The organism is Catenovulum sp. SX2 (assembly GCF_052056295.1).
Lineage (GTDB): Bacteria > Pseudomonadota > Gammaproteobacteria > Enterobacterales > Alteromonadaceae > Catenovulum.
The window spans coordinates 3,171,931-3,287,273 of the sequence record NZ_CP182493.1 but is presented as its reverse complement, the minus strand read 5'-3'; the positions used below and the strand labels follow the sequence as shown (position 1 = coordinate 3,287,273).

Sequence of the window (115,343 nt, the reverse complement as noted above, 5' to 3'; positions counted from 1 at the left end):
CTAAATACAGTTGAAGTTTTTAGCTCTACCGACCATTTTTTATGCTGCAACTGACCATTAGCCTGAGCACAAAAAAGCTCTGTTTGATCTTGCCAAATGCACAGCTTGGCATTTGCCTGATTACTGACATATTGCCAACTAAACTTGGCTTGCATCAGACAGGGCTGACCTAACTGTTCAACAATACAAACCAAAGGTTTAACCATAAAAACTGACTGAGCATGTGGCTGTTGTTGCGCATTCAATATTTGTGGACAGCTAAACAAAACTAACAATAATAACCGACAGCGCATAATCCATTGCTTAAAAAACATATTTAATCCCTGTAAATAGGGTGTAACGATAGTCCTTAGCAACTATTGGGCTGTCAGCAATTTTGGACGTCAACTGCTGATAATGTGCCGACATTACCCAAGACCAAGTATCATTAAATTTATAACTGCTGGCGTAACCTAGGTAAGGCAAGCTAGCCGAACCTGGTTGATACCATAAACTTTCTGCTTGGGTGTCGCGCTGCGAAATACCATAATAATAATTAACTAAATCGCTGGATAACCAATCTATGCCGAATTTAATTTTGTGCCGCCATTGATTAAAACGCCATTTGTGACTGTATTCGAGTTTTAAACTATGCCCTTGGTGTACCCCCATAACATCGTACATCCAACGGATTTTAATTTGTTGCTGCTCATCAATAAACCAATGTAATTGCGCACCCGCATCTAAATTCCATTTACGTTTGGCAATTTGATCATAGTGAATTTTTTCAACTTGTTGTTTTTGATTTTGTTCCGGGATATCAGTAATACCTGTCGGGGTTTGTTGGTCTGAACCAAATCCGTCAGAGCCTCCGCCATTATTACCACCTGTACCTGGAGATGGGGTCGCAGGCTCACTTGATTGATCAAACTCAGGGCTTTGCTCAGAAGTATCCGATTGAACAAATTGACTAACAGCCAAAATATTGGCCGGATGCCAATCATAAAAATGAGCAGCTTCACCGTTAAAACTTGTAACTAAGTTAACTGAATAATCGCTGTTTTCTACCAAAGTGTAGGCTAAATCACCATTGTCGAAATACCAGTTTTTGCCGTAATAATGGACAGAAGGTACCAATAACAATGGAAAAGCGTCTCCTTTGTGCAAAGGATTTGATTTTTCGCCGTAACCGACAACCAAGCTAATCGACAACTCGCCCACCTCGGCTTGTTCAACCGAAGACTCTTCAGCTTGCAAGCTTCCGATAAAGGGCAGCAATAGCAGCAAAGCTTTTAAGTCAATAAACTTTTGTTTGTGAAAGAATTTCACCGTCGAATCTCCAACATACATCTATTGCCAAGATTACAGACACATCTGAATTTTTACTAGATTGATTAACACTTAATTACATTTATTAGCATTTGACAACGGTATTATTGAGGCAATGGGTTAAACTTTGAACATATGCTTTTTAAGGAGAAGAAAGATGAACCGCACGTTAACCGCTCATAACAGCCTAGCATTATTGCTAGCAGCTAGTTTAACCGCTTGTGGCAGCAGTAGTATTGACACAGATCCAGGCGATGGCGACCAGCCTCAACAAGTTGTACCCGATTTAAATGAAAAACCCATTCAATTAAGTCCGCTATCTAAAGCCTCAAAAACTGAATTTTTAACCCACTACAAAAATGGTTTGTATTTATCTGCAAGCAATAACGGCTATGTGTACAAAGATGGTATAGCAGTCCCGGAAGTGGCTGTAGATGCTGCAGCTGATGCTGGCGGTGGCTCATCTGACGACGGCGGCAATTTCTCGCAAACCGTCACCCAAGAAGCCGGAGTAGATGAAGCCGACAGAGTTAAATACGATGGCAATTATGTATATGTTAATGACTCAGGCAATTATCAAAACAGTGTCGCCCCGCATGTGCGTATTTTAAAACGCAACGCAGATGCAAGTTTAACTCAAGTAGCGACCACTCACTTTGACGCGCAAACTAGCGAACAACATATACACCCAGATGCTATGTATCTGGCTGGCGACAATTTAGTTTTAGTTAACGAACAAAACTATTTTTATGCTATAGATACTGGTGTGGATATGGCGTCTTTAGCATTTGGCGATGCTCTTTGGTATCCTTACGAAAGTGCATTTTATATTTCAATTCAAGATATTGCTGTGCCCGAACAGCCCGCTTTGAAAAAAGAATTCAAAATTGATGGGCGTTTAATTTCTAGCAGAGTGATAGACGGTAACTTATATTTTGTTAGTAGTTATGCACCTACCCTGCCTTATGAGTGGTTAAGCCCAACAACAGATGAAGAAAAAATTGCCAGCTATAAAAGAGTCTCTGAACTAGCTGAAAGTGACATACTGCCGCAAGTTGAAGTAAATCAAGCCGACAATGTCAATTTGGTTGAAGCAGATAATTGTTATTTGCCACAAGGTTCTACCGACAAAGACGGTTTTGACGCTTTAGTCACTTTAAGCAAAGTTTCTCTAGCTAATCCAGAAACAATTGAATCAGTCTGTATCAATGCTTCTGTTGCTGGATTTTATGCTAGCCAACAATCCATCTATTTATTTGGCAGCGAATATCAAAGTAACGCAAATGCCAGTCAAACCATAATTCACCAGTTTAAGTTAGATGACAATAATAGTTTTGATTATCTTGGCTCTGGTATGGTTGAAGGCCAGCTTAACTGGCAAAACCCACATTTACGCTTAAGCGAATATCAAAATGTTTTACGCGTCGTCACCACACAAACAGATTGGTCGAATAGCGATGATAGATTCACCCATAAACTATTCACTTTGCAGCATGACGCTGATAGCCAAAGTTTAAAAATAATCGGCCAGTTACCTAACGACAGCCAACCGGCAAAAATTGGTAAACCGAATGAAGATATATATGCAGTGCGTTATTTTGCCAATAAAGCTTATATAGTCACGTTTGAGCGAACAGATCCTTTATATGTGATAGACGTGTCTGACGCGGCCAACCCTAACATTACTGGCGAATTAGAAATTACCGGCTTCTCTTCGTATTTGCATCCACTTGGCAACAATCTGTTATTAGGATTTGGTCAAGAAGTCGACCCGAATGGTGGCGGTTTGCGTGATATTGGCGCTGACGGCCAAGCTGAAGATGACGTAATTGAACCCGGGTTAAAAATCGCATTGTTTGATGTGGCTGATATAAATAACCCAGTTGAATTAGGCAAACACGTATTTGTAAACAGTCACTCAGAGGTGGAGTATAACTATAGAGCGCTAGCTTACGTCAAAGTATCAGATACTGAACATAGAATTGGTTTGCCAGTTAATTCGTGGAAAACTGAGTTAGTGAATAACAGTTGGCGTTGGACTTATTCAAACACACTTGGTTTGTTAAATGTGATTGAAGACAATGACAGTGCAACCTTGAATTTTGTTGGTGAAGTAACACCAGACAGCACTCAGCACAGTTGGGATAATCGTGGCATTATTCACGACGATATTATTTACTTTATTCAAAACCACCAAATTTGGCAGAGTGATTGGACCGACAGCAGCCTAGTTAACGGCCCATACTAGTTCACCCAAGTTCAGATTAGTTAGGTTAGGCAGATACAAAAAAGCCACTTTAGTTTTGCAACTAAAGTGGCTTTTCAATTTGTTTAAGTTGGTTTAATTAACCTGTGTTACGCAAACCTGTTGCAACACCTGCAATACTCACCATCAAAGCACGCTCTAAGCTATGAGCAAGCTCTTCATCATCCGCTTGACGTGCACGTTTAAGCAACTCAACTTGTAATAAGTGTAGTGGCTCTAAATAGTTTGCACGAATTTGCATAGACTCTTTGCCAGCCGGATCGTTTTGCATCACTTCTTTTTGCCCTAAAAGTTCAAGCAATAATACTTGTGCTTCTTTAAGCTCAGTGCGCAAATTCTCACCGAAGTATTTTAGTGGCTCAGGTACAAGTTGGTCATCATAAATAGCCGCCATTTCAGGGTTTGCTTTCATAAAGACCATTTCAAGCATAGATAAACGTGAGGCAAAGAATGGCCATTGCTGCATCATTTCTTTGATCAAATCTTCATGACCAGCTTCTAATGAAGTTTTAAATGCCTTCATTACGCCTAACCATGCAGGAAGAACTAGACGGTTTTGCGCCCAAGCGAAAATCCATGGTATAGCACGCAAACTCTCTACCCCACCATTTGGTTTACGCTTAGACGGACGACTGCCTAAAGGCAATTTCGACAGCTCAAGCTCAGGTGTCGCGCTTCTGAAATAAGGTACAAAGTTTTCATCATGACGAACAACTTCACGGTAATTGTCACGAGCATGACCAGCCATAAATTCAATCACTTCACGCCATTTTTGTTGTGGCGCTGGAGGTGGGATCATCAGCGCTTCTAAAATCGCACTTGTGTATAAACTAAAGCTGCGATTCGCTAAAGCTTCGGTACCAAACTTATAACGAATGGTTTCACCTTGTTCAGTAACACGTAGGCCACCTAAACAGCTACCAGGTGGTTGCGAGAATATTGCTTGGCGTGCAGGTAAACCACCTCGACCTATAGTACCACCACGACCGTGGAACAAAGTTAATTTAACTTGGTGCTGCTCAGCCAAGGCAACTAAAGCTTCTTGCGATTGATATTGTGCCCAACCTGCTGCTAATGCACCGGCATCTTTAGCTGAATCAGAATAACCTATCATCACATATTGATGGTTACGGATAAATCCACGATACCATTCAATATCTAATAAGGCTGCCATACTGTCGTATGCATTGTTTAAATCGTCTAAGGTTTCAAACAATGGCGCAACTGGCATAGGCCATTTAATACCCGCTTCTTGCAATAACAAGTGGACTTCTAATACGTCAGACGGCGCACGCGCCATTGAAATAATATAAATGCCTAGCGCTTGTTGGTTTTGCTGAGCGACCACTTTACAGGTGTCTAATACTTCTTGGACATCTGCTGATGGCTGCCATACTCTTGGAATAAGTGGGCGTTTAGAAGCAAGCTCACGCAACAAGAATGCTTGTTTATCCGCTTCAGTCCAGTTTGAGTAATCACCTAAACCTAAATAACGAGTGATTTCACTAAACACTTGGTCGTGACGATCCGAATCTTGACGGATATCTAATTTAAGTAAATGAATACCAAAACAATGTGCACGACGAATGGTATCTAACAATAAACCGTTGGCAATAACCTGCATACCAACTGCATTCAGCGACTGATAACAAGCTTGAAGTGGTTTGATTAGCTCGTCTTGGTGATTTATCCAAGTTTCACTTTGATATTGCTCGCCAGCTAAATAAGCTTCAATACCTTCAACTGTGTTTTCTAACTTGCTCTTTAATTGCAGTATAGTCGCGCGGTAAGGTTCATGCTCATCAGCACCAACTTGCTGTTGCAATTCGTCCGAGCATTGTGCCATAGACAATTCAACGTACAATTTGTTGATATCATCTAAAAATAAAACCGCAGCACGTTTACGCGCAAGCAATAATACTTGCTCTGTTACTTTAGACGTCACAAATGGGTTGCCGTCACGGTCACCACCCATCCAAGAGGCAAAACGCACTGGTACTGCATCTGTTGGTAAATTTAAACCAAAGTTTTCCGCCAACTTGCCATCTAAAGTACGAATAAAATCTGGCACGGCTTGCCACAAAGAGTTTTCAATAACAGAAAAACCCCATTGTGCTTCGTCAACTGGTGTTGGGCGTGCAGCACGAATTTCATCCGTGTGCCAAGCTTGGCTGATTAACTCAGCAATACGCTGCTCAACTTTTTTACGTTGTTTGTCAGTTAAATCACTTTCGTGTAATTGTGACAAACACTCAGCTAAACGTGAGTATTTATAAATAAGGGTACGGCGCGTGACTTCTGTTGGATGCGCTGTTAATACTAACTCAATGGATAAATGCTCGACCGCTTGTGCGAGTGTCATTTGAGTTTGGTCAGTTTGTTTAATTTTAGCTAAGAACTCATCAACTGGATCTTGTTCGCTAACGTTAGCAACTGTGTGCTCTTGCTCTGCTAAATTGGCTAAATTTAAGAATTGTGAAAAAGCTCGGCCAATAGTCAATAATGACTCGTCTGGCATTTGCGCAAATAGCGCTTGCAAACTTTTAGTTGCGGCTTTGTCACCTGCATAAGATTTACGACCTTGTTTTCGTACAGTCTCAATACGCTCCAACCATTCATCACCTAAGTGCTGTTGGATAATTTGACCGAGTTCGGTCCCTAAATAGCGGACTGTTTCTAACAAAGAATCATCAATGCCTTTTTGCATAGCTAACCTCATTAATCATGTTCGAGTGCGCATAAATTAACATATTGGTAAGACCAAATCACCATCATTCTTTTGTGGGTTTAAAATTGTCATTAATTTGTCATTGACCAAATTACAAAAACAGTGGCATAGTGGAGTGGCTATTAACAACAATTTTGGACTTATTTTGAACTTAACCGCCTTTAATATTCGCTTACCAAAACCAGTGGTCGTCATTCGCCCGCTGCCTATGCGTATGCGTGTATTTGAATGCGGAAGTTAACAAGTATATAAGACCCATTGTTAAAAGCCGCATTCAGTTATCGATGCGGCTTTTTTGTTTGCATTGGTGACTTTTTTCTCAGTTTATTTAGGGATAACACAATGCAAACTTCATCAAAAGTTACATTTAGCTATTTAGCCGTCGTTTTAATTTGGTCGACTACGCCACTCGGTATCGTATGGAGTAGTGAATCTATGCACCCTGTATTGGCGGTAATGTTGCGTATGTGCTTAGCCTCTGTCATTGGTTTGTCTCTCCTACCCATTTTAGGTATTCGTTTACCAATTAATAAAGCTGCGTTAAAACTATATGCCTATTCTGTTGTTGGTGTTTTTGGTGGCATGATGTTTAGTTACTTAGCCGCCTGGTACATTCCATCAGGGTTAATATCTGTGGTATTTGGTTTAGCGCCGGTAATTGCTGGTTTTGCTGGGCAAAAAATATTGGGTGATGCACCATTTACTAAAATTCGTTGGTTTGCTTTAGTTATCTGTTTGTTAGGTTTGGCTTTTATCTTTAAGGACGCTTTTAACAACGGCGACAATAACTTAATTGGCATTGTGATTGTATTGATTGCTGTCACCCTATTTAGTTTAAGTGGTGTTTTGGTTAAAACCGTTGAGATTGATATACATCCTATGGCAACGACTGTTGGTGCTGTAACTATGAGTTTACCTTTGTATTTTGTCTGTTGGTATTTGATGGATGGACAAATTGACTACGCGCAGTGGAGTCAGCGCTCAATTGGCGCTATTGTCTATTTAGGTTTATTTGGCTCTTTATTCGGTTTTATTGCTTATTTCTTTATTTTGCAGAAATTACCGGTATCAACCGTGTCGTTAGTGACTTTGATAACCCCAGTGATTGCACTTATTTTGGGTAATCAATTAAATGGCGAAGTATTAACGCGTGATTTATTGCTTGGCACTGCGGCTATTTTATGTGGATTAGCTTTGTATTTGTGGGGGCATAATTTGTTGAATAAATTTATGCGTGTCCGTGCAATTTAGGTGACTTAGATTGCATGTGCATCCGAGGTAGACGCTGCTCGGCCGTGCAATCAAGCACACTCGAAGCATCATTTTCTAAAAACGCTAAGTCTTCGATACTTATGCAAGTACTGAGAGGTAATTCATCCATGAAGGTCCTCTCCTGTCGTCATCCATGACTCCACCTCATCAAACTGCGAAGCGGTGCTTCGGTTTTGATTCGCCCATATCTTTTGAAATTTTAGAAAACGAGCATTCGAGTATGCTTTTGTCTGAAATTGATATTGCTTCGATTCTATCTGGGCAGCAATATTAGAGTCGTGAAAGGAGGTTGGGATTGTTTTTTGCAAAACTTCCAATCGGTAGGGATACCGTTTGAGAGCGAGCCATGGATGAATGATTTACTCTGATATTTATTATGTCCATAACTGCGATTTTGCTAAAGTTATTGTTTAGTAATTTCCGATATATTGCACCAGCCCAACAGCAAATTTGAAAAAACATCTCGGCCAGTTTGGACTTCTCTGCTAATGAGTCTACAACCTTATATAAACAGGACAGCAATATTAGAGTCGTGAAAGATGGTTGGGATTGTTTTTTGCAAAACTTCCAATCGGTAGGGATACCGTTTGAGAGCGAGCCATGGATGGCCTCGAAGCGATTTTGCCAAAAATATTCCAACCAGCTTGAGCTTTTTTGACACCGAACCTGCAGCGCTAAATAAATAGTGCACCAAACTCACAGCGCTATCCTATTCGGAATAGTCAAAACTGATAAATAAACCAAGGGGACACAATACTCGGATACTGCGGGTAATGGGTTAATTCAAGTTTATCCGGCAAGCTCACATCATCAACACTTGGCAAAGTTTGATTAGCCAAATCCAAGGAAAAATCTACCAAACTAGATTGAGTTGGAAACTCATATCTAAACACCACGGCACTATCAAATGCACGCACACGCAAATGGGCAATTCGGCTATGTTCAAACTCTTTTAACACGACGAATAACTCAGCATAATTTTTATGCTGCAACGCATGTGGATGTGTAAGTGATTGTACTTTTAAAATTTCAAAATGCTGCATGCTTCTATGTTCAACAAAATTCAATTGCAAAGCATTTAGCTGCCATACAAATTGCTCATCACGCAAAATCTGCAATGACAGCTCAGCATCAACTTGGCTAACCACCTTAAACTCAAGTTGTTTATTCGGAGAAACCACAGCGACAGTTTGATTTTGCTCACCACAAGCAGCTAAAGCCAGTAGACATAATAAAATGTTGAATAGAAGAAAGCGCATTTTCAACACAAATCACTTATAAAAATGAAAAGTATATAAATACCGCAGTTACCAAGTGGTTAAGATAGATAAAGATAAATGAAGAAATTTTAGGCAGAAAAAAAGCGAGTTAATTTGCATCAACTCGCTTTTTAAAATTTAGTAGCTAAAAGCTAACTTATTCAGCGCTTTCGCTTGCTTCTGGTGCAGCAGGCTTAGGCTCAGCACAAGCTTTCATACTTAAACGAACACGGCCTTGGCGGTCGATTTCTAATACTTTAACTTTAGTCACTTGACCTTGAGATAAGTAATCAGAAACATTGTTAACACGCTCTTCTGCAATTTGAGAAATATGCACTAGGCCTTCTTTGCCAGGTAAAATTTCAACAAATGCACCGAAATCTACAATACGAGTAACTTTACCGTCGTAAATAGTACCTACTTCAACTTCAGCAGTTAAAGACTTGATACGGTCAATTGCAGCGTCTGCTTTGTCTTTACCAGTTGCAGCAATTTTTACAGTACCGTCATCTTCAATCTCGATAGTAGTACCCGTTTCTTCTGTTAATTGACGGATAGTTGCGCCGCCTTTACCGATAACGTCACGGATTTTATCCGGGCTGATTTTGATAGTGTAAATACGTGGAGCAAATTCAGAAACTTCAGTTCTGTGACCACCGATAGCTTGATCCATTACACCTAAAATGTGTAAACGAGCCGCTTTCGCTTGGTTTAATGCAATTTGCATGATTTCTTTGGTGATACCTTCAATTTTGATATCCATTTGCAGCGCAGTGATACCTTCAGTTGTACCCGCTACTTTAAAGTCCATATCACCTAAGTGGTCTTCGTCACCTAAAATGTCAGAAAGAACAACAAAATTGTCGCCTTCTTTAACTAAGCCCATTGCGATACCCGCAACAGAAGCTTTAATTGGAACACCAGCGTCCATTAACGCAAGTGAAGAACCACAAACAGAAGCCATAGAGCTTGAACCGTTTGATTCAGTAATTTCAGAAACAACACGTACTGTGTACGGGAATTCTTCAACTGTTGGCATAACAGCCGCAACACCACGTTTTGCTAAACGACCGTGACCGATTTCACGACGCTTAGGCGCACCAACCATACCAGTTTCACCAACACAGTAAGGAGGGAAGTTGTAGTGGAATAAGAAATGATCTGTTTTATCACCAGTCAAATCGTCAAATCTTTGTGCATCTTTTTCAGTACCTAAAGTTGCAACAACGATTGCTTGCGTTTCACCACGAGTGAATAAAGAAGAACCGTGAGTACGTGGTAAAATACCAGTGCGTACGTCAAGTGCACGAACCATAGTAGGATCACGACCATCAATACGTGGCTCACCAGCAATAATGCGGCTACGTACAACTTTCTTCTCAACAGAGCCTAAGAATTCACCAACTAATTTTTGGTCAACTTCTTCGCTTTCTTCAACAATTTTTGCTACCGCAGCTTCTTTAACTGCTGATGCAGCGTCTTTACGCTCAACTTTGTCAGCAATTTGGTAAGCTTGGACAAAACCGTCTTTTGATAAAGCTTCAACTTTTTCGTACAAAGCAGAATCAACTTCAGGCGCAACCCAAGTAGAAGGCGCAGGGTTAACAGCTTCAACAAACTTGTTGATGTTTTCAATCACAGTTTGCATTTGCTCGTGACCATAAACAACCGCACCTAACATAGTATCTTCGCTTAAAATTGAAGCTTCAGATTCAACCATAAGTACAGCGTTTTCAGTACCAGCAACCACTAAATCTAATTCAGAATCAGCCATTTCGCTGGTTAATGGGTTTAACATGTATTGGCCATCTTTATAACCAACACGAGCAGCACCGATTGGACCTTGGAAAGGAATACCTGCAATTGATAAAGCCGCAGAAACACCAATCATAGATACGATATCAGGTGCAATTTCAGGGTTTACCGACATTACAGTTGCAACAACTTGTACTTCGTTGGTGTATTCTTTCGGGAATAATGGGCGGATTGGACGGTCAATTAATCGAGCCGTTAAAGTTTCACCTTCAGACGGTTTGCCTTCACGCTTAAAGAAACCACCAGGGATTTTACCTGCTGCATAAGTTTTCTCTAAGTAGTTAACCGTTAATGGGAAAAAATCTCTTACTTCGTCATCTTTTTTTGCTACGACACTTACTAATACTGAAGTATCGTCCATACTCACCATAACAGCTGCTGATGCTTGTCTAGCAACAACACCTGTTTCCAAAGTGACCTGGTGTTGGCCAAACTGGAATGAAGTTGTAATTGGAGTCACAATAATGTTTCCTTTGTTCTTACTTTAATCTTTGATCGCTTATTTTCGCGACTAATTATACGTAACTATTTTGCAAATAAGTATATCCTATGTGCAAAACAGAAAAAAAAAGGGCCATTTAGGCCCTTTTTTCACAATAAATTCATTTAACGATTAGCGACGTAAGCCTAAACGTTGAATTAATGAAGAGTAACGCTCAAGGTTTTTACGCTTTAAGTAGTCTAATAAACTACGACGAGAGTTAACCATGCGGATCAAACCACGACGTGAGTGATGATCTTTTTTGTGGTCAGAGAAGTGACCTTGTAACTTGTTAATACGGAAAGTTAACAAAGCAACTTGTACTTCAGGTGAACCAGTGTCGCCTTCTTTAGTTGCATATTCAGCTACAATTTTCGCTTTTTCTTCAATAGTTAGTGACATAATAATCTCCAAAATTCGGGTAAGCCGATCACTAAGCCAGCGTACCTAATATAGTGAAGCGCGGATTCTACGCGAATTAATCAAAAGATCAACTAGATTAACCTCAACAGAATGTTTTATGATGCCAACTTAGACCACCTGCTTGCAGGTTTTAGATTATAACGATAAATGGAAAACTCCATGCACTTAACAACAAAAATGAAAACAATTACAAAAATTAGCTTATTTAGCCTAGGCTGTTTGTTGGCTAGCACTCAACTGAGTATCGCGGCTAACCTGTTTACCGCTGACAATAAAAACTTTCAATACACAGGTCGCGTCGACTTTAGTCAAAAACACAAACCTATGATTTCTTGGCCCGGTACTTCAATTAAAACTAAATTTACTGGCTCTTATCTAGCCATCACTTTAGAAGATGAAAAAGGTGAAAATTATTTTAGTGTGATAGTAGACGATGAAATTTATCATCCTTACGTGATTGAAGCGAAAAAAGGCAAACACGAATATGTGATAGCCCAAGATTTATCTAGCGGTGAGCACACATTAGAAATATACAAACGCACCGAAGGTGAACAAGGTGGCAGCTATTTTTATGGCATATCAGTTGATGGCAAGCTGAAGCAGCCCGCCCCTCGCCCACAACGAAAAATCGCCTTTTTTGGTGATTCTATTACCACAGGTATGGGTAATGAAGCAGCGGATAATGGCGCAGACCATTTAAACTCAGAAAAGAATAACTATTGGTCGTATAGTTCAATCACAGCACGTGCACTAAATGCTGAGCAACATACAGTTTCACAAAGTGGCATAGGTATTATGATCAGCTGGTTTGATTTTATTATGCCGCAGTTTTACGACCAATTATCCGCCGTCGGCAACAATGATAGCCAGTGGGATTTCAGTCAGTGGCAGCCCGATGTTGTGGTGATCAATTTATTTCAAAATGATAGCTGGTTGATTGACCGTGAGAAACGGTTAAAACCGCAACCGACAGAGCAAGATATTATTAACGCTTACACTCAATTTATCAGCAAAATTTACGCTGAATATCCAAGTGCCTACTTTATCTGTGCTTTAGGTAGTATGGATGCCACTCGTGAAGGTTCAAAATGGCCAGGATATGTTAAACAGGCAGTTGAGCAGTTTAAACAGCAGAAAAAATATAAACGCATTGATACTTTAACCTTCGATTTTAACGGCTATTGGGCACACCCGCGTGTTCACCAACACAAAACCAATGCGGCTAAACTAACTAAGTTTATCCAACAAAAAATGGCTTGGTAATTTGAGTAAACAGGACTGATGTTAGATTTTTATAAAAAGGCATTTATCTCTCTAGTGGCCATGCTGATTGTTTGCATCGCCATTAGTGCCTTTTTGATTAACAAAACATTTGTCCACTCAGCTTTATTACCAAAAGCGCAGAGCGCAATAAATTGGTCTGCCTATGTAGAATCAGATAGCAGCCGAGGTGGTCAATCAACAGCTAAACTAAACGACGACCAATTTAGTTTAGACTACACAATGCATGTGCAAAATGGCGTCGACTACCCTTCGGCTTCATTAGCAATAGAATTGCGCAATGCAGTCCAACAATCAGATACGATTGATTTATCTAGCTATAACCTATTGCGCTTCAATGTTAAATGTTCACCTGCCAATGTACTGACATTTATTGTATTTACCGTTGATGAGCAACTAACAACCAAAGACAACTATTTAAGTTATCGCGCACCGTCGAGTTATTTTTCATGTGGGCCGCAATGGCGGCAAGTCGAAATAGATTTAACTCACTTAGATTTGCACGATTGGTGGCTTGAAATGTTTGAGCAAAAACTCGACTCCAACAACTACAACTTGAATAAAGTAGCCAAAATACAATTTGGCAGCACAAGACAAAGCCCTATTGGTGAGAATGCCCAAGTGCAAATTAACCATCTGACCTTAACCGGCGAAAATTGGTTGTACCTCTATGTACTCGCAGTTGTATTAATACTAACCCTGTTTATTTATGGTTTTTGGTTGTTTAAAAATTATACCAAAGCGCTCACTTTTGAACTGAAAAATAAGATCTTAAAAGAACGACCTGTTGTTGCCTACCAGCAACTTGAGATCACCAGCCACACAGAAAAAGACAAACAAGCTTTGTTTAATTATATCGCCACGCATTATACAAACTGTGAACTCAACTTAGAGTTAGTATGTACACAAACAGGTTTAAACCGCGGCAAAGTAAATGAGCTTTTAAAAGATGAATTAGGTTTAACTTTTACCGGTTATTTAAATAAAGTTCGTTTAACTGAAGCAGCCAGATTATTAACCAATAAAGTGGATGCTAACGTCGCAGAAATTGCCTTTGCCGTTGGTTATAAAAACGTCTCTTACTTTAATAAATTATTTAAAGAAGAATACGCCTGCACACCAAAATCTTTTAAAAGCTATATGCGTTAGGAGCTGTGAATATAAAAAAATCTGCATAAAAACTAACATTATTAGATAAATTTTACTTTAACCCCTTTACGGAATAACGGTCAGTTACTCATTCTATTATTGTGTTAGCTCCTAACAATAACTAGCTAACAAAGATGATCAAAAAAATAATCCAACTCAGTAGCATAATAACCTGCCTGTTTTTAATACTTGCGTGTGGCGGCGGTAGTACACAAACAAAAACTTCGGTGGTCGAACAAATTCCAACTGAACAACAACCCGAACAACCAACAGAACCAAACACACCAGAAGATACTAATTCGCTGCAATACCCAAACTATAATACCAATCCATTAGCGGCTGATAGCAGCGGCATGCCAAGCAATGCCATGGAGCTCGCTGGCAAAATTCATTTAGGCTGGAACATAGGTAATACCATGGAAGCTCTAGGCAGTGAAACGGCTTGGGGTAACCCAATAGTTTCAGATGAGTTACTGCAACTCGTTAAACAAAGTGGTTTTAATGCGGTACGCATTCCAATTGCTTGGAACCAATACGCGAATCAAGATACAGCCGAAATCAGTCAACAATGGCTTGACCGAGTAAAACTTGTGGTGCAGCAAAGTATCAACAAGGATTTATATGTATTAATAAATGTTCATTGGGATGGCGGTTGGTTAGAAAACCATATAGAGCCTCAATACCAGCAAGCAGTAAATGCTAAACAACAAGCATTTTGGCAACAAATTGCTACACACCTGCGCGACTTTGATGAAAGATTATTATTTGCCAGTGCCAACGAACCAGCAGTCGAAACCGCAGCTCAAATGGCAGTATTAGACAGCTATCACCAAACTTTTGTTGATACTGTTAGAGCGACCGGCGGCAAAAATGCTTACAGAGTATTGGTTGTGCAAGGGCCAGTCACTGATATAGAAAAAACCAACAATCTATGGACAAAAATGCCAACAGACACTGTCGCCGATAGGTTAATGATGGAAGTGCATTTTTATAGCCCGTTCAATTTTGTGATGATGCGCGAACCAGAAACTTGGGGCAATCCATTTTATTATTGGGGCAAAGACAACTATTCAACCACCGACACTGAGTATAACCCAACTTGGGGTGAAGAAGCTTTTGTCGAACAAATGTTCGCCCTAATGAAAAGTCAGTTTGTTGATGCTGGCATTCCAGTATTACTTGGTGAATATTCGGCGATGCGCCGTAGCGAATTAGCTGCCGAGCAACAAGCATTACACAACACCTCTCGAGATTATTACCATGAGTTTGTAGTCGAGCAGGCTTTTATATATGGCTTAATTCCGTTCTTTTGGGATAACGGCAGCTTAGATAACTTTAATTCAGGTATTTTCGACCGTCACAATAACAAAGTTTTTGAACAAAATACCATAGATGCCTTGTTACGAGGTAAACAAGCGGGTTTGCCGCTAAGTCCTTACAACTAACTACCAAGAGAAAGCACTAAGAGAAATCACATGACTAATATCGATAAAAGAACTTTATTAAAATCTGTTGTCGCTTCAAGTTTATTATCACCTATCAGTGCATTTTCAGCGCCAGCATCAAAAGGTTGTGACAATACAGCAGCTAAAGCAAACCAGCCAAGCTGGCCAAAAGGGATTGAAGGTCAGCGCCAAGCAGATTTAGGCAATGGTTATTACTTAAACCCAATTATGCCGGGTGATTACCCAGATCCGACTGTTTTAAAAGATGGTGAAGATTATTACATGACGTTTTCATCGTTTGATAACTACCCAGGCATTGTTATCTGGCATTCAAAAGACTTAGTGAACTGGACGCCGATTGGCCCAGCTTTGCATACCAACATAGGCACAGTATGGGCACTGGATATTTGTAAACACCAAGATAGATATTATATCTACATACCGGCCGCTCCTGCGGGCAAACCTTGGGGAACTTACGTTATTTGGGCCGATAATATTGCAGGCCCTTGGAGCGAGCCAATTAACCTACATATAGATGGTTGTATCGATCCAGGCCATGCCGTGGGTGAAGATGGCAAACGCTATTTGTTTGTAAATGGCATTAGAAAAATAAAACTCAAAGACAATGGTTTGGAAACAGATGGAAAAGTTGAACCTGCCTACCAACCTTGGGTTTATCCTGACCATTGGATAACCGAAAATTTTGCTCCTGAAGGACCTAAAATAACGCGTTATAAAGACTATTTTTATTTAGTCACAGCAGTTGGTGGCACAGCTGGCCCAGTGACTGGCCATATGGTAATCGCCGCGCGGTCTAAATCCATCCATGGTCCATGGGAGCATTGCCCACATAATCCACTAGTGCGCAGTCAGTCGACTGAAGAACCTTGGTGGTCACGCGGGCATGCAACTTTAATTGAAGGGCCAAATAAAGATTGGTGGATGATTTACCACGGTTATGAAAATGGCTTTAGAACTTTGGGCAGACAAACCTTATTAGAGCCAATCGAATGGACTGATGATGGCTGGTTTAAAGCTAAAGGGGGTGACTTATCACAACCAATGAAAAAGCCGGCCAATATTCGTGGCGTTAAAAATGGATTGGCGCGCTCAGATGATTTTTCAACTAATAAGTTTGGTTTGCAGTGGGCTTTTCATAAGCCAAGCAACAATGAATTAGAACGCATAAATTATAGCAGCTTCAATTCAAAATCTGCTTTGAGCTTGGTTGCAGCTGGCACCAACCCAAGTAATTCTTCGCCTATGGTTTGTAATGCGGTAGATAGAAGTTATCAAGTTGAAGTTTCTATGATGCTTGAGGACAAAGCCGAAGCCGGTTTATTGCTGTTTTATAACCATAAAGCATTTGTTGGCATGGGCGCTGATGGCAATTCAATCAAGAGTTTTCAATATGCTGAAGAGCATCCGTGGGCGCGAATTCCAAATAAATCTAAGCAACTTAAGATGCGTTTAACCAATGATAACAATGTAATTACTTACCATTATTCGACAGATAATGGCGCTAGTTGGCAGCGTCATCCTACTAGAATGGAGGTGGCTGGTATTAACCATAATGTATTTGGTGGCTTTTTAAGTTTACGTATTGGTTTGTATTGCTGTGGTCAAGGGCGTGTGATTTTGCAAGATTTTAAATATCGCGCATTGTTGGTATATCTTGCTTAGGAGCCGCCACAAAGATAGCGCCGCTAAAAGCTTTGGCGAATTGTCGCCCACTGGAAGCATAATTTCCCAAAAGCGCTGTGCACCATCCATGGTCGCTCCCAAACGTCATCCCTGACGTTTGAAGTTTTGGGAATCAGCATTCCAGTTGGCTCTATCATCATACTAGGGTGTCGCTAAATCCTGTGGATTAACATTCGTCTGTTGAACAATAGAATACTGATAAAAGGAAATAAAAAAGTTTACGACGGCACAATTTAAGGAAAGTGCTAGAGCAATGACTTAGAGCAAAATCTCTTTTTCATGGATGAAAAAGCGAAGCGTACATGGAAGTATTTACAGCGTTTTTGCGATAGTTATGCTCTAGTGATTTCCGCATATAGCACTGTACTAGCAGCGCTTTAACCTCCGAGCTAAAAAGCCCACTGCAAGCATAATTTCCCAAAATCGCTGTGCCCCTCCATGGTCGCTCCCAAACGTCGTCCCAGACGTTTGAAGTTTTGGGAAATCAGCATTCCAGTTGGCTCTGTCATACTAGGGTGTCGCTAAACCTCGTAGCGCTATCGATTTTTGAGTACCTTTGTATACGGCACAATTTCTGTAGTGCCGATAGTGCTTACGTGAACTGGAATCCGGGAAAGTGCTAGAGCAATGACTTAGAGCAAAATCTCTTTTTCAGGGATGAAAAAGCGAAGCGTACATGGAAGTGTTTACAGCAACGCTATGTTAGGAAAGGTGGTGGTGATTGTTTTTCGCAAAACTTCCAATCGGTAGGGATACCGTTTGAGAGCGGGCCATGGATGGCCTTGCAGCGATTATGCGAAAAATATCACTATCAGCTTGACCTTAGTTACCACCAAATCAGCAGCAACCAAGAATTCAGTAACTAATTCTGACTCACTAATCTTTTCGGCTGCAAATTACGATTTTCTTCAAGCTCAGCAACACCCAACATAGAATTAGTCGACTCGCGATAAACACGATACGTGCCTAAGTCGCCTTCCAACCATTTGATACGTTGACCATTGCTAAATCTATCTGCCAACTCATCGGTTAACTGAATAACTGGAATATGCTGAATACCTGCATCCATAGGCAACAATTTTTCCGCCAACTCAGCTTCGCTCATAGCTTGTAAGGTAGGCAAATCGAACATAGGTAAGCCGTCAAAGCCAGTTACTTGAGTTCGACGCAATTGAATAACATGCGCCCCACAACCTAGCTTCTCGCCTAAATCATCCACTAAGGTGCGGATATAAGTACCTTTTGAACAATGTACTGTCATCTTCACATTAGGTAAGGCAATTTCATCGATTGTGATAGAAAAAATGTCAATTTGACGAATCGGTCTAGGTACATCAATGCCCTGACGTGCATAAAAATACAAAGGTTTACCTTGATATTTTAATGCTGAATAAATAGAAGGTTGCTGATCTTGTACCCCAACAAAACTTCCAACCATTTGGCGAATTTGCGCCTCGTCACAAGTCACGTCACGCGTTTCAACCACTTCACCTTCAGAATCAGAAGTTGTAGTACGTTCACCAAGCTTAGCTGTTACTTGATAAGTTTTATCCGCATCCAATAGAAACTGACTAAACTTAGTTGCTTCACCAAAACAGATAGGTAATAAACCAGTCGCTAACGGATCAAGCGCACCTGTATGCCCTGCTTTTTTTGCTGTGTATAAAAAGCGCACAGTTTGCAGCGCTTTATTTGAACTGATGTCTTGTGGCTTATCTAATAAAACAATGCCATTAATATCTATAAATGTGCGTTTATTCGCCACAATAATCCTCTAGCTATCTACTACTTATTACGATTAATCTTTAGCTTGCTCGTCGTCTTGCGCTTGTTCTGTATCTGCAGAATTAAACTGATCTGATTTTTGTTTATCAGTTTTCACCGCTTTATCAACCAACTCAGACATACGAATACCTTCATTTAAACTGGTATCCAAGACAAATTTAATTGAAGGAACGTGGCGCATGCGCAAACGTTTGGCCAACAAAGAACGGATATAAGGTGCTAATTCGTTTAATTGTTTAACACTGGTTTTAGCTTTTTCTTCATCTTGCAATAAAGACGAAATAAAGATTTTTGCGTAAGCTAAATCGCGTGACACTTCCACTTCAGAAATGGTCACCATGCCTACACGTGGGTCTTTAAGTTCACGTTGTAAAATTTGTGCAGTTTCTTTTTGCACTTGTTGAGCAACTCTATCGGCTCTGGAAAACTCTCTTGCCATAAACTTCTTAAACTCTATTGATATTGAGCGCAAAAAGGGGCCTTAGGCCCCTTTAAATACGTTACCTACAATAACTGAAGGATTATAGTTCGCGTTTAACTTCAACGATTTCAAATACTTCAATCATATCGCCGACTTTAACGTCGTTGTAGTTCTTAACGCCGATACCACATTCAGTACCGTTACGAACTTCGCCAACGTCATCTTTAAAGCGACGTAGTGATTCTAATTCACCTTCGTAAATTACTACGTTTTCACGTAATACACGGATTGGGTTATTACGTTTCACAACACCTTCAGTAACCATACATCCAGCAATCGCGCCAATCTTAGGTGAACGGAACACATCACGAACCTCAGCAAGACCGATAATTTCCTGTTTAAATTCAGGCTCTAACATACCAGTCATAGCTTTCTTAACTTCGTCAATTAGGTCATAAATAACACTGTAATAACGAAGTTCAACCGATTCAGTTTCAATGGTACGGCGCGCAGTTGCATCAGCACGAACGTTGAAACCTAAGATAATCGCTTGTGAAGCTGCAGCTAATGTTGCGTCAGTTTCAGTAATACCACCAACACCGCTACCGATAATTTTAACTTTAACTTCTTCAGTCGACAGTTTAGTTAACGAGTCAGAAATTGCTTCAAGTGAACCTTGAACGTCAGACTTAAGTACTATGTTAAGCTCTTTAACATCACCTTCAGTCATATTAGAGAACATATTCTCTAACTTAGCTTTCTGCTGACGTGCTAACTTAACTTCACGGAATTTACCTTGACGTTTAAGTGATACTTCACGTGCTTTTTTCTCATCTTTAACCGCAGTGGCTTCATCACCCGCTGCTGGTACACCAGAAAGACCTAAAATCTCAACTGGGATAGATGGGCCAGCTTCTTCTATGTCTACACCATTTTCGTCTTTCATCGCACGGATACGACCGTACTCTAAACCACATAAAATGATGTCACCTTTTTTCAAGCTACCAGACTGAACTAAGATACTTGCAACTGGACCACGACCTTTATCAAGTTTTGATTCAATAACCACACCTGATGCTAAACCTTCGTGAACCGCGTCAAGATCAAGCATTTCAGATTGTAATAGAATCGCTTCTAATAACTCATCAACACCTTGACCTGATTTTGCCGATACGTGACAGAACTGCACATCACCGCCCCAGTCTTCTGGGATTACGTCATGTTGCGCTAATTCGTTTTTAACACGATCCGGATCTGATTCTTCTTTATCTATCTTGTTCACAGCAACAACTAAAGGCACACCAGCTGCTTTAGCGTGCTGAACAGCCTCAACGGTTTGTGGCATTACACCATCGTCTGCTGCAACAACAAGCACTACGATATCAGTTGCTTTAGCACCACGAGCACGCATAGCGGTAAACGCGGCGTGACCAGGGGTATCTAAGAATGAAATCATACCTTGGTCTGTTTCAACGTGGTATGCACCAATATGCTGAGTAATACCACCAGCTTCGCCAGATGCAACTTTTGCACGACGAATATAATCAAGTAATGACGTTTTACCGTGGTCAACGTGACCCATTACAGTCACAACAGGTGGACGACGACGGATTTCAGTCTGCTCACCACGGTTTGCCAATAAATCTTCTTCTAACGCGTTTTCGCTAACCGCTTTACCAACGTGACCCATTTCATCGATAACTAACAATGCAGTTTCTTGATCGATAACTTGGTTAATCGTCACCATAGCACCCATTTTCATCATAACTTTGATGACTTCTGTGCCTTTTACTGCCATTTTTGCAGCTAAGTCTGCAACAGTAATGGTTTCGCCAACACGAACTTCATGTTGAGTTGGTGCAACTGGTTTTTGGAAGCTGTGTTGCATGTTTTTAGGCGTAGCAATTTTTTTGCGTTTACCTTTAACAGCACGACTACTCGCCTGTGCTTGCGCTTCTTCGTCTTTCTTAGAAGTTTTCTTCTTACGACGACGTGAACCTTTTTCTTCGCGACGGTCAGCTTCAGCTTCAGCTTCTTGTGCGTAACGAGAAGAATGGCTATGCACTTCTTTCTTCTCTTCTTCTTTACGACGCGCTTCTTCAGCAGCCCAACGCTCAGCGTTCTCTTCAGCTAAACGCTTAGCTTCTTCAGCAATACGTGCCGCTTCAGCTTCAACTTTTTTGCGCTCTTCTTCTTCTTTTTTCTTGCGTAAAGCAATTTCTTCTTCAGTCTCTACGTGTTTTGGCGCTTTTTTCGCTTCAGTTTTAACTGCTTTATCAGCTTCTTTCGCTGTTACTTCAGCTTGTGGAGCCTCTGCTTCACGTTTGGCTTTTTCTTCAGCTTCTTGCTTAGCTTTAGCTTCTGCAGCTTTTTTCGCAGCTTCTTCAGCTTCGCGCTTTGCTTGCTCTTCTGCTGCTTTTTTAGCGGCTTCTTCAGCTTCGCGTTTCGCTTGCTCTTCTGCTGCTTTCTCAGCTTCTACAGCGCTCGCTTTTACATAAGTACGCTTTTTGCGTACTTCAACTTGTACTGACTTAGCTTTGCCATGATTACCAGCAACACTCAATGTGCTTTTGGTTTTTCGTTGCAAAGTCATTTTACTTGGTTGTGAAGTAGGCTCTTCACCACCATGGTATTTGCTTAAATGCGTCAATAATGTTTGTTTTTCTTGCTCAGTTACTTGGCTATCTGCTGTTTTATTAATACCAGCTTCAGCAAATTGCTGTACTAGCTTATCAACCGATGTACCTACGTCTGCGGCAAGTTTATCTATCGAAACTTCTGACATTCAGTTCTACCTCCGCCGATTTATTCAGCTTCGTTCTCGCCACCAAACCAACAAATGTTACGGGCTTTCATGATTAATTCACCTGCGCTTTTCTCATCTAAGCCTTCTAAATCAGAGATATCGTCAATCCCCTGCTCGGCTAAGTCTTCTAAGGTACACACGCCTTTGCTGGCTAAAACAAATGCTGTATGGCGGTCAAGACCGTCTAGCGCCAGTAAATCTTCAGCTGGCTCGGTGTTTTCTAATGATTCTTCATTTGCTAAAGCCATAGTTGTTAAAGCTGCTTTAGCTCGGGTACGAAGCTCTTCAACAATGTCTTCATCAAATCCTTCAATATCCAGTAATTCGTTCACTGGTACGTATGCAATTTCCTCTAAGCTAGAGAATCCTTCTTCTACCAATACAGTGGCAAAGTCTTCATCAATGTCGAGTTTGTCAACAAACAATGACATTAACTTGTCATTCTCTGCCTGATGTTTCTCGTTCATATCCGCGACTGTCATCACATTGAGTTCCCAACCAGTCAATTGACTCGCTAGTCTTACATTCTGCCCGCTGCGTCCAATTGCTTGAGCTAAGTTATCCGCTTCCACAGCGATATCCATAGTGCCTTTGTCTTCATCAACAATAATTGATGCAACATCAGCTGGCGCCATAGCATTGATTACGTATTGAGCAGGGTTGTCGTCAAACAACACAATATCAATACGCTCACCATCTAGTTCACTTGAAACAGCTTGAACACGTGAACCACGCATACCAACACAAGCACCCACTGGGTCAATACGCTTGTCGTTAGTTTTAACCGCGATTTTTGCACGTGAACCTGGATCACGAGCTGCCGAACGAATTTCCAACATTTCTTCACCAATTTCTGGTACTTCGATACGGAATAGTTCAACTAGCATTTCAGGACGAGTACGGCTCATCATTAATTGTGGGCCACGCGCTTCTGGTTTGATATCAAATAATAAACCACGAACACGGTCGCCTGGACGGAAAGTTTCGCGTGGTAATAATTCTTCACGACGAATAATAGCTTCAGCGTTGCTGCCTAAATCTAAAATCACACCTTCACGACCTGATTTTTTCACCACACCAGTTAAAAGTTCACCAACTTTTTCTTCGTATTCTTCAACGATTTGTGCGCGCTCAGCTTCACGTACTTTTTGTACTATTACTTGTTTAGCTGTTTGTGTCGTAATACGGTCAAATTCAATAGATTCGATTTCTTCTTCTACATATTCGCCTAATTGAATTTCTGGATTTTCGTATTGCGCCGCTTCTAAACCAATTTCAGAAAATGGGTTTTCTAAACGATTACCTGTGTCTTCAACCACCATCCAACGACGGAAAGTAACAAAGTCACCGGTTTTACGGTCGATACTCACACGAATTTCGATATCACCTTCGTACTTTTTCTTAGTGGCCATAGATATAGCCGATTCCAACGCTTGGAAAATTTTCTCACGAGGAACCGCTTTTTCATTTGATACAGCTTCCGCTACTAACAAGATCTCTTTGTTCATTATTCAGCCTCGCTACCAGTGTTCCTAGAATTGTGGAACTACTTGTGCCTTTTCAATATTTTTAAATGGAATCTCATACTCTGCATCGTCAACTTCCAATACGATGCAGTTATTTTCAATGCTATTTAGTTTGCCGCTAAATTTACGGCGCCCTTCAATTGGCATTTTGGTTTTGACGTTTAACTTTGCGCCTACATAAGCTGGATATTGCTCAGCTTTAAACAAGACTCTATCCATACCCGGCGAAGAAACTTCTAAGACATATTCGCCGCTAATTGGATCTTCTACATCCAGCATTGAGCCAACTTGGCGGCTCACCTCAGCGCAATCATCAACACCAATGCCATTTTCATGGTCAATATAAACTCTCAAGACTGAGTTTTTCCCCGCTCGGAAGAACTCTAAACCCCAAAAGGTAAAGCCTGTAACAGCTACAGCTTGAGCAACTAGGCTATCAAGCTTGATATCTTGTTTTGACAAAATGACCTCTGATTTTTCAAAACACAAAATAAAAAGCCCCGAACTTGCGACCGGGGCTTCTCAAACACATAAATAAAACCGGTTGGTTGCGGGGGCTGGATTTGAACCAACGACCTTCGGGTTATGAGCCCGACGAGCTACCAAGCTGCTCCACCCCGCGTCAATGGCAAGCATTATAGTGATTCAAATTGTTAAATTCAAACCTAATACTTGCACCGGTGTTACTTTTTTATATTTGGTGCCGTGGGCGGGACTTGAACCCGCACGAGCTAAGCTCACCACCCCCTCAAGATGGCGTGTCTACCAATTCCACCACCACGGCAAAAGCAAATTTGCTTTTATTCAGGGATCTCGTTAGTTGCTTGTTCAGCAGCAGGGATCTCTTCATTTACACTCTGCTCAACAGCAGGTGCTTGCAAATCTGAAAACTCATCAGTCGTTTCAGCTTTTTTCGCTGACATGCCGCCTAATAACAAACATAAGATAAAAAAGATTGTTGCTAATACTGAAGTGGATTTAGTTAAAAAGTTACCCGCACCTGAAGAACCAAATACAGTACTTGAACCACCTGAGCCAAAAGAAGCGCCCATATCAGCACCTTTACCTTGCTGAATTAAAATAAATCCAATTAAGGCAACCGATACTACTATGTATACAAAAATTAAAACTTCAAACATCTATTTCACCAAAGCCGCTTGACATATTTTTATAAATTTTTCTGGAACCAAACTGGCACCACCAATTAAACCACCATCAATATCTGGCTGACTAAACATAACATCAGCGTTATCAGGGGTTACACTTCCACCGTATAAAATACGTATACTTTGTGCTGTTTCAGCACAAATTGCACCAATCATGCCTCGAATAAATCTATGCACTTCTTGAGCTAGTTTTGGTGATGCTGGTTTACCTGTGCCTACAGCCCAAATTGGCTCATAAGCTATGATACAATCTTTAATCGCATCTATCCCACCTAAGTGCAGAATGGTTTCAATTTGCGCAGTTAAACGCGAATATGTTTTACCTTGTTCATGCTCTTCTGTGGTTTCACCAACACAAAGTACCGGCTTCATACCTAAACTTTGTGCTTTAATAAATTTCTGCGCCGTTGTTTTAGAACTTTCGTTAAACAATGAACGTCTTTCAGAGTGGCCACAAATCACCCAATTACAACCACTTTCTTTGGCTAAATGGGCGGATATTTCACCTGTGTAAGCACCGCAGTCTAATTCATTGATATTTTGTGCAGCTAGAAAAACATTCACATCTAGCTGCTTAATCGCATTATCAACATAACTATATAAAGTTGCCGGTGGACTAAGCACTACATCCAACTGTTGGTCGACACCTGACTGTTTAATTTGTTGTAGCAAACTGTCAACTAACTGTCTGCTACCATTCATTTTCCAGTTAGCTGCAACAACTGGCTTGCGTCTTGTCATAACCACTCCGTCTAAAAGCGGCCGAGATTGTAACTATCATCTGACATGGTTACAAGAAAAATTACAATTAAAAATCAAAACAGAAGATTATTTGACCGCTTGTTCAACTGCTGACGCAATTGATTTTGCATGATCTTCTACTAGAGTTGCATTTTCACCCTCAACCATAACACGAATAACTGGCTCAGTACCGGATTTACGCATCAGTACACGGTATCACCTAAACTTGCTTCTACATCCGCAACCGCTTGTTTAACTAAGTCAGTTTCTAATGGCTCTTGACCATCCGCGTATCGAACATTGATTAGAGTTTGTGGATATTTATCCATACCTAAACTCAGTTCATATAAGGACATTTCTGAGGTTTGCATTGCACGTAGAACTTGTAAACCAGAAATAATACCGTCACCAGTAGAGGTTGAATGTAAATTGATAATATGACCTGAGCTTTCACCGCCTATGTACCAACCGTTTTGTTGTAATAATTCAAGTACGTATCTGTCGCCTACTTTACTACGAGCAAATGGAATACCTAAACGCTTAACACCAATTTCCATGCCTAAGTTGCTCATTACAGTACCAACAACTCCACCATGCATTTCACCACGGCGCAGTGCATCACGCGCAATAATAAAGACTAATTGGTCACCATCAATTACATTGCCTTTATGGTCAACCATCATTAAACGGTCACCATCACCATCTAAAGCAAAACCTACATCAGCTTGGGTTTCTAATACTTTTTCTTGCAAAGCTTTTAATGAGGTTGCGCCACAATTCAAATTGATATTGACGCCATCCGGAGACGTACCAATTTCAATCACTTCAGCGCCAAGTTCACGTAAAACATTTGGCGCTATGTGATAAGTCGCACCATTGGCACAATCAACAACAATTTTTAAACCTTTCAGAGACATATCTGACGGATAGCGACTTTTACAGAATTCGATATATCGACCCGCTGCGTCATCTATACGCCTAGCTTTACCTAACTTAGAAGACTCAACAATCGTCATAGGCTTGTTGATTTCAGCTTCAATTGCTAATTCGATTTCATCCCCTAACTTAGTACCATTGCGCGAGAAGAATTTAATACCATTATCTTGGTAAGGATTGTGTGATGCGCTAATAACAATACCTGCATCCGCTCTAAATGTACGGCTTAAGTAAGCGATGGCAGGCGTTGGCATAGGACCTAATAAACCAATATTTACCCCTGCAGCAGACAAACCGGATTCTAGTGCAGACTCCAACATATAACCGGAAATACGCGTATCTTTACCAATTAAAACTTTATGTGTACCTTGGCTAGATAATACTCGACCAACGGCCCAACCTAATTTCATGACAAACTCAGGGGTAATAACCCCTTTACCTACTTCACCACGAATACCGTCGGTTCCAAAATATTGTCTACTCATTTTATTGCTCCTTTAAAGTGGCAGCCACTACTGCCATAGCATCTATCGTCTGTGCGACATCATGCACTCTTATTATATTTGCGCCTTTCATTGCAGCTATTGTAGCAGCAGCAACACTGGCATCAATTCGTTCTGCAGGCTCTTTTGCCGTAGCAGCGCCCAACATGGATTTACGTGATAAACCAGCTAACACCGGATAACCTAACTGTTGAAACTGCTCAAACTGCTGCAACATTTGATAATTTTGTTCAACCGACTTACCAAAACCAAAACCTGGGTCAATGCAAATACGCTGTGGGTTAATCCCCATATCAACACAAGCTTGAATGCGTTGTTGCAAAAAGTCGTTTACTTCATCCACAACATTGCTGTATTGAGTGTTTTGTTGCATGGTACGTGGGTTGCCACGCATATGCATTAAACACACATCTACCTCTGAAGCTGCAACTACGCTTAATGCTTCAGGCTCAGCAAGTGCGCGTACATCATTAATCATGTCTGCACCTAGGTTAATCGCTTCAGCCATCAACTGGGGTTTATAGGTATCAATGGATACATAAGTATTAAATTCTTGTTTGATACGCTCTAAAACAGGTAAAACACGCTGCATCTCTTGCTCTAATGGCACATATTCAGCACCAGGGCGAGTTGACTCTCCACCTATATCGATAATGTCCACACCTAAATCCAACATTTGCTGGCAGTGTTTAAGTGCTGAATCTAATAAATGGAAATGACCACCATCACTGAAACTGTCAGGCGTAACATTGAGTATACCCATGACAAGCGGGCGAGAAGATTGATGAATAAGCTGTTGTATTTTCATTAATGGGTATAAATATTAAAAAGCCCCGTTAAGGGGCTTTTTGTTTAAAGCTATTATTTTGCGGTTAAATCGTCAGTGTCTGACGTAACGCTTTGCTCTGGCTTAGATTGTTCCGCTGAATCAGCTTTTGATTCTGCTGCAGTATCAGAGCCTGATTTAGGTGGTTGGTTGTCTTGATCTTTAGTCCAGTCTTGCGGTGGACGTACATCACGACGCGCCATTAAATCATCAATTTGTTTTGCATCTATGGTTTCATACTTCATTAAAGCATCTTTCATAGTATGCAAAATATCTATGTTTTCATTTAGCAAGCTTTCGGCTAACTGATAATTGCGATCTAACACAGTGCGAACTTCAACATCAATTGCTTTGGCCGTTTCATCTGACATACTCTTAGATTTTGCAGAGCTACGTCCCATGAATACTTCACCTTCTTCATCAGCGTATAAAATTGGCCCCATGGTTTCTGATAGACCCCATTGAGTGACCATTTTACGTGCAATTTCGGTAGCTCTTTCAATGTCGTTTGAAGCACCTGTGGTTACTTTATCCATGCCATAGATGATTTTTTCAGCTAATCGACCACCGTACAAACTCGCAATCATGCTTTCTAAATGCTGTTTGCTATGGCTTACTCTGTCTTGCTCCGGCAAGTACATAGTCACACCTAAGGCACGACCACGCGGAATAATACTCACTTTGTAAACTGGATCATGCTCAGGTACTAAACGACCGACAATAGCATGGCCAGCTTCGTGATAAGCTGTCATTTCTTTTTCTGACTCGCTCATCACCATAGATTTACGCTCTGCGCCCATCATTATCTTGTCTTTGGCTTTTTCGAACTCTTCCATTGAAACAAGACGTTTGTTGTTACGCGCAGCAAATAATGCGGCTTCATTCACTAAGTTTGCTAAATCTGCACCAGAGAAACCCGGTGTACCACGTGCAATTAAAGATGCTTCAACATCATCACCTAAAGGCACTTTACGCATGTGTACTTTTAAAATGTGCTCACGGCCACGAACATCAGGTAAGCCAACCACAACCTGACGGTCAAAACGACCAGGACGCAATAATGCAGGGTCAAGTACATCTGGACGGTTAGTCGCCGCAATTACGATAATACCTTCGTTGCCTTCAAAACCATCCATCTCAACTAACATTTGGTTAAGTGTTTGCTCACGTTCATCATGACCACCACCTAGACCAGCACCACGTTGACGACCTACTGCATCAATTTCATCGATAAAAATGATACAAGGCGCAGATTTTTTTGCTTGGTCGAACATATCTCGTACACGTGAAGCACCAACACCAACAAACATTTCAACAAAGTCTGAACCAGAAATAGTAAAGAAAGGTACTTTCGCTTCACCCGCTATTGCTTTAGCTAACAAAGTTTTACCAGTACCAGGAGGACCCACCATCAATACGCCTTTAGGAATTTTACCGCCTAATTTTTGGAATTTGCTTGGGTCTTTTAAGTAATCAACTAATTCTGTTACTTCTTCTTTTGCTTCGTCACAACCAGCAACATCAGCAAAAGTAGTTTTAATTTGGTCTTCGCTCATTAAGCGCGCTTTGCTTTTGCCAAATGACATAGCGCCTTTACCGCCGCCTCCTTGCATTTGACGCATGAAGAATATCCACACTGCGATAAGCAAAATCATTGGGAACCAAGAAATAAAAATGGTTCCTAGTAAACTAGGCTCTTCAGGTTCTATGCCTTCTACTTTTACATTTTTATTTAATAATTCGTCTAATATTTTGTCGTCACGCATTGGGAACACTGTTTCAAACTTGTCGCCAGTTCTGCGTGTGCCAATAATTACCCCTGTCTGCGGGTCAATTTTAACTTCACGCACCATGCCTTGATCAACTTCTTTTACGAAGGTGCTGTATTCCACTTTTCGTTCAGAGCCACCACCAGGTGAAAAACTCTGAAACACGGTCATTAACACAACAGCAATAACGACCCATAAAATTAAGTTTTTTGCCATATCACTCAAGACACTAACCTCTTTGTCGACTTAATATTTGAAACCAGATGCTACAAAATACACTTCACGTGAACGGCCACGCGACGAATCTGGTTTGCGAATTTTGACCTGCTTAAATGCACTTCTAACATCTTTTAGAAATGGATCGAAACCCGCTCCCTGAAAAACTTTTACTACAAATTTACCATCTTTTTTCAGTACTTGTTTGCACATATCTAGTGCTAATTCTACCAAGTACATGGATCTTGCCTGATCTACTGTTTCGTTGCCACTCATATTTGGCGCCATATCCGACAACAATACATCAACACACTTACCCTGTATACGATCTAACAGTGCATTTAGCACAGCTTCTTCACGAAAATCACCTTGCAGGAAATCTACCCCAGCAATTGAGTCCATTTCGAGTATGTCACAAGCAATCACATCACCTTTTTGGCCAACTTGCTCAACAGCGTATTGCGACCATCCACCCGGTGCAGCACCAAGATCCACCACAGTCATAGCTGGGCGAAACAGTTTATCTTTATTGTGAATTTCTTCTAATTTGAACACAGCACGAGAACGTAGACCCATTTTGCGTGCTTTTTGCACATAGTGGTCATCGTGATGCTCTTTTAACCAGCGTTTACTACTGGCGGATTTCTTTTTCTGTACCATTATAAGTGGGTTTAATTAGTAATACGCTTTAGATGGCGTTAAAATACCGAAAATTCAAGCTTTGTCATCCAAAAAGTGAAAATATGAACTTATCCACTAAACAGAAACAATATTTAAAAGGTTTAGCACATTCGCTCAAACCTGTCGTGCAACTTGGTAATAACGGTTTAACTGAAGGCGTTTTAGCTGAAGTCGAAAACGCTTTGAGCCATCACGAATTAATTAAAGTTAAAATTCCAACCGATGAACGCGATCTTAAAAAAGCCATCATAGACGCAATTGTGCGTGAAACTCAAGCCTTTCACGTACAAACTATCGGCCATACGTTAATTTTGTATAAAGCTTCAGAAGAGAAAAAGATCACCCTTCCTAAAGCTTAATTCGATTAACTTTTCTATCATCAAAAAGTTAACTACAAAAAAGCCGACGTTAAGTCGGCTTCTTTATTCAAATAATCATTCGAGCTAAATATATTCAACTTTAATGATTTCATACTCAACTTCACTTGAAGGTGTTGTTAGAGTAAAGGCGTCGTCAATTTCTTTGCCTATCATGGCACGCGCAATTGGTGAGTTTACTGAAATTAATTTTTTCTTAATATCAGCTTCATCATCACCAACAATTCGATAAGTTACTTCGTCGCCCGTTTCGACATTTTCAATACTAACGGTTGCACCAAAAATAACTCGACCATTATTTGGCATTTTGGTCACATCAATAATTTGTGCATTTGATAACTTAGCTTCAATTTCTTGAATGCGACCTTCACAAAAACCCTGCTGCTCACGTGCAGCATGGTATTCAGCGTTTTCTTTTAAATCGCCGTGTTCACGTGCGTCAGCAATAGCCGCAATAATTTGCGGCCGTTTAACACGTTTAAGATCTTCAAGTTCGGCTTTAAGTGCTTCTGCACCTAAAACTGTCATTGGAAATTGATTCATGCTTCTACCCTTTGATGTAACGACTGTACAGAGTTAACCACATTTCTATCGTCAGCTTCATGCGCTAAACAAGTAGCGAATGCTGCATTTAACGTAGTTGTGTAGTTTACTTTATAACGTAAAGCGCCACGACGAATTGGTACAGAATCAGTAATAGCCTGACGACCTTCTGTGGTGTTTACAATATAGGTATACTCACCGTTTTTAATACGGTCAACTATATGTGGGCGACCTTCAGAAACTTTATTAACTGTACGTACTTCGATACCCGCTTCTTCAATGATAACCGCAGTACCTTTAGTTGCATCAATTTGATAACCAATTTTGGTTAACTCTTTTGCAAGCTCAGCAACACGTTTTTTATCGCTGTCACGAACAGATAATAAAACACGGCCTGTTTTTGGCACTGAATCACCGGCGCCTAAACGAGATTTAGCAAAGGCCTCAGCGAATGTATCACCAATACCCATAACCTCACCAGTAGAGCGCATTTCCGGGCCTAAGATAGGGTCTACACCTGGGAATTTGTTAAATGGAATAACTACTTCTTTAACTGAGTAATAAGGTGGAATAATTTCTTTAGTTACACCTTGCTGGGTTAAAGACTGGCCAACCATAACACGAGCAGCAACTTTAGCTAATGGAATAGCAGTCGCTTTCGATACAAACGGCACAGTACGTGCTGCACGCGGGTTAACTTCAATTAAATAAATTTCGTTATCTTTAACTGCGAACTGAGTGTTCATCAAGCCGATTACGTTTAATTCAAATGCAAGCTTAGTTACTTGCTCACGTAAACCGTCTTGAATTTCTTGCCTTAAAGAATATGGAGGTAATGAACAGGCTGAGTCACCAGAGTGAACACCCGCTTGTTCGATATGTTCCATAATACCGCCAATCACAACTTTTTCGCCGTCACAGATAGCGTCGATATCTACTTCAATCGCGTCATCTAAGAAACGGTCTAACAATACTGGAGAGTCGTTAGAAACTTTTACTGCTTCATTCAAATAACGTTTTAAGTCGTTAATATCGTAAACAATTTCCATTGCACGACCACCTAATACATAAGATGGACGAACAACTAATGGGAAGCCGATATCAGCTGCGTTAGCCAAAGCTTCTTCCATGGTTTTAACTGTTGCATTTGGTGGCTGTTTTAAGCCTAAACGCTCAATTGCTTGTTGGAAACGTTCACGGTCTTCTGCTCGGTCAATAGCATCTGGTGAAGTACCGATAATAGGCACACCATTGGCTTCTAACGCACGTGCTAGTTTAAGTGGAGTTTGACCACCGTACTGAACGATTACACCTTTAGGTTTTTCTAAACGAACAATCTCAAGTACGTCTTCTAAAGTAACAGGCTCGAAGTATAAACGGTCTGAAGTATCGTAGTCAGTTGATACGGTTTCAGGATTACAGTTAACCATAATAGTTTCGTAACCGTCTTCACGCAATGCCATAGCAGCATGTACACAGCAGTAGTCGAACTCAATACCTTGACCGATGCGGTTAGGGCCACCACCTAATACGATAATTTTATCTTTATCAGTTGGTTGCGCTTCACACTCTTCGTCATAGCTTGAATACATATAAGCAGTAGAAGTAGAGAATTCTGCCGCACAAGTATCAACACGCTTGTAAACCGGGAAGATTTCAAATTGTTGACGTTTTTTACGTACTTCGCTTTCAGCAACACCAATTAAGTCAGCGATGCGAATATCAGCAAAACCTTTACGTTTTAAGCTGTATAAGAAATCTTTATCTAAACCAGCTAAACCTTTATCAGAGATTGCTTTCTCTGACTTGATAATATCTTCGATTTGTACCAAGAACCATTTATCAATTTTGGTAATAGCAAAAATTTCGTCAATCGACCAACCAGCACGGAATGCATCAGCTATGTACCAAATACGCTCTGCACCTGGCTCTTTCAATTCGTGGCGAATTTTCGCTTTTGATGCTGGATCAGTGATATCGATAATAGGATCAAAACCACTTACACCTACTTCTAAACCACGTAACGCTTTTTGCATTGACTCTTGTTGGTTACGGCCGATTGCCATAACTTCACCAACAGATTTCATCTGTGTGGTTAGACGGTCGTTTGCACCAGCAAATTTTTCGAAGTTGAATCTTGGGATCTTAGTTACAACATAATCGATTGAAGGCTCAAAGGATGCAGGTGTTTTGCCGCCAGTAATGTCGTTGTCTAATTCATCCAGCGTATAACCTACAGCTAATTTAGCCGCGATTTTAGCAATTGGGAAACCAGTTGCTTTTGAGGCTAATGCTGATGAACGAGATACACGAGGGTTCATCTCAATGATAACCATACGGCCAGTATCTGGGTTGATACCAAACTGCACGTTTGAACCACCAGTTTCTACGCCGATTTCACGCAATACTGCCATAGAGGCATTACGCATGATTTGATATTCTTTATCAGTTAAGGTTTGTGCTGGCGCAACTGTAATAGAGTCACCAGTGTGAACACCCATAGGATCAAAGTTTTCAATAGAACAAACAATGATACAGTTGTCTTTTTTGTCACGAACCACTTCCATTTCGTACTCTTTCCAACCAATTAATGATTCATCAATCAATAATTCGTTAGTTGGTGAAAGGTCTAAACCACGAGTACAAATTTCTTCGAATTCTTCAACGTTATAGGCGATACCACCACCAGAACCACCCATAGTAAACGATGGACGGATAATACATGGGAAGCCGATGCGTGATAATACATCCATAGCTTCGTCCATTGAGTGTGCTGTTTCAGCACGTGGACACTCAAGGCCGATGTTTTTCATCGCTTTATCGAAACGCTCACGGTTTTCAGCTTTGTCGATTGCATCAGCAGTTGCGCCGATTAATTCACAACCGAATTTAGCTAAAACACCATGACGGTCTAAATCAAGCGCACAGTTTAGTGCAGTTTGACCACCCATAGTTGGTAATACAGCGTCTGGACGCTCTTTTTCAATAATTTTAGCAACCACTTCCCAATGGATTGGCTCAATATAAGTTGAGTCAGCCATTTCCGGATCAGTCATAATAGTTGCAGGGTTAGAGTTAACTAAAATAACTCGATAACCTTCTTCTCTTAAAGCTTTACAGGCTTGTGTTCCTGAATAGTCAAATTCACAGGCCTGACCGATAACAATAGGGCCAGCTCCAAGAATCAAAATACTTTTTATATCAGTACGTTTTGGCATTGCAGTCTCTCTATCTGGCTCGTTATTTAGCTTTTGCAGCTTGCATTAACTCAATAAAGTGGTCGAATAAAACCGCCGCCTCATGTGGGCCTGGGCTAGCTTCAGGGTGACCTTGGAAGCTAAACGCTGGTTTATCCGTGCGATGAATACCTTGCAAAGTACCGTCAAACAAAGATTTATGTGTTGCAACTAAGTTTGCTGGTAGTGAAGCTTCATCAACCGCAAAACCATGGTTTTGGCTGGTAATCATAACCACACCTGACTCTATGTCTTGCACTGGGTGGTTAGCACCATGGTGGCCGAACTTCATTTTTTGAGTTTGTGCACCGCTGGCTAATGCCAACAATTGGTGGCCTAAACAAATACCGAATACTGGAATATCAGTTTCTAGAATTTGTTTAATTGCAGCAATTGCATAATCACATGGCTCTGGGTCACCAGGTCCATTTGATAAGAAAATTCCGTCTGGGTTCATTGCTAACACTTCGCTTGCCGGAGTTTGTGCAGGTACAACAGTTAAGTCGCAACCACGGTCTGCCAACATACGTAAAATGTTACGTTTTACCCCAAAATCATAAGCAACTACTTTAAACTGTTTTTCAGTTTGAACTTGGTGGCCTTCGCCTAATTGCCAAGTTTTTTCATTCCATTGGTAGCTTTCAGTTACTGTTACTTCTTTGGCTAAATCCATGCCTTTCAAACCAGGGAAAGCTTTTGCAGCCGCTAATGCTTTCTCTGCATCGTCGCCAACGATAATTGCACCGTTCTGTGCGCCTGTTTCGCGTAATACACGTGTTAAGCGGCGAGTATCTATATCCGCAATAGCAACTATACCGCGCGCTTGCAAATACTCTGATAAGCTTTGTTGATTTCTGAAGTTTGAAGCTAGTAGTGGAAGATCGCGAATAACTAAGCCTTTAGCCCAAATGTTTGCAGATTCTTCGTCTTCTGCATTGGTACCTGTGTTACCAATATGAGGATAGGTTAAAGTTACGATCTGCTCAGCATAGGATGGATCGGTTAATATTTCCTGATAACCTGTCATAGAAGTATTAAATACTACTTCACCAACAGACATCCCCTCAGCACCAATTGAGGTGCCCTTGAATACAGTGCCATCTTGTAGCACTAGCAAGGCGGTTTCAGCCAAAACGACCTCCTGAACATTAAAAAACGGGAGCCATTTGAACAACAGCAACCCGTTCTTGAAATTCTGTGAATGTGAATGAGAGCGAACTTTCAATTCGCTGCAGATAAATCTTGTCTATTCTAGATGAATTCATTCTTTTTTGCTAATAAAAATTGCAAAACTATGACAAATAGTCGTTTAAGCACAAAAAAAACCTAAAACAGACAAAATTATAAGTTTAATCTTTACTTCAAGCCTAAAACGTCTTGCATATCGTAAAGCGCTGTTGGTTTATCACTCAACCAATGTGCAGCTCTTACCGCGCCTTTTGCAAAAGTTAAACGGCTAGAAGCTTTATGGGTAATTTCGATGCGCTCACCTATATCGGCAAACATGACTGTGTGCTCACCCACTATGTCACCAGCGCGAATTGTCGCAAAACCTATTTCATCACGCGGTCTTTCGCCTGTGTTGCCTTCACGGCCATAAACTGCTTTTTCTTCTAAATCACGTCCAAGGGTATCGGCAATAACTTGACCCAAGGCTAGAGCTGTACCTGATGGCGCATCTTTTTTGAACCTATGGTGCGCTTCCCAAATCTCGATATCTGTATAGTCGCCCATGACTTTACTTGCCATTTCGAGCAACTTAAACAATAAATTAACACCAACACTCATATTTGCAGCAAAAACGACAGGGATTTTCTCACCAGCAGCTTTTACTTCTGCCAATTGTTCTTTGCTAAAACCTGTGGTACCAATGATGATAGGTTTGTTGTTAGCCACACACCAACGAATGTTGTTAATGCTGGCATCCGGCAAAGTAAAATCAATATACACATCTGCAGATGCTGTATCAGTACAAACTTGTGCTGGTAAACCTAAATTACCAATACCGGCAATTTCGCCTACATCAATGCCATTAAATGCAGAGCCTTCACGAACAAATGCTTGATGTAATGTTACCGCTTCGTTTTGTTCACACGCTTCAATTAACGCGCGTCCCATTCGGCCATTTGCGCCGAAAATACCGATTTTTGTCATTTTTGCTTTACCTAATAATTCAATTCTGCGCGCATTTTAGTCGCTCTATTCTAGTTTTCAAATTTTTGCCAAAATAATTTCTTTTAAGTTAGCGTATTCTCGTCCACCCAAACGTGCAATCGGGTCAATTTTAAGTACATCTGTTTTCAATCTTTGTTTGGCATCTAAACCCACCACGTCATCGGCAATATAAATTTGTTTAATTTCCACAAACACCAAAGTTTGAGGTTTGTCACCCATTTCAATTGTTTGATATAACTTACAGCCAAATGCAATTGGGCAATCTTTAACTCTTGGCAGGGGAAAACCTGCAAACTCAGTTGTTTCGATATTATATGCGTCTATCTCTGACTCTTCAGCCGCTAGAGTATTGGCACTATCTTGCATTTGCTGCACTTGACTAGCAGAGGCGATATGCACAACACAATGTTTATTGTATTCAAAATTGGCGATCGAATCTTTCAGCTCGCCCGTTGGCTTTTTACCACCAGAATACATTAATAAAGGCGGTTCACTGCTCACAGCAGTAAAATACGAATACGGCGCCAAATTAAAATGTTGGTTTTGATGCTGGGTTAATACCCAAGCTACTGGCCTAGGCACCACAGTTTGGGTCATTAAGAAATAGATTTCACTCGGTGATAGTTTTGTTAAATCAATTAACACTATGGATTCCTTATTATTTTGTTAAAGTTCTTCTGCTATGATTCATCCCACATCACAACTGAGACAGTATAACCCTATATCCTATTTTTACCGGTATAAGTTCAAGGAATAACATGTACAAATATTTTACATTGCTCGCGTTAGTAATCTCGGCACAAACGCAAGCACAAGGACTGGTTGGACAAAACTCAACTTCGGTTGCGCACGATGAAACCTATTACACCAAAGATGTTGCAAATACTCGACTTATCTTTTCTAAAGAACATAAAGAACATGCAGAGCACGCCGCCGCAGTTGAAGAATATTTACAGCGCCAGTATCAAAAAACTTTTGGTTTTGCATTAGACGATACTTTGTATGTGGGTTTGATGTCGTCACACAACCAAATCGCCAATGGTTTTGCTACCCCCTACCCAGTTAATAGACAAATAAATTATATAGGTGGTGCACAAATGGTCGATTATTTTGCATCAACTTCTTGGTTGGATACTTTGTTATTGCACGAAACGGCACATAATTATCAAACTACAGCTAAGAATAACTTTGTTTCAAAAACCTTATATAAAGTTTTAGGCAATGGCAGTTTAATGTCGCCGATAATTCCGAGCATTAATCCAAATATTTTTGAATCTAGTTTTATTTTAGAAGGCAACGCCATCTTAAACGAGTCTTGGCATGGTAATGGCGGCCGTTTATATAGTGGTTTGTATAGAGCCATGACCAATGTACACGCCAAAGCGGGTTATTTAACCCCAGAGCGTATGTACAACAACACACTTAACTTCCCTTATGCTGAAGGTTTTTATATTTTTGGCTCGCAATATCAGCACTATTTAGCGGAGCAGTATGGCTTAGACAAAGTTAACAAATACTTTAAAATGCGTTCGCGCCACTGGTATTGGCCGTTTATGGTTAACCGACCAATGCGTAATACTTTAGGGGTAAATTTCAACGACAGTTTGTTTGCTTGGCAACAAAAATTGCAACAAGACGCACAAGACATGCAATTAGCCAATGGCAAAATCATAACCAGCTCAAAACAATTCGCGCCTATGAATAGACAAGCTGAGCAGATTGTATTTTTAACCAATCCAGATGCGGTGAGTGCGCCAATTCTGCAGCAATTTAATATACAAAATTCGAGCTTAAAGTCAGATAAAACCAGTCTAGCCTTAGGCAAGGTATTTGCGATAGGCGATGATTTTTATACTGTTTCAGGCCGAAAAACCTCAGTGTGGCGCAGCCAACAAGGTTTATTTGATGAAAGTGCACATATAAAACTAGGCAGCGAAGGCAAAATTCTCCAAGGATATTTAACTGATGGTCGTGCGGTTTATTTTGATAGCAGTCAATCTTTTGAACAACCGCAGTTGTATGTGGGTGATAAATTTTATGCGCAAGTGAATTCTTCAGTGCTAGTGCATCAAGATAATTTATATTATTTTGTCCAAAGTGGCCGCGAGCGTACCTTATTTAAAAATAACCAAGCATTGGCGAGTTTTACCGGACACTACGGCATAGTGGTTGATGTAGATAAACAAGGCCATGTTTATTTTATTGCCAATAGTGAACATGGCAGCAGTTTATACCGAACCAACCAAGGGTCTATTGAACGTGTATTAGCCGCAGATAACGTGGTGGATGCTAAATTAGTTAACGACCAAGTGTTAGTTTCGGCCATATCTAAAGACGAATATTATTATTCACTTGAAACACCCAAAATCAGCCAACAAACACCTTTCGTGGTTAATTTAATTTGGGATAAGCAAGCAATTAGTGAACAACAACCACAAGTCGCGGTAACCGAGTTACCGGATAAAAAAATCACTAATGAAAAAACCTATGGTTTATTCAATAACCTCAGGTTCAGTGGTGGCCATATCGCGCTTGGCAGTGTCACCGAAGAAAACGACAAAGGCGAAGAAGAAATCAAGACCTTATATAGCGTTAGTGCTTTGATAGCCGACCCACTAGATAGAACACAAATTGGTTTGTGGGCAATGCGCGACAGTGATTACTCAGATCTGGTTGGCATCAGCATCAGTAATAACCAAACCTTTTTGTTAACTGGCTTACAAGCCTATTATGTCGCCAACAATGGTTTTGATAATGATGCAACAACGCAAACACGCGACTCTGGTTTTGCTGCACAAATTAAAATTCCATTTTTGCAATCAGGTTTCTGGCGCGCCGAATTAGACACTAACTATTATCAAGATTATAAGTTGGACGAACGTGAACCGCTGTCTGTCGCATTAAATATCAGCCGCACTGAACATTATGCAAATAGCTGGCTGTATAACGAGTCTTTTGCCGTGAGCGCATACGCAACTGAAGATAGAGAAAGCAAAATAACCGGCGGGCAAATGTTGCTAGCAACCGACCTTGCCAACGAGTTTTATCTACAAGGAAAGATAAAACATTCACAAACCAACTTACAAAACGTAGATCCACTCAATCGTTTAGGGGTTGAATTGCAAGATACCTACGAATTTACCAACCCTGATCCAAGTAAATTTGTTTTGCCTTCACTTAAAGGTGACTTATTTGCCAAATCGGTTTCTTTTGCCGAAATTTCTGCATCTAAAGTATTCAACTTGTCTTGGTATTCGTTAAAGTCGCCTTTCTCACTGCGCCGAGAGAAACTGGCATTAGCTTTTAGGCACTATGACATTGAGCAAGCAAACAATTTAGTTGATGTAAAAATCAACCAAATGGTTTTGGGCTTAGATTTTGATATGCTAACGCTCAACAAACTCAATGTAACCCTTGACCTGCAATATATATATAGCGACGATGATTTAATTACTGAGCAAAACAAGTTCCAATTTGGTTTTAACCTACCTTTATAAAATGACCATATAGGTTCAGCACTCAATATAGAGTGCTGAGCGCTGCACTTTTTGCCAATCTTTGGCTATAATCGCGCCTTTATCGCAAATGACTCAAGGTTTTACAGTGCGTACAGACAATTTCGACAACCGCTTTGGTGGTACCCAACGTTTATATGGCGTTGAAGGCCTACAAAAAATTAATGCAGCGCATGTGGCTGTTGTTGGTTTAGGTGGTGTTGGTAGTTGGATTGTTGAAGCGTTAGCGCGCAGTGGCATTGGTAAACTCAGTTTGTATGATTTAGATGATATTTGTGTTTCGAACACCAATAGACAAATACATGCAGTCACCGGCCAGTACGGCCAATCGAAAAGTTTAGCTATGGAGCAAAGAGTTAAACTGATTAATCCTGATTGTGTTGTGAACGCGGTTGAAGATTTTGTGGTTAAAGAAAACTTAACTGAATATTTAACCAACGACCTCGATTATGTAGTGGATGCAACTGATAGCGTATTATCTAAAGCGGCTATGATAGCTCATTGTAAACGCAATAAAATTCGCATCGTTACTATTGGTGGTGCGGGTGGCCAGTTAGATCCAACACAAATTAAAGTGGCCGACCTTGCCAAAACCATTCAAGACCCATTACTGGCTAAAGTGCGTAATACTTTGCGCCGTGAATATAATTTTTCGAAAAATACTAAACGTAAATTTGGTGTAGAGGCCATTTATTCAACTGAGCAGTTAAAGTATCCAACCGCCTGTGGGGAGACTAGTTTGGCTAAACCTGAAAATGGTGAAGTGGCTAAGTTAGATTGTGCGACGGGTTTTGGTGCCGCAACAGTTGTTACCGGCACCTTTGGTTTTTTTGCTGCATCTTTGGTTTTAAATCGAGTTAGTGGTAATAAGTAGTCGCTTTAACTCGCAGGTTCTTTGACGCAATGTTGCTGCAACACAGAGCAATCAAGCAGCCTTGAAGCTTAATTTTCTAAAAACGCTGTTCACCGTCCCTGGTCGCTCGCATAAGGCATCCATGCCTTATGAAGTTTTAGAAAATTAGCATTCAAGTCTACTTTATCGAACAATTCCATCGCTACCAGAAACGTTTTTTTCAGCAGCTGGATTGATGTGTGATAGATGGTAGGGAGTGTTTATTGAAAAACTTCAATAAGATACCAATCCTATCGTCACCAATTGGAGAAAAATCGGTAGAGCAATAACTTAGAGCAAAATTTCTTTTTCATCGGCGAATCAGAACCGAAGCACCGCTTCGCAGTCTGATGAGGTGAAGTCAAGGAGGGCGACAGGGCCTGCCCTTCAAGGATGAATAGTCTACTCAATACTTGCTTACATTATCTGATGCGTTTTGCGAAAGTTATGGTCCAGTAATTTACGAATAGAGCACTAAGCTAAAACACAGTGGAACCAAGTTTCAGGCATTAACATTGCTAACGTGTTAGCGCTGGATAAATTCGCAATACACCGCGTGTATCTAACAAATAAACTTTTCCTTGATATATTTCCGGTTTATAAAATGCTGAACTTCTGTGTTTAATGGCTTGTTCTGCAACAATTTGGCGAGTGACCAAATCAACCACCAGTATTCGCCCTTTTTTACCTTTTTCGGGTACATATAAATAACCGTCGGCACATGCTTGAGTTGGCTGACTATACCCAGGAAAACTGTTAAACGGCGTATCGCTGGTTATCGTTAGTTCGATTGCCCCCGTTTCGGCATCAATTGTATGCAAAGCTTCACATTTGCTCATATCAGGGTTTCGCACTCTGACATAGCTGACAAGTTGTTTGGTGACGGGATCGTAACCACTAACCACGCCACCTCCTATGTCTGGCTTGGCGGTCCAAATAATTTCTCCAGTTAGTTTATCAAGCGCAATCACTATTGAAGGGTCATCTGGACTTTTGCACATAAGCTCACAGAGAATTTTATCTTCTAATTCAACTATTGTGTTAAACAGTACCTTTGTACCTTCTGGTGCCTGATAACGCCAGCGTTCCTGCCAATTATCAAAATAGGCAAATTGGCGATTAGAACTATCATTGATAATACATATCTGATTATTATTGTTGCATACGTCAATAAAACGAATGGGTAGTTCTTTTTCCCAGATTTTTTGACCGTTTTTGATATAGGCATATTTGCGTAGTTTCGAGCCAGTAATATTTGCGCTTAAAATATACTCTTGCACGGAAAACGACCAGCCGATCGATTTATAATCAAATTTCTCAATTTCAACTTCTTGTTCACCATCAAATATAAATAGCCTTTCATCATATCGATTCGTCAATAGTGACCTGCCCCCAACTAAGTTGGCATTATCCTCTATTTGATATAGCTGACCTTTTACTTCTATTTGATGTTCCCAGTGTATATAGGCCAATTTACCTTGATGGTAATCCACTCGTTTTATTTTTTCTTTGGTTTCAAGTAATTTAAATTGCATTATTCCATGCTCACTTTGATATCCGTAACCGGCATTATTAGTTTATTCTAATTGTTAACAGCAATTAATATGCAGGGCTTGCACCAGTAATTTCCCTATATTGCGATATACGCCGAGTTACTGCAACCCTGTGCAACCAAGCAGCCTTGAAGCTTAATTTTCTAAAATCGCTGTTCACCATCCATGGTCGCTCACATAAGGCATCCATGCCTTATGAAGTTTTAGAAAATTAGCATTCAAGTCTACTTTTATCGAACAATTCCATCGCTGCCAGCAACGCCTTTTTCCGCGGTTGGATTGACGTGTGATAGATGGTAGGGAGTGTTTCTTGGAAAACTTCAAAAAGACACCAATCCTATCGTCACCAATTGGAGAAAAATAGGTAGTGCTGATTAATGGATGAATAGTCGCCTTTATTCACAGCGTTTTTGCGAAATTTATGGTTCAGTAATTTCCGAATAGCGCACTAAGCTAGAAGTTACTGAAACACAGAACAATCAAGTAGCAAAACCGATGTGAGAAAGTTGGTTGGGAGTGTTTTTTGAAAAACTTCCAATCGGTAGGGATACCGTTTGAGAGCGGGCCATGGATGGCCTTGCAGCGATTTTTCAAAAAATATCCCAACCAACTTGAGCTTCCATGCCACCTAGTGCACAGCGGATTCGAAACACCTAAAAAGGTGCTGGATACTGCTGCTGAACTTCAGCCACTTGCTGTAAAACTTCTTCTGATAACTCAATAGCAAAAGCATCTATATCTTCTTTCAATTGCGCCATCGAAGTAGCACCAATAATAGTAGAAGTAACACCATCAACCTGATCACACCAAGCCAACGCTAACTGACTTGCTGTCATGCCATGTTGTTCAGCAATTTGTTTATATGCAGCAACGGCTTTATGGGTGTTTTCAGTATCGCGGAACAAACCATTGCGTTGCGACTGACTCCAACGTGAACCTTCAGGTTTAGCACCATTTAAATATTTACCGCTTAAAACACCACCACCTAGCGGAGACCAAGGCAAATAAGCAACATCTTGATGCACACAGTTTTCAATTAAATACGGCCAGTCTTTGGTATGTAACAAACTAAACTCATTTTGAATAGAAGTGATACGTGGCAAGTTGAATTCTTTACTCAATTGCACAAACTGATTAATCCCCCAAGGTGTATCATCGGATAACCCTAAATAACGAATTTTGCCAGCTTTTACTGCTTGCTCGGCAGCCTGCAAAATTTCGCGCATTTGTGCTGTATGCTGCTCAGCATCCACATCAGTGAAGGAGATAAAGTTTGGCATATGTTTGCCAAAATGCGGTGATGTGCGGTTTGGCCAATGTAATTGATATAAATCGATACAATCAGTTTGCAAACGCGCCAATGAAGCATCAATTGCCTTAGTGACAGCTTCAGCAGTAATATCACCGGCATCACGTATCCATGGAATGCCATTGCCGGCAATTTTGCTGGCTAACACAAATTCATCTCTGCGAGATTTATTCGCGTTAATCCAATTGCCAATAATACTTTCAGTCGCACCATAAGTTTCTGGGCTGGGAGGTACAGCATACATCTCTGCTGTATCAATAAAATTAATACCTTGTGCTAATGCATATTCAATTTGTTCATTTGCATCTTCTTGAGTGTTTTGATTGCCCCAAGTCATAGTGCCTAAACAAACGCGTGATACTGACAGGCCGCTTGAGCCTAATTGACTATATTTCATTATTCGTTTTATCCCAAAAAAAAGCGTTTAACAAATACAGTCTAAGATAACAAAGCCAAATTAACAGATAAACTAGTGAATTAACTCTAATCTATTGCCGGATTGGCAACAAAGCTAGGGCCTGTTGATCTTTCGTGGACAAATTTTGTTCTAACTAAATGCTTTTTAATCAAGGCGCAGCATTGAAGGCCTAATGGATTAAGTCAAAATGCTGTAACAAAGAGTAAAAAGCATTTAGAACGAACCCGAAGGGCAGCGTTTGTTTGGTATTTCTTCTGCGTTATAGCTCATTTATGTAGCCCACTACACTTCAATCACTATGCCTTGTATAAATACCAAACAAACTGCTGCAAAATTGAACCCGAAAGATCAACAGGCCCTAGCCATACCTGTCAAAAACGAGCAAAAAATGCCACCAGTAGACATTTTTCCATTTAACCAAATATAAATACATGCTAACTTTTAGGAAACAAAATATAAACATTATAATTTTAGGGAAAAACATGGCTAACTCACTCAAGCCGGCTCAACAGTATTGGCGAGCCAACCTCAAACTTTTAGCAATTTGTCTTACCGTCTGGTTTGTTGTGTCTTTTGGCGCAGGCATACTTGCGGCAGACTTTTTTAACCAATGGCGTTTAGGTGGTTACCCACTTGGCTTTTGGTTTGCACAACAAGGCTCTATTTACACTTTTGTCGGCTTAATCTTTTTCTATGCCTGGCAAATGAATAAATTAGACCAAAAATTTCAACAAGGAGAATAAACAATGGAATTACAAACCATGATCTACCTTGTTGTAGGTTTTACTTTCTGTATTTATATGGGTATCGCAATATTGGCTCGCGCTGGTAGTACAGGCGAGTTTTATGTTGCGGGTAAAGGCATTCACCCTGTTGCTAATGGTATGGCAACAGCAGCTGACTGGATGTCAGCAGCTTCATTTATTTCCATGGCGGGTTTAATCGCCTTTATAGGTTATGACGCTTCAGCTTACTTGATGGGCTGGACCGGTGGCTACGTATTACTGGCATTATTGCTTGCGCCTTATTTGCGCAAATTCGGTAAATTCACAGTGCCGGAATTTATTGGTGATCGTTTCTATTCAAATGGCGCTCGCATAGTGGCAGTCATTTGTTTATTGGTTGCGTCTATCACTTATGTAATCGGCCAGATGAAAGGTGTAGGTGTGGCGTTTAGTCGCTTCTTAGAAATCGAATTTGAAGCGGGTGTAATGGTAGGTATGGCGATTGTATTTGTCTACGCTGTATTAGGTGGCATGAAAGGCATTACCTATACCCAAATCGCCCAGTATGTGATTTTGATTTTCGCCTACACAGTACCAGCCGTGTTTATTTCACTGCAATTAACAGGCAATCCACTGCCACAATTAGGTTTGGGCTCTGAAATGGCAAGCGGGGATGGAATTTATCTACTCGATAAGCTGGATGCCACCCTCAAAGATCTCGGTTTTACGGCATTTACCGAGCAAAAAGGCTCTGACATGAATTTATTTCTACTCACCATGTCATTAATGATAGGTACAGCCGGTTTACCACATGTAATAATTCGCTTCTTTACTGTACCTGGCGTTAAAGAAGCACGTAGCTCAGCAGGTTGGGCGTTGGTATTTATCGCAATTTTATACACAACAGCACCTGCTGTTGGTGCTATGGCGATGTTTAATGTGTTAAAAACCGTCCAGCCTGAAGTGACCGAAGTAGCAGGTACAGAACAAGCCTTACCTGCAAAAGTTAATTCACTTGAAGTAACCGACAAACCGCAATGGTTTAGCACCTGGGAAAATACAGGGTTATTACAGGTAGAAGATAAAAACGGCGACGGCCAAATACAGTATTACAATGATAAAAACCCAGACTTTGCAGCTAAAGCAGCAGAGCAAGGTTGGCAAGGTAATGAGTTAACTAAAGTTGACCGCGACATTATGGTGTTAGCCAACCCAGAAATAGCTCAATTGCCAAATTGGGTGATCGCCTTAGTTGCGGCAGGTGGTATTGCAGCTGCACTTTCAACTGCAGCAGGCTTATTATTGGCAATATCTTCAGCTATTTCGCATGATTTATTAAAACGCACCTTTAAACCGGATATTTCTGAAAAAGCAGAACTGAACGCCGGTCGCATGGCGATGGCAGGGGCAATTTTAATCGCTGGTTATTTAGGTATAAACCCACCTGGTTTTGCCGCACAAGTGGTCGCCCTCGCCTTTGGTTTAGCGGCCGCGAGTATTTTCCCAGCGCTTATGATGGGTATATTTAGCAAACGTATTAACAACCATGGTGCCATTGCAGGTATGCTAGCTGGCTTGTTAACTACGTTGCTGTACATCTTCGCTTACAAAGGTTTCTTCTTTGTGCAAGGCACAGAGTTATTTGCAAATACCCCTGATAATTGGTGGTTAGGTATTTCACCCGAAGCTTTTGGTGCAATTGGCGCACTTATCAACTTTACTGTGGCTAATGTAGTTGCACGCACAACTGCAGAGCCACCAGCAGAAATTGCACAGTTAGTTGAAGATATTCGCACGCCTTAACTCCTCTATTAGCAGGTTGCTGCCAAGTGGCCTGCTTTATCCAGCTATTTGAAAAACCACTAAAAGTCATGCTTAACACAGTTCAAGCTTTCCTTTATGATAGGTGTTAACTTGGTTACAGGGTTTTCTGCATGGATTTTTATTGGATTCTCATCGTTTTTGTTTTTGGATTTGCGTTAAAACAAATAGGTTTGCCACCTATGATAGGCTATCTAATTGCAGGTTTTGCTATGCACGCTTATGGCATTTCGCCTTTGCAAAACGTGGAAACCCTCGCAGATCTCGGTATTACCCTGCTACTCTTTACCATAGGCCTTAAAGTAAAAGTTAAAGAACTGACGGACAAAGTTGTGCTTGGTGGCGCGATTCACCCTATGGTGATCACCACAGTTATTGTTGCTTTAGGCAGTCTATTTTTCGGGGTCATTACTACCACAGCTTTATTCGACATTTCATGGCAAACCGCAGCATTAATAGGTTTTGCCTTGAGCTTTTCAAGTACTGTGTGTGTGGCAAAAATACTCGAAGAAACGGGTGAGCTGAAAACCCGCCACGGTAAAGTTTCAATTGGTATTTTAGTTATTCAAGACTTCGCTGCCGTGATCTTTCTAGTTGCGGCTTTAGGCGCATTGCCAAGCATTTGGGCATTGTTGCTGGTGCTACTGATTCCAGCGCGTAAAATCTTCAATAAATTACTCGACCAAGCTGGTCACGGTGAGTTATTGCCCTTAATTGGTTTCTGCTTTGCCTTTGGTGGTTATGAACTGTTTTATGCGGTTGATTTAAAAGGTGATTTAGGCGCACTTATAGCTGGCATGTTATTAAGCTCACACGTTAAATCCAACGAGTTATATAAATCTTTGATGAACTTTAAAGATTTGTTCTTAATTGGCTTTTTTATCTCTATCGGTTTTACCGCGCTGCCAACGTGGGAAACCTTTGCGTTAGCCATAACACTTGTTGCGCTAATACCAGTTAAATTCGCTATTTTCTTCTACATATTGGCGAAACTAAAATTGCGTGCACGTACTAGCTTTTTGACTGCGATGGCACTGGCCAACTTTAGTGAATTTGGTTTAATTGTCGCAAAAATATCTGTTGAAAAAAACTGGTTAGCGCCAGATTGGTTAGTTGCAATTGCTATCGCGGTAACCTTATCTTTTATTGTTAGTAGCCTAGTATTCAAAAATGCTCATTTATATTTTAGCCGCTATAAAAAGCACATTCTTAAATATGAAGCCGACGCAACGGTTAATAATACCTGCCCTAATTTACCGACCTCAGCCGAAGTACTGATAGTAGGTATGGGACGTGTCGGTAGTGGTAGTTACGACGCATTATCTGAATTAATTGGTGAGAAAGTCTGGGGCATTGATGCTGATTCCGACCGTATCGACAAACACAACCTAGCCAACAGGAAAGTCGCTTTAGCGGATGCGGAAGATATCGAATTTTGGGAACAAATAAACTTACATCAAGTTCAGTTAGTAATGCTTGCACTGCCGTCTTTAGCCGACATGAAAAACGTCATTATGCAGCTCAAACTATGTAACTACCAAGGGCAAATAGCGGCGATATCTCAATACACAGACGAAAGCGAATTGTTAGTTAAAGCCGGCGCTCATACTGTATTTAATTACCACAAAGAGATAGGTACAGGTTTTGCCAAAGAAAGTTTAAACCTGTTAAGACAAGCTGATTCGGCTTTACCTTTAGCACATCAATAAATTTTTTGCTGGTCTTACTTGTGGGGGTAAGACTCAGCAACTATATTTTTTACACACACTAAATTTGATTACAGGAAGTAAGTTATGTTGCCCCCACACAAGCCATCTACACACAAGTCAGTTGCTCAACAGCTGATCCCTCAACTAGAAAACGAACTTGAATATCATGCGGTTGATGCCAGCCAAGTAAACACTTGTTTAGAGTTTTACCGTGAGCTCGAATTCCTCAACCAAGGCCACGTTGAAGCTTTTTGCCCTGCTAGTAACAAAATAACTTTAGCGCAAAAAATTAACCAAGCGGATTACCATATCGAACTGGTTTATTGGCACGATGAAGTAATTGGTTTAATTGAATACAGTAGTGATAACCAAGCAAATTCAAATTATTTAAACAACCTATTTCTGCGCCGCCAATATCGTAGTTCGGGTTTTGCTGAAGTGGTATTACAGCACGTGTATGGTTATTTTAAACAACAACAAAAACAGCAATTATTAAGCAAAATAAACATCAATAACAATTTAGCCATGCGATTTTTCCGCAAACACCAATGGCAATATTATGGACAACCGCAAGAGCAAACTCAGTGGATGCAGATGGAGCTTTGAACCACCCGGCCTCGGCTTACTTTATCCAAACAGAAACGCTGTAAACACAATCCCTGTGCGCTCCGACTTTTCATCCATGAAAAGTAGGTTCTGTTTCGGATAAAATAAGCCAAGTCCTCAAATTCAGCACGCTGCGAGATTACACTGTACCTATTCACCTTGAAATAGCAGCACAGTGCCAGCATACCCAACATAGCGCAGTTACAAATCCCCGACTATACTGACTAGATTAAATAATGCTCAATGGGTGGTGTTATGGCGCGTCCAAGCTTTCCTCATTTAATGCACAAACTCTGGGTTGATTATGTCGCCCTCAACCCTGATGCGGATAAAATCCACGATTTGTTGTCGCCCAACCAACAAGTCGTCAATGACCATATTGCACTGCGCACACTTGATCACCCTGATATAAATATATTTGTCCTCGCGCAGTTTTTTGAAAAATATGGATTTGTTGAACAAGATACCTATAACTTCACTGAGAAAAAGCTTAAAGCAAAATATTACCAACACCCAACAGAAACAAGTTGGCCAAAAATATTTATCTCGCAGTTGATATTGGCTGAATTTCCAACAAAGGTGCAAAAGCTGTTAACCGATAAAGTGGCGCAAATTCCAGCGAATAAGTTAAAAACAGAACGATTGTTATATGCAGGTCGTTTGTGGTCATGCACTTATGACGAATACTTGGCACTGGCAAATGTATCCGAATATGCAGCTTGGTGGGCAGCTTTGGGTTTTCATGCCAATCACTTTACCATTTTGGTTAATAGCTTAAAAACCAAAGGTGGTGACAGCATAAATATAGAACAAGTCAATCAATCACTAAAACTTGTTGGCTATAAACTGAATGCGCATGGCGGTGAAATTAAGGGCTCAGAACAAGACAGGCTGCTGCAATCATCTACTTTGGCGTATCAGAAAAAAATGCCATTTAATGACGGCATGTACAAAATCCCCACCTGTTATTACGAATTTGCGCAGCGTTTTAGCGATGAAGATGGCCAACAGTTTGATGGTTTTGTACCAAATTCAGCAGATAAAATTTTCCAAAGCACAGATAGAAATCAGTAGCCTAAACTGTTTCGTTGATAATGCGCCCGACAACATTGCCGATATCCGTTGGCAGTTTGCTGTTAGCTAAAGCTGTGTTGGCTTGCACAGAAAAAGAGACGAGCTTATCGGTTAAAGGATCGCCCTTGCCTATGCCTGATAACAAATTGCCTGTTAAACCTATTTGTTGCGAGGCAACTCCTGCAAGTAACTCTTCTTTTGTTTGCGCTTGGTTTTGTTGCGCAAGGTTAATAGAGTTAGCAGTTAACGAAGGTTTATTTTGTGCAAATGTCTGCTGTAAAATTGATTGATTTAAACCGGGTTGAATTGAATTAATCGCCATACTGCTCACCTTACACCTGCGCGAATCTCTTCGTTAAATATAGAACAATCCGGTGAATAAATAAACAAAATTAAACATCTGAGTACAGACCAAAGTGCATATTAGCAACTTTGGTCTATATTCGTAGCTAAAACCAAGCTTCCACTTGAACTACAGCTGATTCAACGGGCGTTATAAGCTGATTATTATCGCCACTTTGCCAATAAACCTCGCCTAAACCTTGTTTGATACATTTCCATTCAATTGCTGTGTCGGTGGCAACGCCTGTTAAAGTGGCAGACCAAGCAGGATAATTAGTCGGTTCTAGTTTGAACGCTTGTAATGTATTCCAACCGCCAAGCTGAGCAATATTGCCAACCGCATAAACACTCTCTCCCCATTCGGTATAACCATTGTGGCAAGTGAAATTAATATCCACCAAAGGTGTAGGCGGCTCCACAAATTCCCGCTGTAATATCACAGCACCATAGGCAGGAATGTGGAAAGAGGTAAAGTATTGGGCATGCCAACCACCTCGGCTAACTTCCGCTGAATTAGTTAAGTTATATTGAGGCCAACTGGTGTTTGCAACTTCTCGATAGCCACCATGTAGACCAATGTCATAATCAAACCAATCCGTACCTCTAAAATTCATAATAACTAAGTACTTGCCATTATCACGACTAAAAGCTGCAATGCCGTTAATATCATGAATATACTCTACTTTGCTATCGCCCGAAGACAGCGACACTGTATCGTTTGCACGTAACTGGTTTAATTTCTGATACCAAGCCAACAATTTCTGTTGACCATTGGATTCTTCATACTGACTTAACGGTAACCTGTCATCCCACCAATCAATATGAAACTGAGTTTCTTCAGCCGCTTCTTGTCCCATAAACACCATAGGTGTACCACGCGCCATAACGGTTCCGGCCAATGCAATTTGCGCCATTTGCCCACCTTTGCCATCTCTAGCTACTTTAGCAATGCGCTCGTCAACATTTCCCACTTCATCATGCGATTCAGTGTAAACAGTAGCGTCCTGCCAGCTATCACCAAAATGAGAGAAAACTTCAAATAAATGGTCTAAATGTGCGCCTCTTAAAACCTCTTTGAAATTATCATGAAATCTATCAACCCATTGACTATCCATAGGACCATGTGAGCTGCCCGCAACCGATGAACCTACATTGTCAGCAGTAATACCTTCCCAATCGGGTAACTCTTCTGCACTAAACCAGATATTGTTGTCGTATGCTTTAACATTGCCATATAGTTGGCGTAAGAAGTCCCAGCCACCACCGTCATGCGCTTGAGTTATCGCAAAGTTATTCGGGTTATGTATAGTGTTGGTTGCATCAAACCTAAAACCATCTATACGAAATTCACGTGCCAAATAAAGTAAGTTTTGAACAAAGAAATGCTGGGTCACATCATTATTATAATTTGGCATTGGCCCCCATATAGTTTGGCCATCTAGATAAGTTGCAGCATCGACTTGATCTAAAATATTGTCACCTGGGCCAATGTGATTAAACACCACATCAAGAATGACAGCTATACCATTAGAGTGCGCAGTATCTACCAATTGTTTAAGACCATCAGGCCCACCAAAAGAAGACTCAACGGCATAGAAAAATGCTGGGTTATAACCCCAGCTAAAATCACCCGCAAACTCATTTACCGGTAACATTTGTACTGCTGTTACCCCCAAATTGTTAATATAATCATTGTGCCCATTTGCATTTAATTCTTCAGTTACCTGCACAAATGCATTGCCCGAATTTCGATTGGTAAAACGCAGTGGGTGTAATTGATAGATATTTAAGTCACTTTGAGCAGGTCTTTGCCAGTCAGATGTTTGCCACTGGTACTGCTCAGAGAGATAAATTTTTGACCAACCAGAATCTAGCCCAGAATGTGTTACCCAGCGAGCAGCCGGATCTTGCATCGTGATTGTTTCTCCGTTTCTAACTAAACTGAAACGATAATGATCACCATGCAGAGGGCTTCGAGCAAAAAATTCATCAGAGCCTTTAAACCACCAGAATTTGCCATCAGGTGTCTGAGTTAAGCTAACTGCACCTGTTTCACCGTTGGTAAAATCACCAAATAGCTTCACGTTTTGGTCATTTTCTGCCGCATGAAAAACAACAATCCAATTATCCCCTTCTTTATATACACCTGGAGATCTTTGCCAAATTGCTTCAGCGTTATCATCCATCCAAGCCGGCGCAGGGATAAACGCACGAACCACAGAAGCGACGTTACCATTTTTCAAACCTTTAGATTTATCACTACGATTTTTCAACATAGTTTCAACTGGCAACTTATCAGCTAAAACCTCCAGAGCCTTGTTAGATGGTGCAGCGCTCAAGGTAAAACTAACTAGACCAGTGCAAATTAATACCTTGGTTAAGTGGTCGTATAATTTAGAAATCGATATGTCTACCTGCATAATAATTACTCAATTTATTTAGGAATGCTAAATAGACTAACTGACAGATAGTTAAAATTTGGTAAAGATTTAGAGTTAATTTGGTTAAAATAAGTTGAAACAAAAAAGCCCATATACATGGCTACAAGTATATGGGCTAGGCGTCAAACATCCTCAAGCAAGGATGATAAAGAACGAATAATTATAGGCTGTAGTTGAAACCTACAAAGTAGTTACGACCAAAGTATTGGATAGTACCTGTTTTGCTTTCATCACCAAAGTAAGAGCGATTCGCTTCATCAGTTAAGTTATTAACCGAAAAGATAACGTTTAAGTCCTCAGTGAATTTATACTTAATTTGGTAATCCAAAATAGTCTCTTCCATAAAGAATGCACTTTGATCTTGACCAGTTGCAATCTGACGGCCTAAGTAAGACTCACGGTGACGTGCATTTAAGTAAGTTTCAAACACATCTTCATAGTTATAGAAAATAGTGAAGCTATAAATGTTAGGAGATAAACCTTCAATTGGCGTATCTACATCACCTTGACCATTACCAATATTAACGGTACGAGTAATTTCACTCTCTGTATGTGAATAGCTACCCGCAAAACCTAAACCATTAAACGGTGCAGGCAGAAAATCGAATGTTTGCGTATAACCAATTTCGTAACCACGAACATAACCGCCTTTGTCGTTATTAACAGTTACAGTTAAATCACCCGGCTCAACAGGTTGACCACTATCTGAAGTTGTAGGTAATTCAATACCCTCAGCAGCAAAATCAAAATCAAACATAGTTACTGTGTCGGTAAAGGATTCAATATCTTTGTTATATAAGGCAATAAAGAATGTACCATCGGTTTCAGTAAAATAATGTTCGAATGAAACATCAACCTGTGTAGCCAAGAATGGTTCTAAATATGGGCTGGTACTCATATCCATATTCACCACGTCTTTACCGTCACGAGTACGATTAATTTGATAATTAAAATTACCACTTACCGCCATTTGTGCCATATCTGGTCGAGCAATTACTTTAGCTGCTGCGAATTTAAGATAGTCGTTATCTGTTAAAGCTAAACTTAAGTTTAATGAAGGTAAAACATTGTCAAACTTATGAGTTAAATCACGGTATAAATGTGAAGAGCGAGTAACCCCCACATCATCGGTTATTTCGTCACCTAAACCTACAACCTCTAATACCTCACGACCATCTTTATCTAATACAGGATCGCCATTTTCATCAGTTTTAACACGACGAGAGGTTGGCGCAGCACTCACACCAAAGGCGTTTTGTTCAGTTTCCACAAAGCGAACACCTAAGTTACCGGTAAGAGGCATATCAAACACTGTTAAATCAAGATTTGCCATTACATATGCAGACTTAACCTTTTCGGTAATTTCTCTGTCATTAGTAATAGTCCAATCAGCGCCTTGCCATACATCAACAGGAGATCTGTCTAACGGATTACCTTGACTGTCAACCAACCATTTATCAGCAATAGCTTCGTTATTAATCGCCAAGAATGAAGGTAGAGATGAAAACTCGCCGCCAAATTTAACCACTTCCACTTCATCAGCCGATAATTGGTAAGGTGCAAATCTAACATCCTCTTCACCACCGACAAAAGCGATATAGTTGCCTTGGCGCATCGCATCCCAACCTCGGCGATCCATATGAACACCATCTTCAAAGTGACCTGGGCCACCATAAGACCAAACTCCACGCTCAAGTAAATGCTTACGTTCAGAAACACGTACTCCGGCCTCAATTGAGCGAATGAAGTCATTTTCCAGTTCATATTTTACATCTAAACGTAAAGCGTCCGCTTGGTTCTCTTCATAGCGAGGAAATTGCGAATAGCTGTTTACCATCATCTTGTTTATGTTGGTAAAATCAACCGCTTCACCTGCCATATTAGTAACTGACACAGTTGGAACTTTTAGGCCATTCATACGGTAATCAAGGACTAAATCAGTTTCTACTTTTGGTGTAGCCGCAGACGAGTCTTCAAACATTAACATGCTCATGGTGCGGTCATACGAATCTTCTGAGGCTTTTGAATGTGACCAATCAGCAGTGATGGTTAAGTTATCAATCACCCAAGTGGCGTTTAAACCCAAAGTTAAGGTTTCGCTTTCGCTGGTTGCATCATCCGCCATATTAAGTATATGTAGAGGGTTAACACCAGAACTGCCGTTGCCCGCAATACAAGGAGCTTGAACTTTACCGTCAGTTATTGCGTTACATGAATCAGCGGGATCATATTCAGCAAATGGTGTAGCTAACGAAGCATAATAAGTACCGCCAATGATTGAATAACCTACTTCATCATTACCAACAACTGTAGGGTCGCGCAATTCAACACTGCGTAAATGTTCAGTTGAATTAATACTTCCAAGACCTTGAACTTGAATACCTCGGTCCCAAGCTTTTGAATCAAAAGTGGAGTAAAATGCATCGGCTTTAAGAGTAAAATCATCGGTTGGTTGCCACACAATTGCAGACATCACACCATTACGCTCATCTTCACCACCGCGCGACATCATTTCAAAACCACCGCTATAGGCAAAACAGCCGTTTTCACGCCAGTAAGGGTCTGTTTCTTCATTGCCGCAGTTGCTTAAACCTTGAAGGCCATCATATCTAACTTGATTGTAGTCAAAGTTGTAGCCAACAAATTGGGTTGAAACACGTGGCTGGAATAAACGAGCAAAACCGACTGCAACACCTAAGGTGTCATCTAATAATTTAGTTTGGAAAGAGGCGCTAAATCTGTGGCCAACTTCAACTGTATCAGGGTGATCATCTGAACGTGAGTTGGATGTTAGCTGCAAATTAAAGTTTCCCTTGAAATCATCAGCCATAGCCAAAGGGTTGGCAGTAACTAAGTCTATCGTACCTGCCACACCACCTTCGATTAATGAAGCTTTTTGCGATTTGTGCACTTGAGCTGTACTGATTAATTCAGAAGGAAACTGAGAAAACTCGACACTACGACCACCAGCAGTGGATACTTGCTCACGTCCGTTTAACGTGGCAAATACATATTGACCAGACAAACCACGAATATTTAATTCACTCGCCTGACCACCATTACGAATAGCAGTAACACCAGCTAAACGAGATAATGCATCAGAAATTGACAAATCAGGCAGTGAACCCAAATCATCCGCGGTAACCGCATCGACCATAGTATCAGAGAACCGCTTGATATTAACTGACTCGATTAAACTACGGCGCATACCCGTTATTTGAATAACCTCAGTATCTTCCTGCTCTTCAGCGCCTTGTTCTAGCTCTGCTTTAACATCATCTACTTCTTGTGCATGTAAAGAAGTCATGGTCATACCGCCGGTTAACAAAGCTAAGGTTAACAAGCTGGGTTTGAATTGGCTCATATGCATCTATCCTCAAACTCTTTTTTATTGTCAAATTAAAATGTGTATTCCACCTACTTGTTCAAAACAGAAGTTTGAGCAAGTGGATTCTTGATTAATTGCATAATAACCAAGCCGTGGTTAAGAAATGGTTAAGAAAAAACTATTTTTCCTTAACCATTTCTTAACCAGTGTTTTTGTAAGCTAACAACAATGTCCAAAGTGGGCGCATTTTTCCGAACTGATTTTCAGCACTGGAGTTTAAACATTATGATAAATAAAATGATACCAGTCTCTGTTATCGCTGCTGCTATAAGCAGTGTGCTAACAGGCTGTAACGTGTCAAATGAAAAAGGGTTAGATGAGGTTGATAATGTCAGCCAAGTAGATACAGGCTTAGTCTGTTCATATCCAGACACAATTAAAACAGATAGTTTTGGTTCCGTTATTCTTGATGAGAATGGCAACCAACAATGTGAAAGGGTCGCATTAGTTTGTTCAGGGCAAAACTACAATCCAATTTCACATGCTTGTGAAGCCAAAGGACGCCATCCAAATGCACCTCTTGAATTGGCGCAAGCCATTCCTTCATATTCAGAACAAGAAGGTGAACAGTTTGCTACTTTGTTTTTCTGGCGCGAAGGCCTAACTGAAGCGAACGATGTTATTGGTGACGGTACTGACGACTTAATTATTCATGCATGGAACAATGCTGATTGTAACGCCTACGACCCAACGTATTTTGAGGAAGGTGCTACACAAGATCCTGAAAATAATGACTACTGGGGAACAGATTGGCAAACTGGGGTAAAACCTGATGGCTTAGATCCAAACTACGGCGTTTATTGGACATTCCGATTGCTGCCTGAAAATACTGGCTGTTTCAACTTTATTATCCATGAAGGTAGCACTAAATCACCGATAGAAGCTGACATGCGTGGCATAGTTGACTCTCGTAACTCTGACCGCATGAACTACGTTGCAGTTGGCTCGACTAATCAACCTGTAGCATCATTTTACCCTTATTACAGTGAAGCTGGAGATCCAACTGACGGTTTACGTGAAATCAATACTGATCTAGCTACCCACTGGTTTGATAAAGATGTGGTGTTATTTAACGATGACAATGCACAAACCATTCGTTTGTATTACTCACAAACTATGCCAAAACTTTTCCCAGGTGAAGGCTATCGTGGTGTACCTTACGTCGAGTTTGTTCGTAACGAAAATGCGTTAACTGCAGAGCAGCAAAGCCGAGCTATGTATCGTAGTGGCATGACTACTTTTGTTGCTGCTGAAAGCATTGAGCCGGCTATTGCCAAACAAATGTTACAATCGCGTATTGTCGCCGTAGCCTTAGATGCAAATAACGAACAAATTTCTGGCAACCTAGTACAAACAGCGGGTGCAATCGACGCACTTTACACCATGGGTGAAAACGATGCTGATGAAGCTTCATTAGGCATCATTTATGATGGCGACATGGTTACTGCATCAGTATGGGCACCAACTGCATCTGACGTTAAGTTAAAACTTTACAATGATATGGATAGCAGTGGGAACTACAGCTCAACTGGCGAAATGGCAATGACCTTTGACGATACCACTGGTATTTGGTCATACACAGGCAGTCGTGCTGATTTAGACAGAAAGTTATTCCGCTATAACATTAGTGTTTATCACCACTTAAATGATAATTTCGAAAACTACGAAGTTATTGATCCATATGCAGTCAGTTTAACCACCAATGGCCGCTATGCACGCTTTGTTGACTTAAATGACGAAGACTTAAAACCAGAAAATTGGGACACACACACAATCCCAACCATAGAAAACGTTGAAGATGCTATTGTTTATGAAGGGCATATTCGCGATTTTTCAATTATGGATGAATCTACCCCTGCCGCACACAGAGGTAAATACCTTGCATTTACACACAACGACTCAGCACCTGTTCAGCACTTAAAATCTTTAGCAGACGCAGGCTTAACTCACTTCCAAGTATTACCAGCTAACGATATCGCTACAATTGATGAAAATACGGCAAATCGTATAGAACTTGACGATACTGTTGGTGATTTATGCGCAGTTAACGAAAATGCACAAGTTTGTTCAGTTGCTCAAGATAATGTCATTATCAGAGACCTGTTAGATAACTACTCAGCAACTAGCGAACGTGGCCGCCAATTGTTAAACGACCTAAAAGACTTAGATGGCTTTAATTGGGGTTATGACCCATATGCGTTTAATGCGCCTGAAGGCAGTTACGCGACTAACCCAGAAGATACTTCACGCATAGTTGAAATGCGTGCCATGGTACAAGCTTTACATGAAATGGGTTTACGTACCTCGTTAGACGTTGTTTATAACCACACTAGCTCATCTGGCTTGTGGGATAATTCAGTGTTAGACAAAATTGTCCCTGGCTATTACCAAAGGTTAAATACTGAAACTGGTGACGTATTAGGTGACTCTTGCTGCCAGGACACGGCAACTGAACACAAAATGGCCGCTAAGTTAATGTCGGACACTTTAGTTTCTTGGGCAGTTAACTTTAAGTTTGACGCTTTCCGCTTCGACTTAATGAACTTAGTTATGAAAGAAGCTATGTTGGATGCAAGAGACGCAGTAACTGCCGTTGACGCAGATACATACTTCTATGGTGAAGGTTGGTCATTTGGTCCAGTGCAAGCCGAAGGGGCAACTCAGGCAACTATGGCTGGTACTTCTATTGGTTCCTTCTCTGATGTACAACGTGACGGCGTGCGTAACGGTGCATTGTTTAACTCTGATGGCAACGGCAATGACGTTGACAATATACGCATTGGTTTAGCAGGTAACATTTCTGATTACACCTTTAAATCAGCCAGTGGTGTATTTGCAGAAGCCAATACCTTTAATAAACCAGGTCAATCACAAGATCCAGCAGATACCATCAACTATGTTGATAAGCACGACAACGAAACTTTATGGGATCAATTACAATACTCATTAGGAGACGACTGGAGTGCATGGGATCGTGCACGTGCACATGTAGTTGCAGGTTCATTCCCATTATTGAGCCAAGGTATTCCATTTATGCAAATGGGTTCAGACCTATTGCGTTCAAAATCAATGGACAGAAATACTTACAACTCCACTGATTATTTAAATAAAGTTGATTTCACCAAAACAACTAATAATTGGGGTGTGTCATTACCAATTGAGGTAACTAACTACGACAGAACGGTCGAATTGCTGAAAAACTCAAATATCCAAGTAGACAGCAGTGAAATTAGTTTCGCGTCTGATGCATATAAAGAGTTATTAAAAATCCGTTCAGGTAGCAAGCTATTCCGTTTAAATACCGCAGAACAAATTAAAGACCGTGTTGGTTTCCACAATGTAGGTGCAAGTCAAACTCACGGTGTAATTGTTATGAGTATTGACGATGGTGCTGGTTGTTTGTTAGCAGTACAAGACTTCGAAGGTAACTGTGACCAAACAAACACGGATAATCTACGTGCCGATTTAGATGCTAATTACGATGCTGTGGTTGTTGTATTTAATGGTACTCAGTCTGAACAAACTATGACAATTCCAACGGCAACTGGCTTTGCGCTACATTCAATACAGCAAGGCTCTGCAGATAATACAGTTGCATCGTCTAGCTTTAGCTCAGATGCAGACAACGGCTTCTTTACTGTGCCTGCGTTAACAACCGCTGTATTTGTTAAAAACCAAGATGGTGTTCAAGGTGCTGGCTTAAGTGCACTTGCAACAGTTGGTCGTCCAGACGTACCGCCTTATGGTGCTACTGAGTTGTATCTAGTTGGCTCAATTTCAGACCCGCAATGGACTCATTTAGAGGCTTACAAAATGAGCTTTGTTGGCAACTCTAGCTACGCAATCACAACTCAATTAGATGCAGGTGACTACAACTTTAAAGTATCAGCAGATGGTTGGGCATATCCAAACATTGGTGACGGTGGTGACGCTGGCGAAGTACAAATCAGCCTCGGCGAGAACTATACATTGCGTATTGATGGTGGCAGTGGTGATATTCAAATGAATATTGCTGAAGCGGGTGAATATACCTTTATTCTAAACGGTTCTGACCGCAATGCACCTAGCATTATGGTTAAACCTGCAGCTGATAAACCTAAATTCGCAGCAACCGCTTATATCCGTGGAACGGTAAATGCGAACGGCGGCTGGAATACAGAAGATCCAATGTTATATGTTGGCAATGGTAAATATGTTACCTCGATATATCTAGAATCTAATGATGACAACTATATGTTTAAACTAGCGTCGGAAGATTGGGGTACTATCAACCTAGGCGCAAGCAACGCGACAGTTACGCTTGGTCAGGCGTTAACCCTCAGTGGCACTGATAATGGCGATATTGCACTGCCAATTACAGAATCAGGAGACTATGTATTTGAGGTGGATGCAACTGACCCAGCAGCGCCAATATTAACCGTAAGCAAAGAAACCTTACCTTATACTGGTGAAACAGCTCATTTACGTGGCTTTAACGGCGACTGGGGTACTCCATACAGCTTCACCTACTATGGCGCTGGTTACTATGGCTTAGACGTAAAAGCAACTGCAAGCACAGAGTTCAAAATCGCAGATGCAAATTGGGCAAATATTAACTTTGGTATGGATGAAGACTGGAGTACAGGTACATTTGGTAGCAGTTACGCCCTGTCTAATGGCGGTGCCAACATTAACCTTAACGTATCCAACGATACAGACTTACGCATGATAATGCATGTTACTGACGACACTAGTAACACAGCAACATTGCAAGTCATCAATATCGCTGAGTATGACTACTAATTAAACTTTGGAAATCCCCCGAGCATGGATGCTTACTTCCAAAAAGCGCTAATAAATTTAGCGCTTTTTTATTGGTTTTTACTATTTTTTCTAGATAGTTAACAAAATCCCGCTAGACTTAAGTTAAACGGATAAAACTATAATCGGGTTGGCGTGTTCAGCTTTATCAAACAACAGTTCATAAAATATTGCCAAAGTGGCATCCCTGAATATGCAGATACAGAAGATCGCCGCCGCATTATGATCATCAACTTGTTTGCACTGGTCGGCAGTAGCTTAACCTTAGTTATGGGTTTGCGTGCTTGGTCTGAAGCAAATTTTTTATTAGCCATAGTGCTAAATGTTGCTGCTGTAGTATTTTTATCCGCCCACTTATGTATTAGATTTTCTTCCGATTATAAACTACCAGCACGTTTAGTACTGTATTGCTTAACCATGTTAATGCTTTATCTGGTTTATTCTGGTGGCGTGGATAACACTGGATTACTTTGGGTATACATACTACCGCCAGTAGCATTATTTCTAGGTGGATTATCAACAGGCGTAGTTAATATTATACTATTTAGTTGTTTAAGCTCGTTTTTACTTTACTTTGATGCTGGTCAGCTAATGACAGCAGAATACACAGACAGTTATAAACTTAGGTTTATCTTGTCGTTTTTTACCGTAACTTTTTTGTCTTGTTGTTACGAATACTCACGAAAAGCCTCTTATCAACATATTCAGAGTTTAAGCGACAAATTTGAATTGATGGCTAAAACAGACTCGCTTACCGGTTTGGCCAACCGCCGCGAAATGATGGAACAAATCCAAAAAGAATACGCACGCATTAATCGCAATAACGACACTTTATGCCTTCTGCTATTGGATGTTGATAGGTTTAAATTGATAAACGATGGTTATGGGCACGACGTTGGTGATCTTGTACTGCAACAATTGGCCAAAACCTTGACAGAGAACTTAAGGACGCACGATTTAGTCGCTCGTTGGGGTGGCGAAGAATTTTTAGTTATGTTGCCCGAAACCAATCATCAACAAGCGGTCGAGGTTGCTGAAAAGCTGTTGGACAAAGTGGCGACACACAATTTTGAGATTAAACATTTTCGTAAACAAGTAACTGTGAGTATAGGTGTTACTGAGCTACACAATCAGCAAACCATAACCAGCGCTATTGCTAAGGCAGATAAATACCTATATCAAGCAAAACAAAGTGGTCGTAATAAAGTGTGTTACGAGGCTCTAGAGTCTGTATAAAACACTAGGGCCTGTTGATCTTTCGGGTACAATTTTGCAGCAGTTTGTTTGGTATTTATACAAGGCATAGCGATTGAAGTGTAGTGAGCTACATAAATGAGCTATAACGCAGAAGAAATACCAAACAAACGCTGCCCTTCGGGTTCGTCCTAAATGCTTTTTACTCTTTGTTGCAGCATTTTGACTTAATCCATTAGGCCTTCAATGCTGCGCCTTGATTAAACAGCATTTAGTTAGAACAAAATTTGTCCACGAAAGATCAACAGGCCCTAAGACCGTCTCGCTATCTTAACGGTGGAACGGTTGATGCCATATTCACGTAGCTTATTTGCAATCGCTGTATGGCTCAGTCCAAGCTTACTAGCAAGCTGACGAGTGCTAGGATAATACGGATAAAGCTTGCGTAACAAAGTGCTCTCAAACTGTTTAACAGCTTCGTCTAAGCCATTTTCCAAATAGTCTTGAACGGTTAATAACTCATCCTCTTGCTGATCTTCTTCGATATGAATATTGGCCAACTGTATGCACTGTTGATCAGATAAAACCACGGCTTGGCGTAATACATTATGTAACTGAGATGCATTGCCAGGCCAACTATACTCTGTTAGACGCTTAATAACATCATCCGCGATATCAATCGGCGCAATACCTGAATCTAAACAAATCTGTTCAACAAATAATTGGCTTAACTCTGCAACATCCTCCAGACGCTGACGCAAATTAGGCACCACTAACTTACTGTCAGCAAGCTGATAAAACAAATGTTCATTAAAGGTTCCCTGCTGCAAAGCCAAAGTTAAATTATTATTGGCTGACGCATATAACTTCACCTGCTGCAATTTGTTGCGGTTGCTTAACAACCAGGCTAACACGTTTTTTTGTTGGGCCGCACCTAACCTATCAATATGCTTTAAGTATAAGCCACCGCAAACATCCAAATTAACTTTAGTCAGTTGTGTGGACACATCATCAGCAGTTAATTCAACCACAATCAGCGCTTTGTTATTGGTTGAACTTAAAGCGTGCATCAACTCAACAACAAGGCCTTTGCCTACACCAATTTCACCAACCAATAAAACTGGCTGTAAATTAGCGGCTAGTTTTTTGCCATCACGCACCACTTTGCGCATTGCCGCTGACTGCTGCACAATTGAGTTACAAATCGCATTGGCTTTTTGCTCGTTTGGATATTGTGAATGACCATTAATGAAACGAATGGTTGCGCCAGCAAAACCTTGTAGTCCTTTATTGTTGTTTAACCACACTGGTTGTAGCTCAAGTTGGAAAGTCTGCTCTGCGACTTCAGCAACGGCCAACAAACGTTCTTTTGGTTGCTTATCTAACCACTTTTGTAAATTAAAACCTTTTATCCAATCAAACACATGTATTAAGTCATGTTTCAATAAGCGAGAAAAATAACCATTTGCACTAGTACTTAACCGAATAAGTTCGCCGCTGGCTGAAACAGTTAACCATTTTTCAGTCGTTGAGATTAACTGGTTTTGGTATTCTGCTGATTCTAATTCCAAAGGCATAAATGCCACTTTTAAAACATCCGATACGCCGTTAATACGACGAATTTCCGGCATTAAGTGTTGAAACTCAGCAAATTCAATATTCGGGAAATGAATAAACAGTTTGTTCGTATGCACCTCAATACCTTGCAAATCAATTTGATGCCGAACCAAGATTTCCAATACATCTTGGGTGATGCCTAATCTGTTTTCACATCGAATTTCAAGTCGCATATCTGACTCTACTAATGCCTAATGACCAAAATTAGTTTAAGCTTAGTTCATTGATTTAAAATTCGCTATTTGCGGCATATGTCTGAGCCACTACAAACAAAAGTTGAACAAACACTCAACCAGCTGATAAGTAAAATTAGTCAGTTGAGTTACCAAGAAAAAATTATCAGTTTGTTACAGTTTCATTCTAGCTATGCCTGCCAGTCTGAAGAGCTGCAAGACTATGCAAACGAAACCCAACAGTTAATCGAACAATGTTTTGCACACAATAATGAACGACTGTTTGATCGATTAAATGATCAGCTTGAATTGTTGGCAAAATGTGCCATTAACCAAAAAATTGAAGATATATCAAACAAAAGTAATTATGCGAGTAGACTTGGCCAAATGCACAAAAAGCTAGCAGAGTATCGCCAATATCTAACAAAGTTTGATGATCAAATTAGACTAAACCCAACACTACCAGACAATCATCAACTAAGAGTTCGCCGCCAGCGTTGTTTAGATGCGATTGAGAAACTGGAAACACAAATCAGTCGATTTGAACAAAAACGTAATTTTTATTAACCTGCGAATAACGAACTCGGAGTCTTCACATGTTTATACGCATCCTAATCTGTTTATTCACTGCAAGCTTATTTTTGTCTATGCCTGCCCGAGCTGAATTTGATTTACCCGGCAAAGCAACCTTGGTATACCCTTCAGGGTTAGAAAAATCCGTCGACTTTGGTTTTAGTTTTAAAATGACAGATGAAGGTACAAAATTTAGTGCCGGTACGTCTAGCGTATCCGTCAGCCAAGTACCAGAGCAATACACCTTAGCCCTTTATCTACATAAAGATGAATTTATTTGGGTTTCAGAATTCTCTCAAGGTTACTTCTCTACCTTTACTTATAAAATTGGCGAGCACTTAATCGAATTACGCAAAGCGCCAGAGCGCAGTATCAAGGGTAAATATGAACTTGTGATTGACGGTAAAATATCCTTATTTGATAGCAATACCATTCAGCTCGATTTTATTTTTAATAGTGATGGCATTAAACGTATTGTGCCACGCGGCGCGATTAAAAACATTGGTCAGCTGAAATAAGAAACTATTGCTTTATAGCACTGTCTATAGTCGCTATACTCATTTCCTTAAACCTATTTGGCCGTAATTAATAAATTTGAATAAAGTTATGTTAAAAAAACTAATCTGTATTGGCGCTATCTGCATGTTGTCTGCATGTGCATATAAAATTGATATTCGCCAAGGAAACTATATTGAAAAACGAGATGTTGCTAAATTACGTCAAAACATGAATAAAGATCAGGTGATATTTGTTTTAGGTAAACCTGTGTTAAAAGATACCTTTAGCGACGAAAAATGGTATTACGTGTACCAAGTTGACTACGGTGATGGCCGTGAAACAAAACGAATGGATTTAATTTTAAACTTTGAAGACGGTAAATTAGTTGATATGTCTGGTACTGTAGATAAGCCAGAAGAATTCGCACAATCAATCGACGAATAAACACTTGCAAATAAGTTAAACGGCAAACCAGCACACAAACTGGTTTGCCCGAGAACGACTCACACAATAATCGCCCTCACACTTACACACAACAGACTTAAACAACTAAATAGGATTAATCGTTTAAGTCGATGTCTATAATAATGAAAGTCAGTCAAAAATGGAACACTTATATTCAAAATGAATTAAGACATCGTACCACAGTGCGACAGCTTCATATTTCACTTACAAAAAGCTAACTTTTAGACAACCTAATTACACCAGTAATATCACTTAATATCGCATATAGAATAGGCAGTAACAAAAGTGTAATAACGGTTGAAAACAAGATCCCAAAAGCTAACGACACTGCCATGGGGATTACAATTTGTGCCTGTAAACTAGTCTCAGAAACTATTGGGATCAAACCAAAGAAAGTTGTTAGCGAGGTTAACAATATTGCTCTAAAACGTTTAGCGCCCGCTTGCTGAATTGAATTCAATAAAGTTTCACCTTGACGGCGAGCTCGATTAATAAAATCAACTAAAATAAGCGAGTCGTTAACTACAACCCCCGCCAGTGCGATAACACCAAAAAATGACAGTATACTGACCGACAGTCCTAACAGCATATGACCAATCACAGCACCTAAAATCCCAAACGGAATAACAGACATAATAATAAAAGGCTGGCTATAAGATTTAAGCGGGATGGCCATCAGTGCATAAATTGCCACAAGTGCAAATAAAAACCCGATGCCTAAACTGACCATAGCTTCTTGCTCTTCTTTCGAGGCTCCGAACAATTCGAATTTAACCTCAGGAAATTGTTTTAGAATATCAGGAATAACTTGATCTGAAACTTGGGTAGCAATTTTGCCTGGTTCAGCGACCGCTTTATCTACTTTCGCGGTAACACTGACTGATCTTTGATAATCAATACGCTGAATAGAAGAATAACCACTCGCCATACTAAACTCAGCAACAGTGGCAAAAATAGCCCGTTTGCCATTGGGTAAATCCACCCACATATGTTCTAGGTTTTGGATAGATTGACGCTGCTCACGTGGATATCGCACCATAACTTTAATTTCTTCGTCGTCGCGTTGAATACGCTGTACTTCAGCACCATAAAATGCGGCTCGAACTTGGCTAGACAAATCAGCCAATTGCAAGCCCAAGGCAACCCCAGCTGGTTTTAGCGATAACTGAATTTCATCTTTACCACCCGTGTAAGAGTCATCAACATCATAAACACCTTGATAAGTTTGCAGACGCTCTTTGAGCAATTGTGCAGCGGCAGCAATTTGTTCAGTATTGTCACTTCTAAATAAAAACTCTAAGTCAGCACCAGCACCGCCTTGTATTGAACCATCAAAACTGACCGAACGTACCCCGGCTAACTCACCAAACTGCTCGCGCCAATAATTGGCCACTTTGACCCCATCAATTTTACCGCTGTAATCTCGATTTAATTCAGCCCAAATAAGTCCAGTTGTCTGCCCTGTATTAAAAGCTGAGCTATGAGCAATAACCTGCTGATCTAACTCTGAATAATGGGCTTGATGTACTTGATATAATGCTTGTTCCAAACGCGCAATCGCTTGATTGGTTACCACATCCGGCGTGCCATCTTCCATTGTTATGCTAGCTTGCACATAATCACTTGGTAAATTTGGGAAAAAGACAAAACGCACCGCACCTGAAGCAACCATACCAACAGTGATAATTAAAAAGGCGAAAAAACCAGCCAACACTGTGTAACGAAAATGAATACACTTAGCTAAAAATGGTGAATATTTAGTGTCGATGAAATGATTGAGTTTACCATTTACGCCATTGCGCACTTTAGCTAATAGGGTTTTACCCTCGGCGTCGTTCGCTACTTTATGGCTACGGCTGACCAAATGCGAAGGCAAAATCCATTTAGATTCAACCAAAGAAAATACCAAACACAAAATCACCACCATACCAATAGAAGCCCAAATCGGTGATGATGCGCCTGGCACCAACAGCATAGGAATGAATGCAACTATGGTGGTTAACACACCAAAAGTTGCGGGCACAGCCACTTGGTGCGCGCCCCGAACAACATTTTGCGCTGTGTTACCATGTGTTTGCACAGTGTTGTGGACACTTTCACCTATGATAATAGCATCATCTACCACTATGCCTAGAACTAAAATAAACGCAAATAAGCTGATCATATTGATGCTGACATCAACGTGCGGCATCACAGCCAGCGCACCTAAAAAACAGACAAATAGGCCAACAATCACCCATAATGCGAGTTTAAGTTGGAGAAAAATCGACAGGATAAAAAAGACTAATAAAGCGCCCATCATCATGTTATTTAACATTAATTCTAGGCGACCATTTAAGTAATACGAACTATCCCCCCAAACTGCCAATTTAACCTCGCTTGGTAAAGATGGTTCGGCTTGTTTGATATAGTCTTTAACTGTTTGTGATATCTGCAAGTCATTTTGGTTACCCACAGAGTTAACTTGAATACCAACACTTGGTTGACCATCAAAATTAGAAAAAGCTTCGCGTTCAACAAAACCGTCTTTAATTGTCGCAACATCCGCCAATATAACTTTAGTGCCATTGGCGCGCTGGATGATAACAATTTTGGCAAAATCAGCTGCATTGTAAGCTTGATTATCAGTACGAATTAAAATGTCACCATTGCTACTTTTAATGGTTCCGCCTGGCATTTTTATTGAAGATGCCCTAACTTTTTGCACCACCTGATTTAAACTTAAACCATAAGCCACAAGCTTTTCTTGACTAATTTCAATACCAATTTCATATTCTCGAGCGCCCACTACCTTAGCGGATGAAATACCAGGTAATTGGACTATTTCATCACGTAATTGATTAGCATAAGCTTTCATCATTTGCTCAGACACACGGCCATACACTTGCAGCCATAACACAGCTTGTTCAGGTTTAACTCGGTAAATAACTGGCTTTTCTGTGTTATCAGGTAAACTCGGTATCGCATCTACCTGCACTTTAACTTCATTGAGTAGCTCAACAACATCGTATCCCTCTTCAACATCTATGATGACTCGAGCTAGCCCCTCTTGGGCAATCGACTCAATTTTTTTAATACCTTCAATACGTTTAACCGATTCTTCTACTTTAAGTACTACCCCTTCTTCAACTTCCTGCGGTGCCGCCCCCAAATACGGAATTTGCACGTGAATTTCATCGAGCTGAATGGTCGGAAAAGATTGTTTTCGAATGGTGAATACTGAATAAATGCCTGCCAACACTATACTGATCATCAATAAGTTTGCAGCGACTGGGTTATTGACAAACCAAGCAATCAGTCCTCGTTTATATGCTTGAGTTGTCATCTAGTCAGTTCCTTTTGTTAAGCGGATACGCATACCGTCAACTGGTTTACTTAAAGCAGATACAACCAAAAGGTCATTAGGCTCCAACCCTTTATCCACGTAGATATAATTAAGCTCTTGATGGACTATGTTTGGTGTTCGAATGCGCAATACATCACCATTGACAACTAACAACTGCTGCCGTGGCGTTAATAAACTACGCGCAACACGAAACACTTGTTCAGTTTGCTCTAGAGTGATTTTAGCTTTAACAAATTGACCAACAGCAAGTGGATAGGCATGTGAATTAGCCAAATTGTATGGATCGTTAATTTGTGCAACGGCATAAATAATTTGTGTATCACTTTCAACTACTTGTTCAATTCGAGCTAATTGAGCTGTCCAGCGCTGAGGTTGAGCCAAATTGTTGAATAATTCGACTGATATTGGTGCAATTTGCACCGCATTTGTTTGTGGTAAGTGAGGTTTTAACTTTTGATATTGAGCCAAAGTCAGTGGTAAACGAATTTCAGCCACATCCGTGGCAATTACTTTTGCTACGGCAAAACCTGTGGTTACATAGTCTCCAAGACTAACTTTTCGCTCTACCACGACACCCTTGTACGGCATACTAATTTTAGTACGTTTAAGTTCACGCTCTGCCCTATCTAACTGCGCTTTGGCAAATTCAACATTGGCTGTTTGCGCAGCTATTTGTGGTTTTCTAAGCGCTAAGTCGCTTGCTTGGTCACCGTAGGCTTGCCATTCAACTTTCGCCACATCACCACGGGCTAATTCTTCTTGTAAATTAGCTTGTGCTAAACTCAAGTTGGCTTTAGCGGATTTAACATCTGCGAGATAATTTGATTGAGAAACCTCAACTAACACAGCGCCTTCTTCTAGGAAAAATCCCGCATCAAACTGCTGTGCTATTTTATCTATCTTGCCACTAATTTGGCTGCTTATTATCGTTGTTTGTTTAGCTTGAACGATTGCTTGGCTGTCGATAGAAAAAGGCCAAGCTTGTTTATTTAACACCTCAGTCGCAACCAATGGCGGCGCATGCTCCAACGGCTTTTGTTCCGGCGGCGTAGCCTGCATTTGTAAAATTTTAAAAACAATCGCAGCGAAAACAAGAATGAGAACAGGCCAAATAAATCGCCAAGGAAGATTTTTAGTATTCAAGACAGTTTCCTTAATGAAGGTTAATTTGATTTCTGATTTAGCATTAAATACGTTGATAAATAGATTTCGGCTTATTTATAACCTTATTTTCATCTATAAGTAACACTTGGCTGAAATAATCATGAAAAAAGATAAACTGGATAAAAATCAGCCTAGTGCGTAAATTAAATTTATTGCTATACTAAAGTTGGTTTTGCGTGATAAGCATCAGCTAGACCTTGCTCATGGTATAGAAATTGTATCAATTTAATTGCACGCTAAATGTATCAAAGTCTTCCATTAATAAACTAAAGGGATCGAGTATGAGCCTGAAGAAACAATTTTTAAAATCTAAGCCTGTATGTAAAGTGACTTTTCGCTTAACTGCAGAGCAAGCGCAACAAGCAGACAATGTTTTTCTTGTTGGTGATTTCAACGAATGGGACGAGCAATCTACCCCAATGAAACGTCTTAAAAATGGCGATTTCAGCTTAAACATGGATTTAGAATCTGGTAAAGAATACCAATTCAAATACTTGTTAGACGGTGGTGTTTGGGAAAATGATTGGGATGCTGACAACTACGCACCATCTCCAGTCGGCGGTACAGACAACTCAGTTGTAAACTGTAACGCTTAAGATACTCCGCTATATTATTGTACTCGTATCAGGCTAGTAACACGCAGCTAGCCTGCTTTTCTGCTGTTGTTTCTCAACATATCAATTCGTTTCAAGCAAATAGCTATTTGTTATAACAAAAAAGCACTTCTTTTTCTGCACTTTAGGTATAAGCTTAGAAACCAATACATCTTCCAATAACGACAACGAAGGATATATTTAAATGAAATTTTTCGAAGATAATTCACTATCTATTGGTAATACCCCGCTAGTAAAATTAAACCGCGTAACTTCTGGTAATGTTTACGCTAAAGTAGAAGCTCGCAACCCAAGTTTTAGTGTTAAGTGTCGTATTGGCGCAAATATGATTTGGGACGCTGAGAAAAAAGGTTTATTAGCTCCTGGTAAAGAAATTGTTGAGCCAACTTCTGGTAACACAGGTATTGCATTAGCATTCGTTGCTGCATCACGTGGTTACAAACTAACTTTAACTATGCCTGCGACAATGAGTTTAGAGCGTCGTAAATTATTAAAAGCTTTAGGTGCAAACATTGTATTAACTGAAGGCCCTAAAGGTATGAAAGGCGCAGTTGCTAAAGCAGAAGAAATTCGTGATTCTGATCCAAGCAAATACGTGTTATTACAACAATTCGAAAACCCAGCTAACCCTGAAATCCATGAAAAAACCACAGGTCCTGAAATTTGGGAAGCGACTGACGGCCAAATCGATATTTTCGTAGCTGGTGTTGGTACTGGTGGTACTATCACAGGCGTTAGCCGTTACATCAAAAATACTCAAGGCAAAGCAATTCAATCAGTTGCGGTAGAGCCAACAGATTCACCAGTAATTGCACAAGCTAAAGCAGGCCAAGATTTAACACCTGGTCCACACAAAATCCAAGGTATTGGTGCTGGTTTTATCCCTGGTAACTTAGATTTAGATTTAGTTGATGCTGTTGAGCAAGTTTCTAATGAAGAGTCTATGGCAATGGCACACAGATTAATGAAAGAAGAAGGTATCTTAGCAGGTATTTCTTCTGGCGCAGCCGTTGTTGCAGCCGCTCGTTTAGCTGAAAAACCAGAGAACAAAGACAAAAATATCGTTGTTATTTTACCAAGCTCTGCAGAGCGCTATTTAAGCAGCCCATTATTTGCAGAAGTATTCACTGATGCTGAATTAGTGCAGTAACATTCTGTATATTTTATATAGAAAAACATTTTTTGAAGCGACTCACTTGAGTCGCTTTTTTATTAGCCATTTTTTATCTTAAAGGTTTTTGTTGTATAGCCTTTACAATCTTTCAAGTTGCTACGACAATGATGGTTATGGTACTTAAAAAATAAGCTTTGGATGCTATGTTAAAACCCAACTTTTTTCCTATCTCTACTTTAATTGCTTTGACTTTATTGTTAACCGCTTGTGGCGACAAAGCACCAGAAAACGAACAACCAGGCCCAGCCGCAATCGCATTTTTCGAAGCTATTTATAATCAAGATGATTTAAACGCCGCAGTTAAATTAGCAACCCCTCAATATGGGCGTATTTTAGAGTCTTACCACAGTGCTAAAAGAGTACAGAGTGTTTTATTTAATCGCCGTTATGATTCAGTACAAATTGAAGAAGACAAAGCACAAATGGGTCGTTCTTTAATTCCAGCTAGCGCTAAAAATGCCACAGTGTCGCTGATGTTAGATGGCACCTATGATGGCAACCGCCACCGCGACATTAAATATGTTGTTATGGTTAAACAACAAGGCAAATGGTTGGTAGATAAACTAAAAGCGGATGTTTATAGATAATAAATTTTCTGGGCTTTGGTGCTAGCGGCATTCCACTAATAGCTTGAAATCAAGTGCTATACTCGGAAACTTCTGGCGCATAACTTTCGCAAAACCGCTGTGTTTAGAGGCGACTATTCATCCATGAATGCGAGACCCTGTCGTCTTCCATGACTCCACCTCATTCAGCTGCGAAGCGGTGCTTCGGTCTTCATTCGCCCATAAAAAAGAAATTTTGCTCTAAGTTATTGCCCCAGCATTTTCCAACCAATTGAGTTATAGCTAAAAACAAACTTGACCATCCTTGCACATCCTAATACCCCATAGCTACCCCTTCACGCCGCGGATCAGCCCCGCCAGTTAATTTACCACCTTCAACCCATATACCATGTAGGCCACTATTTAAATCACGCACCACCACCTCGTGGCCTAACCCCGAAAAATAAGCCGCTTGCTCAACTAAACTAGTACCAGCCTCAACTGCTGTAGAGCCGTTTAAATTAGTAATTTTTGGCAAATCAATCGCAGATTGAATATCTAATTGCCAATCAATCAAGCCAATTAAGGTTTGGCTAACATAATTAATAATGCGCGCGCCACCAGGTGAGCCTAACGCACCTTTAAAGTTATTTTGCTGGTCAAACACAATAGTCGGCGCCATAGAGCTGCGCGGACGTTTATTTGCTTCAACTCGATTAGCAATCAGCTGACCAGATTTTTCCGCAGTGAAAGCAAAATCGGTAAGTTGATTATTTAATAAGAAACCTCCGACCATAACAGCTGAGCCAAAAGCCATTTCAATACTGCTGGTCATAGACACGGCATTGCCCCACTGATCAACAATACTGATGTGTGTAGTACTTGGTTGCTGATAAGAAATTCCAGAATAAACGGCAAACAACCCAGCTTCAACGAGTCCCATATCTTTATTTTGATCGATTTGCTGGCGACGTTTGTTTAAGTAGCTATCCGAAAATAACTCATCAAGCGGTACATCAACGAAGTCAGGATCTGCTAGGTAGTGATTTCTGTCAGCAAACGACAATCGCCAAGCTTGCGTGAGCAAATGCAAAGCTTGCGCTGAATTAACCTCATAGTCAGCTAAGTGAAGCGGCTCTAATAATTTGAGCGTAGATAAAACTGTCGTTCCGCCTGATGTTGGTGGTGCAAAACCACACACTTTATAACTGTGATATGGCTGACAAATAGGTTCGCGCCACTTGGCTCGATAACTGGCTAAATCTGTTAACGATAATAATCCGGGGGCAGTTTTACTGTTCTGCACAGCATTAGCTATGTCGCTGGCTAACTGGCCTTGGTAAAAGCCTTGCGCACCTTGCTGGGAAATTAGTCGTAAGCTCGCAGCTAACTCTGGGTTGGTTTTTACAGCCCCTGCTTGTAAAGCTTGGCCTTTAGGGTAGAAATATTCTCGACTGGCAGGCAAGGTTTTTACCCCAGGATTTAACTTCTTGTCGAGCAAACTAGCTAGCCTAGGTGATACCACAAAACCTTGTTCAGATAATTCAATGGCTGATTTAAACAATATTTTCCAAGGTAGTTTACCGTATTGTTTATGCCCCAGTTCAAGCGCAGCAATAACCCCAGGCACTCCCACACTGCGGCCACCAACCACGGCTTGGTGCCAACTCACTGGCTTGCCGTTTTCAAAAAACAATTCACTGGTTGCTTGACTAGGCGCTGTTTCGCGCCCATCCAATCCGGTCAGTTTTTGCTTTTCTTCATCCCAATGCAAAATAAATGCACCACCACCAATGCCAGATGATTGCGGCTCAACTAGTGTCAAAACCATTTGTACGGCAATAGCCGCATCAAAAGCACTGCCACCCAATTTTAACACTTTTAAGCCAGCTTCAACTGCATATGGGTTAGCCGCAACTACCATTGCGTGCTCGCTTGTCACTAAGTTTTTGGCTTTTAATCCAGTTGCAGCTTCAGGATCTCTAGCTTCAATAGCAGTAACTTCAATTTTAGAGCTAGAACTAGAGCTGCAAGACGATAAAAAAGTAACTAAAAAACAAACAGATAAATAAGTAAAAAAGCGTTTAAACACTAAATTGCATACGTATGCAAAAACTATCATTTGGCAATCCTTAAGCACTCAACTATGTTTATAGCTTAATCTTAACGCGCTTAGGATCAAATTTTAACAACTAAAAGGTGAAGGACGATGCAATTGAAACACCATTATTTAACTGCTTTAGCAGCTACCTTAGCACTCTCGGCTTGTAATATAGAAGTTCAGATCGATGAAGATGACAGTACAGATTTCACAACCTATTTAAACTTCGCTGAATTCAAAGATGTGTGCGGAAATTTTTCGGCTACTGATGTACCAATCACAATTTATGACGACACAGGTGCAGTATTTGATGAATTTACTTACACACACGACGGTGACGCCAATACTATAGAAATAGATGTGCCTGGTGACACTTATACATTGGCCTATGAAACAGGCGTAGATACACGAACCTATACAGACTTGCTCAGCGATGAGACATATACGCTCACCATTAGGGGCGATAGTGCAGTAACCTGTGGTTGTCCCACATACTCAGTAACAGTCAATGAAGTAAATATAACAGATATCAACAACCTGACTTTTTCAACTAAGTTTGGAACTCAAACTGGGTCTGCAGGTAGTAACCCTGGCGAATGGCTGTATAATGTAGAAATATGCGCAGACGATCCTGTCATTATCTCAGCCCCTACTATCGGTATGTACAGTTACTATGCCGCAGGTTCCATTACCTCAGATACATCCGTTACCTTAGACAAACAACTCCAGTCACTATCCCCAATGGTTTCTGACCAAAACCTAACCTTGGCTCACTTTCAAACAAACTATTATGATGTAAACAATCATAGTTATGCGCATGTACAATATGCAAACGATGCGTATCACTTCGTTGCTGAAGCTGATTACGATGTCGTTCAATTCAATTATCGCAACGAAACGTCTGCTGCATTACAAGGTTTCAACAACAACACGTCTGACTTAGCTTACTTAAATCCGACTTGGGTAGGTAATTTTCAGAACTATACCAGTGCCGACTTAGCCCCCACCAGCATTCCACTGCAGCCGAGTAATTCGTCACTAGATGTTGAATTGACCAACCAAGAGATATTATTAAGTGGTGATAACTTGCAAGATTTTGATTTTATGGAAATCGTCGCTACGTACAATAACGACAATGGGGAATTTTCGCACGCAGCAATTGTCACCATGCCAATGACAAATCATATCAACCTCGATGCATTATCAAAATTGATGAGTTTAGACGACAAGATGGGTATGTTGTTATTTATCCCTTTTGACGTTGCTGAAACCAATAACTATTCAGACGCACTAAAACGCTTCAAGCTAGGCAAAGATTTGTTAGATGCAAGCGAAGGTTCAACAGAAAACGGTATTATGGTTGCGTTCGGGCCGCAATAAAACGCTGTAACAAAAAACAACTAAGGCTGCTATCTAGCAGCCTTTCTCCTCAATAAATTTTTCCTTTATAATGCAGCGCATCAACATTTATTAACTACTTATTATGCGCCAATTTATTCAAAACCTACCCTGGAAACAATTACCTATTGTCGCCATCTTCATAATAATTTTTACTTTGATGATGCTTATTCCTGAACAAGCGCAAACTTGGTTGCGTTACAACTACACTGAACTACAAAATCAACAAAGCTGGCGCATCATTACTGGGCATTTTATCCACACCAACTGGAATCATTACCTAATGAATACAGCCGCTTTTATCGCTTTGTGGGCACTACACGGTAAATTTTACCAAGCACGTAAAGTATTTAGTGTAGTGATAATGAATGCCTGTTTAATTACAGCTTATGTATACTTTTTTACCGACATCAATATTTATTCAGGCTTTTCAGGCGTGTTGCATGGCTTAATCGTTTGGGGTGCAATTAAAGATATTCAGCACCAAGATAAAACAGGATATTTATTGCTCCTAGGTGTATTTGCCAAAGTGATCTACGAACAATTGTATGGTGCGAGTGCATCAACAGCTTCTATGATCCAAGCCGATGTCGCGGTTGAAGCACATTTGGCAGGTGCTATCGCTGGTTTACTCTACTGTTTTGGCGAACAAATTAAAGAAAAACAGCGACAAATGGAACAAAAAAACCAAACAACTAAATCAAATCAAGATTCGTAGAATCCATGCCAATCGATGTCGGCAACATCTATTCTGTTGTTGCCAATATAATGTAAATAATCACCTGGGTTAATAATAGCGGTTAACTCAGGGTTCACTTCTAATCTATTACCGTTACGCTCTTTAGCTATAGCTAATAACGTGGCATCATGCTTAAGTTTAAAAGCGCTGAATAATTGTCCATAACTAAATGACTTAGGCAAATTCGTCGGCAGTTGCAGAGCGTATTGAGTATCACCAAATAGGCCAGACAACAACTGCTCTTGCACTCTGCTCGCACCAGGGTCTTGCATCGAGCGAACTAGCGACTCGGCGACTTTTGAACTAAAACATTCAATATTTGGACAATGCTCTCGTAACAGCTCCACTTTCGATTCATCGTTAAACCATGCAGTAATATGGCAATCCGCTTTGACTACTTTGCTTAATTTTAGCGCTGTCGTTAAGGTTTGATCATCACCATTTGCATAAATAATCACTTTGTCCGCACGGTTCAGCGCAATTCGTCGCAACTCATTATCTAAGGTGTAACTCGATACTCGGGCGTATTCAAGCCACTCCATATATTCTTGTAATGGATGTTCAGTTTGATATTTATCACACAAGAGTATCTTACGCCCTTGCCTATGTTTATCAGCTAGAATTTGCTCAACCACTTTAGGTGTGACTTGCTCATGATAACCCACCAACACAATATGATTAGTTAAATGTTCAAACTTGCCTGTACCCATTATTTTTCTCCTCATATATAGTGCAATCGACTGCCCTGCTTTACCTAAAAATGCGCCAAATAGCGCAAGTCCGATAGGAATTTGAAATAACCAAACCCAAATGCGTCCACCATCCGTGACAGGACTATAATCGCCATAGCCTACTGTGCTGGTTGTCACAACATAATAGTAGGGATAAACCAACCAGTTGGCTAAATCGACTTCATTGGTAATGAATAAGCCTAGCCAAGTTAAAATAAAGTGCCCCATCACCAACACAACTAATAAAGGCCAAGTAAATTGATGTATGTGGCGTTGAACAATAGAAATCAGTTTATTAAAAATCATGCTTCAACCATTTCCTTATGCAGTATTTGCGAGCTCAAAACAATTGTGACAGTTAAATGTCAAAATATTCATATTAGACTCACCCCACCTAAAATTTGTAAACTTATATTTACGGTCATTAATTTTTCGTATAAAAAACAATTGTTAAAAATTAGTAAATTCAGCGAGTTTAGCCCATTATGTATATACAAAACCTTAAACAAGCAGGATGGGTCTTATGAACAAAAAACTATGTGCGCTAGTGGTAACTTTGTCAGCGGCAGCAGCATCATTTACCGCCAATGCCCAACTGAAAACTAACATCTACGATTGTGTAGATAAAACCACTTTGCAACAAAATGCTGAATGTATTGCTAATACTATAAGTAATAATGCTCAGCTTAAACAAGAAATTGCGCTAATCGAACAAGATGCCGCCAATTTTAATCAACCAATGGCTTTAGCTATGATGAAGATGAATCCAAAAGATTTGTCGATTGAAGTTGTTGCGTTAACCAACAAAACGGTTGAAAAAACGCAAAACTAGTTTGAACTGGAATCTTCCCTGAACGCAATACCATAGAAGCTTAAGTGCAGATAGGTATTGATTAAGAGGCCGAATATCGGCCTCTATTTTTTACGCTATTCAAGCGTTTAACTTAGCCTAACTTGTCACTTGCTACGTGATAGTCAGGATCTTCCATAATATTCACTTCGCATAAATCATCAGCACGGCTCAACAACTGTCGACATTCAGGGCTTAAATGACGTAAATGCAGTTTTTTGCCTAAAGCTTGATATTTTTCTGCCAAACCATCCAAAGCTTCAATACCAGAGTGATCACTTACGCGAGAACGTTGGAATTCGATTACCACGTGCTCTGGATCATCTTCAGGCGTAAATAACTCTTTAAAGCTAGAGACAGATGCAAAGAAAATCGGCCCACGAAGCTCGTAAACTTTGTAACCTTTGTCATCAATATAGGTATTGGCTTGAATGTGTTTTGCATGTTTCCACGCAAATACAAGTGCAGACACAATCACACCAACCACAACCGCAATTGCAAGGTCAAACGCAACTGTAACACCTGATACGAGCACAATAATGAAGGCATCTGACGCTGGTACTTTGCGCATAATTCTAAATGACGACCATTCAAATGTGCCAAGTACCACCATAAACATGATGCCAACCAAAGCAGCCAACGGGATCATTTCAATTAATTCTGCGGCAAACAAAATAAAACCAAGTAAAACTAACGCAGCAGTAATACCAGACAAACGACCGCGGCCACCTGAGTTGATGTTAATCATACTTTGACCAATCATGGCACAGCCACCCATACCACCAAAGAAACCATTGGTGGTATTCGCAATACCTTGACCAATACATTCACGGTTACCTTGGCCACGCGTGTTGGTAATTTCATCAATCAAAGTCAAAGTTAACAATGATTCAATTAAACCAATTGCCGCAATAACTAAAGCGGTTGGGAAAATAATCACTAAAGTTTCCCAAGTAAAAGGCACCATAGGGATAGCAAACGAAGGTAGCTCACCTTTTAATGACGCATCTGCAGCTTGCTCTGCTGGCAACATTTCACGAACAAAGTCGATAACATTGCGCGTGTCTAAATCCATACCAATAACAATGCCAGACACTACAATAATAGCCACTAAACCAGATGGTACAGCTGTGGTTAATTTAGGTAAAAAGTGCACTATCGCCATAGTTAAAGCAACTAGACCAAGCATCAAGGTTAAGTTTTCACCTTGGATCCACTGCCAATGACCAAGCTCATCCGGTGATTTAAACTGGCTCAGCTGTGCCAAGAAAATCACAATTGCTAAACCATTTACGAAGCCGAGCATAACTGGATGGGGAACAATTCGAATAAACTTACCTAGCTTAAATATCCCAGCAAGAATTTGCAGAATACCGGCAAGTACTACAGCGGCAAACAAGTATTGCACACCATACACTGCCACTAAACCAACCATAACAACCGCAGTTGCACCAGTAGCACCAGAAATCATACCTGGTCGACCACCAAAAATAGAGGTTAATAACCCCATCATAAACGCAGCGTACAAACCAACCATAGGTTCGACACCAGCAACAAATGCAAAAGCAACCGCTTCAGGCACCAAAGCAAGGGCTACGGTAACACCTGATAAAACGTCATTTTTTACATTACTCTGGTTTGAATTAATTAAATTAAACATGAGTATCTCTGTAATTAACTATCAATATATGTGAAAGATCTGGCGTTTAAGGACGTCCGCCAGTAATTTTATTTGCTCGACCTTCTTCTTTAGCTTTTTCAGCGCGACGACGGCGAACATCTTTTGGATCAGCAATTAAAGGGCGATAGATTTCAATTCTGTCACCATCTTCAACTTGCTCGGTAAGTTTTCGAGTTCGACTCCAAATCCCAACTTTGTTAGTTTTTAAATCAACCTCTGGATGCTTTAACAAAATGCCAGATTGCTCAATGCAATCTTGAATTGTCGCACCCTCAGCAACATGCACCACCAATAAACTTTGTACTGTTGGCAATGCATAAGCAATCTCTATCTTAAATAAATGTTCGTTCATTAGGCGTAAACCTGACTCGCACGCGTGGTAAAGGCTTTAACCATCTGGTTCGCCATATGGTTAAATACACTGCCAAACGCGGCTTCAATCAATTTTGTGGAAAATTCAAATTCCAGATCAAGCACAACTTTGCATGCATCAACATCTAAACTTTGAAATTGCCACAAGCCGGTTAATTTTTTAAACGGGCCATCAACCAATTCAATTTTAACCGAGTGGTTTTTCACCATTGTATTGTGAGTGGTGAACCATTTGCCAATACCCGCCTTGCCAATTTGTAACGACGCTTTTAATTCGTTTTCTGACTGCTCAAGTAATTTTACCCCTAAACAATCCGGTACGAATTCTGGATACGCTTTAACATCATTAACCAAGTTGTACATTTGCTCTGCGCTATGCATGACTAGAGCATGGCGGTGGATTTTAGGCATCCTCACTCCCCTTTCAAATTTGAGCGCGCATGCTAGCATAAAATTGGCCATTTTACTTAGTATTTCTAAGTCGTGGAATTCTCGCATTTTCAACAGGCTTGAGTATAATAGCCCGTCAGTTTGGCGTTCATGTGACATAGGCAAGTTAGGATTTATGGCAAAAGGTAAAAAGAAAAGCGCTCCATCAAACACGATAGCGCAAAATAAAAAAGCTCGACACGAATTCTTTTTAGAAGACAAGTTAGAAGCTGGGCTTGAGTTACAAGGCTGGGAAGTTAAGAGTATTCGCGAAGGTAAGGTGAATATTTCTGACTGTTATATCCATTTAAAAGATGGCGAAGCTTTTTTATTAAACGCCACTATTCAGCCATTAAATACCGCATCAACTCATGTTATTGCCGACCCAACCCGTCAACGTCGCCTATTGTTGAAACGTCGTGAAATTGATAGGTTAATCGGTGCGCGTGAACGTGAAGGTTATTCTATTGTTGCCACCGCTATGTACTGGAGCAAATGCTGGGTAAAACTTGCCATTCACCTAGCTAAAGGTAAGAAGTCGCATGATAAGCGTGATGATATTAAAGACCGCGACTGGGAACGCCAAAAAGAGCGCGTGATGAAACACAGCGCTCGCTAAAAACAAAAAATTAAATGTCCTTTGCAGCTTCGCGCTGCTCAGGGTCACTCTCTGTCTTTTTGGCCTGACTCTCTGCTTGTTTCTTTTCAGCCATTAACTTGATAGCTATTAGCAAATTGTCGTACTCGTTCTGCAACCTAGCGATGTCGATGTCAACAACCGTATCCCATGTCTCACCTAAATCACGAGTACTAACAACCTGCCCTTGATCGCATTGAAAATACAAAGTGTCGTTAAGCGTTAGACTTGGTAACAATGTGGCACAACTTTCTTTAACTAAGCCATGTGTTTTCCAAGTTACTTGCTCTTTAGTAATCTCAGAAAATGGAGCTGATAATATCTTTAAACTACGGTCATTTGATTTTTTAATTCGCCCGACAGTCACAAATAACTCGTTTGGTAAAACAGCAGGCAAACTAGTTTCCGATTTAACATCACCCCAACGTAAACTGCGCGAAACCGTATTCCAGCTCTTGCCTTCATCTAAACTAAACACTTGGTCACCATAACCATCCCATTGACTCACCTCTATTCCAAGCAAGCTACCATCTGCCATTTGGGCAAACTTCTTAAGTGCCTTCGTTTTGCTCATTGCCCATTTACCAGAATTAAAATCATACGCATGTAACTTGGTATCATTAATTATATTCAGTTGCCCTAATTGATTAAAAAATGGAAACATTCCCCCATTTTGCACCCAAAAGCTTGCACCTGGAACACGTTTAAACTCACCAACTTTCTTCCAAGCTTGGCTGATTTCGCTAAACTGATAAACCTTATGAGCTTTACTCGAACTAGTCACTGCATAACCTTTGTCATCGCGGTAACCCAACCACATGATAGCTTCTTGTGTAGATACAGGGTTAAAGCTTTGCCAGTTTTGTCCTTTATCGTCGCTAACAAAAACTTGACCACGCTCACCCGCAACATAAATTTTATTGTCAATTTCCACAGTAGCTGACAGCTGAGCATTGGTTGGTAAGTCAAATTGCTGCCAGCTGCCTTCATTATCTAACACACGCAACTGACCAAATTTAGCTGCTATCGCTGCATGCCCTAACGTATTGCTTAACGAGATAACTTGCTCTCCATAAGCGTTTTTGCGAGCCATTGAGCCAATTTTTTCTCGAATCGACTCCAAGATATCCTCTTTCCAACCTAACACTTTGCTTTGATTTAAGCTTTTGGAAATATTCGGATACTCTTGCACAACAAAACGTTCTAAATATTGACGCTCAGATAAACGAACAACGAAAGCTTTTTTGGACGAAGACATATTCCAAAACGAAGGTGATTTAATACTCAATAATGGCTGAAAAGCAATAGTACCTAATCCGGTAATCTGTTTACTGCCAACCTCAAAAGTTCCAGCGTTGTAGCCAACTGGCATGGAAATCCAAGAGCTCATCTGGCCATCACTGTAATAACTATAAAGACTGGAGATTAGGTATTCCCCCGCAGGCATACTGCCTACAAATAGTTGGCTATTAATAACACCTTCAGATGCTGGGTACATTTCGTATACATCTAGATCCCAATCCACCTTACTCTCGTCAAATTTCTTACCATACTGTTTTGCTTTAGCCTTAGCTTTTTCAATTGCCGCCTGTTTCAAAGCTTCTCGATTATCAATCCGTACCGCATATATGTTTGTCCAATCTTGATGCAAGGGAGCAAGCCTGTCGGTATTATTGATAACTTGTACAGCAACAATACCATGACCTTGAGGTAGTGGTTTTTTGTCATTAATACGGGTAGATTGAATGTTACTAGCGCAACCACTTAAAAATATAAATGCGCAACACGCTAATCCAATTAGTCTAAGTTTCATTATTTATTCCTTTGTAGAGCTTTTGGATGAATTTTGGCCGCAATTTTCGCATAACTGCGGCCAAAAGCAATTATCAGGCAGGTTGTAAATAACGCTCTGGCAACTCAATTTGTGCAACACCCGATTCAACGGCCGCTACAGCAACCGCTTTAGCAACACGCTCCAACAAACGAGGATCCATAGGTTTAGGAATAATATACTCACGGCCAAAAATTAAATCTTGGCCTCCACTGGCTTTAATTACACTCTCAGGCACAGGCTCTTTAGCCAGTTCACGAATTGCATGAACAGCGGCCACTTTCATTTCATCATTTATATCAGTTGCGCGTACATCTAATGCACCTCTAAAAATAAATGGGAAACACAACACGTTATTTACCTGGTTGGGATAGTCAGAACGGCCGGTCGCCATAATAATGTCGCTACGCTGTGCTAAAGCAAGCTCAGGTTTAATTTCAGGATCTGGATTAGAACAAGCAAACACAACAGGGTTTTCGTTCATTAAATCCAATGCTTCGGGTGGCAATACATCAGGGCCAGACACACCAACAAATACATCAGCACCAGTCAAAGCATCTTCCAACGTACGTCTATCAGTATTATTCGCAAATAACTTCTTATGCTCAGTTAAATCTTCGCGGCGTGTATGAATAACACCTTTTCTATCTAACATATAAATGCGTTCACGCTGCGCACCACATTTAATCAGCAACTCCATACAGGCAACAGCGGCAGCACCTGCGCCCATACACACAATAATCACTTCGCGAATATCTTTGCCCTGTATTTCCAGCGCATTCAACATTCCAGCAGCTGTAACAATAGCAGTACCATGCTGGTCATCATGAAATACAGGTACATTACATTTTTCAACTAAAGCTCGCTCAATTTCAAAACACTCAGGTGCTTTAATATCTTCTAAATTAATGCCTCCAAAAGTGTCCGCTATACTCGCAACCGTTTGAATAAACTCTTCGGTTGTTCTGTGTTTAACTTCAATGTCAATCGCATCAAGGCCGGCAAACTTTTTAAATAACAGTGCCTTGCCTTCCATTACAGGTTTTGAAGCCAACGGGCCTAAGTTACCCAAACCTAATATGGCCGAACCATTGGAGATCACTGCAACCAAATTACCCTTGGCTGTATACTTGTAGGCTTCGTCTGGATTAGCCGCAATTTCTCTAACTGGCTCAGCAACACCTGGGCTGTAGGCTAAAGCCAAATCATGGGCGGTTTCAGCTGGTTTAGTAAGTTCAACGCTAATTTTTCCCGGCACTGGGAACTGATGATAATCTAGGGCTTGTTGGCGTTTATCTGACATGAAAAATCCTTCTGAAAATAAACAAGGTATTGAAGCCATAAACTGCAATGACTTATATATCTAAGCAGCCTAAATGAGTTAGATTTCAAGACGCTTAGATATATACTAGTATTTATCAAAGCTGGCAGATAAGCCACCCCAATGGAGGAAAAATGCAAGCAAATAAAATAATTAACACAGGACTCATAGGATTTGGGTTTTCCGCACAAACTTTTCACCTGCCTTTTTTAACCCAAGATAATGGATTTGCCGTTACCGCAGTTTCAAGCTCAAAACCAGAACAAGTAAAAGAAAAGCTGCCACAAGCACAAGTATACGCAAGTGCAAAAGCGCTCATTACCGATTCAAACGTAGAGTTAATAGTGATAACTGCACCGAACGATGTGCACTTCGAGTTAGCTAAATTGGCGCTAGAGCACAACAAACATGTGGTCATTGAAAAACCTTTTGTAACCAATAGCGCTCAGGGCCAAAGTTTAATTGAGTTAGCTGAAAAACAACAAAAAGTCTTAACTGTCTACCACAACAGACGTTGGGATGGCGACTTTTTAACGGTAAAAAAATTAATCGAGCAACAAACACTTGGCGACATAAAATACTTTGAAAGCCATTTTGACCGATTCCGTCCTGTCGTACGAGATCGCTGGCGTGAGCAAGCAAGCGAAGGTGGCGGCATTTTGTTTGATTTAGGCCCGCACCTAATTGACCAATGTTTAAGCTTATTTGGTTGGCCAGACAAAATCACAGCGATTTGCGAAAAAACCAGAGCTAAATCAAACAATATTGACTACTTTAGTATTACATTGCACTACGCTGGCATGCTTGCCAATTTACAAGCTAGTTTGCATTGTGCTGGGCCAAATTTGCGCTACAAAGTACAAGGCGATAAAGCCAATTACGAAAAATTCGGTTTAGACCCACAAGAAGATAGATTAAAAGCAGGAGCTACGCCCAGTTGCGCTCAGTGGGCGGCTGAAACCGAAAAAAGTTATGGAATTTTGTATAAAGATGACAGCAGCGCACAGTTTCCAACTGAGTTAGGCGGCTACCAAGCATTTTTTCAACAACTGAACTTAGCCATAAGCGAAAATGCTCAACCACCTGTTGATGCTGCCGACGCATTGAAGTCGATAAAAATAATTGAATTGGCGATGCAAAGTAGCCTTGAGCAAAAAACGATTAAGATTTAGATTTGCAGTAAAGTTATAACAATGTTATTTATTGTAAAATTACAAGAACAACCGCATATATAAAAGGTACGAAAAATGCCCATAACTCGTGATAGAAGTGCTCAGCACAAAGTTTATATTCCGTCTAACGCCCGCGAAAATCAGTATTTGTTAGCTAAGTTTGAATTGCCAGATGCTTTGTTGGCAAAATTCGCCGAGCAAATTGATTCAGGTAGCGAACAGCCTTACCACGATTTCTATCAAACTTTGGCAAATCTATTTTTTGATGTGTGTGACAAACACGACATCGAAAGTGGCCAGTTTGTTGCTAACGACAAATTTATCCGTGTGCGTTACAGCCCTGAAAAAATCACCGCACAGACAGACCAACAAATTATCTTTTTATACAACCCTAAATATCACTCAGGCCACAAAGCTTTTGTTGATAGTAAAAAGCGTGTACGCAAACTCAAATTGCTATTCTTAGCAAGCGGTGAAGAAATTCGTCATAACTCAGCTAAATTCCATTCTAAAGTAGAAAAAGCAGTTGCTGAGTTTAGTCGTTTATTAGAACTAGATGCAGGTAGCATTCGTTTATGCGACCACCAGCATTTAACCTACGATTTATTCGCTAAAGAAAAGGGTGTTGAAGGTACACAAGCGCATAAATTACGTTCTATCGAAAATCGATTCAAAGCACATGATGTAGCATTAGAAGGTGAATTTGATCAACAAACATATGCTGTTGTTGATATGCCATTAACCAAACGCATCCAAGCTTTGTTTGATATTGATAAACAAGCGCAATGCCCGTATGAAGATTTATACACCAGCTTAGAAAAACAATTTATTGAGTGTGCCAAACAAAATGGTATCGACCAAGGCATTATGATAGCCAATGGTTTAGTACCTGTGGTTCGTAGCAAGCGCGACACGGTAATCTCTGAAAATGGTGAATTGCAAACTATCGACTTTAATGAAAATGCCCCTGACAATAGTTTTTCAGCGCACTACTCACGCCGTCGCTTAGTTGACTCAGTACAGTTTGTTTTTGTGGCTGCGAAAAATGATATGTCGAGTTATGGTTACGGCAAATTCTTAAACCAAGTACATTCTGCGATGCGCAGCTTTGCTGGTAAATTGAACTATCAACACAAAGCTGAAACTATGTCGGTTCGCTTACATCAGCACGTTGGTTTTAATCGCTAGTAGCGATATGGATTCGAGGAAAGTACTAGGGCAATAACTTAGAGCAAAATCTCTTTTGCGAAAGTTATGCTCTAGTACTTTCCTTTGCATTGCACTGCCCTGACGACACATTTGCGCTTTGTTCTTCTTTTTTAGCCTTGTCTCGCGACACTTGTAGAAAATTATGCTTCGAACCAGCCTAGCGCTTCTTTATCTTTCGTAGACAAATTTACTTTGTAACATTTAATCCGTAAGCTAACCATTAGCCAACTAACAACAATAATGGTCGAGCATGGATTGGAATAAAACCTTACGCTGGATAATCGCCACCAGTATATTTATCGCTGTTATCTACGGAATAGAGCTATACATAGGCTGGAAAAGTGTATTTTCGCAATGGCAAAACGTCTCACTCAGCCAGCTAGTTTTACTTACGCTGGTTACTTTTATCAGCTACTGGTTAAGAGCATGGCGTGTATACTGTTATTTTGGCCAACAAATTAAACACCCATTTTCCCCATATATTCGCATTAATTTACTCCACAACGCACTCAACAACTTTTTACCCATGCGCCTTGGTGAAGCATCTTTTCCACTATTTATGAAGCAAAGTTTTGCATTTCCACTGCTAAAAAGCACCGCAGGTTTATTGGTTATTCGACTGATGGATTTACACTGGTTATTAGTTCTGCTTGTGGTTATTGCTAGCCAACAAATCAGCCAACATGCATTGTGGTTACTCATCCCTCTTATACTAGTTCCTTTGATGCTGCCTAATTGCTGGGCTAATCTGCACAAAGTGGCACCGGAAAAAATCAAACAAAAACTTGTACAAATAAAAGAACATGCCGAGCTAACACCTAAATTTATAGCTCGAATATACCTACTCACAGCATTGATTTGGCTAGTTAAACTGTCGGCTTTATGTTTAATTTTACAGTTTTTTATCCCGCTGCCATCGGCACAAGCATTATTTGCAGTTATCAGCGCTGACTTAAGCAGTATATTACCCATACATGGCATTGCAGGCAGTGGTACTTTTGAAGCAGCCATTCTAGCAGCGCTTGTGCCACTAGGCATAAATCAACAGCAAGTTTTATCTGCCGCGGTCAATCTACATATTTACGTACTGGTAGTAACCCTATTAAGCATACCGGTCGCACTGTGTTTTAAACAAAAGTAACACACAGATGTCATAAATTTTTAAGCCAGCAAGGTTAGCCTTGCTGCAACTAAATTGAGAAAACAGAGATATGCCAGCAAGTCATCCAAAAAGTTTATCTATTGTCATTCCTATGTACAAAGAACAAGAAAACGCACAACTTATGCTTGAGCGCATTCATCAAGGACTCGCCAATTATACCGCCCCATGGGAAGTAATATGTGTTGATGACGGTAGCCCAGACGGCACGTTAACAGCACTCAAACAAGCTCAACAGACTTTTGGTCAACATGTAAGAATTATCGAATTGCAAAGAAATTTTGGCCAAACAGCGGCGATGCAAGCAGGTATAGATGCAGCACGCGGCAATTTAATTGCAACCCTAGATGGTGATTTACAAAACGATCCAAACGATATTCCACGTATGGTTGATGAATTGCTCGAACGTGATTTAGATTTATTACAAGGCTGGCGTAAAAACCGCCAAGATGCCGCATTAAAACGCAAATTACCATCACGCATAGCCAACAAACTTATCGCTCGTATTACTGGCGTTAAGTTACATGACTATGGCTGTAGCTTAAAAATATACCGTGCTAATGTGCTCAAACAAGTTCGATTATTTGGTGAAATGCACAGATTCATTCCTGTGTGGGTTGCGGGTGTTACCGCACCACATAGAATTGGTGAAACTGTTGTGACCCATCACGCCCGCCAGTTTGGTGAGTCAAAATACGGCATTAGCCGAACATTTAGAGTAATTATTGACCTACTGTCCGTTTTCTTCTTTTTGCGCTACAAAGCACGTCCAGGGCATTTTTTCGGCTCAATCGGTCTATTCACAGGCGCAGTTGGTGCACTGCTCATGACTTGGTTATTAGCGGTAAAATTTATTTTCGGAGAAGACATTGGTCATCGTCCAATGTTATCAGTTGCCATACTCATGTTAGTGATGGCATTACAATTTATCACCACGGGTGTCGTGGCGGAAATGCTGACTCGAATTTTCTTTCAAAACAACAAAGGCAAAAATTTTGTTGTGCGCAATATCTGCGAGCAGGAAACGGATAAATCTTGGCAAATAAACCATGACGTTAACCAAACAAAACCTTAGTCGGCTATTTTATCAGCCAACTACACTTGCAATATTCTTAGCTGTTGGATTTATCTTAAATGTGTGGGGAGTGCCTTTATTTGATGTGGATGAAGGCGCATTTTCAGAAGCCACCCGTGAAATGCTCACCTCAGGTATATGGTCGGCGACCTATTTAGATGGCCAACCAAGATACGACAAACCTATCTTAACCTACTGGTTTCAGGCTTTATTTGTAAAAGCCTTTGGTTTAAATGAATTTGCTTTGCGTATGCATTCAGTGATCAGCGCACTGCTGTGGGCTGCCGCGATATTTTATTTTTGCCAACAATTTATTAGCCGCAAAAGCGCGTTTGTTGCCACCTTGATATTCAGTTCTACTTTATGGATCACCTTAATTGGTCGCGCCGCAACTGCTGATGCTTTGCTTAACTTATTTATTGCCCTGACATTTTTTGATATTTACCGCTACGCACAGTCACAAAATAAATGGCATTGTTATCGCGCTTGGTTATGGTTGAGTTTGGGCGTATTAACCAAAGGCCCAGTTGCCATCGCCATACCTGGTGCAGCCAGCTTAATTTGGTTTGTCTCGAATAAACAATTTAATCTCTGGCTAAAAGCCATTTTTAATCCGGTTGGTTGGTTAATTTTACTCGCGGTTGTATCACCCTGGTTATATATGGTGTGGCTGGAACAAGGCAGTGGGTTTTTCCATGGATTTTTAGTTGAGCATAATCTAAAACGCTTTACCGACACTAAAGAAGGCCATGGAGGCCAATGGTATTACTACATCTACGTATTGCCACTGATTTTACTGCCATTTAGTGGTGGCTTATTTAAACAAATCAGCTTGAGTAAAAGTTTAATTAAAGATCCACTCGACCGACTACTGGTCATATGGTTTGTTGTAGTGTTTATATTAGTTTCGTTTTCGCAAACTCAGCTGCCCCACTATGTTTTATACGGTGTAACACCCGTGATTATATTAATGGCGAAATACCGCAATAGTCTGCTGGCCGGTAAGTGGCAATTGCTTTTTCCTATGCTGTTTTGCTTAATTCAATTTGTATTAATTTACATAGCGCCCGATTTAGCCAATAACAATAATCACTACCAACAACAAATGTTGGCGAATGCAGATAAAGTATTTAACAACAGCTACTTATTTAACAGCATACTACTTAGCTTGCTGCTGCTAACACTGATTATTTTGCCAGCCAAATCATGGCAAAAATTGGTGAGTTTTGCTTTTTGCCAAAGCGTATTTTGTTACCTTGTTTTACTGCCAGCAATTGCACAAATTCAACAACAACCAATTAAACAAGCGGCGCTATTTGCCAAAGAGATCAAACAAGAATTTGTTGCGTATAAAATGCACATGCCTAGTTTTAGTGTCTATCGAGAGCAAATAACCCACCGTCGCGAAGTCACAGCTGGCGATTATGTATACACTCGGGCAGATCGCATTAGCCAATTAGAAGAAAAGTTTGGTGCTGAAGCAGTTGATATCTTCTATCAGCAAGGTGGCATTGTATTAGCCCAAATAGCCGGCAACAAACTTGCACAAAAGGATACAAACTATGAAGTTGGCTCAAGTGAAGTTAAATAATACTGAACATTTTGTTTGCCTGTTTGCATTCGTATTGCTTGGGTTAGCAGCCAGCAAATTTGTAATTGCAGGCTATCATTTTGGTTTTACGCTTATAAATTCAACCAGCAGCTATTTTCCTGCTACTTTTTGGTCGGTTATCACATTGTTTGGCGATACCCATGTTGCAGTCGCGCTCACCTTATTTTTAATATCGCAGCATAAACAGTTATTGCCAGCTGCGCTGATTGCCACCATACCCGCGACGATAATTGCGCAAAGTTTTAAACGTGGCATGCCAATCGACCGACCTTTTTCAGTTTTACCAGAAGACAGTTATGTACAAATAGGCAGACTGCTAGAAATGGGCAGTTTTCCATCAGGCCATACAATGACAGCAGCTGTATGGGTTGGTTTATTTATGCTGTTTATTCGCAAAAATTGGGTTAGTTACGCTTTAGCTGGGTTGTTAGTACTTGCAGGTTTAAGCCGAATTATGGTCGGTGCACACTGGCCGATAGATGTCATGGTTGGTGCGGCCATTGGTTTACTCTGCTCACTGCTCGGGTATAAAATAGCAACCAGATATCAACTGGGTGAACACAAATATAGCCAAGCTATCCTGTTAGTTTTTCCTATTTACGCGAGTTATAAAGTCATTGAGCACAATGGTGGATACCCATTAGGCCACCCTTATATCAGTGCAGTTATATTATTTGCGATCAGCTACTTTATTTTCGTCCACGCAAAAAACTTTAAATTTGTTCAAGGCAGAGCTTAATGCAAATAAACGCACACTCAAATAAACGAAGCGCATGGCAATGGTTATTGCTTATTGTTAGCTGCGTATTTGCCTACCGTATTGCAGTAACTATCAATACGCCGATTACTTTGTTTTATGACGAAGCCTATTATTTATCATGGGCACAAAATTTAGATTGGGGTTATTACTCTAAGCCACCTATGGTTGCTTGGTTAATTGCCACAACCACTGCAATTTTTGGTATGGCCGAATGGGCGGTAAAACTCTCTGCGCCAGTATTGTACGCTGCAACAGCACTCTTATGTTTTGCAATAAACAAACACCTATTTAACGACAAAGCTGGTTTTTGGGCTGGGCTGATGTTTATGATTATGCCTTTGGTCAGTCTCAACTCATTATTTGTCACCACTGACGCGCCGCAACTATTTTTCTGGGCTGCAGCTTTTTACGCATTTTTACGCGCACAAAGCAGCAACGCATGGCAATACTGGTTGTTAGCTGGCGTACTAGGTGGTTGTGGTTTATTGTCAAAATACACTTTTATTTTATTGCCAGTGACCTTTTTGTTGTATGCAATTATCAGCCAAAGTGGCCGGGCAATTTTAACCAATAGTCGATTTTGGCTAGCCTGTGCATTAGCCATCAGTATTTTAGTACCCAATTTAATTTGGAATTATCACCACGACTTTATTAGCTTTCAGCATACATCTGAAATATCCAAACACGCTGAGAACACGCTAAGTTTTGCTCGCATGTTTGAATTTTTGGCACTGCAACTGATTGTTTTTGGTCCAATCGCCTTAATTATTCTAATAGTTTGTGGATTGAAGAAAAAATCCTCGCAAGAAGCTGAACAAAATCAACAAACTAAAGATTCAGTCAAACTGCTCTGGTGTTTATTTTTACCAACTTTGCTTGTTATTTCGCTACAAGCTTTAACCGCCCGCGCCAACATGAACTGGGCAGCAGCTGCTTTTGTCGGCGCGAGTTTGTTGGCGGGTTTTTATTTTGCACAAATGTGGCAATCAAACAAGCGAATTAAACAACTTGTGGTCGCCAGTGCTGTCGCTATAAACCTATTCTTGATGCTGGCTTTTTACCATTTTAATGGTTTTACTCAGCTTATTGGTGTTGAGCGAACTCAACATAATGATCCGTACAAACGCATCTTAAAGTGGCCGGAATTAGTTAGCCAATTTGACGCTGATTTTCAGCAAAATCCACAAATGAAACTTGCCAGCGATTCACGAAAACTGCTGGCTTATTTTGGTTATTACCTAACCAACCAAGACTTTCAGGGCGCACATTTAGATGGCAGTGAACACATAGGCGATCATTACGAATTAAAATACGCCATTGCAAAACAGCCTGCAAACGAGTATTTTTTTGTGACACAAGATTGGACAAAACACGAATTACAAACGCACTTTCAATCAGTCAAATTAATTAAACAACAAAAGGTTAAAGTTTATAAAAACTTTGACCGCGAGGTACGCCTTTACCAAGTTGGCGGATTCAAGCAGGAGAGCAATGAATGAATGAAATAAGCGCAAAGCAAATATTGCTGCGTAAAGATACATTAGCTTGTTTACTGCTTGCGCTTATTTTTGTGATCTTTCCACAAATAGACTTAATTGTATCTAACTGGTTTTACGATAGCGTTCAGCAAAATTTTTATCTTGCTGAACATTGGTTAGTTGATGGCATTTATCAACTATTCGCCAAACCCCAAGTTGTTTTATTACCACTGCTTATTTTGTTTTCGATATTCTGTTACCTACGCTACCGCAAAAGATGCCACAGCAAACGGCATAAAAAATACGTTTGTGCCTTTTTATTAGCTTCGCTTATTGTTGGGCCAGGTTTAATAGTAAACGAAGTTTTAAAAAACAACTCGGTTGGCCGAGCACGGCCAGTGCACATTGAGCAGTATGGCGGGGATGCACAATTTACCCCTGCATTTGTGTATTCTGGTTATTGCCAAACCAACTGTTCTTTTGTTAGTGGACACGCCGCGGTTGGTTTTTATTTTATTGGTTTAGCTTGGTTATTTAGACGCAAAAATGCATTTTATCTTGGTTTAGCCATTGGTATTTTGGTCAGCTTTACCCGAATTGCTAAAGGAGGCCACTTTTTGAGTGATACTGTTTTTGCCTTTTGGGTGGTGTATTTTACTAATGTGATATTAGCTTATTGGTTTAGGTTGGAGAATCCGCTGGTTGCAAGTGAAGCGACGATAAACCAGCCACATGGTGAGGATAAGCTGGATCCAAAGCCATATTAATCAAGAATTGTGCAATTAAGCAGCAACATCGAACTGGTGAACGATGATTGGTGGCGCTGTATAACGCAGTGCAATTAAGCACACTCGAAGCATCATTTTCTAAAATCGCTGTCGGTCACTGCAATATAATCGGCCTGCAATTACATTTACCACGCAGAATCGCTGTAAATACTTCCATGTACGCTCTCCTTTTCATCCCTGAAAACGACGTTCTGCTTAGGTAAATCTAATCATAGTCCTCAACAACGTGGTTGCATTTCCGCGAGATAGCATCACTGCCAAATTTCAGGGTAAATTGGCCAAACTTAAATCACGCAGCAATATAAAACTGGTGAAAGATGATTGGGAGTGTGTTTCTCAAAACTTCCAATCGGTAGGGATACCGTTTGAGAGCGGGCCATGGATGGCCTTGCAGCGGTTTTGAGAAATACCTCGCAACCAGCTTGAACTTATATTGCATAGAACAATCAGCGATTGAGCATCGCTGTATAACACAGTGCTATTAAGCACACTCTGGAATAACGAGACTGCTCGATTCAAACATTGTATGTTGATGATGAGTCATTTATAATGGCGAAGTCTTAGGGGAGTAGCCTGCTTAGATTTTTGTAAAAATCAACAAGCGAAATTGTCAACATACTTAAGCCCTCAATGGCTTATGGCAATTTCATACTGAACACAGTATTGGCAAGACCTGAGGTAAATAATAGCCCCATAGGTGGGAGGTTATTGTTTGCCTTGGTTTTAGCTTCCCACCTGAGTTATTTTATGGAAACTTTTTTCTTCTCAACCCTTGCAGTTACACTTGCCGAAATAGGCGATAAAACCCAACTACTCTCTTTATTTTTAGCAGCCAAATTCAAAAACAAATGGTCTATAGTCGCAGGTTTATTAGTTGCAACCATACTTAACCATGCAGCTTCCGCATACTTAGGCCAGTGGGCTAGCCAATATGTACAAAGTGGTACAGGGCAAATAATTCTCTCGTCTAGCTTTATTTTACTTGGCCTATGGCTATTTATTCCGGATAAAGACGAAGAACAAAGCAGCAAATTAGATAAATATGGTGCCTTTGTTGTTACCCTAGTTTTATTTTTTATTGCCGAGCTTGGTGATAAAACCCAAGTTGCGACTGTACTGCTTGCAGTTGAATATCAGAATGTATTGTTAGTCACCTTAGGCACCACCTTAGGTATGTTGTTAGCAAACGTGCCGGTTATATGGTTTGGCAGTTATTTAATGGAACGTTTACCGTTAAATGTGACGCGCTTTGTTGCTGGTGGACTGTTTATCTTATTTGGAGTTTTACAACTGGTTATTTAATTTTTTACCGCCTTGGTACTTGCCCTCAACTGTATTTTCTGCCAATACTATGGGGTAAGTCACTCACCTCATTAGAACAAATAAAAAGTTTAATAAAAACAAAGGTCAAGTATGTTTACCAACCGCTTAAACTGGGTTCATCGCTGGGTATTATTAAGTCTATTGGCCATGCCCCTTTCATCCTTGAACGCAGCGACTGTTCCAGAAGGGACAAAACTTGCCAAAGAGCAACACTTAGTACGTGGAGCTGGTGCCGAAGTCGCCACCTTAGATCCACACAAAGTCGAAGGCTCAACCGCCACTATGGTGTTATACGACTTAATGGAAGGGTTAACGACAGAAGATGACGAAGGTAACTTAATTCCATTAATAGCAGAGCGTTGGACAACTGAAGACAATAAAACCTTTAGATTTTACCTACGAAAAGATGCTCAATGGTCAAATGGCGATCAAGTTACCGCGCATGATTTTGTCTATAGTTGGCGCCGCTTAGCTGACCCAAATACTGCGTCACCGTATGCTTGGTATATCGAAATGACCACTATGCTCAACGCAGCTGAGATTCTAAAGGGAAAGAAAAGTCCAGATACCCTAGGGGTAGAAGCAATTGATGACTTTACCTTAGAAGTTAAACTAAACGAATCCCTACCTTATTTCCCCAAAATGCTCGTACACACGCCAGTGAAACCTGTCCACAAAGCAACCGTTGAAAAGTTTGGTAGCAAATGGACCCGACCAGGCAATTATGTCGGCAATGGTGCATACAAATTAAAAGAATGGATAGTTAACGAACGTATTGTGCTAGAAAAAAATCCAAACTATATGGATGCAGATAAGACTGTTATTCAAACGGTTACCTACTTGCCAATTGAGAACCAAGTTGCCGAAATGAACCGTTTTTTGAGCGGTGAAATTGATATTACCTACGAAGTACCAAATGAACATTTCCCCCGCCTTGCCAAAGAGCATAGTGAGGCTTTAACTATCACACCGTTTTTGTGTACCTATTATTATGGCATCCGCGTAACAAACCCACCTTTTGACGATGTGCGCGTTCGTAAAGCTTTAGCTTACGCATTAGATCGCGATATCCTGACGCATTACATTACACGTAAAGGTGAAGCTCCTGCATATTATTTCACCCCTGATAAAACAGCAGATATGGCAGCAGAGTTGCCCGAATATGCAAGCTGGACGCAAGAACAACGTAATGCTGAAGCAAGGCGTTTATTAAAAGAAGCCGGATACGACGAAGACAACCCTTTGGAATTCGAACTGCTTTACAACACCAGTGAAAATCATAAAAAAATCGCAACTGCAGCACGCCAACTGTGGAAACAAGCTTTAGGCGTTAGAGTGTCGTTAATCAATGAAGAATGGAAGACCTATCTGGATACCCGTCGTTTTGGCTCTTACCAAGTTACACGCGCAGGCTGGTGTGGTGATTACAACGAACCTTCCACCTTTTTAACTTTGTTGATGTCGAATAATTCGTCAAATGACAACCACTATAAAAGTGAAGAATACGATGCTGTATTAAATAGAGCCCTACAAGCAAGGTCTAGCCAAGATAGGTTACAAGCGTACAAAGAAGCCGAAGCCATATTAGCTGAAGATATGCCGATAATTCCTGTGTATCACTATGTCAAAGCACGTTTAGTTAACCCTAAACTTCGTGGTTATTCAATGAATAACGCACTGGATATTGTACCCAGTAAATTGATGTACAAAGTTGCCGAATAATCACACCTGCGAATATTGAGATAAATAATTATGTATAAATTTATTATTAAACGCATTTTAGAGGCCATACCAACATTACTGATTTTGATCACAGTATCGTTTTTTATGATGCGTTTAGCTCCGGGCAGCCCTTTTTCAACTGAGCGTGGCCTGCCACCACAAATAATGGAAAAAATAGAAGCCGAATATGGTTTAGATAAACCTATGCACGAGCAGTATTTCACCTACTTAGGTAATATTTTACAAGGTAATTTTGGCCCTTCATTTAAATACAAAGATTACTCAGTGAATGAGTTAATTGAGCAAGCATTACCAGTTTCTGCAACCATAGGTCTGCTGGCTTTTGTTTTTACTTCAATTGTTGGTGTTGGTATTGGTACTCTAGCGGCGCTAAAACAAAACACCTGGCTTGATTACAGCATGATGTCTACCGCGATGTTAGGTGTCATTATGCCCTCTTTTGTGTTGGCTCCCGTATTGATTTATTTATTTTCAATTCAGCTCGGCTGGCTACCGGCGGGCGGTTGGCAAGGTGGCAACTGGCAAAACATTCTATTACCCATGTTAAGTATGTCTTTATTATACATTGCTTCGTTTGCGCGTATTACCCGCGGCTCTATGATAGAAACCCTTAACTCTAATTTTATCCGTACTGCGAAAGCAAAAGGCCTGCCTTATTCAACCATAGTATTACGCCATGCTTTACGCCCTGCGTTGTTGCCTGTGTTATCTTATATGGGGCCCGCTTTTGTTGGTATTATTACTGGCTCAGTGGTTATTGAGACTATTTTTGGCTTGCCCGGCTTAGGCAAATTATTCGTAAATGGCGCTTTAAATCGAGATTACTCCTTGGTACTTGGCTTAACCATACTCATTGGCTTTTTAACCATTACCTTCAATGCTATTGTCGACATTTTGCTGGCGGCAATTGATCCAAAAATCCGCTACGAATAGGGAAACTAGTTTATGGTCATTAAAAGCAATAATAGCCAAGCAGTCGAAAATTTTAGCCAACAACTAGAAGTGCAAGGCCGCAGTATTTGGCAAGATGTATGGATGCGTTTTAAAGCAAATAAAGCCGCTATGGTTAGCGCCTATATCCTATTGTTTATCATCAGCGCTGTTATATTCGGCCCCTTGTTTGGTGCACACGGATTTGATGTGGCGGATTGGCCGAATATTCACACTGGCCCTAATTGGCAAAATGGTCATTACTGGGGGACAGACTCTCTTGGCCGTGACTTATATATGCGGGTATTGATTGGCGGGCGAATATCTATTCTAGTTGGGATTTTAGGTGCGTTAGTTGCTGTGTTAATTGGCACCTTATATGGGGCAACCTCAGGGTTTATTGGTGGTAATACTGATCGGGTAATGATGCGTGTACTTGAGATCTTATCTTCAATGCCATTTATGTTTTTGGTGATTCTGTTAGTAACATTCTTTGGCCGAAATATCTTTCTAATTTTTGTTGCTATCGGTTGCGTATCATGGTTGGACATAGCGCGGATTGTGCGCGGTCAAACTTTAAGTTTAAAAGGCAAAGCCTTTATCGAAGCAGCGCAAGTGTGCGGCGTCAGTAACTGGAAAATCATCACACGGCATATTGTGCCAAATGTGCTTGGCGTAGTGGTTGTATACGCAACTTTACTTGTACCTGGAATGATTTTATTTGAATCATTTTTAAGCTTTCTAGGATTAGGCGTGCAAGAGCCCATGACCTCGTGGGGCGCACTACTGCAGGAGGGCGCACAAACTATGGAACTGGCTATTTGGCAACTATTAGTGCCGGCAAGTTTTATGGTAGCTACCTTATTCTGTTTTAATTATCTGGGCGACGGTTTACGTGACGCGCTCGATCCAAAGCAAAAGCACTAAGCTAAGGAGCAGCAGATGTCACTACTTAAAGTTACAGATTTACACGTTAAATTTACCACACCAGAAGGTACAGTTACCGCAGTTAACAATCTAAGTTTTAGCATAAACCAAGGTGAAACTTTAGGCATAGTTGGAGAATCAGGCTCAGGAAAAAGCCAAACAGCATTTGCACTAATGGGTTTACAGCCAGCGAACGCTATTGTCAGTGGTTCAGCACTGTTTGGCCAACAACAACTACTTAATCTAGACGAACACAGCTTAAATCAAATTCGTAGCAAACAAATCTCAATGATCTTTCAAGATCCTATGACATCGCTTAATCCTTACATGAAAATAGGCGAACAATTAATTGAGGTACTCAGACTGCACAAAGGTTTATCTAAACAACAAGCTTATAATGAAGCACTCGCCATGTTAGATGCGGTAAAAATTCCGCATGCGAAACAGCGCATGGGTCAGTATCCGCACGAATTTTCTGGTGGTATGTGCCAACGTGTAATGATAGCAATGGCACTATTGTGCAAGCCTAAACTCTTAATTGCCGACGAGCCGAGCACAGCGTTAGATGTAACAGTGCAAGCTAAGATAATGCAGTTATTGCGCGAGCTACAAAATGAGTTTAATACTGCAATTATCATGATCACCCACGACTTAGGTGTAGTAGCGGGTATTTGTCAAAATGTATTAGTAATGAACAATGGTGAAATGCAAGAGTACGCTAGTGCTGATGATATTTTTTACCGAGCACAACATCCATATACCCAGCGCCTGTTACAAGCCGTACCTAGGCTAGACAAAAAGTTTGCATCTCTACCAACGTTAACCGAACACGCAGCAACAGCAAGTCAACACGCCTCTGTAGACGTAACCACAGCGAAAAAACAACAGGACAACAGCTCTGTGTTGCTCGATGTTCAAGATATTAAAGTGCACTTTTCAATTGCTGCAAAAAACGCGTTACCTTGGAGCAAAGCTGAAACCCTAAAAGCTGTTGACGGTATTTCCTTCCAAGTCAATGCGGGTGAAACCTTGGGTATAGTTGGTGAGTCAGGCAGCGGTAAGTCAACCCTAGCACGCGCTATTATCGGCTTGATTAAACCAACAGCAGGTAAAGTCATCTGGCAAGGACAAGATGTAACTCAGTTTGACAAACAAGCATGGCGAGCTGAGCGACAGAATATTCAAATGATATTTCAAGATCCGCTCGGTTCACTCAACCCAAGAATGACAGTTGGGGAAATTGTTGCAGAGCCACTGAAAACTTATTATCCAGAATTGTCCCGTAGTCAGCGCAAACAAAAAGTGCAAACTATGATGAATAAAGTCGGTTTAAAACCCGACCTTATCAATCGCTATCCACATGAGTTTTCTGGTGGCCAATGTCAGCGTATAGGAATTGCAAGAGCACTTATATTAGAGCCGAAATTGATCGTTTGTGATGAACCTGTATCAGCACTAGATGTATCGATTCAAGCGCAAGTAATTAATTTACTTAAACAGCTCCAACAGGAGTTAGGTATAAGCTTAATCTTTATCGCGCATGATCTCGCTGTGGTAAAACATATTTCAGATCGTGTACTGGTCATGTATAAAGGGAACAAAGTAGAGTTAGAAGATGCTGAGCAACTCTACACTGCACCACAACATGACTATACTAAAGCTTTATTGTCGGCCGTGCCGATCCCAGATCCAAACATAGAAAAAAACAAAACGGTTTTAGACTACTCAGGTTAACAAACAAAATACAAGGAAATGATAACAATGAAACTTAAGCTACTTAGTTTAATTATCAGCGCCAACTTATTAACCGCTTGTTCGCAAACAAGTGCGCTTTCAGGTTCCGAAAGCGCAAGTGAACCAGCGAACCAACAAACCATCTCGGCGGCCAAAAAAGAAAAATCAGCCAAAGTAGTAGATGAAAAATATATATGGGACTTAACAGATTTATACGCTAGCGATGAACAATGGCAACAAAATCACAGTAAAACTAAAGGCGAGATAGATAAACTCAAGGCGCTACAAGGCAGCTTAGGTAAAAATGCTCAATCTTTACTGATTGCGAGCAATGAAATATCTGCTGTTTATAAAGATGCCGTGCGCTTATTGGTATACGCAACATTAAAAGCCGATGAAAATCTAAAAGTTGCAGAAAATGAAGAACGCCGACAACTAGCTAAAGCTTTACTCAGCGATCTTTCAGCAGCAGTAAGTTGGTATAGCCCTGAAATACTGGCAATTGGTGAAAAGAAAATCCGCCAATTTCTTAAGCAAGAGCCAAGACTTAAAGTACACCAGCACTCATTAGAGAATACTCTCCGTAATAGCCCACATACTTTAAGCCAAGAAGTCGAAGCTGTACTGGCCAAAACAGGCAAACTAACCAGTGCACCAAATTCTATTTACTCAGTGCTCGCCAATGCTAACTTACCTTGGCCAGAAATCACGCTAAGCACAGGTGAAACCCAGTTACTAAATCAAGCTGGTTACTCAAAATTGCGCCAAGCTAGCTCACGTGAAGACAGACAAAAAGTTTTTGAAACTTTCTGGGGTACGTGGAAAGACTATGAAGCCACACTTGGTAGTATTCTAAACTCGCATATTCAAGGTTTAGTATTTCATACGCAAGTGCGTAACCACGAGACCTCAGTCAGCCGAGCCTTGTTTGGTGACAATATGCCAGAAACGGTTTACCGCACACTAATTAAAGAAGTAAATGATGCTTTACCAACCTTGCACCGTTACTTTAAGTTGCGAAAACGCATGTTGAATATCGAAGATGATATGCGTTACTTTGACATTTACCCACCATTGGTAGAATTAGACAAAACTTATAGCATTGAAGACTCAATTACCATTACACGCCGAGCACTAAAACCGCTAGGATCAGAGTTTTTAGCAGCATACGATAAAGGTGTAGAAGGACGTTGGATGCATGTTTACCCACAAGAAGGTAAACGCTCGGGTGCATACATGTTTGGCGCAGCTTATGATATTCACCCTTATGTATTATTAAACCATAATGATGATTTCCAGAGTGCGTCAACCTTTGCACACGAATATGGGCATGCGGTGCATTCTGTATTGAGTAATAAAACCCAACCATGGGAAACAGCTGGTTACGCAACCTTTATTGCAGAAACAGCCTCAATTATGAATGAAATGCTATTGGAAGATATGGTGATCAGCGAAGCACAAACCGACCAAGAAAAGCTTTACTATTTAGGCATAGGATTAGAAGCACTACGTGGTACTTTTTTCCGCCAAACCATGTTTGCAGAGTTTGAGCTTAAAATTAATGATGCAGCCGAAGCGGGTGAAATCTTAACCGGAGCTAAATTGTCTGAAATGTACCTAGAGCTGTTGAAGCGTTATCACGGCCATGACCAAGGCGTAATGACAATTGACGATGCCTACGCAATGGAATGGGCATATATTCCACATTTCTACTACGATTTTTATGTGTTCCAATATGCGACTTCAATTGCAGCCGCAGCAGGCCTAGCTGAAAAAATTGGTCATGGTGATATCCATGCGCGAGATGCCTATATTGATATGCTAAAAGCAGGCGGTTCTGATTATCCGTATGATTTGATGAAAACTGCTGGGGTAGATATGGCGACAGCCGAACCTTACCGAGCTTTGGTCAAGCGTATGAACAATATAATGGACGAAATGGAACGAATTTTAGCTAAGTAGGAAAGGTATTGCTGTTGGTATTAAATCACCAACATGCCCTTGTTGCCGATAATTAGCACAAGGGCAAAAGCATATTTTTAGCAAGCAGAGTAATCCAAAGAAAGAACAATCAATAAAAATAAACTAACAAAATGAACAGCTTTTCTATTTAATACCTGAATAAATTCCATCAAATTTAACTCCGCTATTTTTTGAATTAGGCTATATTAAATACATGCCAAGTGTATATAAAGCTAAGGTAACCTGTAAAGCTGTATCATGAGTATGAAAATAAACATAAAACTAACCCTACTTGTAGCCCTAGTAGCAATTGTTTCCAGCATACTCATATCTTTGCTGTCGTATTCGCATATCTTAAAAAGCAGTCAGCAAGAGGCTGACCAAACCATCAAATCACTAGCAGCAACTGTGTACAACACAGCCGCAGCTGCAGCTTATTTAAATGACGAACCTTTAGCCAACGACGTTATTTCCGGTTTATTAAAAAATGCAGTGGTTGAATGTGCCGACATTACCAGCCCTAAACTCAAACAAGCACGGGGCATTCATTGCGACCAAAACCAATTACATTCCGAGCCTTTGTATTCACCTTTTAATGCCAACGAAAAAATAGGCAACCTGCTAATTTACAAGAATATTAACTTTGTTAAAGAGAAAGTATTAACCCAAGTAACCAGCACCATAATTAATATTTTTACCATAGTATTTATCATTGCGCTTTGTACCTTATTTACAACCTATTTGTTGGTATCACACCCTATCGCCATGCTTGCTGACGAACTAGAAAATATAGATTTTAGCCACGAAGAAACTGACAGGCTAAAAAAGCAATCTCGCAACGACGAACTTGGACTCATTCGCAGCATAGTCAACAAAATGCTTGCTAAGCTAGACGAACGCTTGCAACACGAACGCAATTTGTCTACGCAAAAAGAAAAGCTTGCAAGCAACTTTAAAATGATTTGTGACATTTCTACCAATGCACTGGTAGTGACAGATGAAAAACTTAATTTATTATCGGTTAACCCTAAATTTAAAGAGTTATGGTTAAAAAACAGTGGTCAACATGAAGTTGTTTACGACCATAACTGGCTAGAAAAGATATCTTTTGAAGTAGACGAAATTAAGCAAAAAATTCTCGACTTCCCCAAGCTAAATACTTCACAAACAATCGAAATAGAAGTGAGAAAACCCAGCGACACCGACATGGAAGCACAATGGTTTAACCTCACCTACAACAAAGCTGAAAATATGTTTGGTGAAATAAATATTTTCGTGATTATCAGCGACATTACCGAAGCGAGACAAAAACTGTTATTAACTGAATTTGAAGCAGATCACGACACCCTGACCCACCTTAAAAATCGTCGTTCTGCTAGACGTATGATTGAAAAAATTCTCGACTCAAGCGAGCTGACACCAGAATTTGCATTGTTGCTAGTAGACTTAGACGGTTTCAAAGCCGTTAACGACACATTTGGTCACGATGCAGGAGACACAGTATTAATAGAAGTGGCAAATAGGTATCGCAAACTCACACGTAAGTCAGATATTGTTTGCCGTTGGGGTGGTGATGAGTTTTTAATTGTATTAACCAATGTTAATCGCACTGAAGTAGAAATAATTGCGGAAAAACTAGTGCAAGCGACTGCTGTTCCAATTCCATTGGATGATACCAATACAGCTTACATTGGCAGCAGTATCGGCGCGGCCTTGTATCCCAAATCAGGCAAAGACTTCGACAAGTTATTTGATCATGCCGACCACGCCATGTACCAAGTTAAAAAACAAGGCAAAAATGCTTACGCCATCTATCAGTGGCAAGACTAAAACCACAGCCAATAATTAAAAACGATAAACAACTTTCACATTATCTGTTACGTATTTTTCATCAATATAAGCAACTGCATTCGTGTTTTTTTGCACATACGTCAGAGCATTCTCAGCTGTTTCTAATTGGATGGGAGGCAAATAACGCCCGGTAAATTTAAGCCTTGCCCAATAACTATTAATTTTCGCCAGTGACAAACCAGTAGCCTGATAATAGAAGTTCGCTTTTTCGCTAGATTCATTGGGTAAATCAACGGGCTCGGCAGTAATGCCATTCGGAAAAGCCATATAACGGCCTGTGTATATATCAACAACATTGGTTAAACTAAGTTCGTCTATAGGGTTTTCTTTGTTAACCACAATAACCAACTCAGCAGCAGCACTATAACTACAAGACAAAAATATGGTCGCGGCTAATACTTTTTGGGTGAATTTTTTCATATTAAAACACCCAATCAATACCGAGCGTCATAATATTTGCGACTCGGTCTGGAATAGGTGCTAGAGGGTCTCTCTGCCACAAGCCTGCGCCGCCATCTCCAACCCACTTACGTTCATACTGAGCTTTAATGGCAATTTGCTCGTCCCAATCAATACGCACACCGCCGATAAGGCTATGCTGTTTATAGCCAATATTAAGAGAATTACGCAAAAGGTGGAAAGGTTGAGTTAAATCTTGTTGCAATGCAACTGATAGTGCGTGTAACAATTCTGGCGGTGGTAAATCCCTTGGTGTATAACCTTTTTTCGTATCAATAGCTGAAACAATAACAAATGGTGATACTTTACCCACCCTTTTTGTGTATTGAATATAACCCGCCACACTGTCAGGCGCCAAAAACGAATCTGTTGCTAACTTGCCTAACTCACCTCGCCAATAGCTATCAATCTCACTGTACTCAAAAGCTAATGATGAATACGAAAAATCGGTATTTTTAATCCGATAAGCCTGTAACATATCTTGTGCGCCAGGCCAGCCAGGAATACCTAAAGCCGGTGGAGGGGACGCCAGCAAGTTTAATAACATTTCAACTTCAGTATCCGTATCAAAGCCGTCGTGCGTTGCCACTGTATAACCAGCTCTAAACAACCAATTGCCAAATTCAACGCCAAAATTTACCCCATGTATATCTTTCAAAGGCGTTTTGACATTGGAGCCATCAATATCGGCCCACACCTCAGATGTTCCCGAATATGCATTAGCGGTAAATAAGAATTTTCCAGCGCGAGTTTGATAACCAATATCAACACCATCCAAACTGGCTAGCGGAATTTGTGCATAAAAATCAACAACAGGGTAAGCAGTATCTTGTGCATAACCTATATACCGAGTATCACTCAATAAGTAGATTTTAGGAAAAAAGCGGCCTAGTCTTATCAGCCATTCAGCATTGGGGGTATAATTTATCGTAGCTAGTTTTATTCTATCGGTTAAGTCCTCAATTTGTTCGTGGCGAACAACAGCTTGAGTGACTAACTCCCACTTCGAGTTGATTTGATAATTAACTTGTAGTCCTACCAAACTAAGCTCTAGAAGCTCAATATCACCGCTTCGTCCTTGTCGCGAAGAAGAAATATTAGAACGAAAACCCAAATCCCGACCGTCTGCCTGATAACCAACAATAGAGCCAAACCCAGAAATATGAGTTTTGTCTTTGGCGTAGCTACAGTTTGCAAATAATAAAAGAAAAAGTGTGGCAATAAAGCCTATCGACAAGGGTTTTGCTAACATATGGGCGCTCTATAAATTAATCACGCCACCCACTTGTGGGGTGGCTTAATTTAAAGCGTAGACTAGATTTTAGGTTTTGCTATAAATCCGATAGCTTCGTAAACTTTATCAACCATAACTTGCGCACGTTCTGACGCACGCTCAGCACCTTGCGCCATCACCTTGTTTAAGAAATCTTGTTCACTACGCATTTCAGCGAATCTTGTTTGGATAGGCTCTAATAAAGCCACAACAGCTTCAGCAGTGTCTTTCTTTAAATGACCATACATTTTGTCTTCATATTCAGGGACTAAAGCTTCAATGCTCTTACCGGTTGCACACGACAACAAAGTTAATAAATTAGACACACCGGCTTTTTCTTCTACATCAAAATAAATGCGCGCTTGTTCATCTGAATCAGTGACCGCACGTTTAATTTTTTTAGTGATTTTTTTCGGATCTTCTAATAAACCAACAAAATTACCCGGATTATCATCCGACTTAGACATTTTTTTCGTCGGCTCTAACAAACTCATAATACGCGCGCCGGTTTCAGGAATATAAGGCTCAGGCACCTTAAATACATCACCATAGGCGTTATTAAAACGAGTAGCGATATCACGGCTTAACTCTAAATGTTGCTTTTGGTCATTACCCACTGGCACTTGGTCAGCTTGATACAATAAAATATCCGCCGCCATTAAAATTGGATAAGTAAACAAACCAGCGTTGATGTTATTTTCATTTTTAGCTGACTTATCTTTAAACTGAGTCATACGATTCAGCTCACCCATTTGGGTATAACAATTAAGCGCCCAACCTAATTGAGTATGCTGAGGAACATGCGACTGAACAAAAATAGTGCTTTTATCAGGGTCAATTCCGCAGGCCAAATATAAAGCTAAACCATCTAAACAAGCGTTACGTAACTTTTCTGGCTCTTGGCGCACTGTGATAGCGTGTAAATCTACAATTGAGAACAAACAATCGTATTCACCTTGCATGTTAACCCATTGACGTAAAGCGCCCATGTAATTACCAATAGTCAGCTCACCACTTGGCTGCGCACCACTTAAAACCACAGGTTTAGTCATATTTTCCTCTATAATCTGAATCTTGTTCTGAAATTTGCAAGTTATGAAAGGCATTATACCTATCAATTAAATTTTTTCTTTGGGTCATGCCGATAATTTTTTAGACCCACCACATTAGCCATATAGCTAACATTACAATAAAAAGAACGAAGTTAGCCGTATAGCTAACAAATATACCGAAAAATCTCTTTTAGTTTGCTAAACAATGGGTTCAACACAGTGGAAAAATAAGTATACTAAAGGGCACAAAATGGCCCTATAGTTCAACAGGATAGAACAGTTGCCTCCTAAGCGACCGATCCAGGTTCGAGTCCTGGTGGGGCTGCCATTTGGTTCTTTACTCTTCTACTAAATCATCGAGCTCAAGTGGCTCAGGAGATAAAATAATGCCTGTGGTGTCGGCATAAACATAATCTTCAGGTAAAAAGGTTACGCTGGCAAAATTAACTGCCGCGTCTACTTCGCCACTTTCTTCATCATCAGCGCCAACAGGAATAGATGCAATGGCTTGAATACCTAAATCAATTTCTTCTAGTTCATCTACGTCGCGCACTGCGCCATAAACAATTAAACCTTCCCAATTATTTGCAACGGCTAACTCAGCCAATTCAGCATCAATTAACGCACGGCGTTTTGAGCCACCACCGTCAACCAATAACACTTTACCACTGCCATCTTCCGACAATACTTGGCGAATAAGGCCATTATGCTCAAAACACTTAACTGTAGTGATAACACCATAAAAGCTAGTAATGCCGCCGTAAGAGCTAAAAATTGGCTCAACAACATCAATCATATCTGTGTAGGTGTCGCATAATAAAGAGGTACTGAATTCCATGGTTAACTACCTTATTGGAAAAGAAATTTCGTCTATTATAAACAGCACATAGGGTGAGATCCAATGTAAAAAGTCAGTTAAAAATCAACAAGTACCACTGTCACATTTTTGACCAATTTGGTTCAAAATAAGGTCACACAAAAATCATAATATTTGCCAAGTAAAGTACAATATTTAGGCACTGTGTTATGAACATCATTACCCAAAAAGACCAACAATTATTCGGCTGGATATTCTCGCACACGCACAATCGCGATATGAAATGGGTGCGCCTAATTTCTAAAACCGGTGACGGACACTTTTATATTGCATTAGCCATTATTTTAGCCTTGTTAGAACAAGAAGGTATTTGGTTTTTAGCCGTAGGTTTAGTTGCATTTTTAATGGAGCTGCCGTCGTACTTTATGCTGAAAAAAGCCTTTAAACGCACACGCCCAAGTGACTTATTGGTGTCAGCCCATATAGAGCCAAGCGATAAATTTAGTTTGCCTTCAGGCCACACAGCAGCCGCTTTTTTAATGGCAACCTTAATCAGCGCATTTTACCCAAGCTTCACATTATTAGCCTACAGTTGGGCTTCAATGGTTGGTTTATCTCGCGTACTTTTAGGTGTGCATTTCCCGACAGATATTTTAGCAGGCGCGTTACTTGGAATGGTCAGCGCTTGGTTAAGTTTAGGATGGATATTATAGATATATGAAGATTTTTTATGGTGTACAAGGTACAGGGAATGGTCACATTAGCCGTGCAAGAATTATGGCGAACCGCTTTAACGAACTGGGTATTAAAGTAGATTATTTGTTTTCAGGTCGCGAAGCCGACAAGTTTTTTGATATGGAACCGTTTGGCGATTATCAAGTTCGCAAAGGTATGTCATTCTCGAGCAAAGACGGCGACTTAGCATTATTTTCAACCCTCAAACAAGTTGAAATTAGAAAATTTTGGAAAGACGTAAAAAGCTTAGATCTATCTGGCTATGATGTCGTATTAAATGACTTTGAACCAATAAGCGCATGGGCAGCAAAACGCCAAGGTATACCCAGCATCAACATCTCTCACCAAGCCGCTTTTATGCAGGATATTCCAAGCAAAGGTGCAAAATGGGCAGATAAAAAAATTCTAAAATACTTCGCGCCGTGTCAGCACAACTTAGGTGTGCACTGGTATCACTTTGGCGCCAACATTATACCGCCCTTTATTGAAGCGCCGGAAAAGCTTGAGTGTAAAGATAATAAAATAATGGTGTATTTACCATTTGAATCACTTGAACAAATTAAGCTGTTGCTCGCAGATTTTTGTGACTATCAATTTTATTGTTACCACCCTGATATCACTGAAGATAAAGACGAAGAACATATAAAACTCCGCAAACTCAGCCGCAGTGGTTTTAAACAAGACTTATGCGACAGCAAAGGCATAATCGCCAACGCAGGTTTTGAACTTTCAAGCGAAGCTTTGTGTTATGGCAAACGTATTTTGCTAAAGCCATTAAATGGTCAATTTGAGCAAGCTAGCAACGCGTATACGCTTGAACTTATGGGATTAGCGTCAGTTATGCCTAGCTTGAATTTTGATAGTGTTGAAACTTGGCTGGCGCAAAATAATGGTGGCAGAGTGATATTTCCGTCAGATCCACAACCACTGATCAATTGGATTATGGCTGGCGACTATCACAATACCCAACCTTTGCTTAAATCACTGTGGGCGCAAGTGCAATTTCCCGAGCAAGTTGAAAATAAATTAAGTCGCAAAGTGGCGTAGTATCGCTGCAGCCCCTGACTTGCAGCGCTTTAAACTCAGTGCTTACAAGCATACTCGAAGCATGATTTTCTAAAAACGCTGTTCGCCAGTCCCTGCAATATAATCGGCCTATGATTACATTTACCACACAGAACCGCTGTTCTGCCCTATTCAAAGAATGGCGTAGACTATTCATCCCTGAAAGGCAGGCCCTGTCGTCATCCTTGACTCCACCTCACCAGACTGCGAAGCGGTGCTTCGGTTCTGGTTCGCCCCTGAAAACGACGTTCTGCTTTGGTAAATCTAGTCACAGTCCTCAAGTAATGCGTCGTCTTCGAGTACGCTTTTATCAAGCATATTTGTTACAGCTAGAAGACAGTATATGAACCAAAAACGATATAAAAGCCAGGAAAGTGCTGGAGCAATAACTTAGAGCAAAATCTCTTTTTCATGGATGAAAAAGCGAAGCGTACAAGGAAGTATTCACAGCGTTTTTGCGATAGTTATGCTCTAGTAATTTCCACATAGTGCACTAACTCGCAGCGTTTTTGAGAAATACATCGCAACCGACTCGACCTTCCCTGCCACAAATCCAGGAGCAAATTTTCAAAAATGCACCTTAACAAGCAAATTCGCATTACGCTCATTCACCCCATCAATGCCAAACTTATCATTCCAAAACACATACTCCACCCCCACAAACACCTTAGTATCAAGCGACAACAAAGAAGCTAAATTATACTTAAGCTGCGAAGTAAAATTCATAGTTGGCGACTTACCCGAAACCGCACTCGCATAATCTATAAAACCATCATACAACCAATTATCGAACGGCAACGCCCACGCAAGAGTAAGTTGGTAATTACTATCACCAGAATCATTAAAACGCTTGTACAAATTCAAATTAACAAAAGAAAAATATTCAGGGGTAAACTTAGTGCCTAAGCCCAACAAATAATGAGCAAATTCACGGCTAGAACCATCATGCAAATGCTGCTGGCTAAACTCCACAGTAGTCGCAACAAACAAACTTTTAGCAATACTATTTTCCAACTGTAACAACTCAAATCTAGGGCTTATCTCACCATAAATTTGTTTATCGCCATTATTACTTTGCAACTGCTCAATAAACAAAAAGCTATCACCCCAAGTAGTTTTAGCCGCATGCTCAAAGGTATAAACCTCGCGCTTGTTATCCCCCACTTGGTAATTACTGCCATTTAAATAAGTAAAACTTGCATCCGACCACAACATTTTGGCGTGAAGATTAAAACCGCCGAACAAAACTAGAATGGAAAATACAAAGCGCATAGAAACATGATCCAATTTAATAAGAATTATTAAATTAAGTTTAGGTCACTTTTTCAAACATTGTACGGGCAAACAATAAAAGAGTCTTGAGAGATGGTTGCAATAGTTATGATCTAGCAATTTCCACAAAACACTCAGGCAACAATGCTTGATATTTAGCCTGCAACGCCACTTTAGCCTCGTCATCCCCATGAACAATTTTAATATGCCCAGGTTTATGCCGCATGCGTTTCACAAAATTAATTAAATCAGACTGATCAGCATGGGCGCTATAACCCGACAAAGTAAACACACCTGCTTTAATATCAACCCGCTGACCATCCAACACAACATAACCACCACGCGGGCCATATTTTTGAATATCCCGCCCCGGCGTCCCCTTAGCTTGATAACCCACAAACACAACATCGGTGCGCGAGTCGGGCAACAACGCCTGCAAATAATTCATAATACGCCCGCCAGAGCACATACCGCTAGCGGCAATAACAATACAAGGCGAACCATTACGGCGAATATACTCAATAGCATCTAAATGCTGCTGGTGATCATCAATAGTATACAAATTATCAAAATCGAGCGGATGCCGACCCTGCTTTAACTTACGCTTAGCTTCTTTATCCCACAAGGCCGACAACTTTTTATAATGCGCCGTAAAATCTGCCGCCATAGGACTGTCTAAAATAATAGTTAAATCTTGCCAAGTGGAGTTATTAGCCGAGCGGTAAATAATATCCTCAATTTCATACAACAACTCCTGCGTGCGGCCAATACTAAAAGCTGGAATTAACACAGCGCCATTGTTTTCTAAACAACGCTCCACCACACTTTTTAGCTGTGCGCGCCGCTGCTTACGGCCAATATGATTTTTATCACCATAAGTACTTTCTATCACCAAAGTATCCGCTTTGTATGGCGCTTTGGGTGAAGGTAACAAAGGTGTATAGGGCGCGCCCAAATCGCCAGAAAATACAAACCTATGTTTATGGCAATCAATCTCTACATAGGCAGAGCCTAAAATATGTCCTGCAGGCTGAAATTTAAACTTAACCCTCTCACCATTAGAACTAGGTGTTAAACTAAACCAAGTTTTATACTCAACCGGCACAATAAGCGACTTAATCACCTTTAAAAACGACTCAACCAAACGCTTATCTTTGGTAATGCCAAGCTTAATTGCATCTTCCAGCACCAAAGGTAACAAATGCGCGGTTGCAGGCGTGCAATAAATAGGTTTACGAAAACCCGCCGCCACCAACCACGGAATACGCCCAACATGATCAATATGACAATGAGTAACAATAAGCGCAGCCACCGAATCAATTTCAAAATCGATATGCGGCGAATTGGCATCCGCCTTACCAGAAGTTTCCGCCCCTTGAAACGATCCACAATCAATTAGTAAACTAAAATTTGGCTTTATAGTTAACCTATGGCAAGACCCAGTAACACCGTCTACCGCACCGTGGTGGGAAATAACAGGCAAAGAAACGACTGCAGAAATATTTTTAGAAATGTTCATAACAATCCTTGTTAAGTTGATAAATTAGCGTTTTAAATCTCGATAAAAGTTCTCATGCGAGCCCAACGCAATTAACTCTAAAATAACAGTGCCATCTTGATAACTATAACCAAGTAATGTTAGCTGCTTAACCATTTTAAATTTATATACGCGTAAAAACGCTAAATCGCCTTTTTTTACTTCACCTAACTTGGGGTCATTAATCAAAGCTCTAACAGCCTTGTCCAAATCAGATTTCTGGTTACCCTTTAACTTTTTTACTGCTTTTTTAAAACTAGATGTTTGTAGAACTTGGGTAATTTTAGTCAAACTCATATGCCTCAAGCTTGCCAGCCTCTTTTTCTGCTTTAGCAATTAAAGCTTGCTTAACAAACTCGTAAGGCAAATCTGGGTTGTCTTCCATAATTTCACCAATTTTAGCCCAGTGCTCCACTTGTTTAGAAGTCGAACGACTTAAAGCCTTAGCCATAATACTAGCTCTTTCAACAAACTCTTCATCCAATCGAACGCTTAAAGTAGCCATACAAACCTCACAATCATTCTAATCTTTAAAAGTGTAGCACCCATAAAACATTGATGCAATTTGCATCACCATTAATATCGACTCAAACTACAAATTAATAGTAAACTACATCCAGCACAAACAATTAAGGATTCAACAATGTCTACCGCCACAAAACAACAAAACATAACAGTAGAAGAATACTTAAATGGTGAGTTAATAAGTGACACCAAACACGAACTGGTTAACGGCCACGTATATGCAATGGCGGGGGCAAGCAAAAACCACGAGCGTATATCACTTAATATCCTGTCAGAATTTAGATATCGCCTCAAAAACTCACCATGCGAACCGTTTGGTTCAGACATGAAAATAAGAGTGCGAGATAACTTTTATTACCCAGATGCATTGGTAGATTGTAGCGTTGATGAAACAACCCCGTACTACACAACAACACCAGTTATCGCAGTTGAAGTAATCTCAAAATCAACCCGAAAAATAGACGAACAAATAAAACGCATGGAATACATAAACATTCCAACGCTAGTCGAATACGTAATAATTGAACAAGACTATGTGGATGTAGCGGTATTTCGTAAAAGCGACCAGTGGCGGCCAACTCATTACTTTTTAGGCGATGAAATTCACTTTGAATCAATAGACCTAGCACTCGCAGTAGAAGAAATATACTCACGAGTAAATAACGAAGACATGAATGAATTTATCGCCCAAAAACAGGGCAATAGCAAATGAGCTTTAGGTAAAAAACCTAAAGCTCTAACAAAAATCCTAACGCTTTAGTTAACAACTGCTGCGCAGCTTGATTTGATGCAGATTCAACATAACAACGCAACTCAGGCGCATTACCTGATGGCCTAAAATGCACAACGTCACCATTATTCATGGTAATACGCAAACCATCAGTAGTATTCACATTATTCACAGCCGCAAAACCCAGCTGAGTAGCTACTTTTTCAGGTTGAGTAGTTAACTCGGCAATTAAAGCTTTACTCTTTTCAGTTGCAAAATCTTTCAACCTATCACTTACGGTAAAACGTGGTGGTAAAGTTTTTAACTGCTCAGCTAACGTAGCCTTTTGAGTTAACAAAGCAAACGCAGGCAATAACGCATCACGTGTTGGCAAAGCTTTTAAACTTTTGCCTTCAACCAAAACATCGCTACCTAACAAATAACCACCGTTGGCCTCAAAACCAGCAACCGCCTTAAAATCGCCCGACAGCGCCGAAAACTCAGCAATAACATACGGTGAACCAATTTTAGTGCGTACAACCTTAGTAAATAAAGCAGACTGCTCAATAGCCGTATTACAACTTACAGGCACAGCTAAAGCTTCAATATTAAGTGCTTTACTACACAACAAACCTAAAATATCACCACGTAACCAATTACCGTTTTCATCAGCAATTAACGGGCGATCACCATCACCATCGGTAGAAAATATCGCATCAAAACCATACTCTTTGCTCCAAGCTTGCGCTTTTGCTTGATCTTCAGCCGAAACCGCCTCTGTATCAATAGCAACAAACTCATTACTGCGCTCTAAGCTAGTTACCTGTGCGCCCAAAGCCTCAAAAATTTGTCGATAAATATCCCGACCAGCACTTGAATGCTCGTAAATACCAATGCTCTTACCAGCCAGTGCATCAGCAGGATATAAAGAAGTATAACGCTCGATATAAGCTGTTTTAGCAGCATCATCTACAGCTAACTCAGCTAAATCCAAACTATCATCTAACGCGGTAAATTCAGCTTGTTCAGCTAAAATAGCCAACTCATCTGCTTTAGAAATTTCGCCATCCGGGCGATAAAATTTTAAGCCGTTGCGATCAAACGGAATATGGCTACCAGTAACCATAATAGCAGGCACATTATCTTGCATCGCTTTATAAGCCAAGGCCGGTGTTGGCACCACACCATAATAAACAGAATTTATACCCAACTGTTGCAAACCCTGCGCACAAGCTTGCGCCATAGCATAACTACTTGGGCGGTTATCAATAGCAATGGCAATAGTAGAAAAA

At 40.5% G+C, this 115,343-nt stretch carries 89 protein-coding genes, 3 tRNA genes, 1 pseudogene and 1 riboswitch (2 of these 94 only partly in view); of the genes and pseudogenes, 45 read left to right on the top strand and 48 right to left on the bottom strand.

Going from position 1 to position 115,343, the window contains the following annotated elements:
- Both ACMZOO_RS13645 and ACMZOO_RS13640 read right to left on the bottom strand, forming a co-directional pair.
- Window positions 1-314, bottom strand: partial view of a DUF3019 domain-containing protein gene (locus ACMZOO_RS13645; RefSeq protein WP_440903877.1) — the 5' portion only. Its footprint begins 106 nt before the window's first position; 314 of the gene's 420 nt are visible here — the first part of the coding sequence; the start codon lies at window positions 312-314; its stop codon lies beyond the left edge, outside the window.
- A complete protein-coding gene (locus ACMZOO_RS13640) occupies window positions 304-1,308 on the bottom strand; it encodes a MipA/OmpV family protein (protein ID WP_440903876.1) in 1,005 nt (334 codons plus the stop codon). Before ACMZOO_RS13640 ends, ACMZOO_RS13645 begins: the two co-directional genes overlap by 11 nt.
- Window positions 1,309-1,465: 157 nt before the next feature.
- Here ACMZOO_RS13640 and ACMZOO_RS13635 point away from each other — a divergent pair, with 157 nt between their 5' ends.
- Window positions 1,466-3,556, top strand: a complete 2,091-nt coding sequence (locus ACMZOO_RS13635; RefSeq protein ID WP_440903875.1) for a beta-propeller domain-containing protein — start codon at window positions 1,466-1,468, stop codon at window positions 3,554-3,556.
- 97 nt (window positions 3,557-3,653) lie between these two features.
- On the opposite strand, the gene ppc is transcribed toward ACMZOO_RS13635, so the two are convergent.
- Window positions 3,654-6,281, bottom strand: coding sequence for a phosphoenolpyruvate carboxylase (gene ppc / locus ACMZOO_RS13630; protein WP_440903874.1), 2,628 nt, complete (start codon window positions 6,279-6,281; stop codon window positions 3,654-3,656).
- Window positions 6,282-6,644: 363 nt separating this feature from the next.
- On the opposite strand from ppc, the gene ACMZOO_RS13625 reads away from it, so the two are divergent.
- Entirely contained in the window at window positions 6,645-7,553 is a 909-nt protein-coding gene (locus tag ACMZOO_RS13625) for a DMT family transporter (RefSeq protein WP_440903873.1), read from the top strand.
- 743 nt (window positions 7,554-8,296) lie between these two features.
- Here the strand turns inward: ACMZOO_RS13625 and ACMZOO_RS13620 are convergent.
- The 3 genes from ACMZOO_RS13620 to rpsO all read right to left on the bottom strand — a co-directional run bounded on the left by ACMZOO_RS13620 (window position 8,297) and on the right by rpsO (window position 11,531).
- Window positions 8,297-8,833 (bottom strand): glycoside hydrolase family 97 N-terminal domain-containing protein, encoded by a 537-nt coding sequence (locus ACMZOO_RS13620; protein ID WP_440903872.1) that lies wholly within the window; start codon window positions 8,831-8,833, stop codon window positions 8,297-8,299.
- 157 nt (window positions 8,834-8,990) lie between these two features.
- Window positions 8,991-11,108 (bottom strand): polyribonucleotide nucleotidyltransferase, encoded by a 2,118-nt coding sequence (gene pnp, locus ACMZOO_RS13615; RefSeq protein ID WP_440903871.1) that lies wholly within the window; start codon window positions 11,106-11,108, stop codon window positions 8,991-8,993.
- 153 nt (window positions 11,109-11,261) lie between these two features.
- Window positions 11,262-11,531, bottom strand: coding sequence for a 30S ribosomal protein S15 (rpsO, locus tag ACMZOO_RS13610; RefSeq protein WP_440903870.1), 270 nt, complete (start codon window positions 11,529-11,531; stop codon window positions 11,262-11,264).
- Window positions 11,532-11,729: 198 nt separating this feature from the next.
- Here rpsO and ACMZOO_RS13605 point away from each other — a divergent pair, with 198 nt between their 5' ends.
- From ACMZOO_RS13605 to ACMZOO_RS13590, 4 genes are all read left to right on the top strand, one after another.
- On the top strand, window positions 11,730-12,815 hold the full coding sequence (locus tag ACMZOO_RS13605) for a GDSL-type esterase/lipase family protein (RefSeq protein ID WP_440903869.1): 1,086 nt from the start codon (window positions 11,730-11,732) through the stop codon (window positions 12,813-12,815).
- 18 nt (window positions 12,816-12,833) lie between these two features.
- Window positions 12,834-13,982 (top strand): helix-turn-helix domain-containing protein, encoded by a 1,149-nt coding sequence (locus tag ACMZOO_RS13600; protein WP_440903868.1) that lies wholly within the window; start codon window positions 12,834-12,836, stop codon window positions 13,980-13,982.
- Window positions 13,983-14,116: 134 nt separating this feature from the next.
- Window positions 14,117-15,427, top strand: coding sequence for a glycoside hydrolase family 5 protein (locus ACMZOO_RS13595; protein ID WP_440903867.1), 1,311 nt, complete (start codon window positions 14,117-14,119; stop codon window positions 15,425-15,427).
- Window positions 15,428-15,457: 30 nt separating this feature from the next.
- Window positions 15,458-17,110 carry a family 43 glycosylhydrolase gene (locus ACMZOO_RS13590; protein ID WP_440903866.1) on the top strand — a complete coding sequence of 551 codons (1,653 nt, stop codon included), beginning with the start codon at window positions 15,458-15,460 and terminating at the stop codon, window positions 17,108-17,110.
- An 883-nt stretch (window positions 17,111-17,993) separates the two neighbouring features.
- Here the strand turns inward: ACMZOO_RS13590 and truB are convergent.
- From truB to rlmE, 13 genes and pseudogenes are all read right to left on the bottom strand, one after another.
- Window positions 17,994-18,896 (bottom strand): tRNA pseudouridine(55) synthase TruB, encoded by a 903-nt coding sequence (gene truB, locus ACMZOO_RS13585; RefSeq protein ID WP_440903865.1) that lies wholly within the window; start codon window positions 18,894-18,896, stop codon window positions 17,994-17,996.
- 33 nt (window positions 18,897-18,929) lie between these two features.
- The gene (gene rbfA, locus ACMZOO_RS13580) at window positions 18,930-19,355 is read right to left on the bottom strand and encodes a 30S ribosome-binding factor RbfA (RefSeq protein WP_440903864.1); all 426 of its coding nucleotides are present in this window, start codon (window positions 19,353-19,355) and stop codon (window positions 18,930-18,932) included.
- Window positions 19,356-19,437: 82 nt separating this feature from the next.
- A complete protein-coding gene (gene infB / locus ACMZOO_RS13575; protein WP_440903863.1) occupies window positions 19,438-22,122 on the bottom strand; it encodes a translation initiation factor IF-2 in 2,685 nt (894 codons plus the stop codon).
- Between the two features lie 20 nt (window positions 22,123-22,142).
- Window positions 22,143-23,651, bottom strand: coding sequence for a transcription termination factor NusA (gene nusA / locus ACMZOO_RS13570; protein ID WP_016954103.1), 1,509 nt, complete (start codon window positions 23,649-23,651; stop codon window positions 22,143-22,145).
- Window positions 23,652-23,675: 24 nt separating this feature from the next.
- Window positions 23,676-24,131, bottom strand: coding sequence for a ribosome maturation factor RimP (gene rimP, locus ACMZOO_RS13565; protein ID WP_026016601.1), 456 nt, complete (start codon window positions 24,129-24,131; stop codon window positions 23,676-23,678).
- An 83-nt stretch (window positions 24,132-24,214) separates the two neighbouring features.
- Window positions 24,215-24,291 (bottom strand) — tRNA-Met (locus ACMZOO_RS13560).
- 76 nt (window positions 24,292-24,367) lie between these two features.
- Window positions 24,368-24,453 (bottom strand) — tRNA-Leu (locus ACMZOO_RS13555).
- A 16-nt stretch (window positions 24,454-24,469) separates the two neighbouring features.
- Complete coding sequence (secG, locus tag ACMZOO_RS13550; RefSeq protein WP_016954101.1) at window positions 24,470-24,808, bottom strand: preprotein translocase subunit SecG; 339 nt, start codon at window positions 24,806-24,808, stop codon at window positions 24,470-24,472.
- Window positions 24,809-25,576, bottom strand: coding sequence for a triose-phosphate isomerase (tpiA, locus tag ACMZOO_RS13545; RefSeq protein WP_016954100.1), 768 nt, complete (start codon window positions 25,574-25,576; stop codon window positions 24,809-24,811).
- 87 nt (window positions 25,577-25,663) lie between these two features.
- A pseudogene (glmM, locus tag ACMZOO_RS13540) lies at window positions 25,664-26,997 on the bottom strand (phosphoglucosamine mutase).
- 1 nt (window position 26,998) lies between these two features.
- Window positions 26,999-27,823, bottom strand: coding sequence for a dihydropteroate synthase (folP, locus tag ACMZOO_RS13535; protein ID WP_440903862.1), 825 nt, complete (start codon window positions 27,821-27,823; stop codon window positions 26,999-27,001).
- Window positions 27,824-27,876: 53 nt separating this feature from the next.
- A complete protein-coding gene (ftsH, locus tag ACMZOO_RS13530; RefSeq protein WP_440903861.1) occupies window positions 27,877-29,835 on the bottom strand; it encodes an ATP-dependent zinc metalloprotease FtsH in 1,959 nt (652 codons plus the stop codon).
- 21 nt (window positions 29,836-29,856) lie between these two features.
- Window positions 29,857-30,486: a 23S rRNA (uridine(2552)-2'-O)-methyltransferase RlmE gene (rlmE, locus tag ACMZOO_RS13525; protein WP_016954096.1), complete on the bottom strand. Its 630-nt coding sequence runs from the start codon at window positions 30,484-30,486 to the stop codon at window positions 29,857-29,859.
- A gap of 83 nt (window positions 30,487-30,569) precedes the next feature.
- Between rlmE and yhbY the strand changes: the two genes are divergently transcribed.
- Window positions 30,570-30,866: a ribosome assembly RNA-binding protein YhbY gene (yhbY, locus tag ACMZOO_RS13520; RefSeq protein WP_016954095.1), complete on the top strand. Its 297-nt coding sequence runs from the start codon at window positions 30,570-30,572 to the stop codon at window positions 30,864-30,866.
- 84 nt (window positions 30,867-30,950) lie between these two features.
- On the opposite strand, the gene greA is transcribed toward yhbY, so the two are convergent.
- The 5 genes from greA to ACMZOO_RS13495 form a co-directional block, all read right to left on the bottom strand.
- On the bottom strand, window positions 30,951-31,427 hold the full coding sequence (greA, locus tag ACMZOO_RS13515; RefSeq protein WP_440903860.1) for a transcription elongation factor GreA: 477 nt from the start codon (window positions 31,425-31,427) through the stop codon (window positions 30,951-30,953).
- Window positions 31,424-34,645: a carbamoyl-phosphate synthase large subunit gene (carB, locus tag ACMZOO_RS13510; RefSeq protein ID WP_440903859.1), complete on the bottom strand. Its 3,222-nt coding sequence runs from the start codon at window positions 34,643-34,645 to the stop codon at window positions 31,424-31,426. The genes greA and carB overlap by 4 nt, the downstream gene beginning before the upstream one ends.
- Before the next feature lie 22 nt (window positions 34,646-34,667).
- Window positions 34,668-35,795, bottom strand: coding sequence for a glutamine-hydrolyzing carbamoyl-phosphate synthase small subunit (carA, locus tag ACMZOO_RS13505; protein WP_440903858.1), 1,128 nt, complete (start codon window positions 35,793-35,795; stop codon window positions 34,668-34,670).
- 224 nt (window positions 35,796-36,019) lie between these two features.
- Window positions 36,020-36,817, bottom strand: a complete 798-nt coding sequence (gene dapB, locus ACMZOO_RS13500) for a 4-hydroxy-tetrahydrodipicolinate reductase (protein WP_440903857.1) — start codon at window positions 36,815-36,817, stop codon at window positions 36,020-36,022.
- A gap of 57 nt (window positions 36,818-36,874) precedes the next feature.
- Entirely contained in the window at window positions 36,875-37,483 is a 609-nt protein-coding gene (locus tag ACMZOO_RS13495; RefSeq protein ID WP_440903856.1) for a flavin reductase family protein, read from the bottom strand.
- 113 nt (window positions 37,484-37,596) lie between these two features.
- Here ACMZOO_RS13495 and ACMZOO_RS13490 point away from each other — a divergent pair, with 113 nt between their 5' ends.
- Both ACMZOO_RS13490 and tcdA read left to right on the top strand, forming a co-directional pair.
- A complete protein-coding gene (locus tag ACMZOO_RS13490; protein WP_440903855.1) occupies window positions 37,597-40,335 on the top strand; it encodes a hypothetical protein in 2,739 nt (912 codons plus the stop codon).
- An 88-nt stretch (window positions 40,336-40,423) separates the two neighbouring features.
- Entirely contained in the window at window positions 40,424-41,227 is an 804-nt protein-coding gene (gene tcdA, locus ACMZOO_RS13485) for a tRNA cyclic N6-threonylcarbamoyladenosine(37) synthase TcdA (RefSeq protein ID WP_440906306.1), read from the top strand.
- A 536-nt stretch (window positions 41,228-41,763) separates the two neighbouring features.
- Here the strand turns inward: tcdA and ACMZOO_RS13480 are convergent.
- Together ACMZOO_RS13480 and ACMZOO_RS13475 are read right to left on the bottom strand one after the other, a co-directional pair.
- Window positions 41,764-42,780: an outer membrane protein assembly factor BamB family protein gene (locus tag ACMZOO_RS13480; RefSeq protein ID WP_440903854.1), complete on the bottom strand. Its 1,017-nt coding sequence runs from the start codon at window positions 42,778-42,780 to the stop codon at window positions 41,764-41,766.
- A 671-nt stretch (window positions 42,781-43,451) separates the two neighbouring features.
- Window positions 43,452-44,504 carry an aldo/keto reductase gene (locus ACMZOO_RS13475; RefSeq protein ID WP_440903853.1) on the bottom strand — a complete coding sequence of 351 codons (1,053 nt, stop codon included), beginning with the start codon at window positions 44,502-44,504 and terminating at the stop codon, window positions 43,452-43,454.
- A 503-nt stretch (window positions 44,505-45,007) separates the two neighbouring features.
- On the opposite strand from ACMZOO_RS13475, the gene ACMZOO_RS13470 reads away from it, so the two are divergent.
- The 5 genes from ACMZOO_RS13470 (at window position 45,008) to ACMZOO_RS13450 (ending at window position 50,460) form a co-directional block, all read left to right on the top strand.
- On the top strand, window positions 45,008-45,268 hold the full coding sequence (locus ACMZOO_RS13470; RefSeq protein ID WP_440903852.1) for a DUF4212 domain-containing protein: 261 nt from the start codon (window positions 45,008-45,010) through the stop codon (window positions 45,266-45,268).
- Between the two features lie 3 nt (window positions 45,269-45,271).
- Window positions 45,272-47,053, top strand: coding sequence for a sodium:solute symporter family protein (locus ACMZOO_RS13465; protein WP_440903851.1), 1,782 nt, complete (start codon window positions 45,272-45,274; stop codon window positions 47,051-47,053).
- Between the two features lie 131 nt (window positions 47,054-47,184).
- A complete protein-coding gene (locus tag ACMZOO_RS13460; RefSeq protein ID WP_016954076.1) occupies window positions 47,185-48,780 on the top strand; it encodes a cation:proton antiporter family protein in 1,596 nt (531 codons plus the stop codon).
- Window positions 48,781-48,864: 84 nt separating this feature from the next.
- Window positions 48,865-49,386: a GNAT family N-acetyltransferase gene (locus ACMZOO_RS13455; protein ID WP_440903850.1), complete on the top strand. Its 522-nt coding sequence runs from the start codon at window positions 48,865-48,867 to the stop codon at window positions 49,384-49,386.
- A 255-nt stretch (window positions 49,387-49,641) separates the two neighbouring features.
- Window positions 49,642-50,460, top strand: coding sequence for a DUF1338 domain-containing protein (locus tag ACMZOO_RS13450; RefSeq protein ID WP_440903849.1), 819 nt, complete (start codon window positions 49,642-49,644; stop codon window positions 50,458-50,460).
- 1 nt (window position 50,461) lies between these two features.
- Here ACMZOO_RS13450 and ACMZOO_RS13445 read toward each other — a convergent pair whose 3' ends face one another.
- The 3 genes from ACMZOO_RS13445 to ACMZOO_RS13435 all read right to left on the bottom strand — a co-directional run bounded on the left by ACMZOO_RS13445 (window position 50,462) and on the right by ACMZOO_RS13435 (window position 56,607).
- The gene (locus ACMZOO_RS13445; RefSeq protein WP_440903848.1) at window positions 50,462-50,782 is read right to left on the bottom strand and encodes a hypothetical protein; all 321 of its coding nucleotides are present in this window, start codon (window positions 50,780-50,782) and stop codon (window positions 50,462-50,464) included.
- A 127-nt stretch (window positions 50,783-50,909) separates the two neighbouring features.
- Window positions 50,910-53,222, bottom strand: coding sequence for an alpha-amylase family glycosyl hydrolase (locus tag ACMZOO_RS13440; RefSeq protein WP_440903847.1), 2,313 nt, complete (start codon window positions 53,220-53,222; stop codon window positions 50,910-50,912).
- Window positions 53,223-53,403: 181 nt separating this feature from the next.
- A complete protein-coding gene (locus ACMZOO_RS13435) occupies window positions 53,404-56,607 on the bottom strand; it encodes a TonB-dependent receptor (RefSeq protein WP_440903846.1) in 3,204 nt (1,067 codons plus the stop codon).
- 249 nt (window positions 56,608-56,856) lie between these two features.
- On the opposite strand from ACMZOO_RS13435, the gene ACMZOO_RS13430 reads away from it, so the two are divergent.
- A complete protein-coding gene (locus ACMZOO_RS13430; protein ID WP_440903845.1) occupies window positions 56,857-61,413 on the top strand; it encodes an alpha-1,6-glucosidase domain-containing protein in 4,557 nt (1,518 codons plus the stop codon).
- 153 nt (window positions 61,414-61,566) lie between these two features.
- Complete coding sequence (locus ACMZOO_RS13425) at window positions 61,567-62,667, top strand: GGDEF domain-containing protein (RefSeq protein ID WP_440903844.1); 1,101 nt, start codon at window positions 61,567-61,569, stop codon at window positions 62,665-62,667.
- Window positions 62,668-62,936: 269 nt separating this feature from the next.
- On the opposite strand, the gene ACMZOO_RS13420 is transcribed toward ACMZOO_RS13425, so the two are convergent.
- A complete protein-coding gene (locus tag ACMZOO_RS13420; protein WP_440903843.1) occupies window positions 62,937-64,415 on the bottom strand; it encodes a TyrR/PhhR family helix-turn-helix DNA-binding protein in 1,479 nt (492 codons plus the stop codon).
- Window positions 64,416-64,493: 78 nt separating this feature from the next.
- On the opposite strand from ACMZOO_RS13420, the gene priC reads away from it, so the two are divergent.
- The 3 genes from priC to ACMZOO_RS13405 all read left to right on the top strand — a co-directional run bounded on the left by priC (window position 64,494) and on the right by ACMZOO_RS13405 (window position 65,930).
- Window positions 64,494-64,982, top strand: a complete 489-nt coding sequence (gene priC, locus ACMZOO_RS13415) for a primosomal replication protein PriC (RefSeq protein WP_440903842.1) — start codon at window positions 64,494-64,496, stop codon at window positions 64,980-64,982.
- A gap of 29 nt (window positions 64,983-65,011) precedes the next feature.
- Window positions 65,012-65,506, top strand: a complete 495-nt coding sequence (locus ACMZOO_RS13410; RefSeq protein ID WP_440903841.1) for a hypothetical protein — start codon at window positions 65,012-65,014, stop codon at window positions 65,504-65,506.
- Between the two features lie 88 nt (window positions 65,507-65,594).
- Window positions 65,595-65,930: an outer membrane protein assembly factor BamE gene (locus ACMZOO_RS13405; RefSeq protein WP_440903840.1), complete on the top strand. Its 336-nt coding sequence runs from the start codon at window positions 65,595-65,597 to the stop codon at window positions 65,928-65,930.
- 235 nt (window positions 65,931-66,165) lie between these two features.
- Here the strand turns inward: ACMZOO_RS13405 and ACMZOO_RS13400 are convergent, their stop codons facing one another.
- Window positions 66,166-69,276, bottom strand: a complete 3,111-nt coding sequence (locus tag ACMZOO_RS13400) for an efflux RND transporter permease subunit (protein WP_440903839.1) — start codon at window positions 69,274-69,276, stop codon at window positions 66,166-66,168.
- The gene (locus ACMZOO_RS13395) at window positions 69,277-70,440 is read right to left on the bottom strand and encodes an efflux RND transporter periplasmic adaptor subunit (RefSeq protein WP_440903838.1); all 1,164 of its coding nucleotides are present in this window, start codon (window positions 70,438-70,440) and stop codon (window positions 69,277-69,279) included. It lies immediately after the preceding gene.
- A gap of 302 nt (window positions 70,441-70,742) precedes the next feature.
- Between ACMZOO_RS13395 and ACMZOO_RS13390 the strand changes: the two genes are divergently transcribed.
- From ACMZOO_RS13390 to ACMZOO_RS13380, 3 genes are all read left to right on the top strand, one after another.
- Entirely contained in the window at window positions 70,743-71,057 is a 315-nt protein-coding gene (locus ACMZOO_RS13390; protein WP_016954062.1) for an isoamylase early set domain-containing protein, read from the top strand.
- 202 nt (window positions 71,058-71,259) lie between these two features.
- Window positions 71,260-72,225, top strand: coding sequence for a cysteine synthase A (gene cysK / locus ACMZOO_RS13385; protein WP_440903837.1), 966 nt, complete (start codon window positions 71,260-71,262; stop codon window positions 72,223-72,225).
- A 167-nt stretch (window positions 72,226-72,392) separates the two neighbouring features.
- Window positions 72,393-72,836, top strand: coding sequence for a hypothetical protein (locus ACMZOO_RS13380; protein WP_440903836.1), 444 nt, complete (start codon window positions 72,393-72,395; stop codon window positions 72,834-72,836).
- Window positions 72,837-73,128: 292 nt separating this feature from the next.
- Here ACMZOO_RS13380 and ggt read toward each other — a convergent pair whose 3' ends face one another.
- Window positions 73,129-74,916, bottom strand: a complete 1,788-nt coding sequence (ggt, locus tag ACMZOO_RS13375; RefSeq protein ID WP_440903835.1) for a gamma-glutamyltransferase — start codon at window positions 74,914-74,916, stop codon at window positions 73,129-73,131.
- Between the two features lie 87 nt (window positions 74,917-75,003).
- Between ggt and ACMZOO_RS13370 the strand changes: the two genes are divergently transcribed.
- Complete coding sequence (locus tag ACMZOO_RS13370; RefSeq protein ID WP_440903834.1) at window positions 75,004-76,275, top strand: hypothetical protein; 1,272 nt, start codon at window positions 75,004-75,006, stop codon at window positions 76,273-76,275.
- Window positions 76,276-76,378: 103 nt separating this feature from the next.
- Window positions 76,379-77,011, top strand: a complete 633-nt coding sequence (gene rrtA / locus ACMZOO_RS13365) for a rhombosortase (protein ID WP_440903833.1) — start codon at window positions 76,379-76,381, stop codon at window positions 77,009-77,011.
- Here the strand turns inward: rrtA and ACMZOO_RS13360 are convergent.
- On the bottom strand, window positions 76,999-78,069 hold the full coding sequence (locus ACMZOO_RS13360) for a potassium channel family protein (RefSeq protein ID WP_440903832.1): 1,071 nt from the start codon (window positions 78,067-78,069) through the stop codon (window positions 76,999-77,001). The two genes, rrtA and ACMZOO_RS13360, sit on opposite strands and share 13 nt — an antisense overlap.
- Window positions 78,070-78,286: 217 nt before the next feature.
- Here ACMZOO_RS13360 and ACMZOO_RS13355 point away from each other — a divergent pair, with 217 nt between their 5' ends.
- Entirely contained in the window at window positions 78,287-78,595 is a 309-nt protein-coding gene (locus tag ACMZOO_RS13355) for a hypothetical protein (protein ID WP_440903831.1), read from the top strand.
- A 112-nt stretch (window positions 78,596-78,707) separates the two neighbouring features.
- On the opposite strand, the gene ACMZOO_RS13350 is transcribed toward ACMZOO_RS13355, so the two are convergent.
- Genes ACMZOO_RS13350 through ACMZOO_RS13340 form a run of 3 tightly spaced genes read right to left on the bottom strand, consistent with a single transcriptional unit; the run spans window position 78,708 to window position 81,077 of the window.
- Window positions 78,708-80,273, bottom strand: a complete 1,566-nt coding sequence (locus tag ACMZOO_RS13350) for a SulP family inorganic anion transporter (protein ID WP_440903830.1) — start codon at window positions 80,271-80,273, stop codon at window positions 78,708-78,710.
- 46 nt (window positions 80,274-80,319) lie between these two features.
- The gene (locus ACMZOO_RS13345) at window positions 80,320-80,646 is read right to left on the bottom strand and encodes an RnfH family protein (RefSeq protein ID WP_440903829.1); all 327 of its coding nucleotides are present in this window, start codon (window positions 80,644-80,646) and stop codon (window positions 80,320-80,322) included.
- Window positions 80,646-81,077 (bottom strand): type II toxin-antitoxin system RatA family toxin, encoded by a 432-nt coding sequence (locus ACMZOO_RS13340; protein WP_440903828.1) that lies wholly within the window; start codon window positions 81,075-81,077, stop codon window positions 80,646-80,648. The genes ACMZOO_RS13345 and ACMZOO_RS13340 overlap by 1 nt, the downstream gene beginning before the upstream one ends.
- 154 nt (window positions 81,078-81,231) lie before the next feature.
- Here ACMZOO_RS13340 and smpB point away from each other — a divergent pair, with 154 nt between their 5' ends.
- Window positions 81,232-81,714: an SsrA-binding protein SmpB gene (smpB, locus tag ACMZOO_RS13335; protein ID WP_440903827.1), complete on the top strand. Its 483-nt coding sequence runs from the start codon at window positions 81,232-81,234 to the stop codon at window positions 81,712-81,714.
- Between the two features lie 10 nt (window positions 81,715-81,724).
- Here smpB and ACMZOO_RS13330 read toward each other — a convergent pair whose 3' ends face one another.
- Together ACMZOO_RS13330 and ACMZOO_RS13325 are read right to left on the bottom strand one after the other, a co-directional pair.
- Entirely contained in the window at window positions 81,725-83,545 is a 1,821-nt protein-coding gene (locus ACMZOO_RS13330; protein ID WP_440903826.1) for a hypothetical protein, read from the bottom strand.
- Between the two features lie 73 nt (window positions 83,546-83,618).
- The gene (locus tag ACMZOO_RS13325) at window positions 83,619-84,866 is read right to left on the bottom strand and encodes a malic enzyme-like NAD(P)-binding protein (protein WP_440903825.1); all 1,248 of its coding nucleotides are present in this window, start codon (window positions 84,864-84,866) and stop codon (window positions 83,619-83,621) included.
- Between the two features lie 152 nt (window positions 84,867-85,018).
- Here ACMZOO_RS13325 and ACMZOO_RS13320 point away from each other — a divergent pair, with 152 nt between their 5' ends.
- From ACMZOO_RS13320 to ACMZOO_RS13250, 15 genes are all read left to right on the top strand, one after another.
- Window positions 85,019-86,056: an oxidoreductase gene (locus ACMZOO_RS13320; protein WP_440903824.1), complete on the top strand. Its 1,038-nt coding sequence runs from the start codon at window positions 85,019-85,021 to the stop codon at window positions 86,054-86,056.
- Window positions 86,057-86,131: 75 nt separating this feature from the next.
- Window positions 86,132-87,244 carry a DUF3083 family protein gene (locus tag ACMZOO_RS13315; RefSeq protein WP_016954047.1) on the top strand — a complete coding sequence of 371 codons (1,113 nt, stop codon included), beginning with the start codon at window positions 86,132-86,134 and terminating at the stop codon, window positions 87,242-87,244.
- A gap of 271 nt (window positions 87,245-87,515) precedes the next feature.
- Window positions 87,516-88,406, top strand: coding sequence for a lysylphosphatidylglycerol synthase transmembrane domain-containing protein (locus ACMZOO_RS13310; protein WP_440903823.1), 891 nt, complete (start codon window positions 87,516-87,518; stop codon window positions 88,404-88,406).
- 70 nt (window positions 88,407-88,476) lie between these two features.
- Complete coding sequence (locus tag ACMZOO_RS13305; RefSeq protein ID WP_440903822.1) at window positions 88,477-89,499, top strand: glycosyltransferase family 2 protein; 1,023 nt, start codon at window positions 88,477-88,479, stop codon at window positions 89,497-89,499.
- Window positions 89,474-91,090: an ArnT family glycosyltransferase gene (locus ACMZOO_RS13300; protein ID WP_440903821.1), complete on the top strand. Its 1,617-nt coding sequence runs from the start codon at window positions 89,474-89,476 to the stop codon at window positions 91,088-91,090. The genes ACMZOO_RS13305 and ACMZOO_RS13300 overlap by 26 nt, the downstream gene beginning before the upstream one ends.
- Window positions 91,062-91,850 carry a phosphatase PAP2 family protein gene (locus ACMZOO_RS13295; protein WP_440903820.1) on the top strand — a complete coding sequence of 263 codons (789 nt, stop codon included), beginning with the start codon at window positions 91,062-91,064 and terminating at the stop codon, window positions 91,848-91,850. Before ACMZOO_RS13300 ends, ACMZOO_RS13295 begins: the two co-directional genes overlap by 29 nt.
- Window positions 91,850-93,370 (top strand): ArnT family glycosyltransferase, encoded by a 1,521-nt coding sequence (locus tag ACMZOO_RS13290; RefSeq protein WP_440903819.1) that lies wholly within the window; start codon window positions 91,850-91,852, stop codon window positions 93,368-93,370. Before ACMZOO_RS13295 ends, ACMZOO_RS13290 begins: the two co-directional genes overlap by 1 nt.
- On the top strand, window positions 93,367-94,116 hold the full coding sequence (locus tag ACMZOO_RS13285) for a phosphatase PAP2 family protein (protein WP_440903818.1): 750 nt from the start codon (window positions 93,367-93,369) through the stop codon (window positions 94,114-94,116). The genes ACMZOO_RS13290 and ACMZOO_RS13285 overlap by 4 nt, the downstream gene beginning before the upstream one ends.
- Before the next feature lie 567 nt (window positions 94,117-94,683).
- A riboswitch (yybP-ykoY riboswitch) is annotated at window positions 94,684-94,802 on the top strand.
- A gap of 82 nt (window positions 94,803-94,884) precedes the next feature.
- Entirely contained in the window at window positions 94,885-95,439 is a 555-nt protein-coding gene (locus ACMZOO_RS13280) for a TMEM165/GDT1 family protein (RefSeq protein WP_440903817.1), read from the top strand.
- 111 nt (window positions 95,440-95,550) lie between these two features.
- Window positions 95,551-97,182, top strand: a complete 1,632-nt coding sequence (locus ACMZOO_RS13275) for an ABC transporter substrate-binding protein (protein WP_440903816.1) — start codon at window positions 95,551-95,553, stop codon at window positions 97,180-97,182.
- 30 nt (window positions 97,183-97,212) lie between these two features.
- The gene (gene oppB, locus ACMZOO_RS13270) at window positions 97,213-98,136 is read left to right on the top strand and encodes an oligopeptide ABC transporter permease OppB (RefSeq protein WP_440903815.1); all 924 of its coding nucleotides are present in this window, start codon (window positions 97,213-97,215) and stop codon (window positions 98,134-98,136) included.
- A gap of 12 nt (window positions 98,137-98,148) precedes the next feature.
- Window positions 98,149-99,060 (top strand): oligopeptide ABC transporter permease OppC, encoded by a 912-nt coding sequence (oppC, locus tag ACMZOO_RS13265; RefSeq protein WP_440903814.1) that lies wholly within the window; start codon window positions 98,149-98,151, stop codon window positions 99,058-99,060.
- A gap of 15 nt (window positions 99,061-99,075) precedes the next feature.
- Entirely contained in the window at window positions 99,076-100,794 is a 1,719-nt protein-coding gene (locus ACMZOO_RS13260) for an ABC transporter ATP-binding protein (protein ID WP_440903813.1), read from the top strand.
- A 27-nt stretch (window positions 100,795-100,821) separates the two neighbouring features.
- A complete protein-coding gene (pepF, locus tag ACMZOO_RS13255) occupies window positions 100,822-102,756 on the top strand; it encodes an oligoendopeptidase F (RefSeq protein ID WP_440903812.1) in 1,935 nt (644 codons plus the stop codon).
- A gap of 258 nt (window positions 102,757-103,014) precedes the next feature.
- The gene (locus ACMZOO_RS13250) at window positions 103,015-104,586 is read left to right on the top strand and encodes a diguanylate cyclase domain-containing protein (RefSeq protein WP_440903811.1); all 1,572 of its coding nucleotides are present in this window, start codon (window positions 103,015-103,017) and stop codon (window positions 104,584-104,586) included.
- A gap of 15 nt (window positions 104,587-104,601) precedes the next feature.
- On the opposite strand, the gene ACMZOO_RS13245 is transcribed toward ACMZOO_RS13250, so the two are convergent.
- The 3 genes from ACMZOO_RS13245 to trpS all read right to left on the bottom strand — a co-directional run bounded on the left by ACMZOO_RS13245 (window position 104,602) and on the right by trpS (window position 107,391).
- Window positions 104,602-105,027: a hypothetical protein gene (locus tag ACMZOO_RS13245; protein WP_440903810.1), complete on the bottom strand. Its 426-nt coding sequence runs from the start codon at window positions 105,025-105,027 to the stop codon at window positions 104,602-104,604.
- A gap of 1 nt (window position 105,028) precedes the next feature.
- The gene (locus ACMZOO_RS13240) at window positions 105,029-106,318 is read right to left on the bottom strand and encodes a hypothetical protein (RefSeq protein ID WP_440903809.1); all 1,290 of its coding nucleotides are present in this window, start codon (window positions 106,316-106,318) and stop codon (window positions 105,029-105,031) included.
- Between the two features lie 62 nt (window positions 106,319-106,380).
- The gene (gene trpS / locus ACMZOO_RS13235) at window positions 106,381-107,391 is read right to left on the bottom strand and encodes a tryptophan--tRNA ligase (protein ID WP_440903808.1); all 1,011 of its coding nucleotides are present in this window, start codon (window positions 107,389-107,391) and stop codon (window positions 106,381-106,383) included.
- A 252-nt stretch (window positions 107,392-107,643) separates the two neighbouring features.
- Here trpS and ACMZOO_RS13230 point away from each other — a divergent pair.
- Window positions 107,644-107,719: transfer RNA gene (locus tag ACMZOO_RS13230), tRNA-Arg, on the top strand.
- 9 nt (window positions 107,720-107,728) lie between these two features.
- On the opposite strand, the gene rraA is transcribed toward ACMZOO_RS13230, so the two are convergent.
- A complete protein-coding gene (rraA, locus tag ACMZOO_RS13225) occupies window positions 107,729-108,229 on the bottom strand; it encodes a ribonuclease E activity regulator RraA (protein ID WP_440903807.1) in 501 nt (166 codons plus the stop codon).
- 188 nt (window positions 108,230-108,417) lie between these two features.
- Between rraA and ACMZOO_RS13220 the strand changes: the two genes are divergently transcribed.
- On the top strand, window positions 108,418-108,921 hold the full coding sequence (locus tag ACMZOO_RS13220; protein WP_016954029.1) for a phosphatase PAP2 family protein: 504 nt from the start codon (window positions 108,418-108,420) through the stop codon (window positions 108,919-108,921).
- Window positions 108,922-108,925: 4 nt separating this feature from the next.
- Window positions 108,926-109,990, top strand: coding sequence for an MJ1255/VC2487 family glycosyltransferase (locus ACMZOO_RS13215; protein WP_440903806.1), 1,065 nt, complete (start codon window positions 108,926-108,928; stop codon window positions 109,988-109,990).
- Window positions 109,991-110,575: 585 nt separating this feature from the next.
- Here the strand turns inward: ACMZOO_RS13215 and ACMZOO_RS13210 are convergent.
- The 4 genes from ACMZOO_RS13210 to ACMZOO_RS13195 all read right to left on the bottom strand — a co-directional run bounded on the left by ACMZOO_RS13210 (window position 110,576) and on the right by ACMZOO_RS13195 (window position 113,322).
- Window positions 110,576-111,280 carry a nucleoside-binding protein gene (locus ACMZOO_RS13210; RefSeq protein ID WP_440903805.1) on the bottom strand — a complete coding sequence of 235 codons (705 nt, stop codon included), beginning with the start codon at window positions 111,278-111,280 and terminating at the stop codon, window positions 110,576-110,578.
- A 106-nt stretch (window positions 111,281-111,386) separates the two neighbouring features.
- On the bottom strand, window positions 111,387-112,799 hold the full coding sequence (locus ACMZOO_RS13205) for an MBL fold metallo-hydrolase RNA specificity domain-containing protein (RefSeq protein ID WP_440903804.1): 1,413 nt from the start codon (window positions 112,797-112,799) through the stop codon (window positions 111,387-111,389).
- Between the two features lie 24 nt (window positions 112,800-112,823).
- A complete protein-coding gene (locus ACMZOO_RS13200) occupies window positions 112,824-113,114 on the bottom strand; it encodes a type II toxin-antitoxin system RelE/ParE family toxin (protein ID WP_440903803.1) in 291 nt (96 codons plus the stop codon).
- Entirely contained in the window at window positions 113,101-113,322 is a 222-nt protein-coding gene (locus ACMZOO_RS13195) for a TA system antitoxin ParD family protein (protein WP_440903802.1), read from the bottom strand. Before ACMZOO_RS13195 ends, ACMZOO_RS13200 begins: the two co-directional genes overlap by 14 nt.
- Window positions 113,323-113,460: 138 nt before the next feature.
- Here ACMZOO_RS13195 and ACMZOO_RS13190 point away from each other — a divergent pair, with 138 nt between their 5' ends.
- Window positions 113,461-114,054 (top strand): Uma2 family endonuclease, encoded by a 594-nt coding sequence (locus ACMZOO_RS13190; RefSeq protein WP_440903801.1) that lies wholly within the window; start codon window positions 113,461-113,463, stop codon window positions 114,052-114,054.
- Window positions 114,055-114,070: 16 nt separating this feature from the next.
- On the opposite strand, the gene ACMZOO_RS13185 is transcribed toward ACMZOO_RS13190, so the two are convergent.
- A protein-coding gene (locus tag ACMZOO_RS13185) for a phosphomannomutase (protein ID WP_440903800.1) crosses the window boundary here: on the bottom strand, window positions 114,071-115,343 show its 3' portion. Its footprint extends 143 nt past the window's final position; the window shows 1,273 of its 1,416 coding nt (coding positions 144-1,416); the start codon falls outside the window, past its right edge — the gene reads right to left on this strand; the stop codon is at window positions 114,071-114,073.

What these genes read in the sequence shown, in the direction of transcription:
- ACMZOO_RS13390 (WP_016954062.1), top strand. Translation starts at nt 70,743, where the DNA reads ATGAGCCTGAAGAAACAATTTTTAAAATCTAAGCCTGTATGTAAAGTG.
- ACMZOO_RS13460 (WP_016954076.1), top strand. Translation starts at nt 47,185, where the DNA reads ATGGATTTTTATTGGATTCTCATCGTTTTTGTTTTTGGATTTGCGTTA.
- greA (WP_440903860.1), bottom strand. Translation starts at nt 31,427, where the DNA reads ATGAATCAATTTCCAATGACAGTTTTAGGTGCAGAAGCACTTAAAGCC.
- ACMZOO_RS13210 (WP_440903805.1), bottom strand. Translation starts at nt 111,280, where the DNA reads ATGCGCTTTGTATTTTCCATTCTAGTTTTGTTCGGCGGTTTTAATCTT.
- trpS (WP_440903808.1), bottom strand. Translation starts at nt 107,391, where the DNA reads ATGACTAAACCTGTGGTTTTAAGTGGTGCGCAGCCAAGTGGTGAGCTG.
- ACMZOO_RS13190 (WP_440903801.1), top strand. Translation starts at nt 113,461, where the DNA reads ATGTCTACCGCCACAAAACAACAAAACATAACAGTAGAAGAATACTTA.
- ACMZOO_RS13285 (WP_440903818.1), top strand. Translation starts at nt 93,367, where the DNA reads ATGAATGAAATAAGCGCAAAGCAAATATTGCTGCGTAAAGATACATTA.
- priC (WP_440903842.1), top strand. Translation starts at nt 64,494, where the DNA reads ATGTCTGAGCCACTACAAACAAAAGTTGAACAAACACTCAACCAGCTG.
- cysK (WP_440903837.1), top strand. Translation starts at nt 71,260, where the DNA reads ATGAAATTTTTCGAAGATAATTCACTATCTATTGGTAATACCCCGCTA.
- ACMZOO_RS13635 (WP_440903875.1), top strand. Translation starts at nt 1,466, where the DNA reads ATGAACCGCACGTTAACCGCTCATAACAGCCTAGCATTATTGCTAGCA.
- rpsO (WP_440903870.1), bottom strand. Translation starts at nt 11,531, where the DNA reads ATGTCACTAACTATTGAAGAAAAAGCGAAAATTGTAGCTGAATATGCA.
- yhbY (WP_016954095.1), top strand. Translation starts at nt 30,570, where the DNA reads ATGAACTTATCCACTAAACAGAAACAATATTTAAAAGGTTTAGCACAT.
- ACMZOO_RS13470 (WP_440903852.1), top strand. Translation starts at nt 45,008, where the DNA reads ATGGCTAACTCACTCAAGCCGGCTCAACAGTATTGGCGAGCCAACCTC.
- folP (WP_440903862.1), bottom strand. Translation starts at nt 27,823, where the DNA reads ATGAAAATACAACAGCTTATTCATCAATCTTCTCGCCCGCTTGTCATG.
- ggt (WP_440903835.1), bottom strand. Translation starts at nt 74,916, where the DNA reads ATGATAGTTTTTGCATACGTATGCAATTTAGTGTTTAAACGCTTTTTT.
- ACMZOO_RS13340 (WP_440903828.1), bottom strand. Translation starts at nt 81,077, where the DNA reads ATGCCTAAAATCCACCGCCATGCTCTAGTCATGCATAGCGCAGAGCAA.
- ACMZOO_RS13430 (WP_440903845.1), top strand. Translation starts at nt 56,857, where the DNA reads ATGATAAATAAAATGATACCAGTCTCTGTTATCGCTGCTGCTATAAGC.
- pepF (WP_440903812.1), top strand. Translation starts at nt 100,822, where the DNA reads ATGAAACTTAAGCTACTTAGTTTAATTATCAGCGCCAACTTATTAACC.
- ACMZOO_RS13475 (WP_440903853.1), bottom strand. Translation starts at nt 44,504, where the DNA reads ATGAAATATAGTCAATTAGGCTCAAGCGGCCTGTCAGTATCACGCGTT.
- ACMZOO_RS13600 (WP_440903868.1), top strand. Translation starts at nt 12,834, where the DNA reads ATGTTAGATTTTTATAAAAAGGCATTTATCTCTCTAGTGGCCATGCTG.
- ACMZOO_RS13220 (WP_016954029.1), top strand. Translation starts at nt 108,418, where the DNA reads ATGAACATCATTACCCAAAAAGACCAACAATTATTCGGCTGGATATTC.
- ACMZOO_RS13605 (WP_440903869.1), top strand. Translation starts at nt 11,730, where the DNA reads ATGAAAACAATTACAAAAATTAGCTTATTTAGCCTAGGCTGTTTGTTG.
- ACMZOO_RS13245 (WP_440903810.1), bottom strand. Translation starts at nt 105,027, where the DNA reads ATGAAAAAATTCACCCAAAAAGTATTAGCCGCGACCATATTTTTGTCT.
- ACMZOO_RS13320 (WP_440903824.1), top strand. Translation starts at nt 85,019, where the DNA reads ATGCAAGCAAATAAAATAATTAACACAGGACTCATAGGATTTGGGTTT.
- smpB (WP_440903827.1), top strand. Translation starts at nt 81,232, where the DNA reads ATGGCAAAAGGTAAAAAGAAAAGCGCTCCATCAAACACGATAGCGCAA.
- oppC (WP_440903814.1), top strand. Translation starts at nt 98,149, where the DNA reads ATGGTCATTAAAAGCAATAATAGCCAAGCAGTCGAAAATTTTAGCCAA.
- ACMZOO_RS13325 (WP_440903825.1), bottom strand. Translation starts at nt 84,866, where the DNA reads ATGTCAGATAAACGCCAACAAGCCCTAGATTATCATCAGTTCCCAGTG.
- ACMZOO_RS13350 (WP_440903830.1), bottom strand. Translation starts at nt 80,273, where the DNA reads ATGTTTAATTTAATTAATTCAAACCAGAGTAATGTAAAAAATGACGTT.
- ACMZOO_RS13480 (WP_440903854.1), bottom strand. Translation starts at nt 42,780, where the DNA reads ATGCAATTTAAATTACTTGAAACCAAAGAAAAAATAAAACGAGTGGAT.
- ACMZOO_RS13455 (WP_440903850.1), top strand. Translation starts at nt 48,865, where the DNA reads ATGTTGCCCCCACACAAGCCATCTACACACAAGTCAGTTGCTCAACAG.
- ACMZOO_RS13280 (WP_440903817.1), top strand. Translation starts at nt 94,885, where the DNA reads ATGGAAACTTTTTTCTTCTCAACCCTTGCAGTTACACTTGCCGAAATA.
- ACMZOO_RS13420 (WP_440903843.1), bottom strand. Translation starts at nt 64,415, where the DNA reads ATGCGACTTGAAATTCGATGTGAAAACAGATTAGGCATCACCCAAGAT.
- ACMZOO_RS13305 (WP_440903822.1), top strand. Translation starts at nt 88,477, where the DNA reads ATGCCAGCAAGTCATCCAAAAAGTTTATCTATTGTCATTCCTATGTAC.
- ACMZOO_RS13360 (WP_440903832.1), bottom strand. Translation starts at nt 78,069, where the DNA reads ATGATTTTTAATAAACTGATTTCTATTGTTCAACGCCACATACATCAA.
- ACMZOO_RS13345 (WP_440903829.1), bottom strand. Translation starts at nt 80,646, where the DNA reads ATGAACGAACATTTATTTAAGATAGAGATTGCTTATGCATTGCCAACA.
- ACMZOO_RS13440 (WP_440903847.1), bottom strand. Translation starts at nt 53,222, where the DNA reads ATGCAGGTAGACATATCGATTTCTAAATTATACGACCACTTAACCAAG.
- ACMZOO_RS13405 (WP_440903840.1), top strand. Translation starts at nt 65,595, where the DNA reads ATGTTAAAAAAACTAATCTGTATTGGCGCTATCTGCATGTTGTCTGCA.
- ACMZOO_RS13625 (WP_440903873.1), top strand. Translation starts at nt 6,645, where the DNA reads ATGCAAACTTCATCAAAAGTTACATTTAGCTATTTAGCCGTCGTTTTA.
- ACMZOO_RS13250 (WP_440903811.1), top strand. Translation starts at nt 103,015, where the DNA reads ATGAGTATGAAAATAAACATAAAACTAACCCTACTTGTAGCCCTAGTA.
- ACMZOO_RS13490 (WP_440903855.1), top strand. Translation starts at nt 37,597, where the DNA reads ATGTACAAATATTTTACATTGCTCGCGTTAGTAATCTCGGCACAAACG.
- ACMZOO_RS13465 (WP_440903851.1), top strand. Translation starts at nt 45,272, where the DNA reads ATGGAATTACAAACCATGATCTACCTTGTTGTAGGTTTTACTTTCTGT.
- ACMZOO_RS13215 (WP_440903806.1), top strand. Translation starts at nt 108,926, where the DNA reads ATGAAGATTTTTTATGGTGTACAAGGTACAGGGAATGGTCACATTAGC.
- ACMZOO_RS13200 (WP_440903803.1), bottom strand. Translation starts at nt 113,114, where the DNA reads ATGAGTTTGACTAAAATTACCCAAGTTCTACAAACATCTAGTTTTAAA.
- ACMZOO_RS13315 (WP_016954047.1), top strand. Translation starts at nt 86,132, where the DNA reads ATGCCCATAACTCGTGATAGAAGTGCTCAGCACAAAGTTTATATTCCG.
- tpiA (WP_016954100.1), bottom strand. Translation starts at nt 25,576, where the DNA reads ATGACAAGACGCAAGCCAGTTGTTGCAGCTAACTGGAAAATGAATGGT.
- ACMZOO_RS13310 (WP_440903823.1), top strand. Translation starts at nt 87,516, where the DNA reads ATGGATTGGAATAAAACCTTACGCTGGATAATCGCCACCAGTATATTT.
- ACMZOO_RS13355 (WP_440903831.1), top strand. Translation starts at nt 78,287, where the DNA reads ATGAACAAAAAACTATGTGCGCTAGTGGTAACTTTGTCAGCGGCAGCA.
- ACMZOO_RS13295 (WP_440903820.1), top strand. Translation starts at nt 91,062, where the DNA reads ATGAAGTTGGCTCAAGTGAAGTTAAATAATACTGAACATTTTGTTTGC.
- ACMZOO_RS13435 (WP_440903846.1), bottom strand. Translation starts at nt 56,607, where the DNA reads ATGAGCCAATTCAAACCCAGCTTGTTAACCTTAGCTTTGTTAACCGGC.
- tcdA (WP_440906306.1), top strand. Translation starts at nt 40,424, where the DNA reads ATGACTCAAGGTTTTACAGTGCGTACAGACAATTTCGACAACCGCTTT.
- ACMZOO_RS13595 (WP_440903867.1), top strand. Translation starts at nt 14,117, where the DNA reads ATGATCAAAAAAATAATCCAACTCAGTAGCATAATAACCTGCCTGTTT.
- ACMZOO_RS13300 (WP_440903821.1), top strand. Translation starts at nt 89,474, where the DNA reads ATGACGTTAACCAAACAAAACCTTAGTCGGCTATTTTATCAGCCAACT.
- carB (WP_440903859.1), bottom strand. Translation starts at nt 34,645, where the DNA reads ATGCCAAAACGTACTGATATAAAAAGTATTTTGATTCTTGGAGCTGGC.
- ACMZOO_RS13445 (WP_440903848.1), bottom strand. Translation starts at nt 50,782, where the DNA reads ATGGCGATTAATTCAATTCAACCCGGTTTAAATCAATCAATTTTACAG.
- rbfA (WP_440903864.1), bottom strand. Translation starts at nt 19,355, where the DNA reads ATGGCAAGAGAGTTTTCCAGAGCCGATAGAGTTGCTCAACAAGTGCAA.
- rlmE (WP_016954096.1), bottom strand. Translation starts at nt 30,486, where the DNA reads ATGGTACAGAAAAAGAAATCCGCCAGTAGTAAACGCTGGTTAAAAGAG.
- ACMZOO_RS13370 (WP_440903834.1), top strand. Translation starts at nt 75,004, where the DNA reads ATGCAATTGAAACACCATTATTTAACTGCTTTAGCAGCTACCTTAGCA.
- nusA (WP_016954103.1), bottom strand. Translation starts at nt 23,651, where the DNA reads ATGAACAAAGAGATCTTGTTAGTAGCGGAAGCTGTATCAAATGAAAAA.
- dapB (WP_440903857.1), bottom strand. Translation starts at nt 36,817, where the DNA reads ATGACAAAAATCGGTATTTTCGGCGCAAATGGCCGAATGGGACGCGCG.
- ACMZOO_RS13195 (WP_440903802.1), bottom strand. Translation starts at nt 113,322, where the DNA reads ATGGCTACTTTAAGCGTTCGATTGGATGAAGAGTTTGTTGAAAGAGCT.
- ACMZOO_RS13240 (WP_440903809.1), bottom strand. Translation starts at nt 106,318, where the DNA reads ATGTTAGCAAAACCCTTGTCGATAGGCTTTATTGCCACACTTTTTCTT.
- ACMZOO_RS13590 (WP_440903866.1), top strand. Translation starts at nt 15,458, where the DNA reads ATGACTAATATCGATAAAAGAACTTTATTAAAATCTGTTGTCGCTTCA.
- infB (WP_440903863.1), bottom strand. Translation starts at nt 22,122, where the DNA reads ATGTCAGAAGTTTCGATAGATAAACTTGCCGCAGACGTAGGTACATCG.
- rraA (WP_440903807.1), bottom strand. Translation starts at nt 108,229, where the DNA reads ATGGAATTCAGTACCTCTTTATTATGCGACACCTACACAGATATGATT.
- rrtA (WP_440903833.1), top strand. Translation starts at nt 76,379, where the DNA reads ATGCGCCAATTTATTCAAAACCTACCCTGGAAACAATTACCTATTGTC.
- ACMZOO_RS13380 (WP_440903836.1), top strand. Translation starts at nt 72,393, where the DNA reads ATGTTAAAACCCAACTTTTTTCCTATCTCTACTTTAATTGCTTTGACT.
- ACMZOO_RS13410 (WP_440903841.1), top strand. Translation starts at nt 65,012, where the DNA reads ATGTTTATACGCATCCTAATCTGTTTATTCACTGCAAGCTTATTTTTG.
- ppc (WP_440903874.1), bottom strand. Translation starts at nt 6,281, where the DNA reads ATGCAAAAAGGCATTGATGATTCTTTGTTAGAAACAGTCCGCTATTTA.
- ACMZOO_RS13330 (WP_440903826.1), bottom strand. Translation starts at nt 83,545, where the DNA reads ATGAAACTTAGACTAATTGGATTAGCGTGTTGCGCATTTATATTTTTA.
- ACMZOO_RS13400 (WP_440903839.1), bottom strand. Translation starts at nt 69,276, where the DNA reads ATGACAACTCAAGCATATAAACGAGGACTGATTGCTTGGTTTGTCAAT.
- ACMZOO_RS13260 (WP_440903813.1), top strand. Translation starts at nt 99,076, where the DNA reads ATGTCACTACTTAAAGTTACAGATTTACACGTTAAATTTACCACACCA.
- secG (WP_016954101.1), bottom strand. Translation starts at nt 24,808, where the DNA reads ATGTTTGAAGTTTTAATTTTTGTATACATAGTAGTATCGGTTGCCTTA.
- ACMZOO_RS13620 (WP_440903872.1), bottom strand. Translation starts at nt 8,833, where the DNA reads ATGCGCTTTCTTCTATTCAACATTTTATTATGTCTACTGGCTTTAGCT.
- ACMZOO_RS13290 (WP_440903819.1), top strand. Translation starts at nt 91,850, where the DNA reads ATGCAAATAAACGCACACTCAAATAAACGAAGCGCATGGCAATGGTTA.
- ACMZOO_RS13275 (WP_440903816.1), top strand. Translation starts at nt 95,551, where the DNA reads ATGTTTACCAACCGCTTAAACTGGGTTCATCGCTGGGTATTATTAAGT.
- ACMZOO_RS13450 (WP_440903849.1), top strand. Translation starts at nt 49,642, where the DNA reads ATGGCGCGTCCAAGCTTTCCTCATTTAATGCACAAACTCTGGGTTGAT.
- ACMZOO_RS13205 (WP_440903804.1), bottom strand. Translation starts at nt 112,799, where the DNA reads ATGAACATTTCTAAAAATATTTCTGCAGTCGTTTCTTTGCCTGTTATT.
- oppB (WP_440903815.1), top strand. Translation starts at nt 97,213, where the DNA reads ATGTATAAATTTATTATTAAACGCATTTTAGAGGCCATACCAACATTA.